Here is a 115,343-nt window from a genome sequence, read left to right on the forward strand (position 1 = left end):
AGGGAAAGGTGAAAAGCACCCCGATTAGGGGAGTGAAACAGTACCTGAAACGGAATACCTACAATCAGTTGGAGCCTCTTTATGGGGTGACAGCGTACCTCTTGTATAATGGGTCTGTGACTTAATGTATCAAGCAAGCTTAAGCCGTTAGGTGTAGGCGCAGCGAAAGCGAGTCTGAATAGGGCGACTGAGTTTGATGCATTAGACCCGAAACCCGGCGATCTAGGCATGACCAGGATGAAGGTGCAGTAACATGCACTGGAGGTCCGAACCGATTAACGTTGAAAAGTTACCGGATGAGTTGTGTTTAGGGGTGAAAGGCCAATCAAGCCGGGAAATAGCTGGTTCTCCGCGAAAACTATTGAGGTAGTGCCTCGGACGAATACCGATGGGGGTAGAGCACTGGATGGGCTAGGGGGACGCGAGTTCTACCAAACCTAACCAAACTCCGAATACCATCGAGTACTATCCGGGAGACAGACTGTGGGTGCTAAGGTCCATAGTCGAGAGGGAAACAGCCCTGACCTACAGCTAAGGTCCCCAAGTGACGTCTAAGTGGGAAAGCATGTGAGATTTCCAAAACAACCAGGAGGTTGGCTTAGAAGCAGCCATCCTTTAAAGAAAGCGTAACAGCTCACTGGTCTAATCAAGAGATCTTGCGGCGAAGATGTAACGGGGCTCAAGACGTCCACCGAAGCTTAGGGTGTGATCTTTGATCACGCGGTAGCGGAGCGTTCCGTAAGCCGTTGAAGCGATCTGGTAATGGGTCGTGGAGGTATCGGAAGTGCGAATGCAGACATGAGTAGCGATAAACAGGGTGAGATGCCCTGTCGCCGAAATCCCAAGGGTTCCTGCGCAAGGCTAATCCGCGCAGGGTGAGTCGGCCCCTAAGACGAGCCCGAAGGGGTAGTCGATGGGAATCTGGTTAATATTCCAGAACCTGGAGGTGTGTGACGGATCACGTGTGTTGTTCACTCTTATCGGATTGAGTGAGCTTCGAAGTGGTTCCAGGAAATAGCCCCTCCATATAGACCGTACCCGAAACCGACACAGGTGGGATGGTAGAGTATACCAAGGCGCTTGAGAGAAGGGTGTTGAAGGAACTCGGCAAATTGCCTCCGTACCTTCGGAAGAAGGAGGCCCCATGTAAGCGCAAGCTCTCATGGGGGCACAGGCCAGGGGGTAGCGACTGTTTAGCAAAAACACAGGGCTCTGCTAAGTCGGCTTCAAGACGACGTATAGGGCCTGACGCCTGCCCGGTGCCTGAAGGTTAAGTGGAGTGGTGCAAGCTGCGAAATGAAGCCCAGGTAAACGGCGGCCGTAACTATAACGGTCCTAAGGTAGCGAAATTCCTTGTCGGGTAAGTTCCGACCTGCACGAATGGCGTAACGACTTCCCCACTGTCTCCAACACCTGCTCAGCGAAATTGAATTGCCCGTGAAGATGCGGGCTACCCGCGGTTAGACGGAAAGACCCCGTGCACCTTTACTGCAGCTTCAGAGTGGCATTAGGAAAGAACTGTGTAGAATAGGTGGGAGGCTTTGAAGCATTGGCGCCAGCCGATGTGGAGCCACAATGTGAAATACCACCCTGTTGTTTTCTGATGTCTAACCACGCACCGTTATCCGGTGCTGGGACCCTCTGTGGCGGGTAGTTTGACTGGGGCGGTCGCCTCCTAAAGAGTAACGGAGGCGCGCGATGGTTGGCTCAGGACGGTTGGAAACCGTCTGTTAGAGTGCAATGGCATAAGCCAGCCTGACTGCGAGACTGACAAGTCGAGCAGAGACGAAAGTCGGTCATAGTGATCCGGTGGTCCCTCGTGGAAGGGCCATCGCTCAACGGATAAAAGGTACGCCGGGGATAACAGGCTGATAACCCCCAAGAGCTCATATCGACGGGGTTGTTTGGCACCTCGATGTCGGCTCATCACATCCTGGGGCTGGAGCAGGTCCCAAGGGTTTGGCTGTTCGCCAATTAAAGTGGTACGTGAGCTGGGTTCAGAACGTCGCGAGACAGTTTGGTCCCTATCTGCCGTGGGCGTCGAAATTTGAGAGGAGTTGACCCTAGTACGAGAGGACCGGGTTGAACATACCTCTGGTGGACCTGTCATCGTGCCAACGGTGCAGCAGGGTAGCTATGTATGGACGGGATAACCGCTGAAAGCATCTAAGCGGGAAGCCTCCCTCGAGATAAGATTTCATCGAGCCGTGGAAGACCACCACGTTGATAGGCCAGATGTGGAAGTGCGGTAACGCATGGAGCTAACTGGTCCTAATTGCTCTTTTCGCGCTTGAGAGTCCCGCCATCAATGACAGCTCTGTTGAGCTCCATTGCGGCATGGATAATCAATCGAAACGCCTATAATTGGTCAAGACTAACATCTTAAATGCACGGCATCGATTTTAAGAACAACACAACACGTATAATGCGCCTGCTTCATAGCTTGGTGGCCATAGCGTTCGTGACCCACCCGATCCCATCTCGAACTCGGCCGTGAAACCGAACAGCGCCGATGGTACTACCGCTCAAGCGTTGGAAGAGTAGGACGTCGCCAGGCTTTGTAGCTGGCGCATCATATGTGCACGTTGTTCAAGAACCCATTCACATGTTATTGCACCATACTTCACGTCGGTTGACGCGGGATGGAGCAGCCCGGTAGCTCGTCAGGCTCATAACCTGAAGGTCGTAGGTTCAAATCCTACTCCCGCAACCAACCAAATTCCCAATATCCAACGCTTACACAGGCTCAGACCAGCAGGTCCGGGCCTTTTTCGAGTTTTCGGGCTGACCTGCTCCCTGTTTTTAGGCCACTGATAAATTAGCTTCGGTTTCCCCATGCCCCTGGCGAGGGCGGTTGGTAAACTCAGCGGGTGCCAACCCGCCAAGGCTGCTGTGCGGACGAACGGTGTTGTAGTCCGTCCGCCATGCCTCGATGATCCGTCTCGCCGCAGCAAGCGATCGGAACAGGTGTTTCGTTCAGGCACTCGTCGCGTAAGCGACCATTGAACGATTCCACAAAGCCATTCTGCTGCGGCTTTCCGGGTGCGATGTAATGCCACTCGACGCCCGTGTCCTGGCACCAGGCCAGAACGGCGTGACTGGTCAGTTCGGTCCCATTGTCGCTGACCACCGTACACGGCAGTCCGCGACGTTCGGCGATCGTTGCCAGCTCACGAACGACCCGCCGACCCGATAACGATGTATCGACGATGCAGGCCAGACATTCCCGGCTATAGCCGTCAATGACGTTTAGCATTCGGAACCGCCGGCCGCAGGCCAATGCATCAATGCATCACTGACAAAGTCGAGGCTCCATCGCTGGTTGGCCTCCTGCGGGATCGCCATCGGTGCCCGCGTGCCAAGCGCTCGCTTTCGCCAGCCACGTTTGCGCACCGTCAGTCGCTCCTCACGGTATAATCGATACACCTTCTTCAGGTTCATCACTTTGCCCTCTCGCTTTAGGAGGATCGCCAGACGGCGATAGCCGAACCGGCGTCGCTCGTTGGCGATTTCGCGCATCCGCAAACGCACAGCGTCGTCCTCCCCGCGTAGCGGCTCATATTGCCATGCCGACCGGTTGACCCCGATCAGCCTGCAGGCGCGACGCTTCCGAGAAGCCGTGATCGGCCATTAGCGTCTCTGTCCCAGCGTAGCGTTCCGCAAACAGGGTCAGTTTTTCCGAGCAGATCCTTCAACGCCGACACGTTCAGCATCGGCTCTCGTCCTCGAGCGCCGGCAACCGCACGGGGTCGGACACCTACAGGCCGCCGTACTTCGACTTCCGGCTGTAAAAGGCCGCATCGCTGATCCCATACTTGCAACAAAGGTCGGCAGCTTTCACGCCAGCTTCATGCTTGCGCAACACCAATGATCTGATTCTCGGTAAATCGACCTCGCCGCATCACTCGTCTCCATTCGACAAGCAAACTTCCCAGTGGCATGAATTATTGGGAGCCGGTCATTATCTTTGGGGGTTAAATCCTGCATCCAGACAGGAGATACTCATGGCCATCAAGGGTCTTCAGGACCGTTACGCCAGCATCCGCGCCGCGATTACGAAATGACCGAGGGCGTAGGCTTCTATCTGCTTGTTTGCTCCAAAGGTTCCAAACTCTGACAATTCAAATACTGTTGGACAGCAAGGGGAGGCTGCTGGCGCTCGTTGGCTATCCTGATCTTGGGCTTGGCGATGCTCCGCGGTTCGGCGTGATAGTCCACAGAGCGATATTGGCTATCGCGGTCCGATGATGGATGAGTCCTTCGGACGGACGCCGCATGACGAGGGCTTTTGCAAGGCGGCGAGCGCCAGATCACGATGCAGACGGTCGCCGGCGGCAACTTTGCGTATCTTGAACTGGGTTAAACCAGAGTTTGCGCAGTGGCGGGAAACCTAGCCGGTTTATCTCTTTTATTCTCAATTGGCCTTGCATTGGGTCGAGATATGACCAGGCCGTTTAAATGTTACCTGCTCACCGTTCCCGCTGAGGACATATCCCTGACCGGCATAGGGCTCGCCGCGCTCGGCAGACGTCATCACGACGGTCTCCGTATTATTATTGGTGGCCAGTTCCGCCAAGATGTCGTCGTCCATAAAGCTCACCTGAACGATCCGTGCGTCCTGGCAAAGGTAACGCCGACTGAATTTGACCAATGGCTCTAAGGAAGAAATTTCCGATGTGACATCTTCGTAATCGGCGCTTCGATTAAAGGACGTGGAAGGGATGCCATCAGACGACTTTCCGCATCCGTTTAGTCCCGTGCCTCCCATGCATAAGACGGATATCGAGATGAGTCTCCATTTTAACATCTCAAAAGCCCTCGGGGGCGAGAACAACGCTCACGGCGCGTCTATTCTGCGCAAAGGATTCGCCATCGGACCCTGTCGCTTCGGGTCTTTCCTTTCCATATGAGATAGTGCGCAGTTTGTCGGGCGAGATACCGAGGCCTGCAACGAAGTTAGCAACTGCGACAGCACGTCGTTCGCCAAGAGCAAGATTATAGTTTCGCGTTCCGCGCTCGTCGCAATGGCCCTCTATCATGAACGAAATGGAGGGGTTTTGCCGCAACCAACCGGCTTGGCGTGTCAGGATTTCTCTTGCTTCATTTGACAGAGCCGAGGAGTCGAGGTCGAACAGAATCCGATCAGCACCTGCAGCGGAAATTAATGCGTTTTGAAGTCGAGCTAGCGCATCGTGTGTGTCGTCTATTGGCGTATTCCCCGCTGGTGCAACAGGGGAGAGCATACCGATTGCCCCTTGCGTGGTTTTTTTTGTGCACCCCGAAATTGCGAGGCTCGCGACGAGAATCGCGACTATGAACTTGCGCGCCATTGACTGCCCCTATTGCTCTTTTGTGAGTCGATAGGACGGCAAATCGGTGGGCGTTATTATAGCTTTTATATGCATGGACCGAGTATAGCGAAGGTTGCAAAAAGGCACCGCTCAGCGAAGCCCGAACGCCTCAAAGCACAATGAGGTCAGTCGCTGGACACATACTGCAGCGGTGGGTTTACTCGCTCCCAGACTGAGTTCACCGCTGCAGACCAGAAAGAGAATTGATGTGAACGGCTCAGTGATCGGTGGTATCAAATCCGAACGAGCTCTTTTTTCCAGGTTTAATCTCCATCTGAGCGTCGGCGAATTTTTGGCTACCCTTCTTATCGTCGGGGTATCATCGGGCGCGGGGATTGCCGCACGGCCAGAGTTGGGCGAAGTCGCGTCTGCCCTGATATTTGTTTTGGGCATCACTTTTGCGGGCGCGCTATGTGGCTTGGCGGCGGCTCTTTTGGCATCGATAGCGGCCTTCCTGCTCTTCAACTTCTATCTTGCCGAGCCGATACTCACCTTCAGACTGGCCAGCGGTAGCGACGTTGCCACGCTACTTGTTTTTAATCTTTGCGCGGTCATTACCGGGGTTCTGGCGGGACGTCTGAACGATCAGGCGCGGGCGGCGCGATTGAGTAACGGCCACCTTGCCGGTTTGCTTGCGACGAGCGAGGCGCTTCAGTCGGCGGTACGTATCGAAGATGTTGCCGCATTTGTAACTTCGACCGCCCCTGTCAAACTGGGGTTAGCCATGGACCTTTTTCAAGCGATCGATGGCGAACTGAGAGCGCTGAGCGAGGTTGAGATAGAGGCTTCGCTGGATATGGCGCGATTTGCGCTGATTCATGGCGAAGTCCATGAAGGTGCAGCCACAGGTCGACGTCTCAACGGCAGCAATGGGCCGCTTGGTGTCATGGTTGTCGCAGGAGTCGATGGGCATGACCCCACGCCAGAGTTTTCTGCGGCGCTGGGCAATGTCATGGCACTCGCTCTTGAGAGAGCGGCGCTGTCACGCGGGTTGGCCGAGCGCCGGGCCGCCGCGCGTACGGAAGAACTCAAGACTGCGCTCCTTTCCTCCGTGAGCCATGATTTCAGGACGCCGCTGACGGCTATCAGTGCCTCTGCCTCCAGCCTGATCGAATTTCGTGATCAACTCGATCCGACGACGAGCGCAAAACTACTTCGCGGGATTGTCGAGGAGTGCGAGCGCCTCAATCGCTTTACTGCAAATTTGCTGGAAATGAGCCGACTGGAAGTGGGACAGGGTCCGACGCATCCCCAGGTTTTGGGCGTTGCGGATATGATTGGCGCTGTTATTTCCCGCGTCAGGATGCGTGCGGGCTCGCGAAAAATCGTCAAGGCGGCGATCGAAGCCAATTTGCTAGTTTTGGCCGACGCCGCGCTTTTCGAGCTGGTCCTTGTCAATGTGATGGAGAATGCAATCTTGTACAGCGACGACGACACACAAATCCTAGTGTCCGCGATCGAGGAAGATAGCACATGTGTGGTGGTCATAGCGGATGAAGGTGAAGGCATCCCAGCGCGGGATCTGGATCGCGTTTTCGAGCGCTTCGTGCGCGTGTCTAGAGCAGAGGCTTCGCCACATGGCAGTGGCCTTGGTCTTGCTATCGCTCGGGGTTTTGTTGAAGCTCTTGGGGGTAAGATATTTGCAGAGATTCCCGGGATCAATGGTCGCGGAACCCGCATTGTTATCCGACTTCCTTTGGCTGAACCTTCAGCATGAGTAACCGGCATATTCTTATAGTCGATGACGAACCGTCTTTGCTTGCGGTGCTTGAACCGGTGTTGTGTGCGGCCGGCTACCGTGTGACGACTGCAATCAACGGCCGCGCAGCTTTGGTTGCCGATGATACCTATGCACCTGATCTGATACTACTCGATCTTGGGTTGCCCGATCTGGACGGAAAGAAAATCATTCAGCGGCTTCGATTACGCCGCGATGTCCCAATTATCGTTATTTCGGCACGCCATCAGGAATCCGAAAAGATCGCCGCCCTTGACGAGGGAGCCGATGATTATGTCGATAAGCCGTTTGAAATCGGCGAACTGATGGCGCGTATCCGTGCTTCGTTTCGGAGGCGCTCGGCCATGAATGCCGAAACCAACAATTATCAGGCGGGCCCATTAGCAATCGACTATGCTTCATCCCTAGTCACGATCGACGGACAAACCGTCAAGCTTTCTCCTAAAGAGCACGATCTGCTCGTTACTTTGGCAAGAAGCGCTGGGCAGGTCGTCACTCACAAACGTCTTCTTGCAGCGGGTTGGCCTGATGGGACAGCTGACACACAGTATTTGCGAGTTTACATCGGATTACTTCGACAAAAGATCGAAGAAGACCCCGGCGACCCTCGCCTCATACTGACCGAACCGGGCGTGGGTTACAGGCTGTTAGGCGGATCGGTACCCGATCGATTGCGTTGTCGTACTGACTGATTGAATCGATGACGAACATGGGGATATCGACACTTGTCGCGGTGGCTCGCATTGTTGCGTAGAATATTCATGCGCTCGCCGACTGCAGGACTCTTCCAAACCGATTGCTGGTTAAGTTAGCTGCCCTTCCCAAAACCCTCTGGATAATAGTCGATGCTGATCGGAGATTACCATTTAAAGTGGGAGAACATCGTTTTCGAGGCAGACATTTTGCGACACCCTAAGCTGTCGTTGACGAAAGCTTGATGGTGCTTCGCCGACGAGTTTTGCAAAGACATGTGCAAACGCGCTGAGCGAGGCATATCCGACATCCGCAGCTACGGCCGTCACCCGGCGACCATCGCTCAGCAGCCCCATTGCCATCATGATGCGCGCCTGACTAAGCCACATCTGCCAGCCCATGCTCGCTTCTTTTGCGAAAGAGCGTCGGAAGGATCGTTCGGACATGCCAGCGGCGGCGATCGCGCCCGATTGAGTCGCGCCAGCGAGATCGGCAACGGCATAGTCCATCGCGCGCAGGATTGCCGGATGATCCGCACTCGGAAGATATAGTGGCAGTTCGGCTTCCAGCCATTCGCCACACAGAAGAGCAAGCGTTTGCAGAAAGCTGGCGGCAAGGGGGTTGGTTTCGCTGGTACCAAGTGGCCAGCGGGTTGCGTGCAGGATCATCTCTCGCATCAGCGGACTCGCGACGAGGATCCGCACGCGTCCGGAATTGTCGGGCACGACGTTGGGCGAAAAATAGAGTGACGCCCCCGTCGCGTCTGAGATGAGCGTCCGATGACGCGCTCCGGCGGGTATCCAGGCAGCCCGGCCAGTTGGTAGCACATGGCGCCCGTGCGCGGTTTCGATTTGAGTGGGGCCGTCCATGGCGAAGATCAGTTGGTGATAGTCGTGCGTGTGCCAATCGTAGAACGTGTTCGACGCGCCATCGATAAATGCAAAACCGATGCCGGTGGGCCGCTGGAGACCATAAGATTCCAAGGCGTCGCGGGTTTCTTCGCTACTGAGAGATCTCATGGCCGATATCCGTTGATGAAAGACCGGTAGTCGTTAGCCGGCCATAGGCAGACCCGCTATCCCTTGCTCGAGCAACAAGGAGAGCGACATGACCATGAGCGAACACAATCAGCGGGTCGTTGACCAATTCACTCGTTGGGCGAAACCCTTTGCGGACCTGCCGATCCATGCCGAGACGTCTGCAATGGCGTTGACGATTGCCGCTTGCGCGCCGACGCCGGACATGAACATCCTCGACGTGGCCTGTGGTCCCGGTATTCTCGCCTGCACGCTGGCGCAGCATGCTTGCCACGTAAGCGGCATCGATATCACGCCGGCGATGATCGCTCAGGCTCAGGCACGAGAGGCGGCCACAAGTCTTAAAAATCTAAAATGGTATGTTGGCGATGCGATGGCACTCCCATTTGAGGATGGTAGCTTCGACTGCGTGACCACGCGTTACAGCTTCCATCACATGCGCAATCCCGCCGCTTCGCTGTTGGAGATGAAACGAGTTTGCCGGGAAGGAGGCCGAATAGTTGTCATTGATGCTACGCCGTCACCCGATACGCAATCGGCTTATGATGAAATGGAACGGCTGCGTGATGCTTCGCATACCAGCGCACTCACGCTCGAACAGTTGCGGCGAATCGGGGCGGATGCCGAGTTGCGCGAGATTCTCGTCGATGGCTATCGGCTTGAGGCTTGCCTCGATACGCTTGCAGACGCCGAAGACATGCCAGCTCTGATCACTATGTTCGATACCGATATTGCTAGTGGCGCAGACCAGATTGGCGTGGACGCCAGGCATGTTGGTGACGGGATCCACTTCCATTTTCCAGTGTCGATTGTGGCCTGGGAGTCGTAGCTGGCTTGGCATGTCCGCTTTCGATGGATTGTTCCTCGGAAGTGGACAGTCCGTTGATCAATACCCGCTGTTTGGATGCGCCGGTTGAGGCCGCGCTAGCGCTCTCCGAACTCGCTGCTCCTCAGGCAGCGAGCGACTGCTTCCGGAAGCGGCTCACGCTGGATTATCCAGGCTGAACAGGTCTGCATTCTCATCATAGGCGAAGACTTCGGCGTAGCGTCCCCATTGAATGACCGAGCGTAGAGTCTGGTCGGCATAATCCTCCGACATGAAATCCTCGAGTTCGTCGCGAAAGCGGCGCGCGGGGGCCTGATGCGTGGCACGGTCGTCGAGAACACGACGAATGTGAGTCACGATCGGCACGTAATTCTGCAACTGCTGTGCAAAAAGATGCTTTCGTTGATCGACCTCGGCACCGGCATAGCGAAAAGCCGGCGGCAAGAGTTTCAGATCGCCGCCTTCCAATTCGGCGAACCGCAGCAATTGCAGCACTTCAGCAATCGGAAACAGCTCATCTGCCTCATACTGCAACTCGCGTGCGAGTTGGGGCAGGTCGGCCTTACCGTTGTGCGGTGCGCCAACCACTGCTTCCATCAGGCCCGCAAGCGTGTTGGTCGAAACGCGGGGCAGGACCATCCCGATACCGGTTCCGGGAAATAGTCCCTCTCGCGGTTCACCGGGAGCTGCGCGTTGCGTCATCCGCACGTAAATGGCCTCTACCAACGCACGGAAGGCAGGTTCCTGCCGGTTGCGCGGCTGCGGCAGATCGACCTTGATCTCAGCAACCACCCGCCCGGGGTTTGATGAAAAGACAAGGATGCGGTCGCACATCAACACAGCTTCTTCGATGTTGTGCGTCACCATGAGGATCGACTTGATGGGCATCCGACCCTCTGACCAAAGATCAAGCAGGTCGGTTCGCAGCGTCTCTGCTGTCAGCACGTCGAGCGCGGAAAAAGGCTCGTCCATCAGCAGGATCGAAGGATCAACGACGAGGGCGCGGGCGAGGCCCACCCGCTGCCTCATGCCGCCCGACAATTCCTTTGGATAAGCGTTTTCAAAGCCATCAAGACCGATCATGTCGATGGCCGCCAGTGCACGTTTGCGACGGGTAGCTGGTGCAACCCGCTTGGCTTCAAGGCCGACTTCGACGTTCTGCTGCACAGTCAGCCACGGAAACAGCGCAAAGCTCTGAAACACCATACTGACCGAACTGTCGGCATGGGGAAACGTAACGCTTCCGCCAGTTGGGGTAATCAGGCCCGCAATGGATCGAAGCAGGGTCGATTTACCTGACCCGGATCGCCCGAGCAGGCCGACAATCTCGTTGTCGAACAACGTCAGGTCGACATCGTCCAGCACCAGGAGGTTATTCTCCCCTGCCTTGCCATAGAAATGCCGTACGTTGCGGACTTCGACGAGTGGATGATCCTGTATTGCGGTCATATCTTTTCTCTCAGTCGAGCCGCAGGCGGCGTTCGGAATAGCGATATAGGGGACGCCAAACGGTTCGGTTCAATACGGTCACGAATACCGACATGACGGCGACACCGAGTGCGACGCTGGCTGTGTCGCCTGCTGCTGTCGCCCGAGCGATGAACGAGCCGAGACCCGTCGCCTCCAGATGCTCGTTTCCCCAACTGACCGCTTCGGCGACGATGCTTGCATTCCATGACCCACCAGAGGCGGTCAGCGCGCCCGTGATATAATATGGAAAGATACCGGGTAGGGCGAGTTGCCGCCACCATTGCCAACCGCGCACATTGAAGATTCGTGCAGCTTCTTTGAGGTCGGTTGATATCGCGCTGGCACCCGCAATTACATTGAACAAAATATACCATTGGGTGCCCAGAATGATCAGTGGCGACAGCCATATGTTCGGGTCGAGGCGGAAGCGAATGATCATCACGACGGCGAACGGAAATAACACGTTCGCCGGAAAAGCGGCTAGGAACTGTGCGATTGGCTGGAGCCGTTCGGCCCATATCGGTCGCAGGCCGATCCATACCCCGATCGGTACCCATATGAGGCTCGCGATGATGATCATCACGACGACCCGCAGCAGCGTTACCAACGCAAATCCGGTGACCGTCCCGACATCGCTCCAGCTAAGCGATTCGCTGACAAACCGACCAAGGATGAAAACTGCCCAGCCAACGGCTGCAGAGATCAGCATGAGCCACAGTCCATCGATGAAACGGTTGGCTTCGCGTCCAAGTCGCAGCACAGGGGGCGCGGAGGTGTCCAATCGATGCGAGCGAGCATTGTAAATGGCCACGCGAGCGACTTGCTGGCTGCGCGCAGCCAGCGCGTCCGCCGAATGAGGTCATAAACCCACGACCGTGGAGCGTCCTGTGACTTGGTTTGTTCGAAACGGAATTTGTCTGCCCATGCGACGATGGGGCGAAACATCAACTGATCGTACAGCAGAATGACGACGGCCATCGCACCGACGCCGATCGCGACGGCCTGCAGATCCTGCCCCGCAATGGCAAGCGCGAGCCAGGACCCAATTCCTGGCAGTGTCACAGTGGTATTGCCGACGGTAATCGCTTCTGAAGCGACGACGAAAAACCACGCGCCCGACATCGACATCATCATGTTCCAGACGAGGCCTGGCGTCGCGAACGGCAGATCAAGCCGCACAAATCTGCGCCACGCTGAAAAGCCGAACTGGCGGCTGACTTCGTCAAGGTCGCCGGGGACCGACCGTAGCGACTGATAGAAACTGAACGCCATGTTCCACGCTTGAGCGGTGAAAACCGCAAAGATGCTGGCCAACTCGACACCAAGCTGGCGACCGGGGAAGAGGTTCATGAAGAACGTGACAGTGAAGGTCAGGAACCCGAGCACCGGCACCGACTGTAGAATGTCGAGCGCAGGCACGATGATCATCTCGGCTTTACGGTTCTTTGCAGCTAACGTTGCAAACACAAACGTAAATACGAGCGATGCGCCAAGCGCGGCAAACATGCGCAGTGTCGTTCGCAGCGCATATTCCGGCAGCCGGCCAACATCGAGTGTGACCGGTGTGGTCTTGAGCGCGGCCAGCGGTTGACCGATTTCGCCAGCTCCGTGAACTATAAGGACGGCAATAGCGGCGAGTAAAAGAAAGGTAACGAGGTCTGCCCAAGAGGGTGCCGACCTGACCCGAAGAAAGCGGGTGATGGGCCACCCACGCGCAACCGTTGCAGGAAAAATCGCCATCTTTCTACCTCTGGTCGGTCGTACGAGCCACCACGATGCCTGATGATCGGGGCCGGGATGGAAGCAGGCGCGAATGCTTGGCTGATTAGGTTGCTGGACGTGGAGAAAGAGGGTTTTACTATCTCCCGCTACGAGGATAGCGTTAAGCGCCGCTGAACTTGATGAGCATGTCTGTCAAGCGTTCGCTGGCTGGGTTGCAGCGATTTTAGCGCTTCTTGCTCTCGGCGTCAGCAACCCTGGGTTAAGGCGCATGATTGGAGGATTGTATCCACAAGGAGACGACGATCGTGCGATCGGTGACGACCCCCTTTCTTTTTGCTGCAACTTTACTCGGCACAGCGATGCCAGTTGCGCCCGCATCGGCTCATCGACCGGCATCGGAGAGCATGGCTTGGTCGAACCGACTGACATGGGGCGTGTCCTCGAACTGGTCTGCAAGTGATGACCATGGGCTTGTGAATCAGCCTAGCGCCAACGACACGCTACCGCCGGCAGCGCTCCAACAAATCGCGCGGATGCGTATATCGAATGAGCCGATGGCGGCGCTGGTAGTTGAAGAGGATGCGCAAAACCGGGCGGCCAATGCCATTGGCGATCCGGATCAAAAAAAGGCGGCAAAGCAGGCATTTCAGCAGTCGATGAATACGCTTGCCAATGAAGCGGCGACTCGGTCGATTTTGCGCGACTTGTATGCGTCCGACCAGCTTCGTGAACAACTCACATGGTTTTGGTTCAATCATTTTAATGTTCAGGCTCAAAAGCGGGATATTCGCGCCATGGTCGGTGACTATGAGGATCAGGCGATTCGTGCCCACGCCCTTGGCAAATTTCGTGATCTTCTGGAGGCAACGCTCCGGCATCCGGCCATGCTGCGCTATCTCGACAATGACCAGAATGCAGCTGGCCATATCAACGAGAATTACGCGCGCGAACTTATGGAACTGCATTCCATGGGCGTGGGGTCCGGCTACAGTCAGAAAGATGTTCAGGAACTTGCACGGATTCTGACCGGAGTAGGAGTCGATCTGAAGCCAGAATCACCTAAACTAAAACCACAATGGCAACCGCTTTTCATCCGCGCTGGCCTATTCGAATTTAATCCGGCACGTCACGATTTCGGCGACAAGCAATTTCTCGGGCATGAAATCAAAGGGTCCGGGTATCGGGAAGTCGAACAGGCGCTCGATCTTATCGCACGATCGCCCGCAACCGCTCACCATGTATCAGAGCAACTGGCGACATATTTCATGGGCGATGCGCCACCTCCAGCAGTGATCGATCGTATGACATCTGCGTGGCGCAGCAGCGATGGGAATATTCCCCAAGTGCTGGGTGTGATGTTTCGGTCGCCGGAGTTCACAGCGTCGCTTGGTCATGTGTTCAAGGACCCGATCCACTACGTCACGTCCGCCGTTCGAATGGCGTATGGAGATCGCGTCATCCTGAATTCGCAGCCGATCATCAATTGGATGCAACGGATGGGCGAAGGACTCTACGCCCACGAAACACCCGACGGATATTCGCTCGCATCCGCAGCCTGGACAGGGCCTGGACAGATGTCTGTCCGCTTTGAGATTGCCCGACAGGTCGGTGCTGGCTCATCGGGGCTGTTCAAGTCATCGGAGCCGGGCGCCGTCGATCAGCCAGCATTTCCGCAGCTTCAGAACGCTCTTTATTATGCCGGTATTGCAGACACTTTGCGACTGCCGACCAAGGCTGTTCTCGCACAATCGACTTCCCCACAGGAATGGAACGCGCTGTTTCTGTCATCCCCTGATTTCATGCGTCGCTGACTTCGGAGATCAATCATGCACATCAGCCGTCGTGACATATTGAAAGCCACCGCCTTAACCGCGCCGCTTATCATTGCCGGACGCGCCTTTGCTGTGCCCGCGGCTAAAAGCCGTTTGCTCGTCGTGTTCCTTCGCGGCGCCTATGATGCGGCCGACATCATCGCTCCGACCGGTAGCGACTTCTACCATGAAGCTCGGCCTACCATTGGGCTTGGGCGGCCTGATGCGGCAGATCCCAATGCACCGCTGCCGCTGGACGCAGACTGGAGTTTGCACCCTGCACTTCGAGAATCGATCTATCCATTATGGGCGAAGCGCCAGATTGCGTTCGTGCCGTTCGCCGGCACTGACGATATGAGCCGTAGCCATTTTGAAACACAGGATACCATCGAACTGGGCCAGCCCATCGGCGGCCACCGCGATTATGGCTCAGGCTTCATGGCCCGTCTTGTCGGGATCCTCGGTCATGGTGCGCCAATATCGTTCACCGATCAGGTGCCACTTTGTTTTCGCGGGGGACCATCCATTCCAAACGTCGCCCTGAACTCTGTCGGGAGCAAGCCTGCGATTGACCAGCGTAACGCCGGCCTGATCCGGTCGATGTATCGTGGCGACCGCATCGGCAAGATCGATCTGGGCAATTCGGTCGATGAAGGGTTTCAGGTTCGTGAGACAGTTTTCAAAACCATCGACGATGAAATGAAAGAAGCCGGGCGTGGCGCAGTCAGCACCAAGGGGTTTGAACTATCGGCGCGTCGGATTGGTCGGCTCATGCGCGACCAGTTTAGCCTTGCGTTCGTTGATGTGGGCGGCTGGGACACCCACGTCAATCAGGGGGAGGGCAGGGCTACCTTGCTAATCGGATCGGCGAACTTGGCCGAGGGTTGGTCGGCTATGCCGACGAGATCGGTCCCGATGCCTGGCAGAATACGACCGTCGTGGTCATCTCCGAATTTGGCCGTACTTTTCACGAGAATGGCGACAAGGGCACGGACCACGGCCACGGAAGTATCTATTGGGTGATGGGCGGCGGTGTGTGCGGCGGCAGGATGGTTGGGCCGCAGATTAAACTATCTCGATCGACGCTCAACCAGGGCCGGGATTTGCCGGTCTTGACCGATTATCGCGCTCTCCTCGGTGGAATAGTCGCGCGTCAATATGGTATCAGTAATGATCGTTTGACGACGGTGTTCCCCAAAGCAGCGCCTGTCGATCTGGGACTGATCTGAGACGCCGTGTTGACGAATTTTACGTTTGATCCTAGCGGATGGCCGGGAGCTGCCAACTAGCTGTGGGCGTTGTTATACAACCGTCACTTTAGTCACCTAACTATCGCGGAAATCGGTTGTCGCAGTTCTCGTTAAAAGTTGCAGATAATGAACTTTCATCGCTTCAGCTGGAAAGTTGCACTGGTGTGCATAGCGTTCAGTCCGTTGACGTTTGCCGATATCGCGCACGCCGACGGTACCCCGACTGCTGATGTCAAAACGGCCGAAGACGGGCCGTTTGCCGTGCATGGACAGGCAACTTTCGTAATTCAGGGGGCACCGGGTTTTCCGTCGCCTTACGAGGGGCCGAACAGCCTGACCCCACATCAGCGTAAGGAAACCATCGACGCAACGTTGTACTTGGGTGCGCGGCTATGGAACGGCGCTGAAATTTGGGCGAACCCGGAGATCGATCAAGGCTTTGGCTTATCCAATACGCTCGGCGCGGCGGGTTTTCCGAGTGCCGAGGCGTATAAAATCGGTAAGAAGGCTCCCTATTTCCGCCTTCAGCGAGCGTTCGTCAGGCAAACAGTCGAGCTTGGCGGTGATCAGGAAAATGTCGAAGGTATCGCCAATCAATTCGGCGGTACCCGTGCATCCAACCATATCGTTTTGACCGTCGGAAAGTTCGCCGTCGGTGACGTGTTCGACACCAATCGTTATGCTCATGATCCGCGCGGCGACTTTCTAAATTGGGCGGTCGTCGATGCCGGGACGTTCGACTATGCTGCCGACGCCTGGGGTTACAGTAGTGGTGTCGCGGCCGAATGGACTCAGAGCGCGTGGACGTTTCGGGTGGGCGTATTCAACTTGTCCAAAGTTCCGAACGGAGAGGCGCTTGAAACCGGATTTAGCCAGCGCCAGATCGATGGCGAGGTCGAACATTGTCACAAGATCGCCGGTCGGGATGGCGCGGTACGCGTTACCGTTTTCCGTAATAGCGGTCGGTTCGGTCGGTTCGATGATGCCTTGACCCTTGCGGCTCAAACCAACTCGATCCCCGATACAGCTTTGGTCAGAAGCCGAAAATCACGCGCCGGCGTTCATCTAAACGTCGAACAGGCGATCAGTGATGATGTCGGCTTGTTCCTGCGTGCTGGCTATGCGGACGGCTCAGTGGAACCATATGATTTCACCGATATCGACCGTACGATCGAAGCGGGTGCGGCAATCACCGGCAAAGGATGGGGTCGCGAAACCGACACAATCGGAATTGCTGCCGTCGTCAATGGCATATCTGACGCGCATAAGCGCTATCTCGCGGCTGGTGGCATTGGCCTGCTCGTCGGCGACGGATTATTGCCCAACCCCGGCACCGAACAGATTGTTGAAATCTATTATCGCTGGAAGCCGGTGAAGCTGGCTGACTTTACTCTCGACTATCAACATATCGCGAATCCCGGTTACAATCGTGATCGTGGCCCAGTCAATATCTTCGCTGTTCGTGTTCATGGCCAGTTCTGAGAGGCCCGCATGACTGAACGTGGCTGGCCTGACGAGATATCCCGTCGACAGGTTTGGACGTCAAAATGTCCTGGGCCTTCGCAAACCCACGCGCACGCGATACGGCACCTGACGGTCTGAGTTTTCCGGGGGGAATGAAATTGCGGCGATATGTACTGGCAGCTTTGGCGTTGCTCGCTTCCGTTCCGGCGCAGGCTGCGGGCGACACCGTTGCGCTCACGTTTGACGATCTTCCGATCATGACTCTGCTTCATGCGCAATCATATGCCGATTACACAAACAAGATTCTGTTGCGTGGACTGCGGCGGCATCATCTTCCAGCGATCGGTTTCGTCAACGAAGGGAAGTTCGATGACCTCGAACGAGCAGCCCAGATCGACATTTTGCGTCAGTGGCTCGATGCCGGGATGAACCTTGGCAATCACACCTTTTCCCATGAATCGCCGAACAAGCTCCTTGCTGACGGCTATATTCGGGATATTGCGCGCGGCGAACAGGTAACGCGACCGATGCTTGCCGCTCGTCATCGCGACTTGCGCTGGTTTCGTCATCCTTATCTAGAAACCGGTATGCCGCTCGCGACCAAGCTGAAGATCAATAATTGGCTGGCTGCACACGGCTATCGGATTGCGCCAGTGACGATGGAGAACTCTGACTGGCTGTTTTCAGAACCCTATGACGATGCCATTGCCCGTCACGACAAAGCACGCATCCGACGCATTAAAGCATCTTATCTGGCCTATACGGCAAAGATTGTCCCCTGGTATCAAAGGGCCGGTCATCAGTTGCTGGGTCGGGATATGTCGTTTGTCATGCTTCTGCACGACACGCGCCTCAATGCCGATTGCATTGATGATCTCGCTGCGCTGTTCAAGAAGAACCGGCTGCGACCCGTCACGCTCGAAAAAGCCATGAGCGACCCCGCTTACAGGATCGTCGATCCGTATGTCGGTGCTGACGGTATCGAGTGGTTGGAGCGGTGGTCGCAGCAATTACACAAAGAACTGCCATGGGACAGCTTCATGGACCCCCCCGCAGAGATCGATGCGGAATATACCCGAATTGACCACGATCGGTGATACAGGCAACCATGAATGGGAGGTCGCTCTTGCTTCGCGACCAGTCCTCGATACCCTTAGTTGAACATCCCTGCGCGAGACAGGCCCGCCGGGCCGCCTGCGCCACACGCCTCAGCTTTCCTGAATTGCGGAAAGTTTCCACACGCCGCTGCCATCGCGGAAGAATGTCCATAACTCGTTCGTCTCGGTTGCCGTGCTGGCCGAACCGGCGACGATCGTTCCTGTAGTGCGGTCGCGCATCAAATCTATGCCTTTGTAGTGAAGGGCGATCGTTGCGTAGTCGCCGCTTGCTTCTTCCCATGCTTCCACGACTTCCGCGTCGAGTAGTCGCGTGCCGCTCACCTCGTTCCGCCTATTCTGGGTCGCGTTTTCGCTCAGTTCCTCGGCGAGATATGACATGATCTCAGGCGTGGTCAGCTCGCGCAAACGACCATAATCCTCACGCCCGAATGCATCCTGCACGTTGATGAGCAACTGTTCGAACATGTTTTGATCGGTCTGGGTCAATGCGATATCGACGCTCTCCTGAACGGGCGGTAGCGATTGGGGTTGTTGCGCGCCTGCCCATGGGCCAGCGTTTGGCGCGGCTTGAAATGCACTCTGTCCTGAATAACCCGGCTCCGATTGCGGGCCAGAGACTGCGCGCCGGCGACGGAAGAAGCCGATCGCCATCCAAACCAGCCATCCAAGGACGGCTATCTGGATCAATGAGATCAGGAATCCTCCACCACTGCCGCCACCCGCACCCCAGCCGCCGCCATTGCCCATGAAATGCCCGATCAGCCCTCCCGCGACCAATCCGCCGATAAGGCCGCCACCGAAGCCGCCAAAACGACTACGTGGCGCAGCGGACGATTGTGCGCCAGCACTGGGATTATAGGCGTTACGGTCGGTGGCTGCAGAGCGCGGCGTCATCGATCGCTGAATGGGCGGGACATAAGCACTCGATCCATTGGTCGGCCGTGGGGCGTCGTAAGTGCGAGATCCCCGGCTGCCAAAGCTTCCGCCGCGACGTGCGTCGGCTGGTGTCGCGGCCAGACTGGCAAGCAGAAGGGGCGCGGTAATCAGGGTAGCAATGCGGACCGAACGTTGTTTCAACGGGTGTCTCCTTGGACCGCTCAGATAGGGATCATGTGAACGCCTGCCAATGCCGTGGCTATTTTACCCGAGACCTCAATTGCTCAAGATCCTGGTGTGTATTGATATTGTAGAAGGCCACCGGAAGATCGACCGCAACGGCGTTCGATGTGATGATCCAGCCCCGCAAGGACCGGTTGTTGTCTGCGGCGAGATGTCGATCCAGATGGCTTGCGAGGGTCGCGGGCCACAACCCCAGTAGATGCTGTCCGTTGACGACCGTTGCTCGCGTATTGCCTTCGGAGGCTGCGGCGAGCCAAGTAACGAGTTGGTCGGGCAGTGGGAGCACGTCGGCGGGGACCGAAAGGACTGCATCGTAACCGTTGAGGTTCGCGTGATGAAGTGCAGTGCAGAGGCCACCCAAAGGGCCGAGGTTGGGGACCGGGCGGTCGTTGAGTGTTTCGAACCCCGGTAACGCGCGGCCGCAGACAACGGTCGCGTCGACCTGGGCGCGGATTCCCTCCGCTACGATATCGATGAGGCGTCGACCGTCATAAACTGCCATGGCCTTGTCACTGCCGAAGCGGCGGGACTGGCCGCCGGCGATGATGGCGCCGAGTATCTTCATGTTGACCATCATGTCCGCCCACGAGATTTTAGCAATGCGGTGAACCGAGTTGGCCCACTAAATTATATGTTGCACTGCACCATATAATATGATGCCATGTATTTTAATCATTGCGTTAAGCTCTCGCTAACCATCGAGGAGCATTCTGCGATGAGAGTTGGTCATGTTTTCAAAGGGGCAGTCTGATGAGTGCACGGGCAAAATATGCGGACGGCGCGTTGACGCTTTCCGAAATTCGCGAGTTTGCAGCTTTTAACAGCGGCACGCAGCGATACATCCGCCGCTCTCTCGATATTGGTCTGGGGCGGGGTGATCCGCTCGGTATGTGGTCGCGCGACGTTGTTGAATCAGCCAGCATCCGGGCGCAGTCGCGGGTTTATTCGCGGCTGGATAATATCCGCGCGGTTGTTCCCGATGATAGTGGCCTCGACCGGATTGAACCGTTCATGGCGCCATTGGTTACGATGACGGCGTTCGATCTGGGACAGGGACGGCTCGACAGTTTTGGAGCCTATCGGTTCCTTTATGAGCGGCTGATCGGGGCGAGCGCGCGTCCATGGTTGCCGGGGGCTTTCTGTGCCGCGGCGTCAATGCCGCACCTTCACCCGGAACTGCGGCGAACGCTGTTGCAGTCGATCAGCGAAGCGGCCGCAACGGCTCCCGGTTGGTCGAACCGTGAACCCGGCTTTTATCCCGAGTGGGTAGATAAGGTCGATGTAACGGCGCTTCCGAACTAACCGCGTATTGCACTTTCCATTGGTTCGGAAGTGACCGGATAGCCCCGATCCTCTGGTATGCAGAGATAGCGCACGCCGTCGCGATCCTCCTCGTGCGGCACGATCAACTCTGGTGGAAACCGGATGGCGTCGGCCTGCGCCTCTACAAAGCCGGCGAACTGCGCCAGTCGCTCAAGATTGCGGCGTGTCGGGAAAATTATCTTTACGCGGCCCGCGTCGGCGTCGTCGATTACGTCCTGGGCAGCGGACCAGAACAGTCGAACATTCTCAGTCTGATCGACTGTCGCCATGACCAGGTCGTCGGGCGCCTCAGCCAGATAAAATCGGGTATCGAAGGTTCGCCGTTCGGGCGCGTGCGGGCACCAGCGAGAAAACGGGACAAGCAATTCGGGCCGGATTTCGAGATGGAGCGCAGCGAGCGCGTCGGCAAATACAATCCCGTCATTTAGATGAACCCGCAATTTTGCCACGGTTGCGGCATCAACTGGTCCGCTCAGTCCGATCGCGGTTCCCGCCTCCTCAACCGTCTCGCGGATCGCAGCGACCCTCGCGGCGGCGTCGTCCGCGTCGAGGTCAGGGAAACGCTGTGCCAGCATCCGGTCGCCGGGATCGACCCGGCCGCCCGGAAAGACAATTGCCCCAGCCGCGAAACTCATGGTTCCAGCCCGTTCGACGAACAACAGTTCGGTGCGCCCCGCGTGACGGCGAAAAACAACGAGCGTTGCGGCAGGAATTTTGAAGGTCATCAGAGGCGGCTTAGGCGACCCGTTTCGAATGCGAAAGGGCGCCGCGGGGACGCTCTCGGGCTTCAGTCAGGCCAGATCGGCAAACAATTCATGCATCGACGTTGCCGCACTGGCAGTAATCCTGACCTGCTGGCACCGCGCATCGCGCGGATGCGCCCGACGTTCGATTAGCCCGTTACGCTGCATCATCCCCAAGTGGCGAAGCGCCGTCGCGTGGGGAACCGCCGCGCCGATACAGGCGCTCGATACGCTGATCGAGCGACCCTCTTCCTCTGCGATAAACAGGTCGAGCAATATGTCCCAGCGCGGCTCGGCGAACAGGCTGTCGTCGAAATGCCGGTTTCGTGCGCGGCGGTTTCGGTACAAGGTGCGCGCTACTTCGATCGGTGCTGCGGGCCATGCGGAGGATGGGTTTTTCTTTACGCTTCGGATCGCCTCAAAAACACCGGTATCAACCAAGTCATTGCCAGATGGCACATTGATGAAGGATTTGTGCCTGTCTTGGCTCACGCCGCTGCCCGGCGCAGGCGGCCGCCATCGAGCGGTCCGGGCACGTCCCACAGTCCTTCTGGCCGGATAAGTTGCAGCGGCGGGTCGCCGATGTGCAATGCCCGGTTGGTGCGCGGGATTTCGCCCGCCATTTCAACATAGGGTACGCCGGAGAATGCGAACGCCGGGCGATCGGCAATCGCCTTGAATCCAAAGCGCTGCCAGAAACTGATGAGATCGGCGCGGGCATGGCCGTAAACCGTGTGAAATCCCTTGCGCCGTGCATATTCGATCGCGGCACGGACAAGGCGGAAGGCCATGCTGGAATTGCGAAATTCGGGACGTACGGCGAGGCGTTCGAACTTCACGAAATCGGCAAAGAACCGGATCCGAATACATCCCGCAGGCTCGCCGTCGATTTCGCCGATGATATGTGCGGCACAAAAGTCGTTGCCGTCGAACTCCTCGTCGTAAGGACAGGATTGTTCGGACATATAAGTGGCGGCGCGGATCGAAAAGACGCGCATTACGTCTTCGATCGTGCGTCCAACTCGGGTTGTGCTGGTCTTTGGTTCAGTCGCGATTATGTCGTCGTCGGACGGGTTCGGCAGCACGACAAGGATGTCGGATGCGATGCGCGGAAAGCTTTCGCTCCCCTTTTTGAAACCGAGCCTGTCGAAGATGCGCGCCGCGTGAGCATTTGCAGCGCTGGCAAACAGCGGCACGCCTTCGGGTGCGATCTCAGAGAAATGAGCGGTCATTGCGCCGATGACTGACACGAAATTACGAGGTGCATGGACGCACCATAGATAGAGCGCGGCAGGACGTTCGCCTGCATAACAAAGATGAGTGAGGTCAGGCGATGCCCGATCTAGGCGACCGTTGGTGAGCGCATCGAGTCCTTTCGCCGTCAGGGGAAGATAAGCGAGCAGATCGGTTGGGTTGGTGCCTTCACCCTCCATGACCCGGATCGTTTCGGGATTATGGCGAAGCACGCGTTCGATTGTCCCACGGTCCGCGGCGAGGCCCATTGCCTGTCCGACAGTGTCGGTCAAATGACAAATCTCGTCCATTGTTACCGGACGCGAAGTTTTTCCTGTACGCCCGTTCTGTTTCTTTACGAGATCTTGAAATTTTTCGCTAAATGCTACAGTTGTATAGCCAGACGCGATGCTGGGAATTTTGGCGGACGCGACCATCGTTTTTTCCTTCATCACCGTTGATGACGGTGTCAGGAGTATTCTGTAATGATCACTCGTCGGACATTAGTGATCCAAAATGGTACACAGGGTGTTCAGGAAGTTGCACCACCCGCACGCCGGGTCGCGAATCTGGATAGGCTGTCATGGGACAACCTTCGGCTGTTCCTGATCGTGGCAGAGGCGGGAAGTTTTCGCGCTGCGGCCAATACGGCGGGCGTTTCACTCAATACGATCCGAACCAAGATCGAGCGGCTGGAGCGGCAAATCGGTGGCCCGCTGTTCAGGCGAAGCGTCGAAGGCGTGATGCCGACGCAGGACGGACATGAGCTGGTTTCGATCGCACGCGAGATGCGCGCCCTGGGTAGAACGACCGAGCGAGTCCAGCGCGGGGCGACGGCCCCCCGGACGTCCCAGGTGCGTATTACGGCTACCGAAGGAGTCGGGACGTTCTGGCTGATTCCCCGGTTGGTGGAGTTTCAGGGCAGTAACCCGGACATTCGCGTCGACCTGAATTGTGAAATGAAGGCACCCGATGTGCTGTTCCGCGATGTCGATATCGCAGTACAACTCGTCCCGCCGACCAGTCCCGACCTAATCGTTCAGCGTGTTGCGACGCTCCATCTGATGCCGTTTGCGTCGGAAAGCTATCTCCGTACGCACGGCACACCGACGAGCATCGCCGATGCGGCAAAGCACAAGCTCGTTTGGCAGGAGGCCGATCAGGTATCGTCCGACCTGCTGTCTGCTTTCGTTGATCCGAAAGTCCGCGATACGATCATTGCGGTAAAGACCAACACGAGTTCGGCGCATTACTGGGCGGTCGCAAAGGGGGCCGGGATCGGGTTCCTGCCGACTTATGCCCGCGCGCTGAGCCGCAGTACGCGGCCGCTGAACATCGGGCTGCACCTGCGCCGCGATGTCTATCTGGTTCACCACCCGGATTCCGTGCGCTTTCCCGAGGTTCGCAAAGCGCTCGACTGGTTGCGTGAGTCTTTCGACAAGACGAAATTTCCCTGGTTTGCCGATGAATTTATTCACCCGGACGAGTTCGAAGCGCGGTTCAGCGACAGCGTCGTCGTAAATCTGTTCGAAGGGTTTATTTCGCCGCATCTCGTTGAAGTTTAAGTCGGAGCCGCCGGAGTGGGTGGTCGAATGACGGAGATCAAAGCGTCATTCGCTCCCGTAACGAACGGGAATACGACTGTCCTCGTGCTCGGCAGCCTGCCAGGTGATCGGTCACTGGCTGAGCAACGTTATTATGCGCATCCTCAAAATCAGTTCTGGACGCTGATGTCCCGGGTGACAGATGTTGATCTTTGCGTGCTGGAATATGAAGCGCGGCTGGCTGCTCTGCTTGTGGCGGGCGTCGGCCTTTGGGACGTGGTCGGGGTCGCGGTACGGACGGGCAGTACCGACGCCGCCATTCGCGATGTCAGCGCCAATGACCTGACCGGCCTGATACAGTCGTTGCCTATGCTGCGCGCAATCGGGTTCAATGGGGGGACTGCGCTGTCCATTGGACGACGACAGTTAGGGGCAGCCGCAAATTCACTGGCGATCGTCGCGCTACCCTCGAGCAGTCCGTTACACACCGTCGGTGCTGCGGCGAAACAACCGGCATGGAACGAACTGCGCAAATATCTGGGCTGACCGCCTGCTCCGGGATTACCAGAAGTTTGCAGGATCGGGTGTAGGCGCTTTGCACGCCGCCTGATGCCCGCGTTTGCAATCGGCGACCTGAATTCGCCACGCATACATGGCATCGGCATAAGCGCGCTGTTGACGATCGTAGATTTGGGCGTCGACGGCAGCCTCATGATGTCGCGCGCGTCGGGCGGCGATATAGGCGGCGCGATCCTCATCGTAACGCGCCTGGTCGGCGGCGTTCATGTTCGATTGATGGATGGCTTGCGCTGCGGCTGCGTTGTTGGCGTTGGCAACTCCGGCCTGCGCGCTTGCTTCGGCAGGCGTCGGGGCGGGCGCGGTCTGGGCGAGTGCCGACGATGCGCCGGTGAGGGCCGCCAGTGCCAGCAAAGTGGAGGAAAACTTCATGATTGGACTCCGTTTCTCGTTATGCAGATCAAACGGTCGCTGGCTCCATGCGTTCCGCATTTTAGCCGAAGTGATTCTGAACCTACCTTGCCACCTGCATGAATATCGTCAGATAACAGGTCAGGGGTATCATCACGGGGCCAGCTTTGAGCATTGCATCGCTTGGTAAAGGGCGAATCGAAGCGTTCAGTGATGGCGTTATTGCGATCATCATCACGATCATGGTGCTCGAACTGAAAGTACCGCACGAAACCCATTTTGCCGATCTGCTGCCGGTATTGCCGGTTTTGTTGAGCTATGTTCTGAGCTTCGTTTACGTCGGTATATACTGGAATAATCACCATCACCTGTTCCACGCGACCAGGGGCGTTAACGGCGCGATCATGTGGGCCAATCTGCATTTGCTGTTCTGGCTGTCCCTGATCCCCTTTGTTACGCACTGGATGGGGGAAAACTTTCGGGCATCGGCACCGGTTGCCAGTTATGGGTTTGTGCTGCTGATGGCGGCAATTGCCTATCAGTTCCTCGCGTCCCTCCTTGCGCGTCACGACGGGACAAATTCGGTGATTGCAAAGGCGCTGGGCAAGGATCGCAAAGGCAATTTGTCGGTGTTGCTTTATTGTGCGGGAATTGCGCTGTCGTTCGTTAACTTCGGCGCCGCGCTTAGCGTCTATGTCGGGGTGGCGGTCCTGTGGTTCATTCCAGATCGGCGGGTTGAGCGTGCACTGGCCGAGGTGCAGGCTGTTCAACCGAACGGAAACGGGCTTTAATCCATTTGTACTTTGAAGGATTTGAATTGATGCGGACCGTAATTCTATCGAGTTTCATGGCGGCGACCCTTGCTGGAAGCGCGCTCGCGGCACCCGCCACACATCCAAAGGCAGAGACGCAGGCGCTGGAACTTGCGAAACAGGCGATAGCGCTCCGATCGGTTCGCGGCCCCGGCAACCAGACTCCGCAAGTGGCGGCGCTGTACAAGGCGGCGCTGGTCGCTGGCGGGTTTGCCGATGCCGATGTGGCGATCACGCCAGTCGATGATACCGTCTATCTGATCGCGCGCTGGCCCGGCAGCGATCCAAAGCTAAAGCCGCTGGTGATTTCGGGCCATATGGACGTCGTAGAGGCAAAGGCGGCGGACTGGAAACGCGATCCATTTACGCCAGTTGTCGAGAATGGTTATCTGTTCGGACGCGGGGCGACCGATATGAAGCTGGACGGTACAATCGCAATTGCTTCGCTGATCGAACTGAAACGGTCGGGCTACAAGCCGCGTCGCGACATTATCATTGAATTTTCGGGTGACGAAGAAACGGTGATGAAGACGAGCAGTCTGATCGCCGAAAAGCTGTCCAATGCCGATATCGTGCTGAACATCGACGGCGGCGGGGGTTCGCTGAACGAAACGACCGGCAAGCCCGAATACTGGACGTGGCAGGGCGCGGAGAAAACATATGCGGACTTCGAACTTACGGTGACCAATCCGGGCGGTCATTCGTCCGCTCCGCGCAAGGACAATGCAATAAACCAGTTGTCCGCAGCGCTCACCCGGATTGGAGCCTATCAGTTCAAGCCCGAGGTAAGCGACCTGACCCGCGCTTATTTCCAGCAGGCGGCGAAATATGAGGATGCGACGACAGGCGCGGCGATGCGGGCGTTTGCGGCCAATCCGGCGGACACGGCGGCGATTGCTACACTGACGGCAAACCCGTCGAAAATCGGCAAGATCGGAACGACCTGCGTCGTGACGATGATTAACGGCGGCCATGCCCTCAATGCATTGCCGCAACGCGCGACCGCCAGCATCAATTGCCGCATCTTCCCAGGACATAAGCCCGCCGACATCATGGCCGAACTTCAGCGGGTTGCCGCCGATCCTGCGGTCAGCTTCAAGGATGTGACCGAAGGGTCAGTGCCCAACGATGCGTCGCCGATGCGGCCCGATTTTGTCGCCGCCGCGACCAAGGCAATGCACGTGATCAACCCAGGGCTGCCGGTATTCCCGAGTCAGTCGTCGGGGGCGAGCGACAGCATGTGGTTCCGTTATCACCACGTCCCAAGCTATGGCGCGAGTCCGGTTTTCATCAAGGATTCCGAAGATTTCAGCCACGGCCTGAATGAACGGACGCCGATCTGGAACATCTCGCCGGCGATCACTTACTATCTGTCGCTGTTTACGGACCTGTCGAAATAACCATCGCGAGGACTTTGAAACCGGGCAATGCCGCGACGGCAATTGCTGCGGGGATTCGCGATCCGCAGTTGATGGAGGCGGCGCTGGCGCTGCACGACAATCGGCTTTCGGATGCCGAGCCGCTGCTGCGCGCGCATCTGAAGGTCGATCCGTTCGATGTCGCGGCTATGCGGATGCTGGCGGAGCTGGCGGGGCGGATCGGTCGGTATAAGGATGCCGAAAATCTGCTCCGTCGCGCGCTCGAACTTGCACCAGAGTTTGGCGCGGCCCGGGCCAATCTGGCGACCTGTCTTTACCGGCAGAACAAGACGGTGGAGGCGATCGGGGAACTCGACCAGTTGCTCGGCGAGGAACCTGAAAATCTCGGCCATGCCAATCTGAAAGCTGCGGCACTCGGGCGGATCGGCGGGTTCGAAGAGGCGATCGGCCTTTATGAAATTATTTTGGCTAAGGTTCCGGACCAGCCGAAACTGTGGATGAGTTACGGCCATATATTGAAGACCGTCGGGCGGCAGGAGGATGGGATCGCAGCCTATCGCCGGGCGCTTGCAATTGCTCCTGCGTTCGGGGAGGTTTGGTGGAGCCTCGCCAATCTGAAGACGGTAAAATTCAGCAAAGACGATGTAGTCGCAATGGAAACGGCATTGGCGTTGCCCGGCCTGAACGATGAGGATCGGTTTCACCTCGACTTCGCGCTGGGTAAGGCGTTCGAAGACGCGAAAAACTATGAAAGCTCGTTCGCGCATTATGATGCGGGCAATGTCCTGCGTCGCCAGACGATCGTTTATGATGCGGACGAAACCCGTAGTTTCGTCGATCGCAGTATCGCTGTTGCTACACCTGCTTTGATTGCGGCGCATAAGGGCGATGGCTGTCCGGCGCGCGATCCGATCTTTATCCTGGGAATGCCGCGCGCGGGGTCGACACTCGTAGAGCAAATCCTGTCGAGCCACAGTCTGGTCGAGGGGACATCGGAGCTTCCCGATATTCCCGCGATGGTTCGCCGCTGGGCCGATTATCCGGAAAAACTGGCGGATATCCAACCTGAAAAGCTGCGTGCGCTCGGAGAGGAGTATCTCACGCGAACACGGATACACCGAAAAACGGATCGACCGTTGTTTATCGACAAGTTGCCGAACAACTGGGCACACGTCCCGTTCATTCATCTGATCCTGCCGAACGCGATAATCATCGACGCGCGGCGGCACCCGTTGGGCTGCTGTTTTTCCAATTTCAAACAGCATTTCGCGCGGGGGCAAGCGTTCAGCTACTCGCTTGATGATATGGGGCGTTACTATGCCGATTACGTTCGACTGATGGGGCATGTCGATGCGGTCCTGCCGGGACGGGTCCATCGGGTGATCTATGAAAACATGGTCGACAATACCGAAGCGGAGGTGCGCGCTTTGCTCGGTGCTTGCGGGCTGGAGTTTGAGGACGATTGCCTGCGTTTTCACGAAAATGCGCGAGCCGTACGAACCGCATCATCGGAGCAAGTCCGTCAACCGATCTTCCGGGACGGAACAGAAGCGTGGCAGGGTTTTGAGCCGTGGCTGGGGTCGCTGAAGGCAGCATTGAATGAAGTGTGGACCACGTATCCCGCCACGAACTGATTGTGTCATTATTGTCACTCAACGGACGCAATTCCGCGGTGCGGCACAAACCAATTGACCATAAGGCCCGCGCGTAAGAGCTTTGTAATAATTACATCGCCGGGGGGTATCACATGAATTCGCGCCATATGCTGGCCACAGCACTTTTAGCCACTACGATTCTTGCCTCCGCTCCGGCGTATGCGCAGGCTGCGGCTTCTACTCCCGAAGTAGATATGGGTAACGATATCATCGTCACCGCCCAAAAACGTGAAGAAAACCTCCAGAGTGTGCCGATCAGCATTCAGGCGCTGAACACGCGCAAACTGGACGAGCTCAATGTCAGCAACTTCAATGCGTTTTCGCAATTGCTGCCGAGCGTGAGTTTTCAGTCGACCCAACCGGGATCGACGGTCGTCTATATGCGCGGCGTCTCGTCGGGCGGCGACGGCAACCATTCGGGGCCGTTGCCAAGCGTCGGCTTTTACCTCGATGAGCAACCCGTCACGACGATTGGCGGTACGATCGACGTTCATATTTACGACATCGCCCGCATTGAATCGCTCGCTGGTCCGCAGGGCACGCTTTATGGCGCGTCGTCCGAAGCGGGAACCGTCCGCATCATCACCAACAAACCATCGACTGCCGGTTGGGAAGGTCGCGTCGATGGCGAGGCCAACACTGTCCGTCACGGCGGTCAGGGTGGCCGGTTAGAGGGCATGATCAACGCGCCGCTCAGTTCGAACGCTGCACTGCGTGTCGTCGGATGGTATCAACACGATGCCGGTTACATCGATAACGTACCGGGCACGCGGACGTTTCTGGGCGCGCCGATCCTCGACGGGGCGGGGCAGCCTACGGGAGCCTATGCTCCCGGCATTACGATCAACAATGCGGCGGTCGTGAAAAAGAACTTTAACACTGTTGATATCGCCGGTGGTCGTGCCGCCCTGAAAATCGACCTCGACGAAAATTGGACTGTTACACCCACGGTCCTTTATCAGGACCAGAAGAACCACGGTAACTTTGCTTATGATCCGAGCGTAGGCGATCTGCAGGTGCAGAAGTTCGCCACCGATTATCGGCATGACCGGTTTGTGCAGGGCGCGCTGACGATCGAGGGCAAGGTCGGCAACTGGGACGTCACCTATGCCGGTGCCTATCTTGATCGTAAGGTGAATGCCGGCAGCGATTACACCGACTATTCCGAAGCCTATGACCATTTCTATTCGTCGGTCGGAGGTTTGGCCAACTACTTCTATTTCAAGAATGCTGCCGGGCAGACGATCAATCCGACGCAATTCATTGTCGCTAGCGATCATTTCAAGAAAATGAGCCAAGAGTTACGCGTTGCCTCGCCACAGAGTGAGCGTTTTCGCGTTGTTGCCGGGCTATTTTTCCAGCGTCAGAGCAATCTAATCCATCAGGACTATCAAGTAGCGGGCCTTGCGCCACTGCTTTCCGTGAACGGTTCGCCGGGCACGCTCTGGCTGACGCAGCAGCATCGTGTCGATAAGGATTATGCCGCGTTCGGAGAGGCCAGCTTCGATATTCTGCCGAACTTGACGGTGACCGCCGGTGGACGCGGATATATTTACGATAACAGTCTGATCGGCTTCTTTGGATTCGGTCGTAATCCTGCCTATGTGCAGGGCGCGGCTGGCAACCCTCCGCCGAATGCTGCTGGCAGTTCGCGGACCGGTGTCGCCGGTTGCCTTACCACCGAGGGGATCACCTTGCGTGATGCTCAATTGCAGGGACGCACGACCACGCTGCTTCCCGCGGCTGTTGAAGGGGGTCCGTGTACGAACCTTGGTACGTTCAATACGATTACCGGCGGCGTCGATCCGAAGGAAACCGAGGGGCAGGGCTTTACGCACAAGCTGAACCTGACGTGGAAAGCGACGCCCGACCTGATGTTTTATGGTACATGGTCGCGCGGTTTTCGGCCAGGTGGAATCAATCGCCGATCGACCGTTGCGCCTTATGCCCCCGATTTCCTGACCAATTACGAGATCGGCATGAAGTCGACATTGTGGGGCGGAAAACTGCGCTTTAACGCGACGATCTACCAGCAGGATTGGAAGAAATTCCAGTTCGCCTTCCTTGGTGCGAATAGCTTCACCGAAATCCACAACGGTCCGAATGCACGGATCAGGGGTATCGAAGCCGACGTCAATTTGCGACCGATCAACGGCCTCACGCTGACGACCGCAGCTGCATATACCGATGCGAAGACGCGCCAAAACCTATGTTTCGTAGACGATCCCACGTATAGTTGCACCGGCGCGGGCAACTTCGTTTCGACGCCCAAGGGAACGCGCCTTCCGATCACGCCGCTCTTTAAGATCAATGGAACGGCGCGTTATGTCGTTCCGGTGAGCGCGACTGCCCGGGTTTATGGTCAAGCTGTTGTCGTGCATCAAAGCTCGGCAGCGTCCGATATTCGTACCGCGATCCCAGAGACATTCACTGGTACCATCGTCAATCCGGCTGAGGAACTGGGCAGGTTGCGAGCCTATACGACCGCTGACTTTGCGCTGGGGGTCGAATTGACCAGCTATACGGCGGAATTGTTCGTCCAGAATGCTTTCGATGAGCGCGCCGACCTGAGCCGTGGGGCTGAATGCTGCCAGTTTCGTCCAACTATCACGACGAACACACCGCGAACGATCGGGCTAAGGCTCGGCGCGAAGTTCTGATCCGGTGGGCGGGCGCGAGATAACTTCTCCCGCCCGCCCGTTCGGCCTGTGGACCGCTACGGCACTTGTCGTCGGCGGGATGATTGGGTCGGGCATTTTCCTGTTGCCAGCGACGCTGGCTCCGTTCGGCTGGATGGGCGTGGCGGCATGGTTCATCGCGGCGGGTGGTGCGCTTATTATCGGTTACGTGCTCGTCGTGCTTTCGCGCGCTTTGCCACAAGCGAGCGGTGGCATCGGCATTACGGGTGAGGTTCTGGGGCCGGTCGTTGGTGTGTTGGTTGGCTGGTCCTATTGGGTGTCGGTCTGGAGCGCCAATGCTGCAATCGCAACGGCAGCGAGCAGCTATCTTTCGATGCTGGTACCGTCGCTCTTATCTACCCCTTTGCGCGGTGCAATTACGGCGTCGTTACTGATCTGGTTGCTGACGGGGCTCAATCTGGCGGGCGCGCGACTTGCCGGGCAGTTTCAGATTTTGACAACGGTGCTGAAGATGGTGCCGCTGGTCACTATCGTAATCATCCTTTTGGTGCTCTTTTTCTCAGGAAGAGGCCATGTTTTGCCGCAACCGAATGCGCCGATTTCCTTTGGTGGTCTCACCGCACCTGTGACGCTGACGTTATTCGCGCTTGTTGGGTTTGAATGTGCCAGCATCGCGGCGGCACGCGTTCACCGGCCCGAAGTCAATGTATTCCGTGCAACGATGTTCGGAACAGCACTGGCTGCGCTGCTTTATATCGTTGTGTGCTCGGGGATCGTCCTGACCCTCCCAACCCATGTCGTCGCGAACTCTCCTGCGCCATTTGCGACCTTTGTAGAAACATTCTGGGGGCATGGCCCGGCCGTCACGATCGCGTTGTTTGCCGCCATTGCCGCTATCGGCGCGTTGAATGGATGGGTGCTCATACAGGGCGAAGTGCCACGTAGTATGTCGGTCGAGGGTCTATTGCCCGCGTGGTTCGGGCGTACCGATCGGCGTGACGTTCCCGTTGGTGTGCTGACCCTGTCCAGTGTGCTTGCCACGGCGCTGGTCATGACCAATGCCAGTAAGTCGTTGTCGGGCATATTCGAATTCGTGGTCTTGTTGACCACGGCGTCCAGCCTTTGGTTCTATGTAGCTGCCTGTGTTGCGGCGATAAAGCTGCGCGTGGCTGTGCCGCTCGCGGTGATCGGACTGTGCTTTGCACTCTGGGCGATGTGGGGTGCGGGCGTCATGGCGAGCAGCCTTAGCCTGTTGCTGATGTTAACAGTGCTGCCGCTTTACTGGATGCGCCCGAAATCAGGCCCGACGAAATAACCGACCAAGGAAGCTTCGATCTCTTAGTATCTCGTGCGCGGCGTTGTGGCCCGGCGCTCCGGTAACGCCTCCGCCGGGATGCGTGCCTGCGCCGCACATATACAGGCCAGCGATCGGCGCGCGATAGTCGCCGTGGCCCAGCGCGGGGCGTGCCGACCAGAGTTGGTCGAGCGACATATGGCCGTGCATGATATCGCCCCCGATCAGCCCGAACTTGCGTTCCAGATCGAGCGGCGAATGGATTTGCCGTGCGATGATTGATGCCTTGAAATTCGGCGCGTTCTTCGTCACGGTTTCGACAATCAGGTCGGCGGCGGCTTCGCGCTCATCGTCCCAGCTTCGACCGTTGGGCAATACCGGCGCGAATTGCTGGCAGAACAGGCTGGCGACGTGCATCCCCGGCGGTGCGAGGCTGTCGTCGATGGTGGTCGGAATCATGATTTCGACAATCGGCGCGTCGGACCAGCCCTTTGCCTTTGCGTCCACGAATGCCTGATCCATATAGTCGAGGGTCGGGGCGATGATGATGCCGGCTGTGTGATGCTCGGCGACTTCCTTGCCCGGCAATACCGTGAAGTCGGGTAATTCGGACAGGGCGACGTTCATACGGAACGTGCCGGAACCCGCCTTGAAATTGTCCATGCGCTTGGCGAATTCGGGGGCCATGTCTGCGCGATCGACAAGCTGACGAAAGAGCAGCGCGGGACCGACATTGGACGCCACGATGTCCGCTGCGATTTCCTCGCCGCTTTCGAGGCGAACGCCCGCGATCTTGCCGCCATCGACCAGCACCTTGGCGACCGGCGCTTCGAGGCTGATTTCGACGCCGAGTTCCTCGCACGCTTCGGCCATATATTGCGTGATTGCGCCCATGCCGCCGACGCTATGACCCCATGTGCCTTTTTTGCCGTTCACTTCACCGAAAACATGGTGGAGCAGAACATAGGCGCTCCCCGGATGGTCGGGGCTGGCGTAGTTGCCGACCACGGCATCGAAGCCGAAAGCGGCCTTCACATATTCATTTTCATACCAGCTATCGAGGAAGCTGCGCGCCGATTTGACGAACAGGTCCATCACGTCGCGCTGAGCCTCTATGTCCATGCCAGCAAGGCGCTTGCCTTGCGCCGCCGCCATCAGCAGCGCGCGGATACCGCCTCCTGCATTGGGCGGCGTCTTCAGCGCCAGATCGCGCAACACCCCTGCGACGCCCTCCAGCGCAGCTTCGTATTTCGGGAGCGTTTCGGCATCCTTCTTGGAAAAGCGCGCAAACTCGGCTTGTGTCCGTTCGGTGCCGCCGCCAAGTTTCAGATAACCGCCCTCATGAGGCAGGAAATTGCTGATCGTACGTTCGATAATGCGCCAGCCGCGTTGATGCAGGCGCATATCGGCAATGACTTCAGGACGCAGGAGGCTGACCGTGTAGCTGGCTGTCGAGTTGCGAAAGCCGGGATGGAATTCTTCGGTAACGGCAGCACCGCCGATAACGTGGCGACGTTCGAGAATGCGGACTTTCAGGCCCGCGCGGGCGAGGTAGAATGCACAGACGAGGCCATTGTGACCGCCGCCAATAATCACTGCGTCATAGCGTTTGGTCATAATTTTCCCCAACCCGGCGCTGGCGCCGAATTCCCGAGCATTTCCGGCACGATCTCTCGCATCCGCTTTGCAAACTGGCGCAGGCAAACCTCGCTTTTGCCGAGCGGTCCCTGCGTAAAGCTTTCCGATTTCATCCCGTCCTGCACGCGCTGGACGAGGGCCGAATCCTCAAGCGAGACTTGTCGATTGATCCGCCAGTTCAGGTAACGCGCCGCCTTCATTTCGCGGCGGTCATCGGGAATGGCATAAGCGATTTCGCGGATCATCGTCTCGGTCGGAGAGATCGGCAGGAATTGCATGAAGTCCATCTGGTCGGGATAGATGTCGAGCGCGGTATTCGGCCACAGCTTGTAATAGAACCAGACGCGCTGACGTTCGGCGGACAGGTGATCGACGTGCGGCAATAGCTGTCGATAAGCACGCTCAGACCGGCTTTCCTGCGCATCCTGGACCATTGGACCACCCAGCCGGTCGACCCATTCACCGGCCTCGACCCCATAGTTGCCGGGACCGAACAGGCGTTTCAGACCGGGGTGCGCAACCGGGATGTGCAGGCCGTCTGAATAATTGTCCGAGATATTCTTCCAGTTGGCGGGACGGGGACGAGTGGTGACGCGACCGATCGCGCGCATATCCTCCAGTCGGTAGGGCGCAATCTCCTCTTCGTGCGGGGCCATCATTCCGGCCACGCTGACGGGAGGCGTTTCGATCGCCGCAAAGACGAAGCCGCGCCACACTTCGATCGGATATTCGACCAGGCTGTGTTCGCGCGGGTCGAACGCGGGATAATCGGCGCGCATCGGCACACCGGACACGCGCCCGTCGAGTTCGTAAACCCACGCGTGATAGGGGCAGACAAGTTTGCGGACGCAGCCTTGATGTCCGTCGAGGATACGCGCGCCACGATGGCGACACACGTTGGCAAAGGCGCGGACGTTACCGTCCGCGCCGCGCACTGCAACAATCGATTCACCGAGGATCAGCAGGGACTGCCAGTCGCCCGCTTTCGGAATGTCGCTGAGGTGGCAAACAAGCTGCCACGATTTGCGGAAGATACGGCGACGTTCGGCCTCGAGCGTGTCGACGTCGTGATAGGCCCACCCTGGCAGACCGAAATCGGACTGATCGGACGCGGCGACCGGTGCCACTAATCTTGCATTGAACGCCATCGCTTCGCTCCGCTGTTCGTCCTACGAGGATGTGACCAAAGTGACGGCGGGACAACCCCGGTGTTTTGGCCCGGTGTTTTGGCCCGGTGTTTTGGCCCGGCGTTTTGTTCCGACGTGCGTTTTCGTTGCGCTGAAGTTAGTGCGCGATGATGGGCCAGACAGAGATAGAGTTTATTCGGATCGGCGCGAACGGCGATCATCGCCCTGTTACGCGCGCGGTCGCGGTCGAGATGCCGATTGCCATAGAGGTCAACGGCATCGGTTATGCCGTGATGATGGCGACCCCGGCCGATCTGACCGATTTTGCCTATGGATTCGTGTGGAGCGAACGGCTGGTCGATGCACGGGCAGAAATTCTGTCGGTCGATCATATACAAACGGAGTTCGGAAACCGGCTGCGGATACAGTTGGCCGCCGAGCGTACCGAGCGGTTGCTCGAACGGTTCCGGCACCGGGTTTCGGATTCATCATGTGGGATGTGCGGGATAGAAAGTCTCGAACAGGCGATGCGTCCGCTGCCTGTCGTTAACCGCACCTACGAAATTGCCGATACTGCGATCTTTCGTGCTTTGGCCGAACTGAGAAAATGGCAGCCGTTAAACGAGAAGACTGGGGCGGTTCATGCCGCCGCGCGCTGTGCCTCCGATGGGCGCATATTGGACGCGCGCGAGGATGTCGGTCGGCATAATGCGTTCGACAAGCTGGTCGGTGCGATGTTGCAGGCGGGCGCGGCGTGGGATGACGGCTTTGCATTGCTGTCGTCGCGATGTTCGTACGAACTCGTGGAGAAAGCGGCTTTGTCCGATTGCCCGACGCTCGTGACGATCTCGGCACCCACCAGCCTTGCGGTCGAGCGGGCCAAGGCTGCCGGTATCAGGCTGATCGTACTCGCGCGCACCGATGCTGTGCTGGCGCTAGACCCGGATGCGGACGGGGACTGATTTTGCCGCTGGAACGTGGCTTTCCTCGGCGAAGTGTTCGACCGACATAAGGACGTTGCACTCAGGATAATAGGCTCCCAGGCACCCCTCCGGGATGCTGTAGGGCATGACGATCAGCCCTTCTCGAACGCGGGTTATCCCGTCTCCGACGTCGCTTTCCAGCGCAACGATCTGACCTTCGTGCAGTCCGTCGCGTGCAATGTCGGCGCTGTTCATGAATAACACATCGCGCGTTCCCTTCACGCCACGAAAGCGGTCGTGATAGCCATAGATGGTCGTGTTGAACTGATCGTTCGATCGCAGTGTCATCAGACGATAGCGCCCATCCGCATCGTCGAAGCCTGTCGCGGAAAGGCCGGTCGGTGTCAGGAACTCCGCCTTGCCGCTCTTGGTAAGCCAGATGCGTTCTGACGCCTTATTGCCTTTCCAGAAACCGCCCGGCTGGAACATCCGCTTGTTGAAATCGGGAAATACTGCGGGATAGGTTTCCTCGATTGCATCCCGGATCGTCGAATAATCGGCCACCCAGCGATCCCAGTCGACCTTTGGATTATGCGGCAGGGTTTGCTTGGCGATCCCGGCGATGATGGCGGGTTCGGACAGAAGGTGCGTACTTGCCGGCCGCGCTTTGCCTTTCGAGCCGTGGATACAACTGGTCGAATCCTCGACCGAGATCGCCTGTGCTCCCGATGCCTGTATGTCGCTCTCTATGCGGCCAAGACAGGGCAGAAGGTAGGTCACTGCACCGGGGAATAGGTGATTGCGATTGAGCTTTGTCGCGATCTGCACCGATACGCGCAGATTGAACCAGGCGGCCTCCATCGCTTCGGTTTCGGGGACAGCTCGCAGGAAGTTGCCGCCCAGCGCGATGAATGCCTTCACCGATCCGTCGATCACGCCGCGACAGCTTTCCACGGTGTCGAGGCCTTTTTCGCGGGGCGGTGAAAATCCATATTGCTCGGCCAGTTTGTCGACCGGAACGAGTTCGGTCTTTTCCGTGATGCCGACGGTGCGCTGACCCTGAACGTTCGAATGGCCGCGTACCGGCGTCGGCCCAGCGCCGGGTTTTCCGATGTTACCGCGCATGAGCAGCAGATTGACGACCATGCGCACATTTTCGACGCCCTTTACGTGTTGCGTCAGGCCCATGCCATAGATGATCATGACTGCCTTGGACTTGGCATAGATACGCGCGGATACTTCCAGTTCGGCTTTTGAAAGGCCGGACTCTTGCACGATCGCGTCCCAATCTGCGGCGCGAACGAAGGTGATGAAGTCGTCGAATCCGCTGGTGTGTTGTTCGATGAAGGCGTGGTCCAGCACCAGATCTTTGCCCTGAGTCTTTGCCTCGTCGTCCCATTCCACAAGGAACTTTGCGATTGCCATCATCGCCGCGATATCACCACCCGCGCGAACCTGATGATATTGGGTCGAAATGTTGGTTTCGCGCAGCGTTGCCATTTCAAATGGATTTTGCGGATCGGTAAACCGTTCCAGCCCACGTTCGCGCAATGGATTGAAGGTGACGATCTCGATCCCACGTTTGCGTGCCGAACGCAGGTCGTGGAGCATCCGGGGCGCATTGGAGCCGACGTTCTGGCCGAAGAAGAAAATCGCGTCGCACAACTCGAAATCCTTGAGCTGCGTCGTGCCCACGGGAACGCCGATGGCCGCTTTCAGACCGACCGACGTGGATTCGTGGCACATGTTCGAGCTGTCGGGCAGATTCTGATTGCCGAACATCCGCGCCATCAGGCCGTACATATATGACGCCTCCAGGCTGGCCCGGCCCGATGAGTAAAACACCACCGACGGCGGTGCGATCTGCTTGAGCTCGGCTCCGATTTCGCGGAAAGCCTCGTCCCAGTCGACGACGACATATTTGTCGGTAGCTGCATCGTAACGTAGCGGGTGGGTCAACCGGCCATGTTGTTCAAGGTCGTAATCGCGCCACGTCCGCAGTTCCGTCAGCGTGTGTTTTTCGAAAAACTCAGGCTTCGTGCGCAGCGTGGTCAGTTCCCAGGCGGTCGCCTTTGCCCCCTCTTCGCAGAACTCGACGGGATGATTGTGCGCAGGTTTGGGCCAGGCGCAACTGACGCATTGAAAGCCGTCGGGCTTGTTCTGACGGACAAGCTCGCGAAGGGCCTCGGGCGGAATGCGCTCTCGCGGTAATATTTCAGCGAGCGAACGGACAGAACCCCAGCCGCCTGCCGGCCCCCCGAATGGCGTCAGGTCGGGTTCGTCGCTTTTTTGCTTCGTCATCGGTTAGCCCTGAAACGCGCCTTGCTGTCATTGAACTTACGCATGGGTTCGCTGTTCCTCAAGCATGATCCGTTTGTAACATTGTGGACAAGGGCAGCCATCGATAGGAACCTGTGCAATTGGATTCATGCAGGAGATAAACATGGCCGACCTGAACACGATACCGCTGACGACGATCAAGGGTGAGCCGACCAGCCTCGGTGACTATGCGGGCAAGGTTCTGCTGGTCGTGAACGTGGCGTCGAAATGCGGTTTGACCCCGCAATATGACGCGCTGGAAAAGCTCCATGAACGTTATAGCGCGCAGGGTTTTTCGGTGCTCGGTTTCCCCGCCAACGACTTCGGCGCGCAGGAACCGGGGACGGAAGAGGAGATCGAGTCGTTTTGCTCCACCAGTTACGGCGTCACCTTTCCAATGTTCTCGAAAATCGAGGTGACCGGCTCAAACCGCCACCCGCTTTATGACGAACTGATCGCCCAGCAGCCCGAAGCAATCGTGCCAGAGGGCAGCGGGTTCAAGGAAAGGCTGGCGGGCTATGGCATCAAGCCAGCTTCCGACAGCGACGTATTCTGGAACTTCGAGAAGTTTCTGGTCAATCGCGATGGTGCCGTGGTCGGTCGTTTCGCCCCGGATACTGCGCCCGATGACAAACTGATCGTTGCGGCAATCGAAGCCGAGATCTGAGCGGGAAGGTCGCCAGAATTTCTCGACCTTGAGCTTGTAACATCCCGGGCGCATAATCGTTCGTGTCAGGGACATATTGGTCCAAGCAAGCAAATCAGGCAGATTTTATGGCGACCGCGCGCGCTCACGATTCTTTGCAACAACCAAGTTCGCATGACAAAAAACTGATCGACACGATCGCAAAGACGCTGGTTGCGGGTGCGTTGCCCGGTGAAACCAACGGGTTCGAAAAGGTCGATCGTGTCGCTGCTGCAACGCTGGTGCTGGTGGCGCTTGGCAAGCGCGCGCGGGGCAAAGTGTCTATGGCGGCGGAGACCGGCAACGACGCGAGCGGTCGACGGCTCATGCGGCTTGCCATCGTTAATGACGACATGCCGTTTCTAGTGGATTCGATCGCAGCCACCGTGGCGGCGCACGATCTGGATATCTATCGAGTCCTGCACCCACTGATCGCAGTGAAACGCGATGGTGCTGGGTTCAGCGGTTTTGGCGGGGATGCCCGTGAGTCGCTCGTTTACATGGATGTCGAGCGTGCCGACGCGCGGGGACGGCGTGAACTGCTGTCCTCCATCGAAACTAACCTCGGCCATGTCCGCGCGGCGGTGCGCGACTGGTCGGCGATGAAGGACGCGCTGGCTCGCGATGTTGCCTTAGTAAACGCCGACGGGGGCAGTCAGGAAGGCGCAGCACTGCTCGCGTGGATGCTCGACCGCAATTTGACGCTGGTGGGTCACGCCCACTTTGCAGCCAATGGCACCATTTCTGATGGGCTCGGGCTGGCTCCATTGATCGGAGATGCAGCGCTCGCGCCCGAATCGCGTCAGCTTGCGATCGAATGGCTGAAAACTCACGAGGCGCCCCTGGTTGTAAAATCCAACTTCATTTCGACCGTCCATCGCCGCGCGCCGCTCGACCTGATCATCCTACCTGTAAAGGATGCGAACGGGGACGATGGTCTGTCGATCCATATGGGATTGTGGACAAGCTCGGCACTGACCGCCGCGCCACAGGACATTCCGGTGCTGCGTCAACGACTGGCCGCGCTCGAAACGAAATACGGTTTCGATCCTGCGGGCCATGCTGGAAAGGCGCTGACTCATGCCCTGACGGCGCTCCCGCATGACCTGCTCATCGGCATCGGTGCCGAAGCGCTTGAGGACGTTGCACTGACGGCGATGTCGCTTGCCGATCGGCCACGTACCCGTCTGCTGCTGGCCCGCGATGCGCTCGATCGGCATATGTTCGCTTTCGCGTGGTTGCCGCGCGACGAACTGTCGACCGCGCGCCGCGTCGCCATCGGCGAAATGCTCGCCGAGGCGTCCGGGGGCACTATGCTCAACTGGTCCATCGACCTTGGTGACAGTGGCGTGGCGTTGATCCGGTACACGTTCGATCGGCGCGGATCGCAGCGTCGTGCCGATGGCGACGCGCTTGACCGCCAACTCGAGAAAATGGTGCGCGGATGGCAGCCTTCGGTGGAGGCCAGCCTTGGCGAGCGGGGCGACGCGGGGCGCGCAGCGCGGCTTGCCATCCGGTATTCGGGCGCGTTTCCCATCCCCTATCGACTGGGGGCCGGGCCTGAAGAAGCCGCACTCGACATCGAACGACTGTACGGGTTGGCCGATCCGGCTCAGCGCGGTGTGCGGATTTACCGCAATGCCGACGACGCGGCGGATCGTCTGCGTTTGAAACTCTATAGCCTAACGCCGGTCATGCTGTCCGATGCCGTTCCTGCGCTCGAGAATTTCGGGTTCCGCGTGGTCGAGGAAGTGTCGACCGAACTGACCGAACAACTCGGCCATATGCACCGCTTCGTTCTTGATCTGGCGAAGGACAATGCCGCCGATGTGCTGAAGCGTGCCGACGTGGTCGAGGCGGCAATTGCATCGGTTCTGGAGGGCTCGGCGGAAGACGACCGCTTTAACGAACTGCTGATTGCCGTTGCGCTTTCGCCGAAGTCGGCCGTGCTGTTCCGGGCGTTGTTCCGGTATCTGCGCCAGACCGGGCTGACGTACGGCCTGTCCACTGTTGCCGATGCGCTGCTGCACGAACCCGAAATCGCGCGCGCAATCGTGGCGCTGTTCTTTGCGCGGCACGATCCGGCTGGCAGGAAGAAGGCCAAAACTGCGGCAGAGGCTGCCGATCTGGCGATCGAAAGCGGTCTGGTTCAGGTCGCGGCGATCGACGAAGATCGGATATTGCGGCTGTTTCGTTCGGTCGTCATGGCGACGCTCCGAACCAATTTCTTTGCGCCCGCCGCTGCTGAGGCGATCGCGTTCAAATTCGACAGCGCAGAAGTGCCGGGCCTTCCTGCGCCAGTGCCGTGGCGTGAAATTTTCGTCTATTCGCCGCGGGTCGAGGGTATTCACCTGCGCGCCGGACCGGTTGCGCGAGGTGGCCTGCGCTGGTCCGATCGCCGCGACGATTTCCGCACCGAAATCCTCGGGTTGATGAAGGCGCAACGCGTCAAGAATGCCGTCATCGTGCCGACGGGTGCAAAGGGCGGCTTCTTTCCGAAAGCGTTGCCCGACGCCGCGACCAATCGCGACGCATGGCTGGCGGAAGGGACCGAAACCTATCGTATCTTCATCCGCACATTGCTTTCGATCACCGACAATATCATCGACAACAAGATCGTTCACCCCGACTCCGTAGTGATCCTCGACGGCGACGACCCCTATTTCGTCGTTGCCGCGGATAAGGGAACGGCGAGCTTTTCTGACGTTGCCAATGCCATCGCGCTCGAGCGCAATTTCTGGCTGGGCGATGCGTTCGCCTCGGGTGGCTCGGTCGGTTACGATCACAAGGCGATGGCGATCACAGCAAGAGGCGCTTGGATTTCGGTGCAGCGTCACTTCGCTGAACTGGGCGTCGATGTGCAAACCCAGCCTGTACGGGTCGTTGGCTGCGGTGATATGTCGGGCGACGTTTTTGGCAACGGAATGCTGTTGTCCAAATCGTTGAAGATCGTCGCGGCATTCGATCACCGCCACATCTTCCTCGACCCGGACCCCGATCCTGCGGTCAGTTGGGAAGAGCGCGCGAGAATGTTTGCGCTGCCGCGATCTTCATGGGCGGATTATAACCCGAAACTGATCTCCAACGGTGGCGGCGTGTTTTCGCGGTCGCTCAAATCGATCAAAATCGGTCCCCAGATGCAGGAGGTTCTGGGCATAACCAGTGCTTCTCTGGACCCGTCTGCACTGATCGTTGCCATCCTGAAAAGCCCAGCCGATCTTATCTGGTTCGGGGGCATCGGCACTTATCTGAAGGCGGCCAGCGAGCCGAACAATACCGTCGGCGATCCTGCAAATGATGCTAATCGCATAAACGCCGAAGATGTCCGCGCGCGTGTTGTTGGGGAGGGCGCAAATCTGGGTGTGACTCAGGCGGCGCGCATTGTGTTTTCGCTGAAAGGTGGTCGGATCAACACCGACTTTATCGACAATTCGGCTGGCGTCGATTGTTCGGATCATGAGGTCAACATCAAGATCGCGCTGAACGCAGAAGTCGCCGGTGGCGTTCTGACCATGCCCAAACGCAACGCCCTGTTGGTCAAAATGACCGATCAGGTTGCCGAACTGGTACTTGAAGATAACCGGCTGCAAACGCTGGCGCTTTCGATCGCCGAACGCGGAGGTGCGCCCGCAATTCCGTCGCTCGTTCGCCTGATAGAGACCTTCGAATCCTCGGGTCGCCTTGACCGTGCGGTCGAGGGACTGCCGGTGAACGAGATACTCAATCGCCGCGCACAGGAGGGTGCCGGGTTTACCCGACCGGAACTCGCCGTGCTGTTGGCAACCGCCAAACTCGCTTTGCAAGATGCGATCGAGAACAGCGAAGTTGCTCTGGACCCGGCAATGGCTCCCGAACTGCTCACGGCGTTCCCCGTCCAGATGCGGAAAAATGCCCATGCCGATGCGATCGCGCATCATCGGCTTCGTGGAGAGATCGTAGCGACCAAGATCGCCAACCGGCTTATCAACCGTCTTGGCCTGACTCACCCGTTCGAACTGGCGGAAGAGGAAGGCGCGGCGCTTGGCGATATTGCCGCTGCATTCGTGGTCGTCGAACAGCTTTATAACCTCGGTGACTTGTGGGCCTCGATCGATGCGGCTGACACCAGCGAGAGCGCGCGGCTGATGCTGTTCGAACAAGTTGCGGTAGAGGTTCGGGCGCAGATGGCCGACCTGTTACGCAATGCCATCTCGGGGCGTTCGGTCGGTGAGGCCGTAAAGGCTCTGGCACCAAGCATCGCTCTACTCGACCAGGGCACGGGCGACCTGATCCGCGATGAGCTGCGCACACAGTCGCGTGATTTTGAACGGCGATTGACCGAGGCTGGCGCTCCGAAAAAGCTGGTCGATCGAGTCGTGCATTTGGCCGAACTGGACGGTGCGATCGGCCTTGCGTCTCTGGCGGGCAGGGCTGGCGTAGAGACGGTCGCATTGACGCAGGCGTTCACGCAATTGGGGGCGGCGCTCGGTCTCGACTGGGCGCAGGGAACTGCGATGCGGCTACAGCCGATCGACCCGTGGGAACGGCTGCTGATCGCCAGCCTTGCACGCGATTTCCAGCAGATGCGGCTTGAATTCCTCGCGCGCGAAGCCGGCAGCCCGGAAAAGCATGTCACCGACTGGCTGACAACACACGCCAATCGTGTGGCGCAATTCCGTCATTTGATCGACCGTGCCCGCATTGTCGCTTTACCATCGGCAGCGATGCTGGCGCAGATTGCCGGGCAGGCGCGGGTGCTGCTCGGGCGTTAGGAGAAAGCCTGAATTCCGGTGATGGCGCGGCCAAGGATCAGCGCATGGATGTCGTGCGTGCCTTCATAGGTGTTCACAGTTTCCAGATTGATCATATGCCGAATGACGTGGAATTCGTCCGCGATGCCGTTGCCGCCGTGCATATCGCGGGCGACGCGGGCGATTGCGAGGGCTTTGCCGCAATTGTTGCGTTTGATCAGGCTGACCTGTTCGGGTGCCCATGTGTCGGCGTCGATATTGCGACCGACGACGAGCGCTGCCTGTAGTCCAAGCGCAATCTCTGTCTCCATGTCCGCCAGTTTGAGCTGGACGATCTGGTTGGCGGCGAGGGGGCGGCCGAACTGATGACGGTCGAGCGTATATTGGCGAGCGCGGGCGAAACAATCCTCTGCCGCGCCCATCGAACCCCATGCGATGCCGTAACGGGCTTTGTTCAAACAACCGAAGGGGCCGGCCAGCCCGCGTACGTTCGGTAAGATGTTGGCTTCGGGGATGAACACGTCTTCGAGCACGATTTCGCCGGTTATCGACGCGCGGAGGCTAAGCTTGCCCTCGATCTTTGGTGTCGAAAACCCTTCCATACCGCGCTCGACGATGAAGCCGCGGATTACGCCGTCCAACTTGCCCCATACGATCGCGAGATCGGAGATTGGCGAGTTCGTAATCCACATCTTCGCGCCGGAAAGCCGGTATCCGCCCTCGACAACGACCGCACGCGTTTTCATGCCTGCGGGGTCGGACCCGGCGTCCGGTTCGGTCAGGCCGAAACATCCGATCAGATCGCCTTTGGCCAATCCGGGCAGCAACCGCTCGCGCTGCTCCTCCGAACCATAGGCGTGGATGGGGTGCATCACGAGGCTCGATTGAACGCTCATCGCCGACCGATAGCCGGAATCGACGCGTTCGACGGCGCGGGCAATCAGGCCATAGGCAACGTGACTGACGCCAGCGCAGCCATAACCGTCAATGGTCGCACCGAGGAAACCGAGTTCGCCCAGTTCGCGCATGATTTCACGGTCGAACCGTTCTTCGCGATTGGCCGTCAGGATGCGCGTTTGCAGTTTTGCCTGTGCATATTGTTCCGCCGTGTCGCGGATCATGCGCTCGTCGTCGGTAAGTTGTGCGTCGAGAAGGAACGGGTCGTCCCAGCGATAAGGTGTGAACTTTGCCATTTCAGTTGTTTAGCAATGTCCGCAGCCGGGCGCTACATCGAGGCGAGCAACCCCTTTATAGGTACGAAAGCGAACGCGACCGACGAATCCGCTACGCCATATGGCATAAACAAGTCCGCTCCGGCCCGGATCGCGCCGCAGGTGTAAACGACGTTCGGGACATAACCTTCCCGATCCTCGTCATTGGCTGACAGAACTGGCTGGACTGTGCGACCCAGAACCTTCGACGGATCATCCTTGTCGAGCAGGACCGCGCCGATCGAATATTTGCGCATGGCTCCGACGCCGTGGGTGAGCAGCAGCCAGCCCTCGTCAATTTCGATCGGAGGACCACAATTGCCAATCTGTACCAGTTCCCACGGATAGCGTGGCTGAAGCAGCATTTCGCCATCGTCCCAATGGTTGAGCGAGTCTGATTTCAGCAAGAACAGGTTTTGCCCGTCCTGACGACCGATCATCATATACTGGCCGTCCACTTTACGTGGAAAGAGCGCCATGCCCTTGTTCCGGGCGGCAGAGCCTTCGATGGGGACGAGATCGAAATGATGAAAGTCTTTCGTCCGCATCATTTCAGACTGGATCTGCGTGCCGGAGTAGGCCGTGTAAGTGCCGATCCACTCTGTGGTGCCGTCGTCGTGCGAAAAATGTGTGATGCGGAGGTCTTCGAGACCGTTGCGTTGTGCAGCGGTGATCGGAAAAAGCACGGTTCCCGAAAGCGAGCTGTCGGGATGGCGATGAATAGTCACGGAGCCATTTTCACGATCTGCCCCGACCTGAACGGAGTTCGCGGCGGTTGCGAACGGAGGCTCGGGCATCAGCATGATTTCACGGCCGGCGATAATCCCCTCGCGAAAGGCGATCGACGAGATATGACCTTCGCCGACAGCACGCAGCGACATCAGGATGCGAACCGATCCCGCGGCCAGTCCAGACTGATCGGGGTGGCGCGTCACGCTGGGGTTCATCAGCGCGGCGGCGGCATAGCTATATTCGTGACAAAAATATGCGCCGATGAGAATCTTCTTCTCTTCGCGAATACGCCGACCGTCGAGGCCGAGCTGAGCCTCGACCTCGTCATAGCGCTGAAGGAACACTTTACGTGTCTGCCAGTGCCGTGCTTCGAAATCGCGGAAAACCAGGGCCAGCTCCGTCCGAGCGGTGCGCATGTCCATCGCCTTGACCTCATCGACAAGGCGCTGTGCGCGGCTAGACGGCTCTTGGCTGCTCCAGGCGAGGTGGAATGGGCGGACCACGACGCGCGATGGGTCGGCGTGGAGTTTGAGCGGAGATTGGTGGAGCGATAACATCAAGCGTCTGATGCCTCATAAAGGAGAACTCGCCTAGAGTTCGTGTCTCGCTTTCGAAACTTTCTGCGAGCAATTGATTGATCGCATAAGTCGCTATGTGAAACGACAGAACCGACTCCGCCCCCTGATTGCGGTTGATACCCGTTGGCATAAGCCCATCGCAGCACTCACCTGTCACCGCGTCGGCGATAGCGAGGCCGAGATCGTTTTCCCCAAGGAACCAGCGATATGCTTTCGTCGCGATGGTCTTCCAATGGTCGTCATGCGTCGCCGCGAACGCAGCCTCGCAGGCATCGACCATCGCCCATGCTTCGAGAGGTTGCTGATCATAGCGTAAAGGTGGTGCGAAGGGGCGGCCAAAACTATCCGAACCAACGGCGCGAAAGTGTCCCTCGGTTGCCGACTGCCGGTCGGAAATCCACGTCAGTGTCTCCAGTCCCCGGACCACGAAATCGTTGCGGTCGAGCGCCAGTCCCGCGCGCAACAGCGCTTCGGGGAGGCGGGCATTGTCATAGGCAAGCACGGTTTCGAACCAGCACCAATCCTCGCGCCGCGATCCTTCGAGCTGCGAGATCAGATCATCGCCGAATTCGGTCAGTAGTCTCGTCAGCTTTTGGTCACCCGACCGAATCGTAAGCATGGCCGATGCTGCCAGCATCATGAAAGCGCGGGTGCGAAGCGAAGTCTGTTCGGCTGTTGCAGCTAACGTAGTGTCGAATAGCGTACGCGCCCACTGGCGAATGGCAGGATCAGAAGCCTCTGTCGCTGCGATCGCCAGTGACCAAACCGTGCGGGCGCGGCTGTCGCATGATCCGGTATCCTCCAGCCAAGTGCGGTTGAAGCCCATGAAGTTGCGAAACGCCTGCGTGTCGGGATTCCATGCGTGCTGGACAAACGCCGCGTAAATCTGAGTCCATTTGGCGCGATCTGCCGATGGAAAACCCTTGTTCCGGCACATAAGGATCAGGGCGCGGGCGTTGTCATCGACGCAATAGCCATGCGCGCGGTCAGGAATTGAAAAGACGCTGTGTTGCAACATGCCAGTCGAATCGCTGAGTCGTTCGATTGCAGTCATCGGCAGGCGGGCCGGAATGGGGCGAGACTTGGCCCCTTGCGGGCGGAGAGCCTGAACCACAGGAGCCTTGTTGAATTCTGCCAGCGCGGCCTCGGCAAAGCGCGGCCAGATCATCGTGCGACCGAGCAAATAGGTGCGTTCACGCAAGGATTCGAGGGCGTCGCGATCGGACAACAGTCCGATGATGGCGTCGGCAAATCCGGCACTGTCCCCAAAGCCGACGATACGACCATGATCGTTCGCCAGCAGTTCGCGTGCATGAACATAAGGAGTCGAAACGACCGGCTTTCCGAGACCAACCGCATAGGCAAGCGTCCCCGAAGTGATCTGCGCAGGGTTCAGATAAGGCGTCGCATAAATGTCGGCAGCCTCGAGATAGTCGAGCACCTCGCTCGTTTCGACGAACGAATCGACCCAGCGAATATTCTCGCCCACGCCCAGAGCGTCGGCTTGAGCCTTCAACTGATCGCGATAGCTTTCGCCCTCATGCGCAACGGTGTGCGGATGAGTCGCGCCCAAAACTACGTACAGTGTCTTTGGAAAGCGGGTGACGATGGCGGGCATGGCCTCGATCATCGTTTCGATGCCCTTGCCTTTCGACAAGAGACCAAAGGTCAGGATCACTTCGTAACCCGTGAGGCCAAGGCGCTCCTTCATAGGTTCGGTAGGACCAAACGGACGATCGGGGATACCGTGCGGGATGACCGATACCGTCTCAGGATCGGCACCATAAGTGTCAATCAGGATACGACGGCCTTCTTCGGCCATCACGATCAGGGATTGGCAACGTTCAATCAGCGCATCCATCACGCGGCGCTGATCGACGTCGGGTTCGCTCAATATCGTGTGAAGTGTTGCCGCAACCGGGCACGTCATCCGTTCCAGCAGCGGCAAAAGATAATCTCCCGCCGATCCGCCGAATATCCCGAACTCGTGCTGTATCCACAATAGATCCGGGGCGCTCGCTTCAATCTCTCGTGCCGCGGCGCGATAGGATTCAGGATCATCTGCGTCGATCGAACCGACCACCGCATCCGGATAATCGTAACGATTGGTGCCGTCGTTCATTGCCCAGACGTCGACTGCCATGTCGGGAAACCGTGATTCAAGAGCGCGATAAATGTCGGTCGTGAACGTCGCTATACCGCATCTGCGCGGCAAGAAGTTTCCCAACAGCGCAATTCGTTTGACCGCCGTTGGGGCAGCGTCAGATAGCGCTACGAACTTGTCTGAAAGAGACATATCACTCTGCCCCTGAAACGAAAAATCCATCTAAGCGATCCTTGCCGGTGTCCTGCCCGAACGCGTGATTTCAATAAAAGTTCATGCGGCGTCGCAATAGGTTGCTGCGTTGCACAATAGAGATGGGACGCGTCGTGCAAAGAGTCAAATGATCGACTCGTGCGTTGAGACGGACGATTGCTTTCGAACGACGCGTTGAAATAATATAACAAAGAATAAAGTGCCGGTCCGGCGCGATTCGAATGAGGAATGCCTGAAAATGACCAGCGAAGTGGACAGCGAATCGGGGCGCCGTAATCTGCCGCCGCTATCGCTGCACATCCCCGAGCCACACTATCGGCCGGGCGACGTTGCCGACTTTTCGAATATCGCCATTCCGGCGGCCGGCGTAACGCCACGCCCCGACAGCGCCGCCGCTGCGGCCACGATGCGCGACATGGTTTATGGATTGGTCCGCGTCCTCGATGACGACGGCAAAGCGGTGGAGCCGTGGGACCCGCGCCTGACGCCCGAACGGCTGCGTGCAATGTTGCGCGCGATGGCGCTGACCCGCGCGTTCGATGAGCGGATGTTCCGTGCCCAGCGTCAGGGCAAGACCAGCTTTTACATGAAATCGACAGGTGAGGAGGCGGTTGCGGTCGCGGCGACTTTTGCGCTCGACCGGGAGGACATGTGTTTCCCGTCGTACCGGCAGCAGGGCATATTGATCGCCCGAGACTGGTCGCTGGTCGACATGATGAACCAGATTTATTCGAATAAGGCCGATCGGTTGAAGGGTCGCCAACTGCCCATCATGTATTCGACACGGGAGGGCGCGTTTTTCTCGATTTCGGGTAACCTGGCGACGCAATATCCGCAGGCAGTCGGCTGGGCGATGGCAAGTGCGGCCAAGGGCGACACAAAGATCGCCGCGACATGGTGCGGTGAGGGATCGACGGCAGAGGGCGATTTCCATTCGGCGTGTATGTTCGCGACTGTCTATCGCGCGCCGGTCATCCTGAACGTCGTCAACAACCAGTGGGCGATATCTTCGTTCGCGGGTTTTGCGGGTGGCGATGAAACGACCTTTGCGGCGCGTGCGGTCGGTTACGGCATGGCCGGGCTGCGGGTGGACGGTAACGACCCGCTGGCGGTCTATGCCGCGACGGCATGGGCGGCCGAACGGGCGCGAACGAATCATGGACCGACGCTGATCGAACATTTCACCTATCGCGCCGAAGGGCATTCGACTTCGGATGACCCATCGCAATATCGGTCCGCGGACGAAGGCGCGCACTGGCCGCTTGGCGATCCGATCGCACGGCTGAAAACGCATCTGATCGGCCTGGGTGAATGGAGCGACGATCGTCATGCCACGCAGGATCTGGAACTGGCCGAACTGGTGAAGGCGTCGGCCAAGGAAGCCGAAAAGAACGGCATATTGGGACACGGGATGCATCAGCCGTTCGAAACAATGTTCGAGGATGTGTTCGAGGAAATGCCGTGGCATCTGAAAGAACAGTCCGCGCAGATGGCGGCCGAACGAACGCGCAAATGGCCCGATAAAAAATCTGGAGACCCCGTCTGATGGCGCGCATGAATATGATCGAAGCCATTAATTCTGCGATGGACGTTGCCTTGGCACGTGACTCCAATGTCACGATTCTGGGCGAAGATGTCGGCTTTTTCGGCGGCGTGTTTCGCGCGACTGCCGGGCTTCAGGCCAAGCACGGCAAGACGCGGGTGTTCGATACGCCGATTACTGAATGCGGGATCATCGGTGTGGCGGTCGGCATGGCGGCTTATGGCTTGCGTCCGGTCCCCGAAATCCAGTTTGCTGACTATATCTATCCTGCCCTCGATCAGTTGGTGAGCGAGGCGGCGCGACTGCGGTATCGATCGGCGGGGGAGTTTCCCATGCCGATCACGGTACGGTCCCCGTTCGGCGGCGGCATTTTCGGGGGGCAGACGCATAGCCAGTCGCCTGAAGGTATCTTCACCCACGTATCGGGACTAAAAACTGTAGTGCCGTCGAATCCCTATGATGCCAAAGGCCTGTTGCTGGCGAGCATCGAGGACAATGATCCGACGATCTTCTTCGAACCGAAGCGCATTTATAACGGCCCTTTTGATGGCCATTACGACCGCCCGGTATCGCCATGGGCCAAGCACGAAGGCTCGGAGGTTCCCGAAGGCTATTACACCGTTCCGCTGGGTAAGGCGGCGATCGTGAGGGCAGGGGCGGATGTTACGATCCTTACCTATGGCACGATGGTCCACGTCGCGCGGGCGGCGGTCGAAGAACTTGGCGTCGATGCCGAGGTTATCGATTTGCGCACGCTGGTCCCGCTCGACATTGAGACGATCGAGGCCAGTGTGAAAAAGACCGGACGTTGCTTGATCGTGCACGAAGCGACGCGAACATCTGGTTTCGGGGCCGAACTGGCCGCGATGGTGCAGGAACGGTGCTTTTATCACCTCGAAGCACCGGTCGAAAGAGTGACCGGTTTCGACACGCCCTATCCGCACAGTCTTGAATGGGCATATTTCCCGGGACCGATCCGTATCGGAATGGCGCTCGAAAAAGTGATGAAGGACTAGATATGGCGCGTTTTACATTCCGTTTGCCCGATATTGGCGAAGGCATAGCCGAGGCAGAGATCGTTGCATGGCACGTGAAGGTCGGCGACCGCGTCGAGGAAGATGCCGGGCTTGCCGATATGATGACGGACAAGGCGACGGTCGAGATGGAGTCACCGGTTTCGGGTGTGGTCGTCGAGGTTGCGGGCGAAGTGGGCGACCTGATCCCGATCGGCTCGGCACTGGTGGTGATCGAGGTCGATGATGATGGCAGCGAGGCGCCGGTTGAAGATCCGGTCAATGCCGAGACCTCGCAACCGGTCGCTGTCGTTGAGGTGCCAAAAGCCGAAGCCGTAGTCCAACCCGCAGCCGTTGCCGTCGCAACGGAGGCGGCCCCCATCGAGGTTCCGGTTGCTCCCCGTGCCACCGAACATGATGCGGTGCTGGCCTCGCCTGCCGTTCGCGCGCGGGCAAAAGACCTTGGCGTCGATCTGGCTCAGGTAAAGGCTCGTGAAGGCGGTCGGATCAGGCACAGCGATCTCGACGCTTATCTGAGTTATACTCAGGGCTATCGCGCCGGTAACGCCGCGCCACGTGCCGATCAGCCGATCAAGATCATCGGTATGCGCCGCCGCATTGCGGAGAACATGGCTGCGTCAAAACGCCATATCCCTCACTTCACCTATGTCGACGAATTCGATGTGACCGCACTGGAAGCAATGCGCGGTGATCTGAATGCCAATCGCGGGAACCGGCCAAAATTGACGATGCTGCCCCTGCTGATCGTTGCGATCTGCAAGGCGATCCCCGAATTTCCGATGATCAACGCACGTTATGATGACGAGGCGGGTGTCGTGACGCGCTACGGCGCTGTCCATCTCGGCATGGCGACGCAGACCGATGCGGGACTAATGGTTCCGGTTATCCGAAATGCAGAGAGCATGAACGTCTGGCAACTGGCAGCAGAGATTGTTCGGCTGGCCGAAGCCGCGCGTTTGGGCAAGGCAAAGTCGGAGGAACTTTCCGGCTCGACGCTGACCGTGACTTCGCTCGGCCCACTTGGCGGCATCGTAACCACTCCGGTCATCAATCGACCCGAAGTCGCTATCGTGGGGCCAAACAAGATCGTGGAGCGCCCGGTGATACGCGACGGTGAAATCGCCATTGCCAAGCTGATGAACCTTTCGATCAGTTGCGACCACCGTGTCGTCGATGGCTGGGATGCAGCCAGCTTTGTGCAGGCGGTCAGGAAGTTTGTCGAAACACCGGTGCTCTTGTTTGCGGACTAGAGTTATTGCGCGTCGCAGCATAAGGCGCGGCATGGCTTCACCGACGACCGCGCCCGGACGCACCGAATTTATCGTAATTGTCGCAGGCATAATGATGACGGTCGCGTTTGCGATCGATTCGATGCTGCCTGCACTCCCTGCGATTGCCCACTCGCTCGGTGTAACCATTCCTAATCACCAGCAGTTCGTGATTACCGCGTTCATGATCGGCTTCGGCGTTTCTCAGTTTTTCGTAGGAACGCTGTCGGATCGTTATGGCCGGCGCGGACTGATGCTGGGTTCGCTGATTGCCTACACGCTGTTCAGTATCGCGGCGGCCATTGCGCCGACTTTCGAACTGCTGCTGCTTGCTCGATTTGCGCAGGGCGCGGGTGCCGCCGGAGCGCGTGTTCTGGTCGTCTCTATTGTTCGCGACAAGTTCGAAGGCCGCGCAATGGCACAGGTCATGAGCCTTGCCCAAGTCGTATTCATGGCCGCGCCCATTCTGGCACCAACGATGGGAACGCTAATCATCGCGATTGCCCCCTGGCGCTGGATATTCATCGTTCTGGCGGTGGTGGGAGCGCTGCTTTGGGCCTGGGTATTCTTGCGCCTGCCCGAAACGCAACACCCCGAGGATCGCGTTCCCATTACCCGGGCGCAGATTATCGAAAGCTTCGGGATCGTGCTGTCCGATCGGCAATCGGTCGGATACACGATTGCCCTGACGTTCATGACTTGCTCGATCTTTGGATTTCTGACCTCGGTACAACAGATTTTTGACCAGATATTCCATCGTCCGGCGTTCCTGGCGGTCGGTTTTGCGATTATGGCGAGCACGATGGCGATTGCTTCGCTCGTCAACGCGCGGATCGTCATGCGCTGGGGAATGCGCAGGATCGGACATTGTGCGTTGTTGGCGTTTACGACTTTTGCGACGCTGCACGTTCTCGTGGCGGTATCGGGTTATGAAACGCTGACCAGCTTTATCGTCATGCAGGCTTTGATGATGGGCTGCTTTTCGCTGGCAGTCGGCAACTTCGGTGCGCTGGCGATGGAAGAAGTCGGGCATGTCGCCGGAACCGCAAGCTCGCTACAGGGATCGTTTTCGACAATTGCGGGAGCGTTGGGGGGCAGTATCGTGGGGCAGATGTTCAACGGAAGCACCACACCGCTTTATGCCGGAATCACCATTTTCGGCCTCGGTGCTCTCATTGCTGTGTTCGTGGCTGAGCGTGGTAAAATGTTCGCATCTCATGTCGCTCAGAAATAAGGACAAGTAATGGCATATTGGCTGATTAAGTCCGAACCGCATAAATATTCATGGGCTGATCTACAGCGCGATGGACGGACGATCTGGGACGGGGTTCGCAATCACACCGCCGCCATCAATCTTCGCGCGATGAAAGTCGGTGACCGCGCCCTGTTCTATCACAGCAACGAGGGCAAGGAAGCCGTCGGCATCGTCGAGATCGTGCGTGAGCATTATCTTGACCCCAGCGATGAGGCAAAACGCTTTCCCGCCGTCGATGTCGCACCGGTTCAAACATTGCCGGCTCCGGTCACCCTCGCCGCGATCAAGGCGGACAGTTTCTTCGCAGACTTCGATCTTGTGCGTCAGTCGCGTTTATCGGTCGCGTCTGTCGGCAAGGCACATTGGGACAGGATCATGGAACTTGCGGGCGCGAGCGATCTGTGACTTGTATTAGGCATAGTGTTACAATTTCGTGTCATTAAGCTAAGAGACAGGAATTGAGCTCTAGCATCGTAACTGGAGCGGCACGTAAACCTGCTACCGGCGAGGATTCGTTTTTGGCTCCGTATCGATCCCCATATTTGACCGAACCCGCGACTCTTTCGATTGCTACGCCGCTACGGCCTATATCGGATTCGATTGCTAATTTCGACGATATCGAAGTGCCGATCCCGCTCGGCTGGATGATGGCGGGTCTGGTGCTGAGTTTTATCGGCGTCACGCTGTTGATGTGGCATGCCCATCTTACGCTCGATCCCAACACTCCGGCTAATGGGGCGTTGCTGTTTGTAATGGCTCTGGCAGGCTTGATCCGATACACATACCGCGCTCCGAAATCGCGCACGCAAAGAATTTCCCGCGATGCCGCCGAGTATCTTGGCATGTTTATCGTGGTCGTCGTTCTCGGCGCGTTGGCAAGCTATCCAGTGGCAGTCGGAACAACCGGCTATGTCGATATGACGCTTGAACAGATCGACCAGTTTTTCCGGTTCAACTGGGTTGGCTGGTACGATTTCACCGTCGCGCACAAATCTCTGCAGCTATTGGGGAGCCTGGTGTACGCGAGCATTTACCTGACACCCGTAATCCTGCTCAGTTATTTCGCGCAGGCGGATCGCAAGGCCGAAGCGCGCGTGTTCATTGCCAGTTTCTGGGCTGCAGCCATTTTTACGTTGATGCTGTTTGTGGCATTCCCCGCCCAGGGGCCGCTGGCTTTTCTGGTCCATGGGCCGATTTCGTACATGCCGACCAGCGCGCTTTATCAGTCCGAGCTTATTCCTGTCCTTCGCGACGGGACATTTCATCAAGTCAGCCTGGGAGCGTTGCGGGGTCTTGTCTGCGCACCCAGTTTTCACACCACGAGTGCTGTTCTGTATATGCTAGCCGCCTGGCCGATCAGGTCGTTGCGCTGGCCTTTGATAGCGTTGAACTGTGCAATGCTGCTCTCCGTTCCGGTTGAGGGTACGCATTATCTTGCCGATATGATCGGCGGTGCACTTGTCGCGCTCGTTGCTTATGCTGTTTTTAAATTTCTAGCTAAACGCCTTTTATTGCGAAAGACTCTCGATAGCGCTTGACGCTGCGAACGACTCTCAATAGCGAGCCCCCATTAGCTTTGGGGGCATCATGAACGATCAGAATACAAACCGGACGACCTTCCGGTCGGTTCCAACCTTCCTTGCGTTGGGCTGCATAGGGTTGCTGGCGACAGCACCGGCTTACGCTGAGGCTGCCGATGCGGATCCCGCCGATCAGATCATTGTCAGCGGGCAACAGGAAAAGATCGAGATTCCAAAATCGGTCGCGCCGCTGATCAACACGCCGCGATCGGTCGTTGTGATCGATGCGCAGGTTATCAAGGAAACCGGGTCGGCGACCTTGGTCGATGCGCTCCGGACGGTTCCGGGTATTACTTTTGGCGCGGCAGAGGGCGGCAATCCGATCGGGGATCGTCCTTTCATTCGCGGTTTCGACAGCCAGGGATCGACCTATCTCGACGGCGTCCGCGATCTGGGCGCGCAGACGCGAGAAATTTTCGCTGTCGATGCGATACAGGTTGTTCGTGGTTCGGATTCGACGCTCGGTGGACGGGGTTCCGCAGGTGGTACGCTTAATATCATCTCGAAGCTTCCAAAGGCCCGCGACTTCGCAACGCTTGATGTCAGCGCAGGAACGGCCAATTATAAGCGCGTTGTCGGTGACGTTAATTACCAGCTTTCCGATACCGTAGCAGTTCGATTGGCCGCGATGTGGCATGATCAGAACGTCGCAGGGCGTGATGCGCTGTGGCAGAAGCGCTGGGGCGTCGCGCCGTCGCTCACTGTTGGCCTTGGTACGCCGACCCGCCTGACGGTTGGTTATTATCACCTCACAAGCCACGAGTTGCCTGATAGCGGCCTTCCCTATCTGTACACGGTTGGTAATACTCCCGATCTCGGCACCAGCTACTCTGAACCTGCTATCGGTCGGATTACGACCGCTGGCGGTCAAACCGGTACCGTCGACCGCTCAACTTTTTACGGTCTGAAAGATCGGGATTTCCGCGATGCCAGAACCGATCAGGCAACACTCCGGGTGGAACATGATTTCGGGAGCGTCACACTCCGCAACACCTCGCGCTTCAGTCACAATACTCAGGCATATATCTATACCCAGCCTGACGATTCGGCCGGCAACGTGTTCGGTACGACGACAACGAATGCGACGACACCGGCAAACGGGACGATCCAGACCAACGGCGGCTATGTCTGGCGGCGGGCGAACTCGCGTTATGGTTATAACAATGGCCTCACGAATCAGACCGACCTTTTCGGTAAGTTCAAAACTGGCAGCATCGAACACAGCTTTTCTGCGGGAACTGAATTTTCCTGGGAAAAGGCGCGTCGCGGCGCTTTCGTAACGCGCGGTTATCTGAACCCTACATCCGGCGTCGAAATCTTGTCGAACGGTTCGCAAATCAATCCGCGTTGCAACAGCAACACGATTGCGCGCTATTATTGCACCAGCCTGTTTAACCCGAACCCAAATGACCCGTGGGTGAATTACGCCAGCGACACCTCGAAGGTTCAGTCGCCAATCGTGAAGATGCTGCCGATCGAAGAAACTCAGTATGATGCGAATACGCAGAGCGCCTACGCTTTCGATTCGATCACGCTGACCCCTTCGCTGATTCTGAACCTCGGCGCGCGCATAGATCGCTTTGGATCGACCGTGACGCCCGGCCTCGCTGCAAACGCCACGCAGACGATCAAACTCAGCCGGACCGACACGATTTTCAATTATCAGCTGGGACTGGTGTTCAAACCGACTGCCAACACCAGCATCTATGGATCGATGGCGACCTCAGCGATGCCTCCTAACAGTCTGCTCGGCGAAGGGTCGGAAGGTAACGCTCTCGGGACGACAACGACTGCGGCCGCGCTGGCTCTTCTGAATGCGTTGAAGGTTGAGAAAACGAAGTCCTATGAGATCGGCGGCAAGGCCGATTTGTTCGATGCCCATCTTTCGCTCACCGCGGCGATTTTCCAGACCGATACGAAAAACGCGCGTGTCACAAATGATCTTGGCAATGTTTCCTTCATTGGGTCGCGTCGCATCCGTGGTGTTGAACTGGGTTTCAATGGAAACATCACGCCCGAATGGAATGTTTTCGGCGGTTACACTTATCTCGATGCCAAGATAGTAGACGGAGGGTTCACTGCATTTACCGTCCCGGCTGTTGTCGTGGGGGGCGTTACCACCGTTCCGGCGCGGACCATAACTCAGCCATCGGTTAACACCGGTCGTCAGTTCCCCCAAACCGCAAAGCATAGCTTCACCCTGTGGTCGAATTACAAGGTCATGCCAGCCTTCACGATCGGCGGCGGCGCATTCTACACAAGTCGCGTGTTCGGTGGTTACGCGGATAACCGGGCTGTGACCGGCACCGGCGTTGCCGCAGTGGTCAACCCGGCGACCAAGATTATCGAACGCAGCGTGCCTGCATACTGGCGCTTCGATGCCCGCGTTTCATATGAATTCAACCGCAATGTCGAACTCGCGGTTAATGTTCAGAACCTGACCGACAAGGTCTATTTCAACCAGGCCTATGTGAGCCATTATGCATCCATCGCTCCTGGACGCAGTGCCTTTGCGACGCTCAGTGTAAAATATTGAAGACAATGCCAATGATGCGGCAATGATCGGACTCGACCATCGCCGCCTTGGCATCTGCTATTTGACCCAACTTCAGGAATAACCGCACACATGTCGCTTCCGCGCTTCAATCAATCGGGTCTGTTTTTCGTCCCGCGCACATGGCAACGCGCCGCGGTCGTCCGCTGGTTGAAGCGTATTCATGCATGGACTGGATTCTGGGGCGCATTGCTGTTCCTGCTGATGGGCACAAGTGGTTTCTTGCTCAATCACAGGGGCACTCTGAAGATTGAGACCGGCGAACCGTTCGAGGTCAGTTCGATGGACATTGCGGTCCGGGCCAACCAGTTTGCCGATGCCGACGCGATGGGAAAATGGGCGAAGACCGAGCTGGGGATGATGTCCGAGGCGCGACCACCGCGACAGGAAGGGCCGCCCATAAAAGGCAAGCGCGAGTTTATGGGTAAGCCCCATGTCGAGGCCGAAAAATGGACGCGCGCATTTACTTTGCCGAATGGCAGAGTCACCGTGGATTATGTTCCGGGGTCGACCAGCGTATCGGTAAAGCGAGAGGGGGAGGGCATTTTGTCCACGATCAAGAACCTTCACAAAGGCGTCGGGTTGAGCATGTTCTGGGTGCTCTTCCTCGACACGATCGCTGGCGCACTGGTGGCGATGAGCCTGACGGGTTTTCTGCTGTGGACCAGATTGCATGGCAGCCGAATACTGGCTGGCGTTATCGTTGGGGCCAGTCTTGCCCTGGCGCTTGGGGCAATCGTTCCGGCGTTTTGACCCTCGGCGCTGTCAGAACTTCTTGCGAAAGTTCAATTGCACCGTGCGGCCGCGAGCGTCGATGAGACCCGGCTGATAGCTGAGTGGCACAATACCGTTTGAATCGCGCACGTCGCGAATAGCATTCGTAAGATTATCGACGCTGAGGCGCAGGCGGCTTCCCGTAAGGAAAGGCATTGCGCTTACCAGTTTTTTGCGGCTGTCGAAGTTCAGGAACGCCTGAGCATCGAGCGTCAGCAAACTGGCGAAGAACAGGTCGGGCGCGGTCGAACCGGTGCCGGTCATCCCGCCTAACACGGTGCTGCTCGTCAGGTATTTGCCCTTTAATCGAAGCCCCAACCCCTTGTTGAAATAACCCGCGTCCAGATCGAACGTATGGCGCGACGATCCGCCACTACCGACCGCGCCGCCGTTCAGCAGGTCTAGTACTGGCAAGTCGGGGCGTATGACGATCTGATCGAGGAAACGGATGCTGTCATAGACCGAGACCTGCCAGCGACCGCCCTGATCGTTGCCTCGTCCAAAGCCACCGCCGCCGCCACCGCCGCCTCCGCGAGAGCCGCCGCCGCCACGGGGGCCACCGTCACCACCACCACCGCCACCGCGCGGTCCGCCGCCAATGCCTCGTTCGCCGTTCGCCGTTTTTCCAAAACTGTGGCTGAAATTAAAACCGACGCGAAGGACATTGCTGCGCGATGCGGCATAGTTGACCGAGCGTGTGTCGATCGAAATGAGCCGGCCGCTGGCATCGCGGGTAACGCGGTCCGGGAAAGCGCGCTCGATTAGCGGAGTGAGCGTCGGAAAGTCCGAAACCGGATTAGTGCTGCGATTGCGGAAGAAGTTTGCGCTTAGCTGCAGATCGGTGAATTTCGGTGGCTTGTAGGTGAGGCCCAGCTTAAAATCGCGACGCTTCTCCGTCACAAGCGCGGTGTTCCCACCACTTATCTGGGTGACCAGCACCGATTCACCACGCGTATAATCATAAGTGACGACATTGGGTGTCTGAATCGTCGGGTTTCCCAGTTGCTGGATAGAGGGTTCAGCCTCGTCATCAATGGCGGTACCAAGGATCGTCAGCCCCTTGATTGGTGACCAGTTGAGGCCGTAACCGAAGCTGACGAGGGAGCCGAAATCGGACAGGTGGCGATACGCCAGATTGCCATTTAGGGTCAGGTTGCCGATCGCAGCGCCAAAGTCGCGATCGCGGCTGGTTAGAGGAATATCGACGTTGATCCGGCCATTGCCCTCGTCCCGAGCTAGATCGGCTTGTGATGTCAGCCCGGCGCGTTCCGCGTTGCTGCTCAGCCGCTGGGTTGCGAACCCTGCGCGTATGGTGGCACGGATCGCGCCTGCGGGCAGGTCTGCGACCGGACCCGATATCGTATAGATACCGTTTGTCGCGTCTGATTGCGAACGCGCCGTGTCACGGGGGCCATTCCCAGCCGAAAAGGAAGACGCGAACGGATTTGTTGCGAGGGCAGGGTCGGTGATCCCCACGCGCGCCTGCAACGCGGCCACATCGACACCGTTGTCGGTCCCTGTGCTGCTGATGATCCGGTCGTAATTACCAGTCAGCGTCCATTGCCATTTGGAGATGCTGCCGTTCACTGTCAGGCCGCCGTGGAAGGTATCGGATTGGGTGTCGCGAGCCAGCGCGGAGCCGTAATTCCGCACCAGCGTCACCGGTTGAGAAAAGGGCGAATAGGGCTGCCCGACCGGAATCGTGACTGCCGCTGAGGACAAGCCAAAAAACGACCGCCCTTTTGCCAGTTCATAGCTGCCGTTCAGCGACAGCGAAATCTTGTCGGTTAGCGGGCGTGCGATAACGGCATTGATCTTTATGTCGTCGGTTGCAGGCAATAAAGTGCGATAATCGCCCTGATCCGTAGTGCCAGGCTGGTTTGCCGTCGCCGCAAAATCGGCGAGTGCAGGAGTTCGGTTTCCAAGCGATCCCGGCACCGCTGCGGATGTCACAGGCACGCCTGCAATCACGCTGAGGACTGGGTCCACCTGTCCGCCAAATGTCGTTCCATAGACATTTCCAGCAAGCGATGCTGATTGGCCCGTTGCTCGCTGGATGATGTCACGCTGACTTTCGAACACCGAATCCGCGTGGTTATAATCGACCGTAAGTGATGTGCGTGCGCCCTTGTTGATCCGGACGCCAGTGGTATCGAATTCGGACTGTCCGCCGCCCCCATTGGTGGACTGGCTGTATTTGCCCTCGGCCGTGACTGATTTGAAATCCGATTTCAGAATGAAGTTCACCACCCGTTGATCGGCAGCGTATCCGAATTTCAGAGCAACTTCCTCTGGAAGAATCTGGACACGCAGGATGGCTTCGGGGGGAAGGTCGCGGATTTCCGAAAAACTGGAGATGCGCTGGCCGTTCAGCAGTATCACAGGACCGGCGCTATCACGTCCTCTTCCCGAGGTTGTTTGCGGCGACAGGGCATCGAGAAGTTCGGCGATCGAGGATGCGCCATAGCTTTCGACTGCGGCTTCATCGAGTTCCAGTTCAGGGGGAATGTCGCTGACCACCGCACCTTGAATCTGCGGCGCTGTAACGATGATTTCGGGTGTGGATGATGCTTTGTCAGGATCTGACTTGTGGGCAGACGGCTGGACCGGTGCGTTCTGGGCCTGTGCCGTGTGCGACAGGGCCATGCCCGTCGTCAGCGCAAGAGCAGTCGCCTGCATCAAACGCGCAGAGTATTTTCGAGCGATCATGTCGTTTAGTGTTTCCGGTTGGAATGTGCAGCCCGGCGTGTGCCCATCTGCTGGGCTGGTGTTTTGGGAAGGTCGGCAAGGGTCAGATAGCCCTTGTCAGTGTTCGGAGCGGCGCTTTCCAGCATGTGAAAGTGGCGCTCGGCCGCTGCGCGAAATTCGGCGAGCGTGATGATCCGGTTCATGTCGGTATCGGCCGATGTGACGGGTTCATGCTGGGCAAGGAGGCTGTAGCGCGCCGCGCCGCCCATGCCTTCGGTCGCTTGCGGGCGTGAGGTGCTGGAACTTGCATCTTCGTCAGAATCGGCACCACCCGTGCGACCTCCGCCACCCATGCCGCCGCCACCGGCACCAGATCCGCCGCCACGGCCCATGCCGCCCCCATGATGACCACCACCATGTCCGTGGCCGCTGGCGCTGCCCTGTGCGCTACCAGGCGCGCCACCAAAGCTTTCGCCAGACTGGATTTCCGGTACGATCTGCGTTTCGTAACGGGTGACCTCATCGGGGTCGATTTCGCCGTCGTGATCCACATCGAGCGTTGCAAAGAATCGCGCCGCGTCGTTGCGCATCTCGTCGATCGTCAGGTGCCCGTCATGATTGGTATCGGCCTGCGCAAACCAAGCCGCTACCGGATATGGGTCGCCTGGTGCCGCTCGAAATGGTTCGCCCGCGGGTGAAATGAACAAAACGCTGCGTCGGGGACCATCAGGGCCGTGTTGCGGACCAGGTCCCGAACCCGGCAGGCCCTGTTGAGGTGCGGGAATGCTGTTGGGGTGGCAGCGTCCTGACTGGGGCTGGCCAAAGCATTATTTGCGGTGAGAAGGGCGACGAGCGACAATGCAATGCAGCGCATACGCTTTCCTTTTTTCAACGCACCGCGATGGTACGGCGCGTTGCCCTTGCCGCGCTATAGATTTCCACCGGATGAATGCCGAGCCATTCTGCGGTGCCGGATGAAAATAAATCCTGCAATTCCGCAGACCACCAGGACGGCTGCGGCGATTGTCCAAGGGTCCGAAGCGATACGTGCGACCAGTAGTTCGAACGCGTTACCGAAGCGAAAGCCGATATAGGTGAAAACCGCCGCCCAAACCGCCGCCGACATTGCGTTGAGGATAATGAACCGGCGGGCCGGTACCTTGGAGACGCCAATCGCGATCGGGCCGGCGATCCGCATTCCGTAAATAAAGCGAAATACGGTGCAGAACATCACCGGTCGACGTTCGATGAACCCGATGGCGCGGGCAAAGGCCGGGCGCTGGCGGACGCGTTCGATATATTTGTTTTCACGGTGGTAGCGGGCGACGAAGAACACCAACTGGTCCGCGGCAAATGACCCCCCGAAAGCGGCAGCGGCGGCCACATAGGGATCGACGAGATTGCGATGCGCGAGGAAGCCGCCGGTCGTAACCGCCGCCTCTCCCTCAAGCGCGGCACCTAGGAAAATGGCGACCGCACCATAAACCCGGATAAGGTGTTCGAAATTGGCGAACATGAAGAGCTCCGGATGGGGTTGTCGCGCGTTTTAATGCGGTTAAGTCGATTTGACGTATGAACAGGACCAATAAATGAGCGTAGCGTTCCGTCGAGAGAGCGATGAGGAACACCTTGAGCCTAAGTTCGAGGTGCCGATACCTCCTGGCCCAAATCTGGTTACTGTCAACGGTCGTGCGCTGATTGCAGCACAGGTCGAAGCATTCGAACGCGCGGTTGCCGAGGCTGGCCCGGTTATCGAAAAAACCGACGAGGCAGAGGCTTTGATGCGGGTGAAGCGCGATCTCCGTTATTGGCGGGCGCGGCTGGCAACTGCTCAGCTTTCGCCTCCGCCGCCTGAAGGGAATGTCGGTTTTGGATCACGTGTGCGATTGCGCCTGAATGGAGCCGAGCGCACGATTGATATCGTGGGCGGTGATGAGGCCGATCCGGCGAACGGCCGACTGGCGTTCACAGCGCCGTTGGCGCGCGCGCTAATGGGACTTGGCGAGGGGGACTTTGCCGATTTTGCCGGTAAGGTTGATGCGATCGAAGTGCTGGCGGTTCACTTCCCGTGATGCGACCTCTGTGACTGCGCGCATTCCCGCCTGGCTCATTGCCAAACCTAGCTCATTGCAAGCACCAGATTGCGGATTTGCGGATAAACCTGATTTTCCCATTTCCGTCCGGCGAACAAACCATAATGGCCGACGCCGGGCTGGAGATGGTGACGCTTCAGGTGCGGGCGTAGTCCCGAACACAGGTCATGGGCGGCTGCGGTCTGACCGACCGAACAGATATCATCGCGCTCTCCTTCGACCGTCAACAGAGCCGTGCGTCTGATCTGACCCGGATCGACCAGCTTGCCGCGATGTTCGAACAGCCCGCGTGCGAGCAGGGTTTCCTGAAATACCTGCTCGATCGTTTCCAGATAGAAATCGGCATCCATGTCGAGGACCGCAAAATATTCTTCGTAAAAGTTCTGGATAGCGGCGGCTTCGTCGGTGTTCCCCTCGGCGAGCAAATCGTAAAGTTTGAGGTGTTGATCGACATGGCGCTGCTTGTTCATTGCCATGAACGCGGTGAGTTGGAGGAAGCCGGGGTAAACCCTGCGCCCGGCACCAGCATAACGGGCCGGGACGGCAGAAATAAGCTTGTCGCGGAACCATTCGATGGGGTTGGCATTGGCCAGATCATTGACGACAGTCGGCGAAATTCGCGTATCCACGGGGCCGCCCATCAGCGTCATCGTGGCGGGCTGGGCAGGGTTCTTGTCTGCGGCCATGATCGCCACGGCGGCCAATGTGGGTACGCAGGGCTGACAAACGGCGAGGACGTGCTGGCGCGGGCCGATCTCTTCCAGAAAGCGGATCGTGTAATCGATATAATCGTCCAGGCCGAACCTCCCTGCGCTGACGGGAACGTCGCGCGCATTGGCCCAGTCGGTAATATACACATCGTGATCGCGTAGCAGGACTTGCACCGTGTCCCGTAACAGTGTGGCGAAATGACCGGAGAGCGGTGCGACCACGAGCATCTTTGGCTGTGGCGTGTCCACATCGTCCTTTGCAAAATGAAGGAGATTACCGAACGGCAGAGCGAGCGTGACTTCCTCGCGCACAGAGACGGTGCGGTTGCCGACCTCTACCTTGTCGATCGCAAACGGGGGACGGATATGCGTGGCCTGAGCATTGCCGGCAACGTCGAGCATCGCGAAGTAATTGCGAACGACGGGCATTTTGCCGAACATGCCCATCGACTCTTGAAGTTTGACCATCGAATGTGCGGCGCTGCGGAACGGCGTCATCACATCGGTCCAAGCCTGAAAAACGTCATATAGCGACACTGTACGTTGCCCTTGCTCATGAAAGTCGCCGGTCGACGCTTCCCCTTGGAACGATTTAGTGCATTAATTGCTGCGTCGCGTCATGGATTAAATTTGTGATGGCAACCGGAGACTGTTTGGGAGACCCAGAATGGCACGTGCGTTGTTGACGATGTCGAGCAAGACCTATTCGTCCTGGTCATTGCGCGGGTGGCTGCTGTGTCGGCTGGCCAAACTGGATATCGAGGAGAAGTCGGTGTCGATCGACGATCCTCAGAACCGCGCCGAACTGTTGCTGCTGTCACCCTCGGTACTGGTGCCCCGCCTGACCCACGACGGTGTCAGCGTGTGGGATACGCTGGCCATCGCGGAGTATCTGAACGAAGTGAAACCCGATGCAGGGCTGTATCCCGCAGATGCGATCGCGAGGGCGCACTGTCGTTCGGTTTCGGGTGAAGTGCATTCCGGTTTTGCCAATTTGCGCTCTGCACTGCCGATGAACCTGAAAGCTCACCACACCAATTTTCGCATTTTTGCAGGCGCGAAGCCGGACATCGAACGGATCGAGACGATCTGGGCGGAATGCCTCGGTAAATACGGGGGCCATATCTGTTCGGCAAAGCGCCCACGGTGGCCGATGCGATGTTCGCTCCGGTTACGCGGCGTTTCCTGACTTATGGCGTGAAGATGACGGCAGAGAACGCCGGCTATTGCGCAACGATCAGTGCGTGGCCGCCGATGGCCGAATGGACCGCCGCTGCTGCTGCTGAGCCTGAAGAGATGGAGGAACTCGACGTCGAGTTCTGACCACCCTAGGACGCTTCGGATATCATCATCCAAGGGTCCAATATGTCGTTATCAATGTATCAGGCATCTGCTCCGATCTTTCTGCGTCAGTTTGCGGCGTTGACGGCTATTATCGACACTGCGCAGGCTTTTGCCAAAGCGGGCGGACTGGATGAGGCTGAGTTCATCGATGCGCGCCTGGCTCCCGATATGCTGAACTTCGCCAAGCAGGTACAGATTGCAACCGATGGCGCGAAAGCCGGCATTGGTCGTCTTGCCGGAATCGAAATTCCCGCTTTTGCAGATACCGAAACGACATTCGACGAGCTGAAAGAACGTATCGCCAGGACCGTTGCGTTCATTCAAAGCGTCCCGGCGGCCAGCGTCGATGGAAGCGAAGACAAGGCGATCGTCTTTAAGATCCGCGACAATGAGCTGAATTTCGTGGGGCAGCCTTTTCTGCTGCACTTCGTCCTGCCGAACTTCTTTTTTCATGTAACGACCGCTTATGCCATACTGCGTCACAAGGGCGTTCAGATCGGCAAGCGTGATTTCCTAGGCGGCATCTGATCGCTGCAATGACCCGTCTGCGACGCTCAATTCTTTAAGGGAACAGGCGGGTCAGTTCAAAGAAGATCGCGCCAATCGCTGCTGAGGCGGGGATCGTTACGACCCATGCGATGACAATCCGGCTGGCGATATTCCAGCGTACGGCCGACGCGCGGCGGGCCGCTCCGACGCCAACGATCGCGCCGGTTATGGTGTGCGTGGTCGATACCGGAATACCAAGGAACGACGCGGCGAAAATGACACTCGCGCCACCCGCTTCGGCGCAGAAACCCTGATGTGGGGTCAAGCGGGTGATCTTCGAACCCATCGTTTCGATGATGCGCCAGCCGCCGGTGAGCGTGCCGAGCGCGATGGCCAGATAGCAGCTTATCATCACCCAGATTGGAACATGGAAGACCGGGCCGAGCATTCCCTGTGAGAACAACAGGACCGTGATGATACCCATTGTTTTCTGCGCGTCATTGCCGCCGTGGCTGAGCGAAAATAGCGCCGAGGATATGAGCTGGAGGCGACGAAAACTTTTGTCGGCACCCGCCGGACTGGCGCGAAGAAAAGCCCATGATGTCAGCAAGACGAGCAGCAGCGCCATAATCATGCCGAGCGTTGGCGACAGCACGATGGCGATTGCGGTTTTGGATACGCCTGACCAGACGATTGCGCCGAAGCCTGCCTTTGCCGTGCCTGCGCCCAGCAACCCGCCGACGAGCGCGTGGCTGGACGAGGAGGGGATGCCGAACCACCAGGTTATCATATTCCAGCAAATTGCGCCGATTAACGCACCGAACACGACAGCGGGAGTGACGATGCTGGCATCAACGATCCCCTTGCCGACGGTTTCGGCGACATGAAGGCCGAACACAAAGATTGCGGCGAAGTTGAAGAAAGCGGCGAAGGCGACCGCGCGACCGGGTGACAGCACGCGTGTTGCGACGACCGTAGCTATGGCGTTTCCCGCATCGTTGCGACCGTTGAGAAAATCGAACCCGAGCGCGATGGCGATCAGCGCGACGAGCAGCGGAAAGGCGAGAGTGGCTTCGTGCACGAAATTAAGCGTGATCGATCACGAGACCCTGGATCTCGTTTGCGACATCCTCGAATCGGTCGATCGTGCGTTCCAGATGCTGGTAGATTTCGCGGCCGACGATGAACTGCATCGGTGATTCTGCATTGGCCTTGAACAATGCCTTCAACCCGCGATCGTGAATTTCATCGGCGTGGCCTTCCATCGTAACGAGGCGTTCGGTCAAATCATGCAGCCGACCGGCATTGTTGGCGACATTGCGAAGCAGGGGATCGCTTCGGCTGTAACGCGGGCAGCATCGACGATGATGCCTGCCATGTCGCGCATCTGCGGTTCGAAGGTCTTTACCTCGTATAATGCGATGGCTTTGGCGGTGCCGTTCATCTGGTCGATGGCGTCGTCCATGACCCCGATCAGGCTGGTAATCGCGCTGCGGTCGAACGGCGTGATGAAGGTGCGGCGGACGCTTTGCAGCACTTCGCGCGTGATATCGTCGGCCTCATGCTCGCGCTCGAAGATTTCCTTGATGTGATCGTTCATGCCGGGGCCGCCCTGAAGCAGCCGGGCAAGCGCGTCCGCGCCGCCGATCAGCGTGACCGTATGTGCTTCGAACAGTTCGAAAAAATTGCCCTGTTTGGGCATCATCGACTGAAACCACCGTAGCATCGAATTTCCCCCGAGGCGCGTTGCGCCGAATGTTTTGTTCGCCTGTGCCGTCAACGCCGCAACGTCGCTGGCACGAAAATTACGGATGAGTGCGGCAAGGTCCGGCTCATTTACCGCCGCTGCCGCTTCCTCAAGCGGGAACCAGCGCCGTTCGCGTTCGCCAGACTCAAGCCAGTCATCCAGTTCCTCTGTCACCGCGAACGGAAACAGCGAGACATCGGCCATCAACGACGCGCCATTGTTGCGGGTCTTGCGATAGCGAAACTTGCCGAGCGGCGTTGGGCAGACCGCGCCAAGAACACCCGCTTCCTCCTCAGCTTCATGCGCGGCCGCCGCGTGCGGGCTAAGGCCGGTGATCCGATTGCCTTTTGGCACGACCCATCGCCCGGTGCCGCGCGACGTCACCAGCAGAATGCTGACGCGCGAAGCATCGTCGGTGCGATAGGGTAGGACGGCGATCTGGCGAATGGCTGGTTTTCCGAATGAATTAGTGGGCCTTTGCCCGACTAATCCGTCCGTCGCAAATCTGTAATCACGCCAGTCCTAAACCGCACTTATTCCATTTCAAGAATGACGGCATCCACAGCAAGGCTATCACCCGCCGCAGCGCTCAGGCTTTTGACGGTGCCCGACTTCTCTGCACGGAGGATGTTCTCCATTTTCATGGCTTCCACGACTGCCAGCGGTTGCCCAGCCTCGACCTTTTCACCGGCCTCAACATGGAGCGCGACAAGCAGGCCCGGCATAGGGGCGAGCAGGAAGCGCGACATGTCGGGTGGGATTTTTTCGATCATGTGCCGTGCCAGCGGCGCAACGTGCGCGGGCAGGACGCGGACGGCATGGCTGGCCCCGCGCGTGGTCAGTTTGAACCCGGCGCGTGTGCGGACGATTTTCACGGCCAGCGGTTCGTCACCGATTTCGGCTTCGATGATACGGTCGCCGGGAGTGTATTCCATTTCGAGGTCGAGCGGCACGCCGTCCACGGTGATTTCGTCACCGGCGAGCAGGACGTCGTGCGCGGTGCCGTCGATCAGGACTTGCCACGAGGATGGTGGCGACAGGCGCTTGCCGAGTTGGCCATCCACGCGGCGAGCGCGGTCGGCTTCTGCCGTGGCAGCAAAGGCGGCGATGGCGGCGAGCGAGCGGAGCAGGTCCGCGCTGGCAGGCGCGCCATGGAAGCCGTCGGGATATTCCTCTGCAATGAAGCCCGTCGTCAGGTTCCCGGCACGGAAGCGTGGATGCTGCATGATGGCCGACAGGAAATCGAGATTGTGGCCGACGCCTTCCAACTCGAACTGGTCGAGCGCGAGAATCTGCTTGTCGATCGCCTCTTCGCGGGTTTCGCCATAGGTGATGAGTTTGGCGATCATCGGATCGTAGAAGATCGAGACTTCGCCGCCTTCCTTCACGCCATCGTCCACGCGGACGCCGTTGATTTCTTCGGGTGGCTGATAGCGCACGAGACGCCCGGTCGATGGCAGGAAGCCGCGATAAGGGTCTTCGGCATAAACGCGGTTTTCGATGGCCCAGCCGGTGAGTTTGACCTCATCCTGCGTCATCGGGAGCTTTTCACCATAAGCGACGCGGATCATCTGTTCGACCAGATCGACGCCGGTGATGTACTCGGTGACGGGATGTTCGACCTGAAGCCGGGTGTTCATTTCAAGGAAGTAGAAGCTCTTGTCCGCGCCGACGATCAGTTCGACCGTTCCTGCGGAATAATAGCCCACCGCGCGGGCGAGGGCGACGGCCTGTTCGCCCATTTCCTTACGCATTTCGGGCGTGACGAAGGGCGATGGAGCCTCCTCGACAACCTTCTGGTGGCGGCGCTGGATCGAGCATTCGCGTTCGCCGAGATACAGGATCGTGCCGTGCTGATCGCCCAAAATCTGGATTTCGATGTGGTGCGGGCTGACGATGAACTTTTCGATGAAGACGCGATCGTCGCCGAAACTGGCAAGCCCTTCGCGCTTGGTTGCTTCGAAGCCTTCGCGGACATCCTGTTCCGACCAGGCGAGGCGCATACCCTTGCCGCCGCCGCCTGCGGAGGCCTTCATCATTACCGGATAGCCGATGCCGCCCGCGATTTCGACCGCGTGTTCGGTGCTGTCGATTTCACCGACGAAGCCGGGAACGACCGAAACGCCAGCGGCCTTTGCCAGCTTTTTGGATTCGATCTTGTCGCCCATTGCGGCGATCGCGCCGATAGGGGGGCCGATGAAAGCAATGCCATTGTCGGCAAGCGCCTGCGCGAATGACGTGCGTTCAGACAGGAAGCCGTAGCCGGGGTGAACGGCTTCAGCGCCGGTCGCCTTGCAGGCTTCGATGATCTTGTCGGCCAGCAGATACGACTGCGCGGCGGGCGAAGGACCGATGTGGACGGCTTCGTCGGCCATCAACACGAACGGGCTGCGCGCGTCGGCGTCCGAGTAAACGGCGACGGTGGCGATGCCCATTTTTTTGGCCGTGCGAATGACCCGGCAAGCGATTTCGCCACGGTTGGCGATCAGGATTTTTTTGAACACGTTGGCGGTTTCCCGTTTATTTGAAGCGGTAAAGGAAGGTGGCTGCGGGGCGCTATTCGGCGGGGACTCGCATCGGTTCGACACCTTCCATCGGTTTTAGCCCGAGCTTTGCAAACAGGGCGTTATCCGCGCCGCCGCCTGCGTTGCCAGTCGTGAGCAGTTTGTCGCCGGTGAAGATGCTGTTCGCGCCTGCCATGAAGGCGAGTGCCTGTGTCGCATCGCTCATGCTTTCGCGGCCTGCGGACAGGCGGACCATGCTGAGTGGCATTGTGATGCGGGCGACCGCGATGGTGCGGACGAATTCGATGTCGTCCAGTTTTGCCATCGGCGTATCGGCAAGCATATCGCCCAGCACCGTGCCGCGCACCGGCACTAGCGCGTTTACGGGCACGCTTTCGGGATGTTTCGGCAGGGTGGCGAGGGCGTGGACGAAGCCGACACGATCGGCGCGGGTTTCGCCCATGCCGACAATGCCGCCGCAGCAGACAGAGATGCCAGCGTCACGCACTTCGGAAAGCGTGTCGAGTCGATCCTGAAACGTGCGCGTCGTGATGACGTTGCCGTAATTCTCGGGCGACGTGTCGATGTTGTGGTTATAGTAATCGAGGCCCGCATCGCCCAGGCGCCGCGCCTGGTCGCCGGTCAACATGCCGAGTGTCATACAGGTTTCGAGGCCCATTGCGCGGACGCCTTCGACCATCTCAACGATGGCATCCATGTCACGATCCTTGGGGTTGCGCCATGCGGCACCCATGCAGAAACGTTGCGATCCGGCTTCCTTGGCTTCGCGAGCGGAGGCGAGGACGGCACCGACGTCCATCAGCTTTTCGGCTTTCAGACCGGAGTCGGACGATGACGATTGCGAGCAGTAACCGCAGTCTTCCGGACAGCCGCCAGTCTTGATTGACAGCAGGGTGCAAAGCTGGACTTCGCTGGCCGTGTGGTTGGTGCGGTGGACGGTCTGCGCGCGGAAGACGAGTTCGTCGAAGGGCAGGTCGAACAGGGCGGCGATTTCAGGGCGCGTCCAGTCGGTTCTGACTCCGCTCGACACCAGCGGAATTTTTACTGCAATGTTCATTTGGATTCCACCAGTTTGGCTAATTGTTTCGTCCGCATGTCGGTCATGCGCGCCCGGCAACTGGCAATGATCATCGGTTGCATTGACCCGCCGGAGTATTCCAGCCCTTCGACCACGCATTGTTTGTCGCGGAATTGCAGCCATGCGCGCTGAGCTGCGAGCAGGGTAGGCGCGTAACCGGGGCCACCGCCGCGCGTTTTGTCGGACCCATCGCGCTTTTTCATAACGCCGTACGTCACTGACCACTGACGGTTGATATTCACATCGGCGCGGGCCGCGTCGTTGCCCGCGCACATGGTCATCTCAAGCTGTGTTGTCGCATCGGCGCAAGTTGCTGCGGCGGCCATGATGAGAAGCGCAATCATTCTGCGGCGATGCTTTCTTCTTGTGGTGGCATATTGTGGCCGAGCAGGCGCAGCACATCGGCTGCTGCTTCGACTACGTTGGTTCCAGGACCGTATATCCCCGCAACACCTGCATTGCGGAGGAAATCATAATCCTGTGGGGGGATGACGCCGCCGGCGATAACCTTGATATCGTTGCGGCCGTGTTCGCGAAGCTGGCGGATCAGTTCGGGAATCAGCGATTTGTGCCCTGCGGCAAGGCTCGACGCGCCGACGATGTCCACGCCGTTTTCGATCGCGACGACCACGGTTTCTTCAGGGGTCTGGAACAGCGGACCGGAGACGATTTCGAATCCCATGTCGCCGAACGCAGAAGCGATGATGTTGGCACCGCGATCATGGCCGTCCTGACCCATTTTGGCGATCATGATCTTTGGCTTGCGGCCCATGCGGCGTTCGACGGCCAACACGCCACTTAGTACCTGATTCCAGCGCGGATCGCCTTCATAGGGCGCGCCATAGACGCCTTTTACAGGCGTTGGTGTCGTGCCGTAGCGGCCGAAGCTCTCCTCCATCGCCGCCGATATTTCGCCGAGGGTGGCGCGGGCACGGGCAGCTTTTACGGCCAGGCCGAGCAGGTTGTTTTCGATGCTGGACGGCTGGGCTGCACCTTCACGCAAGGCGGTCAGTGCAGCTTCGCAGGCGGCGGCATCGCGACCGGCCTTCACGCGCTTGATCCGGGCGATCTGGCCTTCGCGGACCATGTCGTTGTCGATGTCGAGCGTGTCGAGATGGTCTTCGGTTTCGAGCCGGTATTTGTTGACGCCGACGATGACGTCCTCGGCGCGATCGACGCGGGCCTGACGTGCGGCGGCGGCTTCCTCGATCATGGATTTGGGCCAACCGGCAGCTACGGCCTTTGCCATGCCGCCGTCAGCTTCGACCTTTTCGATGATCGCCCATGCCTTGTCGACCAGTTCGGCGGTTAGGGCTTCGACGTAGTAAGAGCCGCCGAGGGGATCGACGACTTTGGTCATCCCCGTTTCTTCCTGAATCACGATCTGCGTGTTGCGCGCAATACGGGCGGAGAAATCGGTGGGCAGCGCGATGGCTTCGTCGAGCGCGTTGGTGTGCAGCGACTGGGTGCCGCCCAGCATCGCGGCCATCGCCTCGATCGTGGTGCGCATGACGTTGTTATATGGATCTTGCTCGGTCAGCGAGACGCCGCTGGTCTGGCAATGCGTCCGCAGCATTTTCGAGCGTTCGTCCTTTGCGCCCATGTTCGTCATCACGCGATGCCACAACACGCGGGCGGCGCGCAGCTTGGCGATCTCCATGAAGAAGTTCATGCCGATGGCGAAAAAGAAGCTGAGGCGACCGGCGAACTTGTCGATGTCGAGGCCGGATGCGACGCCGTAGCGGACGTATTCGGCACCGTCGGCGATGGTGAAGGCGAGCTCCTGAACCTGCGTCGCGCCGGCTTCCTGCATGTGATAGCCGGAAATCGAGATGCTGTTGAACTTTGGCATATGGCGCGAGGTGTAGCCGAAGATGTCGGAGATGATCCGCATCGACGGTTCGGGTGGGTAGATATAGGTGTTGCGGACCATGAACTCCTTCAGAATGTCGTTCTGAATGGTGCCGTCGAGCAATTCCTGGGGGACGCCCTGTTCTTCGCCCGCGACGATGAAAAAGGCGAGGATCGGAATGACCGCGCCGTTCATCGTCATGCTGACTGACATCTTGTCGAGTGGGATACCGTCGAACAGAATTTTCATGTCGTCGATGGTGTCGATGGCGACGCCCGCTTTGCCGACATCGCCGGTGACGCGCGGATGGTCGCTGTCGTAACCGCGATGGGTGGCGAGATCGAAGGCGACCGAGAGGCCCTTCTGGCCCGCTTTCAAATTGCGGTGATAAAATGCGTTTGAGGCTTCGGCGGTCGAGAAGCCTGCGTACTGGCGGATCGTCCACGGGCGACCGGCGTACATCGACGCACGAACGCCGCGCGTGAACGGTGCGAAGCCGGGGAGGCCGGGATCGATGCCGGCCACGTCGTCCGCTGTGTAGAGCGGTTTGACGTCGATACCTTCAGCGGTGTGCCAAGTGAGGTCTTTGCCCTTAACCTCTTTGGCAGCGGCGGCGGCCCACTCGTCAGTGGTTGCCATTTGGAGTCTCCATGATTTCGGTCAGCATCCCGCCCATGTCTTTTGGGTGGACGAAGAAGATGAGGGTGCCGTGCGCGCCGATGCGGGGTTCGCCGAGGACGCGTTTGCCGAGTGCGATGAACTCATCGCGGGCGGCGTGGATGTCGGGCACTTCGAAGCAGATGTGATGCTGTCCGCCGAGTGGGTTTTTCGCGAGGAAACCGTGGATCGGCGAATCTGCACCCAGTGGTTCGATCAATTCGATCTGCGCGTTGGGGGTATCAACGAAGCAGACCTTCACGCCCTGCGCGGGCAGGTCGAAAGGTTCATGGATCTTGGTCGCACCCATCACGTCGCGCCAATGGGCGACGCTGGCTTCGATGGAGGGCGTTGCGACGCCGACGTGGTTGAGGCGGCCTAGTTTCATGTTCGAGCCTTAAAGCGGGATGTTGTCATGCTTTTTCCACGGATTTTCCAGAACCTTGTTCCGGAGCTTCCGTAGTCCCGTCGCGATGCGCTTGCGGGTGGCGTGGGGCATGATGACCTCGTCGATGAAACCCTTGCTTGCGGCGACGAAGGGGTTGGCGAAGCGGGCTTCGTATTCCTTGGTGCGTTCGGCAATTTCTTCTGCGGTCTTGCCACGGAAGATGATTTCTACGGCACCCTTTGCACCCATCACTGCGATTTCGGCTGTCGGCCATGCGTAGTTGAGGTCACCGCGCAGATGCTTGGAGGCCATCACGTCATACGCGCCGCCATAGGCTTTGCGCGTGATGACCGTGATTTTTGGTACGGTCGCTTCGGCATAGGCGAACAACAGTTTCGCGCCGTGTTTGATGATGCCGCTGTGTTCCTGTCCGACGCCGGGCAAGAAGCCGGGGACATCGACGAAGGTGATGATCGGAATGTCGAACGCATCGCAGAAACGCACGAAACGCGCGGCTTTCTTTGACGAATTGATGTCGAGGCAACCGGCAAGGACCATCGGCTGATTGGCGACCACGCCGACCGTGCGGCCCTCTATCCGACCGAAACCGATCAGGATGTTGCCTGCGTGTGCTGGCTGGATTTCAAAGAAATCGCCCTCATCCAGCGTCTTCCGAATGATCTCGTGCATATCATAGGGCTGGTTGGCGTTGGCGGGGATCAGCGTGTCGAGGCTATCTTCGATACGGTCCCATTCGTCCGCCGTGGGGCGCTCTGGGACAGGCGAACGGTTCGATTCGGGCAGGAAGTCGATCAGGTCGCGCGCGGCCAACAACGTCTCGATGTCGTTTTCGAATGCATTGTCCGCGACGCCCGATTTGGTCGTGTGCGTGAGCGCGCCACCGAGCGCTTCCTGCGTTACGATTTCGTTGGTTACGGTCTTTACGACTTCCGGCCCGGTCACAAACATATAGCTCGTATCCTTCACCATGAAGATGAAGTCGGTCATGGCGGGCGAGTAAACCGCGCCACCTGCGCATGGACCCATGATGAGGCTGAGCTGTGGGATGACGCCCGATGCCAGCACGTTGCGCTGGAACACTTCGGCATATCCGCCGAGCGATGCTACGCCCTCTTGAATACGCGCGCCGCCGCTGTCGTTGATGCCGATGACAGGCGCGCCGACCTTCATCGCAGAGTCCATCACCTTGCAGATTTTCTGCGCGTGACGTTCGGACAGCGACCCGCCGAAGACGGTGAAATCCTGGCTGAATACAAATACGAGGCGGCCGTTGATCGTGCCGGAGCCCGTGACGACGCCATCGCCAGGGATGATCGTTTCGTGCATTCCGAAGTCGACGCAATTGTGCTCGACATACATATCGAGCTCTTCAAATGAGCCTTCGTCGAGCAGCACGTCGAGGCGTTCACGCGCGGTTAGGCGTCCCTTGGAATGCTGCGCGTCGATGCGCTTTTGACCGCCGCCCAAGCGCGCAACCGCGCGACGTTGTTCCAGATCTTCGATGATCGACTGCATGGATGCCCTTCACGGAAAAATACGGACTCACCATTCCGCAAATCCTCGGCCTGCACAAATGTGAATTTGCAAATTCAATAGAACAGCCAATTCGGACAGAAACGTTTTTTCGATTCTAGCCTATATTTTAGAGGGGTTTGGGAGCGAGATGGGATGGGTGAGCGATGATGCTTCCACATCAGTAATTTGGAATTTTAGGGAGGTTGTGGCGCACATCCCGTTTCTGTCGCCATTATTAACGCCTCATTCGCTCCCGGTTCAGCGTGGGTCGCCCATTATGAAACCAGTCGGCATGGTGAGTCGTTTATCATGATGCTGCGTGTTCCTCTCGGGGTCGACGCATTAGGAGATATGAAATGGGAATGTTGAACAAAGTCGTGCTTGGCCTGGCGTTGGGTGCCAGTGCTTTAGGCACCGCCGCTCCAGCCGAAGCACAGCGTTACGGTGGTGGTTATCGTGGCGGATATCATGGAGGCTATCACGGGTACCGCGGCAATGGCGCGGGGCTCGCGGTTGGTGCCGGGATATTGGGTCTTGCCGTTGGTGCGGCGATCGCATCGGACAATCGCGGCCGCTATTATGATCGCGGCTATTATCCGGGCGGTTATTATGAAGGCCCGGTTTATCGCGACAGCTATTATTACGACGGCCCGCGTTATCGCAACTATCGTAACTGCTGGAGCGAGCGGGTCTGGGACGGCTATCGTGGCGGTTGGGCCCGCGTTCAGCGCTGTCGCTAAAGTTCGTCTCACGTAACTAACGAACGATAAGAAATTTGAGGTCAGCCCGAACGATTGGACTGGCCTCTTCTTCTTGCCAGCCCCACGCTTCGACCACGGCAAGTCGGCGACCGAGCCTGATGATCTTTGCGGCCGCATAGGTTTCGATGGTCTTGCCGCCGCGCAGGAAGTCGACCGTGATCGTGATCGGTTTGAATATGGGGGAGCCTCGAGTCCCAGCGCATCGCGGAGCATGAACCAGGCCGCGTTTTCAACCAGTCCGCTAATCGCACCGCCATGCAGGAAACCGGGCCTGCCGATCAGGTGATCGCCGAACGGCATTGCAAGAATCTCGCGATCGCTTTCGCGAACTCGCCGGATGCCCAGAGCATCGGCATAGGGCGATCCGGTGCTGGCGGGATTGAGGTTATTCGACATCGGTAAACATGAATGTGCCAGCGACATGGGCGAGTGGGTCGGAGGGATCTCCATCATGCGCTTCGCCGCGGGCAAACCCGATACTTTTGGTCAGCCGATAGCATTGGCCGCGCCCGACCACGGTTTTTCCAGGTGTTGCAGGCCGCAGATAATCGACACGCATATCGAGCGTCGCTTGCGGACGAAATCGTCCTGATTTCAACCAGATCGCCATACTTGTCGCCATGTCCATCAGGGTGAAAATCGGCCCGGATGCGAGTATTCCAGTGAGTGGGTCGCTGACGAGATCTTCGCGATATGGAAGCAAAAGTTCGACCCAATCATCGCCATGCGCATGATATTGCGTGCCGATCAGCGCGTTGTGGCCGTGGTTGATCAATATCGACGCGAATTGAACGGGATCGAACTTATCTGTCATCGATAATATGTTACCTCTAAGTTGACGTTCGCGTAAACCCCACGGTCGGGCGTGAACGAGTATTAAGGGAGCGCTCTGGCGACAAACCCGTTGATTACTCCGACCCTGAACCCCGCTGACGCGATCACGAACACTTACCGATGCGTTCGGCTTTGTGTGAGGCAGTGAAGGTCGCGCGATGCGTTTCGCCCTGTTTGGTTTTCATGGTGATGACGAAATCGGCGGTGACATCGATCGATCTTTGTCCATAAGTCCCGTCGAGCTTTACCCAAGCGTCTTTCTGTTCCGGGCCGCCCATCATCTGCGCGACGCCCGAGCAATTGCCTTCTCCATGAATGACGCCGTTTTCACTTGATGCGCCTGTCATTTCGCATTTGTTCTGGCGAAGGTTGAAATATCTCATCACCTCAGCGCCTGTGCGAATGTAAGGCGTGGTGCATTCGCTCGAGCTTTTGTCGGCCGGCAGGCTTTTGCGCAGTTCGTCTATCGATGCACCATCAACCTTTGGCGTGCCGAAGGTGGTTGAAATCTGCCATTGTCCCCGCTCGAGCGGAACGCCGGTAGGGCCGCAGCCGGCAAGAACGAGTGCTGCTCCGGTAACTACCAACCCACAAAACCTCACCCGATTTCCCCCGTTAGCCAAGCCGAAGTTCAGCTCATTCGGGCGTTAATCGCCGTAAAAGGTAAAATTCCGGCAAAGTCTGTGAACGGCAACGGCTCAAGCCTTGCAAACCCCAGTCCGCGCGCCCTTTGTGTGTGCCTTCATCGACATGCCGCCGCCGGGCATTTGTGGGTTCGAAGTGACCATGTTCATCGTCATGTCATAGGCGGTCGAGGAATAGGTGCCGTTCATCGTCATCTTCATGGTGCCACCCTGTGGCGTGCAGGTCATCGTGGCGTCGATGCGGCCATTTCCCATCTGGAAATTGTCGTATTTGCATTGACCATTCGCCTTGCCCGCGAACATTTCGGACGATGGTTTTTCGGCTTCGGCGGGGGTCACGCAATGAGTGAAATCGGTGGCCTTATTGGTTTTCATCGAATTCGTGATCTGTTCGGCCATCCGCTTGTCCTTGAGGCCGGGCATTTCGACCGCAAGGATCTGGGTATTGGAGGTCCACAGGCCGGGTTCGATTTTCAGCGCGGTCTTTGCCTTGGCGGCGACTTCTTCGACCGAGGCATTCTTGGCGCTGACCTCTGGACCTTTGTTACAGGCGAGCAAAAGCAGCGGTGTCAGGACGATGAGGTATTTCATGGCAATATTCTCCCAATATCTGTGACGTTGCGCCCGTCTTTGCGAGGCACCATATCCAGAACTTATGGCAATTCAAATCCGCACCTCGCTCGCTGAGCCTGAAACCAACGAGAGCTTTGTCCCGCATCGCCCGACGCGACCGGAGAAGACCGAGGGGAGCAAGCCGTTCAAGGTCGTTTCCGATTATGAAGCGGCGGGAGATCAGCCGACGGCGATCAAGGAGCTTGTAGCGACGGCGCTGGACGGCGAGCGTAATCAGGTTCTGCTGGGCGTGACGGGGTCGGGCAAGACCTTCACAATGGCGCGGGTGATCGAGGAGTTGCAGCGGCCTGCGCTGATCCTTGCGCCGAACAAGATATTGGCGGCGCAGTTGTACGGGGAAATGAAGAGCTTTTTCCCCGATAATGCGGTCGAATATTTCGTCAGTTACTATGATTATTACCAGCCCGAAGCCTATGTCGCGCGGTCGGATACCTACATCGAGAAGGAAAGTTCGACCAACGAGTCGATCGATCGGATGCGCCATTCGGCGACGCGTTCGCTGCTGGAACGCGACGATGTGATTATCGTGGCTTCGGTGTCGTGCCTTTACGGTATCGGGTCGGTCGAGACTTATTCGGCGATGATCTTCGATCTGAAAAAAGGTGCGGGTGCCGATTTGTCGGAGATCGTGCGCAAGCTCGTCGCGCTTCAGTATAAACGCAACGATGCGGCGTTTCAGCGCGGAAATTTCCGGGTGCGGGGCGACAATCTGGAGATTTTCCCGTCGCATTATGAAGACAGCGCGTGGCGGATCAGTTTCTTCGGTGACGAGATCGAGGGGATTGTCGAGTTCGATCCGCTGACGGGGAAGAAATCGGCGACGCTGGATTCGGTGCGGATTTACGCGAACAGCCACTACGTCACGCCCGGCCCGACGATGAAACAGGCGATGGACGCGATCAAGCATGAACTGAGCGAGCGGTTGAAAGAGTTGGTGCTGGAGGGCAAGTTGCTGGAGGCGCAGCGTCTGGAGCAACGGACGAATTTCGATCTGGAGATGATTGGGGCGACGGGCAGTTGTGCGGGCATCGAGAATTATTCGCGGTTCCTGACCGGACGCTTGCCGGGTGAACCGCCACCGACCCTGTTCGAATATCTGCCCGAAAATGCGCTGCTGTTCGTGGATGAGAGTCATGTCACCATCGGGCAGGTCAACGGTATGTCACGGGGCGATCACCGGCGGAAACTGACGCTGGCGGAATATGGGTTTCGCCTGCCGTCGGCCATCGACAACCGACCGCTGCGTTTCAACGAATGGGATGCGATGCGCCCGCAGACGGTGTGCGTTTCGGCGACGCCGGGGCCGTGGGAGATGGAGCAGACCGGCGGCGTTTTTGCCGAACAGGTCATTCGTCCGACTGGGTTGATCGACCCGCCGGTGGAGATCAAGCCCGTCGAGGATCAGGTCGACGACGTGATCAACGAAATCCGCAAGGTAACAGCGCAGGGGTATCGAACTTTGGTCACGACGCTGACCAAGCGGATGGCCGAGGATTTGACCGAGTATCTGCACGAGGCGGGAATCAAGGTCCGTTATATGCATAGCGATGTCGAGACGCTGGAACGTATCGAGTTGATCCGCGATCTGCGGCTGGGTGTTTATGACGTGCTGATCGGGATCAACCTGTTGCGCGAGGGACTGGATATTCCCGAATGCGGGCTAGTGGCGATATTGGACGCCGACAAGGAAGGGTTTTTGCGGTCGGAAACCTCGCTGATCCAGACCATCGGGCGCGCGGCGCGTAACGTCGACGGGCGGGTGATCCTCTATGCCGACCGGATTACCGGCAGCATGGAACGGGCGATGCGCGAGACGGATCGGCGGCGTGAGAAGCAGATGGAATATAACGCGCTGCACGGCATCACGCCGATGACGATCAAGCGCAATATTTCGGACGTGATCGGGCATTTGTCCTCGCGCGATCAGGTGACGATCCCGATTGATGACGACCGTCCGCACATGGTTGGGCACAATTTGCGCGGCTATATCGAGGAACTTGAGGTCAAGATGCGCAAGGCCGCTGGTGATCTCGAGTTCGAGACTGCCGGGCGGATTCGCGATGAGATTCGTTCGCTGGAGGCCGAGGAGCTTGGCCTGCCCGCGCATGAACAGTCGAAAGCGCCGATCATGGGACGGAGCAACGAGGGCAAGCCCGGCACGCGCAAGACCCGCTATGGGGCGAGCCAGAAGTTTAAGAGCGGGCGAGTGGCAAAGTAGTCGTACTTGGAAGTGGCCATATTCAAAGGTAGCCATTCTCTAAAGTAGCCAGCCCCCCTCCGCTTCCCTGAGCCTGTCGAAGGGGGTGTCCTGCTTCAACCTTTAGAAGGGCAGCCCTTCGACAGGTTCAGGGAAACGGGGTTTTAGGTTAATCTCCGAAGTTTTAGGTTAATCTCGGAAAACGACGGTCTTGTTGCCATTGAGCAGCGCGCGACCGTCGAGGTGGAAACGGACCGCGCGAGCGAGTACGCGGCGTTCGATATCGCGGCCCTTTCGAACGAGATCTTCGGGGCTGTCGCTATGGCTGATCCGTTCGACATCCTGTTCGATGATCGGACCTTCGTCGAGGTCGGCGGTGACGTAATGGGCGGTCGCTCCGATCACTTTGACGCCGCGGGCATGAGCCTGATGATAGGGTTTCGCGCCCTTGAAGCCGGGCAGGAAGCTATGGTGGATATTGATGCAGCGGCCCGACAGGAAGGTCGCTAGGTCGTCCGATAATATCTGCATATAGCGTGCAAGGACGATCAGGTCGGCGGCGCTATCGGTGACGATTGCTTTGATCTGCGCCTCTTGCCCGGCTTTGGTTTCAGGCGTGACGGGTAGATAATGGAAGGGGGCATCACCGAAATCGGTGGCGGCATAAGTTTCACGTGGGTGGTTGGAGATAATGCCGACGACATCCATCTGGAGTTCACCGATCCGCCAGCGATAAAGCAGGTCAGAGAGGCAGTGGTCGAATTTCGATGCCAGCAACACGACTTTGCGCCGCTCGTCGCGCGGGCGGATGGTCCATTCCATGCCGAAATGCGCCGCAATCGGGCGGAAGTTTTCGACCAGTGTGGCAAAGCGGTTATCGTCGGCCAGGGTGAAGACGATGCGTGTGAAGAACCGCCCGGTTTCCACATCGTCGAACTGGTTCGCCTCAAGGATGTTGCCGCCTTCTGCCGCCAGCAATGCGCTGACCCGCGCGACGATGCCGGCCTGATCGGGACAGGCCAGATTGATGAGATAGGCAGTGCTGGACATGGGTGGACTATGGCTCCTCGGTCGATCCGGCGATCGCCACCGCCCGGTATTCCATGGCCTGCCAGATAACCAGCGCGGGCACCCCGATCAGCAGGTCGCGGGCGCGTTTGAGGAGTGAAACTGCGAGGGCCGTCGTTGGCGGGACACCGAATATGGGGCCGATCAGCGCATAGGTTGCTTCCTGAACGCCGACTGCTCCGGGGATGAAGAAGGCGACGCTGCGCAGGGTGAAGATGAGGGCTTCGAGGGTGATGACTGCCCAAAGCGGGGTCGTCAGCCCCATGAAGCGGAGCGCGATCCACGCGCCCGCGGCGCTGGCGATCCAGGCGAGCAGGTTAAGCACGAACGCGGTGATGACGCGGCGCGGCTGGCGATAGATGGCGTCGAGTTGCGTGCGGACGGCGGCCATCGCGGCGATCGATCCGGGAAGCAGATGCGCGCCGAGATTGCCCGCGATCCGCAGCATGGGGCGCTGGGCAAAGGCGAGGACGGCGATGATCGCAGCCATTCCGGCGACGCCACCGATGGCGAGGGGCATGATGCTGGACCGGATGGGCAGGTCGGACAGGACGAACAGCAGCACGGCGACACCCGCCAGCGTGAACAGCAATTGCGCCGCCAGTTCGGTCGTCATGTCGGCAATCATCGAGGCATAGACGACGGGGGTGGAAACGCCCTTTGCCGTGAGCGTCCGCGCGCCGACGACCAGGCCGCCGATTTGGGAGAATGGCAGGACGTCGGTTGCGGCTTCGCGGGTGGTGCGTGCCCAGATAAACAAGGGGAACCGGGCGGGAGCTTCACCGGGTGCGACCGCGAACCATGCCGCGCCGAGCAGGGCCAGTACCGCGATCGACCAAAGAGTCAGGGCCAGCATCCCGGTCCAGCCGATCGTCGCCATTGCGTCGAACACCTGAAGCGCGCCGACCGCGCCGATGGTCCAGCCGGCGATTGCCAGTCCGATGATTGTCGCGAGCAGGAGTCCGATCCGTGCATAGCCCTTCATGCGGGGAGATCGGCGAAGCGTGCGAGGGTGATTTGGGGGGCGTGGGTTTCGAGCAGGGCTTCAAATTCCTGGGTGTAGCGATAGCCGGGGTTGTGGCCGGACCAGTCGTCGGTCACGGCGGGGTGAGTGTAGATTTCGGTGACGCCATCGGGCAGCCGGTCGATCAGTCCGGCCATGCGCGCCGGGTTCATGGCGCCACTCCATGCGAGGCCGAAAACCTGGTCGGGTGTGGCGATTCCTGCTGCGCGCAGGCGGTGGCGGACGAGTTTTGCCCAGAGGATCGCAGGGTCGCGGCGGATTGGCGCGTCAGGCTCGATCGTTGCGAGAATGTGGCGCGGTTCGACGGGCGCGCGGGCGGATTTCAGGCCGTATCGCTTGCCGATTTTTACCATCAGTGCGGCGATTACCGGATGCAGGTGGAAATGTTTGTGTGCGTTGACGTGATCGAGGGGGAGGCCGGTCGCTGCGAAAGCTGCAAACTGGGCTTCGATTTCGGCGGCAAGCTGGCGGCGGGCAACCGGGTCGAACGTCATCGCGATCGCGGAACGGACCATATCGGCGCGGAAGCCGCCGGTCGCGTCGATCAGGCGGGATACTTGTTCAGGGGGCAGCGTCGGACGCCCCTCGACTAACACGAGATGCAGGCCCACCCCGAGCGATGGCATAGTGCGCGCGCGATTTACGGCGTCATCCGCAGCCTTGCCGCCAACCATCAGGCTGGCAGCGGTCAGGATACCTTCACGATGCCCTCGTTCGACCGCTTCGTTGACCGCCACGTCCACGCCGAAATCGTCGGCGGTGACGATCAGTGTTTTCACCCCGATGATTCCACAGTCTTTCTACGTCGCAGAAAGTCGAAAAACTCGACGCCTTCGCGCAGGCGGCGTTTCATCATGTCCCAGTCACGAAGCATCTCAGACACGATTTCCCAGATTTTCGACGGGCGGAAATAGAAGCGTTTGTAGAATTCCTCGACCTTGTCGAAAATCACGCTGGCCGGAAGGTGCGGGTAACTCAGCTGAGCGATCTGGTTGCCGCCGTCGGTCAACAGGTGATCGGTGCCGTCGAACCAGCCATTTTCGGTCGCCTGTTTGTACAGGAACGTGCCCGGGTACGGCGCGGCGAGCGATACCTGAATGGTGTGCGGGTTTATATCTTTGGCGTACTGGATCGTCTCTTCGATCGTCTCGGTCGTCTCACCGGGAAGGCCGAGGATGAAAGTGCCGTGGATAACGATACCGAGTGCGTGGCAATCCTTGGTGAATTGCCGCGCAACGTCGGTGCGCAGCCCCTTTTTGATGTTGTGCAGGATCTGCTGATTGCCGCTTTCATAGCCGACGAGGAGCAGGCGCAGACCGTTTTCCTTCATGATCTTTAGCGTTTTATAAGGGACGTTGGCCTTTGCATTGCACGACCATGTGACGCCGAGCTTGCCGAGTTCGATCGCCAGCGCCTCTACGCGCGGAGCGTTGTCGGTCAGCGTGTCGTCGTCGAAGAAGATTTCCTTGGTCTGCGGGATCTCGCGCTGGACGTACTTCACTTCCTCGATGACGTGCGGGATCGATCGGGTGCGGTAGTTGTGGCCGCCGACGGTCTGCGGCCAGAGGCAGAATGTGCAGCGGCTCTTGCACCCGCGCCCTGTGTAGAAACTGACATAGGGGTGGAGCAGATAACCGCCGAAATATTTTTCGATCTGCAAATCGCGTTTGTAGATCGGGCTGACGAACGGCAGCGAGTCCATGTTTTCAAGGACGGCGCGATCCTTGTTATGGATGATTTCGCCGGCAGGGGTGCGCCACGAAATGCCGTCGACATCGGCCAGAGCCATGCCGTTTGCGATGTCGAGGATGGTGAAGTCGAATTCGTTGCGCGCGACGAAATCGATAGCGGGCGATGCCTCCATCGACTTTTGCGTTTCGACCGCGACCTTTGCACCGATCAGTCCGATGATGATTTTCGGATTGCGCGCCTTGATCAGTTCGGCGGTGTGGACGTCCTGCCGGAACGAAGGCGTGGATGTGTGGAGGATGACGAGGTCGCGTTCGTCGACTTCATGCTTGATGTCGTCCCAGCTCTGATCGTGGGCGGGCGCGTCGATCAGCTTTGAACCCTCGACCAAAGCTGCGGGTTGAGCGAGCCAGGTCGGATACCAGAACGACTTTACTTCACGTTTCATCTGGTAGCGCGCACCCGCGCCGCCATCATAACCATCGAACGAGGGCGCTTGTAGAAAGAGCGTGCGCAATGTCATCGAGTTTTGTCCTGGTGGGTCGAAAGCCGGCCTGTCGGATCGACTGTAAATGCTGTGCCGCGCCAATCAACCGCTCGCCCGAAAAATGTCCAGATGAACAGGGCGAATGATAGAAAGTCGCGTGCGGGAATCCATAGCAGTGGTGCAGGGCGGTTGCCAGCGCCGCAATCGACGAGCAACGCAATCTTGATGCGGGCAATCAAAGCGACGCCGACGATCATGAGGGGAATCGGCGAAAAGCCACAGATTGCCGCCCCGACCAGGCCGATAGGCAGCGGGTGGAGGACGAGGCTCCCGGCGAAACCCGCCTTGTCGAGCTGGGCAATCGTTCGATTCCAGCGCAATTCCTGCTGAATAAGGGCTTTCAGGCTGGTTTCGGTGCAGGCGTGAGTCAGGAGCATGTCGGGGAGGGCCACGCTTTTGCCCGACGCGCGAATCGCTTGTCCGATCGCATAGTCGTCGGCCAGCAGATCTGCGAACCTGCCAAGCCCGCCGATCGAATCGAGCGTCGCGCGACGGAGTGCGATGGTCGAACCCATGCACGGTGTGGCGAGGCCGAGCGCGGTTCCGAGCAGGACGCTGGGCAGGAAGTGCTGGCTGATCCCCATCGCGGCAAGCCGGGACCATCCACCCGCATCGCCGCGTCCGCGATACAGGCATGTAACCGCGCCAACGTCAGTTGCGGCGAGCGCGCCGGTGATACGGACCAGATAGTCAGAGGCGACCGCCATGTCGCTGTCGCTGAGAATCAGGATGGGATGGCGAGCTTCGGTGAGCATATTGATGAGGTTGGAGATTTTGGCATTCGTGCCGTGCGAGGCGGCGCTGACGACCAGCACGATGTCGGCATTTGGGTGAGCGGTGCGCAACGTCTCGATAATGGGAATGGCGGTGTCGGCGGCGCTTTGGACGCCGCAGATTAGCTGGACGTTCCCCGGATAGTCTTGCCGGAGAAAGGTCGAAAGATTGGCGAACAATTGAGGTTCGGTACCGTGAAGGGGTTTCAGGATCGTCACAGCCTCGCACTGCTGATCGAGAGCCGCACGAAAGGGCTTGAACCGGTACAACCGTATTGCCGCGATCATCAGGCACGCGGTCCCGATCGCGGACATGAGAAGCAAGGCGGAACCGAAAATCACCACGCTCTCCCCATGCCCGAACGCGTTACAAAGGTCGATGACGGCTTGCCCGATCGCGGCTAGGGACGGGGGATAATCGTGGAGGAAGTGCTGACCCAATCGTCCGATCTTGTCTTGTTGACCGGGGCTTCGGGATTTGTCGGAGCCGCCGTGGGGCGCGCTTTGGTCCGTCACGGATATCGGGTGCGGGCGATGGTGCGGGAAAACAGCCCCCGAACCAATCTGGCGGGGCTGGATGCCGAGATCGTTATTGGCGATTTGCTGGATCGTGAATCGCTCGATCGGGCGATGTCTGCAAATGGAGTGAGGGTAAAGTCCGTTTGTCACGTCGCGGCGGATTACCGGATCTGGGCATCCGACCCGGAGGAGATCGTCCGCAATAATCTGGCCGGAACGCGGAACGTGATGGAGGCGGCGCTGGCGGCTTCGGTCGAGCGTCTGGTTTACACCAGTAGCGTCGCGACGCTGAGGCCCGATCCAACTGCACCGGCAGATGAGACGCGCGGAGCAACGCCCGAACAGGCGGTCGGCGCGTACAAGCGGAGCAAGGTCATTGCCGAGAGGCTGGTTGAAAATATGATCGCGGACAAAGGGTTATCGGCAACCATCGTGATGCCGTCGACCCCGATCGGCCCGCGCGATGTTCGCCCGACGCCGACGGGGCGGATTGTGGTAGAGGCTGCTTCGGGGCGGATGCCCGCGTTTGTCGAAAGCGGGCTGAACCTCGTCCATGTGGATGATGTGGCGGAGGGGCATGTTCTGGCGTTGAAAAAAGGGCGTATCGGCGAGAAATATATCCTTGGTGGTCAGGATGTTAGCCTTGCTCAGATGCTGGCTACGGTCGCACGTCTGGTCGGTCGGCGCGCGCCGACCATAAGCATCCCGCGTGGTCCATTATTCCCGCTGGCGTGGGCGAATGAACAGATTGCGCGCGTGACGGGGCGTGAACCTTTCCTGACGCTCGATGCGCTGCGCATGGCCGCCTATAATATGTATTTCACCAGTGCCAAGGCGGAGGCTGAGCTTGGATATCGTGCGCGGCCTTATGACGAGGCGCTGGTCGATGCGATTGCGTGGTTCAAACAGGCCGGGATGATCGCGTGATCTGGGTCGGGGTGGCGGTTCTGGTGATCTGGATCGGTATGATCGTGGCGCGCGGCGGGTTCTGGCTGGTGCGGGAGCGTGACGGGTTGGGCGATCTGCCTGCGCTGGAGAATTGGCCCGCAGTCACCGCCGTCGTGCCTGCGCGCGATGAAGCCGATGTGATCGAGCGCAGTATCGCCAGCCTGATCGCTCAGGATTATCCGGGCGAGTTCAATATCATGCTGGTCGATGACGGAAGCAGCGACGGAACCGCTGCCTTGGCGCGCAACGCTGCTGTCGGGTCGGATCGGCTGACGGTCCTGAACGGCGCGCGATTGGCGGCGGGCTGGACCGGCAAGCTGTGGGCGGTTTCTCAGGGGATTGCGGCGGCGGGGACGGGGGGCGATTATTTGTTTCTGACCGACGCCGACATCGAACATGCGCCGGACACGCTGCGCAGTCTCGTTACGCGGGCTGTGACCGATGACCGTGTGCTGGTGTCGCTGATGGCGCGATTACGGTGCGAAAGTCTGGCCGAACGGGCGCTTATCCCGGCTTTTGTGTTCTTTTTTCAGCTACTTTACCCATTTTCTGAGGTAAATCGGCGTACTTCGGGCCGTGGGGGTGCCGCTGGTGGCGTCATGCTGGTCGAACGGCGCGCACTGGAACGGGCGGGGGGTATCGGGGCCGTTCGGGGTGCCTTGATCGACGATTGCGCGTTCGGGGCGCTGTTGAAGCGTCAGGGGGCGATCTGGCTGGGACTGACCGATCGCGCCTTCAGTATCCGGCGTTACGATACGATTGCCTCGGTCGCGGCGATGATTTCGCGGTCGGCTTATGCGCAACTCGGCTATTCGCCGCTGCTGTTGATGGGCACCATATTGGGGCTTTGTCTCACTTACCTCGCGCCGCCCTTGCTGGCTGTGTTCGGACATGGTTATGCGCGCTGGATGGGTTTGGTCGGCTGGATATTGATGGCAATCGCGTTTCAGCCGATGTTGCGTTTCTATCGCCGGTCGCCGTTGTGGGGTGTGACTTTGCCATTGATCGCCAGCTTTTACGCCGGGTGCACCCTGTTATCGGCGTGGCAGCACGGTCGCGGTCGCGGGGGCATGTGGAAGGGGCGCGCTCAGGCGGCGGCAAATCTGTGACGGCGGACGCAGCGACATCGGCATCCGGTAAGGGACACAAGGACGAAAACTTTCCCGTCGCTTCGGTGCTGTTGAAGGCCGAGCATCGCGCACCGGTCATGGCGTTTTATCGCTTTGCGCGGGCGGCCGACGATGTTGCCGATAATGCGACGGTCGATGCGGGCGAGCGGCTGGCTGTATTGACGGAGATGCGCGCGACTTTGGCTGGGACCAGCGATGTCAGTTCCGAAGCGCGTGCCTTGCGTGAGACGTTGAGCGAGCGGGGTTTGTCGCCAAGGCACGGCCTGGATCTGCTGACCGCGTTCGAGCGCGATTGCCGGGTCAATCGTTGCCGGGACTGGGACGATCTGATCGATTATTGCCGGTATTCGGCGATGCCGGTCGGACGCTATGTGCTCGACGTTCATGGGGAGTCGCGGGATTGCTGGCCAGCTTCGGACAGTCTGTGTGCGGCGCTTCAGGTTATCAATCACTTGCAGGATTGCGGCAAGGATTACCGGGCGATCGACCGGGTTTATGTGCCGTTGGATACGTTGGCCAAACATGGCGCGGTGGTCCGTGACCTTGGCGCGTCGGTCGCCACGCCGCAATTGCGTAGCGTCATCGTGGCGCTTGCCGAACGAACCGATGATCTGCTGGCCCGGTCGGCGGGGTTCGCATCGCAGATTAAGGATCGGCGGCTTGCGGTCGAGGTGGCGATCATCCACCGGCTTGCGGTCAGTCTGAACAATCGCCTGAAAACGCGGGATCCATTGTCGGAGCGGGTTCACCATTCGAAGCCAGAGGCTTTGGGGCTGGCGGTGATGGCTGCGCTGTCGCAAATGGTCGGCCGATGAACGATATGACCGCAACCCCTTCGCTGCAGGCGCAAGTCTCCGGCAGTTCGTTTTATGCCGGAATGCGCGTGCTGCCAAAGGCGGAGCGCGAGGCGATGTACGCGATTTATGCGTTCTGCCGCGCGGTCGATGACATTGCCGATGATGAGCAGGGTAGCCGGGCAGAACGCGCGGTCGCACTCGAAGCATGGCGGACGGATATCGAGGCGCTGTACGCTGGCGGAGCACCGGGACGCGCTGCGCTGGTTACCGATGCGGTGGCGCGATTCGGGCTGAAAAAGGCGGATTTCCTGGCCGTGATCGATGGCATGGCGATGGATGTTGCGGGCGATATTCGCTGGCCTTCGCTCGAAATTCTTGATCTCTATTGCGACCGGGTGGCGTCCGCAGTCGGGCGATTGTCGGTGCGGATTTTCGGGATGGACGAAGCGCCCGGCATCGAACTGGCCTTTCACCTTGGCCGTGCGCTGCAACTGACGAACATATTGCGCGACATTGATGAGGATGCAGCGATCGGGCGGGTCTATCTGCCGGCCGAGCCATTGCTGGCGGCACGGATCGTCTTCACGACGCCGATTGAGGTGGTGAACGATCCCCGGATAGAGGGTGCGTGCCGCGAACTCGCAAAGCTGGCGCATCGGCATTATGAGGCCGCGAACGCCATATTGGCACGGCGGCCATCGGGGCATTTGATCGCGCCACGGTTGATGGCTGCCGTTTATGCGAAGATCTTGCGCCAGATGGAGGCGGCGAGCTGGGCCGCGCCGCGCGAACGCATCCGGGTGAATAAGGCGATGCTGTTGCTGACGGTGTTGCGCCTGAGCCTGCTTCGGTGAGCAGACGCGCATGGGTAGTCGGTGCGGGGCTGGCGGGATTGTCCGCTGCGGTCGAACTGACGCGCGCCGGGTTTGCCGTGGATGTAGCCGATAGCGCGGCGCAGGCGGGCGGGCGGTGCCGGAGTTATCATGATCCGCAGCTTGGACGGGTGATCGACAACGGCAATCATCTGGTGCTGTCGGGGAATGAGGCGGTTGTCGGGTATTTGCAGAGCATCGGTGCAGAGGGCGCGCTGAGTGGGCCTGATGATGCCGAGTTTGATTTCGTGGACCGGGCGAGTGGCGAGCGCTGGTCTTTCCGACCGAATGCAGGACGCGTGCCGTGGTGGGTTTTTGCCAAATCCAGGCGCGTGCCGGGGACGAGTGCTGCGGATTATCTGCGGCTCGGGGCATTAATGTCTGGCGGGCGGGGGAAACCGTGGCCGATCGCGTGGCGACTACGGGGCGAGTTTGGGATCGGCTGATGGAGCCCGTTTTGCTGGCGGCATTGAACACCGCGCCCGCTGAAGGATCGGCGAAACTGACCGCGAATCTGTTGCGGCAATCGATGGCGCGTGGTGGCCGGGCGATGCGACCGCGTGTTGCCGAGCCGACTTTGGCGGCGGCGTTCGTCGATCCTGCTCTGGCGTGGCTGGGCGCGCACGGAGCCAGTGTTGCGCTGGGAAGGCGGTTGCGGTCGGTGCGGTTCGAGGGCGATGCTTTGGTGGCCCTTGATTTTGGTGAGGGCGGGATTGCGGTTACAGCGGATCAGCCGGTGGTGCTGTCCGTGCCGCCGTGGGTTGCGGCCAGCCTTGTGCCTGAACTGACGGTACCCGACGATTTCCGCGCGATCGTGAACGCGCATTTTGCTTTTGTGCCGCCGCCGGGGACGCCTGCGATGATCGGGGTTATCGGCGGGCTGGCAGAATGGATATTTGCTTTTCCCGGCCGGATTTCGGTGACGGTCAGCGCGGCGGATCATCTGGTCGACCGTGATCGGGCGGCACTGGCGGCGGAGTTCTGGGCGGATATTGCGGCGGTTCACGGACTGCCGACCGATTTGCCGCGGTGGCAAATCGTGAAGGAAAAGCGCGCGACTTTTGTCGCGACGCCCGAGCAGGATGCCAAGCGTCCGGGCGCTAAAACGCGGTGGCGGAACCTGTTTCTGGCGGGCGACTGGACACAGACCGGGCTGCCAGCAACGATCGAGGGAGCTTTGCGCTCTGGTGTAACCGCGGCAGGCTTGGCGGGTTCGCTACGAGTAGGTTAGGGGCTAGCGATGGCGACCCTGATTGAACCAACCGATATCCTCGGCGCGGCCGATGCCTGTGCAAAGCGCGCCGCCGATGCGCTGGCCGCGTTGCAGCGGGACGACGGGCACTGGGTGTTCGAACTGGAAGCCGATGCGACCATCCCGGCTGAATATGTCCTGCTGAAACATTATCTGGGTGAGCCACGCGATGCTGTGCTTGAGGGCAAGATCGCGCGCTATCTTCGGCGGATACAGGCCGATCATGGCGGCTGGCCGTTGTTTGCCGGTGGCGCGTTCGACATCAGCGCGACGGTAAAAGCCTATTATGCGCTGAAGATGATCGGCGACGATGTGGATGCAGCGCACATGACGCGCGCGCGGACGGCGATCCGTGCGGCGGGTGGTGCGGAAGCGGTCAATGTGTTCACGCGCATTCAGTTGGCGCTGTTCGGAGCAGGGCCGTGGCGGGCCGTGCCGACACTGCCTGTCGAGTTGATCCTGTTGCCGCGCTGGTTCCCGATCCATTTGTCGAAGATGTCCTATTGGGCGCGGACAGTGATTGTGCCGCTGCTGGTGCTGGCAGCCAAAAAGCCCGTCGCACGCAACGTGACTGGCGTGTTGGTCGATGAGCTTTATGTCGGCAGGCGGGTCCGGCCAGAGAGCAAAGCCCAGGGCACGAAACGCGGTTGGACGTTGTTTTTCGACGGGCTGGATGTGGTTCTGAAGGGGGTCGAGCCGCTCTGGCCGAAACGCCTTCGCGCACGTGCCGTGGCGGCTTGCGTGACGTTCGTGACCGAGCGGTTGAACGGCGAGGATGGGCTGGGCGCGATCTATCCGGCCATGGCGAACAGCGTGATGATGTTCGATTGCCTTGGGCTCGCGGAGAACCATCCGGACCGGGCAATCGCGCGGGCGTCGCTCGACAAGTTGCTCGTTGTCGGAGAGGATGAGGCCTATTGTCAGCCGTGCGTATCGCCGGTGTGGGACACCGCACTGGCCGCTCATGCGATGATGGAGGCGGGGGGCGATGATGCCGAGGCGCGCGCGGATGCCGCGCTGGCGTGGCTGAAACCGTTGCAGGTGCTGGATGTGAAGGGCGACTGGGCGGACGAGCGCCCGGATGTGCGACCGGGTGGTTGGGCGTTCCAGTATAACAACGCGCATTATCCCGATCTGGACGATACCGCCGTTGTGGTGATGGCAATGGACCGGGCCAAGGGCCGGACGGGGCCGGTTTATGATGAGGCTGTTGCGCGCGGGGTCGAATGGACTGTCGGCCTGCAAAGTCGTGATGGCGGCTGGGGCGCGTTCGATGCCGACAACAGCTATCATTATCTGAACAATATCCCGTTTGCCGATCACGGGGCGCTGCTCGATCCGCCGACGAGCGATGTGAGCGCGCGATGTGTTTCGATGCTGGCCCAATTGGGAGAGCGCGATACGCCCCGGATGAAGGCGGCGCTGGAGTTTCTGGAGAAAGAACAGGCGAACGACGGCAGTTGGTTCGGGCGCTGGGGTGTCAATTATATCTATGGCACATGGTCGGCGCTGTGCGCGCTGAACGCGGCGGGGATCGATCATCAGTCGCCGATGATGCGGGGCGGGGTCGATTGGCTGATGCGCACCCAGAACGCGGATGGCGGCTGGGGTGAAGACTGCGACAGCTATGATTTGGCCTATAAGGGGTACACGCCCGCGCCTTCGACGGCGTCGCAAACGGGCTGGGCTTTGCTTGGGCTGATGGCGGCGGGCGAAGTCGACAATCCGGCGGTCGAGCGGGGTGTGCGCTATCTGATGGCGACGCAGGACGACGCCGGGCTGTGGTCGCAGGAGGCCTATACCGGCGGCGGATTTCCGCGCGTGTTTTACCTGCGTTATCATGGTTATCCAGCGTATTTTCCGCTGTGGGCGGTGGCGCGGTATCGCAATCTGAAACGGTCGAATTCGGCGCAAGTGGCGGTGGGCATGTGATCCTGATCGCGTGCGGATTGCAACGAGAGGCGCGGGTCATGGCGCGCAACGGGACCGTTGTTATTGGCGGCGGAGATGCGGCGCGGTTGGAGGCAGAGCTTGAGGCCTTGATAGCTTCGGGTAAAGAACTTCGTTTCCCGCCCTTTGGGCAGAGGAGCGAGCAGAGCAGCCCTTCGACAAGCTCAGGGAAGCGGGTTCATATGCAGGCCATGGGAATCCACGGTGTGCAGGCAATCCTGTCGAGCGGAATTGCAGGAGCGGTCGATCACACGCTGAAGGCGGGCGACGTGGTGATCGACGGTGATCTCGTCGAAGTTCTGCGGAAAATATTGCCGGGTGCGCGGGTCGGCAGGGTGATCGGCAGCGATGCGATTGTGGCGACAGTTGCGGCGAAGCAGGCGCTTTTTCAGAAAACCGGTGCGCTGGCGGTGGATATGGAATCGCATATTGCCGCGCGCGTGGCTGCGCGTCACGGCCTGCCTTTTGCGGCGTTACGGGTGATTTCGGATACTGCGACTGAGGCGTTGCCTCCCGCCGCGCTGATCGGGATGCAGCCCGATGGCGAAATGGCGCTGGGGGCGGTGCTGGCCTCGCTCGTGCGCAATCCCGCCCAGCTTCCCGCGCTCATCCGAACCGGAGTGAGCGCGGGGCGGGCGTTTCGGAGTTTAGAGCGCTGCCACGACGTGCTTGGACGCGGTGGGATTGGCGAGCTTGATTTTGGCGAGTTCGCGCTCGACGTGTGAGGAATGCACGTCCTCGGTCGGGCGCTGGTGACTCAGGTCGATATCGGGTGCCATCGGGCCATCGGTGCGAATACCCTTGCGACCGACGCTCAGGATTTTCAGCGGGTGGCGCAGAGCATCGGTGGCGGCGGTCCCTTCGAACCCGCAATGGACCATGCAGTCGGCGCATTTTTCATATTTGCCGACACCATATTTGTCCCACTCGGTGCCTTCCATCAGCTCCTTGAAAGACGAAACATAGCCTTCGCCGATCAGGTAGCACGGCTTTTGCCAGCCAAAAACGGTGCGCAGCGGCATCGACCAGGGCGTGCATTCATAGGTCTGGTTGCCTGCGAGGAAATCGAGGAACAATGGCGAGTTGGTGAACGTCCACGCCTTGCCACCATCGCCGCGCTTGAACACGTCGCGAAAGAACTGGCGAGTTTTCTGGCGGTTCAGGAAATGGTCCTGATCGGCGGCGCGCTCATAGGCGTAACCCGGCGAAATCGTGATCTCGACGCCCATTTCCTGCATCGTGTCGAAGAACCCGGCGAGCCGTTCGGACGAGGCACCTTCGAACACCGTGCAATTGACCTGAACGCGAAAGCCCTTGGCCTTGGCAAGTTCGATCGCTTCATAGGCGACGTCGTAAACGCCGTCCTGACAAACGGCATGGTCGTGCATCCCCTTGTCGCCATCGAGGTGGATCGACCATGTAAAACCCGGATCCGGCTTATAGTCGTCGATCTTTTTCTTCATCAGCAGCGCGTTGGTGCACAGGATGACGAACTTCTTTTTCTTCAGGAAACCTTCGACGATGCGCGGCATATCCTTGTGCAGCAGCGGTTCGCCGCCCGCGATCGAGACGGCGGGCGCGCCACATTCGTCAATCGCTTCCATGCACTGATCATAGCTCAGGCGCTGATTCAGGATCGGATCGGGATAGTCGATCTTGCCACAACCCGCGCAGGCGAGATTGCAGCGGAACAGCGGCTCCAGCATCAGGACAAGCGGGTATTTGCCGCCCTTGAAGTGCTGTTTAACTGCGTAACTGCCCAGCCGAAAAAGCTGCGAAAGGGGAAGGCTCATCGATGAAGTCCTATTCTGCGATTTCTTGCACGGGCACCGGGCTTGGCGTCGACCGCATTGAAACGTCCCTTAGCTCACGTGGGAGACCGAATTCCAGATTTTCCTCAACCCCGTCGAGTTGCGAGACCGTTACCGGGCCCATCCGGCGCAATGCCGCGATCACGCTTTCGACCAGTTCGTCGGGTGCCGACGCTCCAGCCGTCAGGCCGATCGCTTCGATACCGTCGAACCATGCGGGGTCCAGCGCGTCACCATCCGCAACGAGATAGCTCGGAAGTCCTTCGGCGACACCAATCTCTCTCAACCGGCTGGAATTGGAGCTGTTTGGCGATCCGACCACCAGCAGCACCTGAGCAACCCGGCACAGATCGCGCACGGCGGTCTGACGGTTTTGTGTGGCGTAGCAAATTTCAGAGATGTTCGGTCCCAGCACATCGTCGAAACGCGTGTTCAGAGCGGTGATAACGTCCCGCGTGTCATCCACGCTGAGCGTCGTCTGGGTGATATAGGCGATCGGCGAATCGGTAGGGATAGCGAGGGCCGCAACATCCTCCACCGATTCTACCAGGTGAACGGGAACGCCGACCTGACCGACGGTTCCTTCGACCTCTGCATGACCATGATGCCCGATCATCACGAGCGTGCGACCGGTGTTACCGTATCGACGACCCTGCAAATGCACCTTTGTCACGAGTGGGCAGGTGGCATCGAGGACGGGGAGGCCGCGCGCTTTTGCTTCCTCTTCCACGCTCCGGGGAACGCCATGCGCGCTGAACACCGTCATCGTGCCGGGGGGACTTCGGAAAGATGATCGACAAACACCGCGCCCTTGCGACGGAGCGTGTTTACGACGTGTTGATTATGCACGATTTCGTGACGGACATAGACGGGCGCGCCATATTTTTCGATCGCGCGTTCGACGATTTCGATCGCGCGGACAACGCCGGCACAAAAGCCGCGGGGCTTGGCGAGGATGACTTGCAAATACTGTCCTTTCATCCCCGTGGCCGGAAAGATGGAAACCCGATATATGGCCCCAGATAAGACGTTCAACCTCTATTAGCCGCACTGCACCATAAGAAAAAGCGGCAAATAGGCCGGGTTGCGCGTTGTGATGGTGTTTTCTGATGTGTGTAGCGGGCTGGAACGAAACGCTGGTGCCCGATATACGCCAAACCCCTGCAATTCGGAGCTGATCGATGTCTGTTTCCTTTCGAGCCGTTGGCTTGGTTCTCACCCTGCCTATCCTGACGCTGGCGATTTCACCTGCTGTGACGCACGCAGTTCTGCCGGTCAGCGAAGATCCCGCCAGTGCGTCGATCCGGTCGCTCGATAACGGGCTGACCGCGATTATGAAGGGCGGCAAGGCAATGGGCTTTGCCGGTCGCGCCGCGCAGATCGGGCCGGTTGTTGATCAGGTGTTTGATATTCCAGCGATGACGCGGCTGTCGGTCGGCCCGGCCTGGACGAGCATGACCGAAGGCGACAAGACCGCGCTGATCATGGCGTTTCGCCGATCGACGATCGCGCAATATGCCGGTAATTTCGATGGCTGGTCGGGCGAAGTTTTCACCATCGATCCAAAGGTTGAAACGCGGGGCAGCGACCGGTTGGTCAAGACAGTGCTAAAAGCGCCGAAGGGCAATCCGACCCAACTCGCCTATCGGTTGCGGCAGAGCGGTGGAAGCTGGCGCGTCATCGATATCTTTTACCAGAACTCGATCAGCCAGTTGGCGACACGGCGTTCGGATTTTGCACGGATCGTATCGATCGGGGGTGCAAAGGCGTTGATCGCGCACCTCGACCAGCTATCGGCAAAGGCAGCGCGCTGATTTATCCCGAAGTGAAGCGCGGCCTGATCGCCGCAGTCTTGCTGGCGACCCCGGCGGGCGTGGGCGCGCAGGTGCTTGCGCGCGCTCCATCGGTTCAAACCCCTCCACTAGCTCAAACATCGCCAGCGGCTATCGCTTCCGATCCTGTAAAAGCGCGTCCCCGTCACAACCATACGCCGGGTGACCCGATCGAGGGCGTTAATCGCGGGTTGTTTTCCGTCCATCAATTTCTCGACCGGATATTCTTTCGGCCGGTCGCGATGGCGTACAAGGCGGTCGTGCCAAAGGTCGTTCGGACCGGGGTCAGGCATGTGATTTCGAACCTGACCGAACCGGTCGTGTTCCTGAACGATGTTCTGCAACTGAAACCGAAGCGCGCGGTGCGGACGTTCGGACGGTTCACGATCAATACAGTGCTGGGTGTGGGCGGTGTTATCGATGTCGCGAAGGGTGAGAAACTGCCGCACCGCGACAATGGCTTTGGCAATACGCTGGGCCGCTATGGGGTCGGGCCGGGACCGTATTTGTTTATCCCACTGATCGGGCCGACCGATTTTCGCGATCTGATCGGGGGACAGGCCGATGGCGGTATTCTGCCCCTTGCGGTCGGCGATCCGTTCAACAGGACCGCGTTCGTGCTGCCCTATATCGCGCTGGACGGACTGGATCAGCGCGTCGAATCCGACGGCGATTTGAAGGCTCTGCTGAGCGGGGCGGCGGACCCCTATGCGACATTGCGGTCGGTATATCTGCAAAGCCGCGCCGCCGAAGTGGCGGAGGTTCGTCATGGCAAAACCGGTGGAGCGCTGGACGATCCGCTGGTCGATCCGGAAGCACCGACCGATGAGGCGGTGTCGTCCGCACAGCCTGATGTTTTCGACACAACCCCGACTGACCCGGAGCCCAATCCTAAGCCTTGACGGGTTCGGACTTTCCGCGCGGCGGGCCGAGCAGGGCGGGTTCGAAGATCAATGCGCAGACGAGTGTCCACGCGAGCGAGATCATCAGGATTTTGCCCATGCTGGCGGTGCCGGGATGATGCGATAGCCACAGGCTGCCGAAGGCGCTGCCCGTGGCTATCGCGCTGAACAGGACGGCGCGGGCAAGGCTCGATTGCAGGAGGTCGGTCGCCCCCCCCGCCATGCCATCACGAAATAGATATGGAACGCCACCCCGACGCCGAACAACAACGGGAAGGCGATGATGTTGGCGAAGTTGATGGGCTGTCCGATCAACACGCAGGTGCCGAGCGTGAGGAAGCCCGACAAGACCACTGGCGCGAGCGTAAAGGCGACCTCGCGGACGTTGCGCAGCACGACGAACAGTAACAAGCTGACGAGGAGCAGGGCGATTATGCCTGCTTGAATGAAGGCAAAGGCGACAGTTTTCGCTGCCTCCTGCGTGGCAACGGGCAACCCGGTTGCGTTGGGCGCGATGGCGCGGACGCTTTGAGTGAAGCGGGCGAGGACGCGGTTGTCGTTGCTGTCGCCCCGCGGGAACACCTGGATGAGCGCGCGGCCATCCTTTGCCTCCCAGTCTCCGGCGATTTCGGGCGGGAGAGAGGCACGCGTGACAGGTTCGGCGGTCAGCGAGGCGCGAACCTGATCGAGCATGGTTGTCAGCGGCGCGACGAGGAGATTGCTGGCCCGGCTGCGAGCTGCGGGGGAGGATTTGGCGAGGCGGTCGAAAGTTTGAGCCAAAGCCCGCGCGTCGTTGGCTGGCTGCCCGGTTTGCGTTGCGGCCACGCGATGAAGCTGAATTGCAGCGGAAGCGAGGGCGGCGGCGCTTTCGGTGTCGGTCGGGGGCGGGGTCAGATCGAATGGGTTGATCGTCGCATCCAGTAACAGCGACGCGTCCTCGATTAGCGCAAGCTTTGCGGGCTGATCGGTCGGAACGAAGCTGTCCACGGTGATGGCCTCCGCAACCTCCGGTAGCGCAGACAGACGTTTGACAAGCGCCGCTGCCTGTTCGGGACTGGCGGCGAGTATGTTGACCGTGTTCGGTGTGCGCAGCGGATCGCGCATCAGGTCGGCGAGCGCGCGCATTGCGGGGCCATCGGGATTGCGCAGATGCAGCGGATTGAAGTCGAAACGTACGAACGGCAGCGCGGCGATGCTCGCCAGCATCGACAGCGCGAACGCCCAAAGGACGGCGCGACGATGTCTGACGAGCCAGCGATCGACGGGGGCCGCCGCGCTGAAGCCGACTTCGCGTGTCGGTGCGCCGGGTTTGAACAATACCAGCAATGCCGGGAGCATGGTGAGGCTGAGGATCAGCGCAATTACCATGCCCAGCCCCGCGATAATCCCCAATTCCGAAATGCCGATATAATCGGTCGGCAGGAACGCGCCGAAGCCGAGGAACACCGCACCCGCCGCAAGTGTCAACGGTGCGGCCAGCGCGACGGTGGCGCGTTTCAGGGCCTCGTCGCCCGTTGCGCCATCCAGCCGTTCGGCGTTGAAACGCACGCTGATCTGGATGCCGAAATCGACACCGAGGCCAACGAACAGGGGGATGAACGCGACCGAGATGAGGTTGAGCGTGCCGACGGCGAGCAACCCGACGGCAGTCGTCACGATCAGTCCGGCAACAATGGTCACGACGATCGCGGCGACAATTTTCAGTGACCGCGTTGCCAGCCAGAGCGTGACCAGCATTGCTGCGGCCATGATGAAACCGACGAAGCCGATATTCTCCTCAAGGCTGGCGAACTCTTCGTCGGCGAGCGGGACTTCGCCCGTCGCGCGTACCGACACGCCATGTGCCGGATCGAGACCGAGTGCGGCGGCATGGGCAGCGATTGCGGCGACCGCGACATTGCCGGGTTCAAGCGAGCCATAGTCGAGTTTGGGCTGGACAAGGATCAGTCGACGAAGCGGGGCAGCGGGGGAGCCGCCCTTCGCAAACAACTGCTGCCACGAAAACGTCGCGGGTTTACCCTGCATCGACTGGTCGAGACTGACCTGCATCGCACGCACCGGCTCTGCGATCTGGCTGAGCGAGGCCGAGCCGTTCTCAACCCCTGTCAGCATCGTGGATACCGCGTTCGCCACACCCCGCAACGACGGGTCGCCCGCCAGCGGTCCGAGCAGCGGTTGTGCCTCGATCAGCGACGCGGTGGCGGCTTTTACCTCTGCGGTCGATCCGTACAATAAGCCTTCGCGATCGAAGAACATGCCGCCGTCGGGCCTGCGCACCAGCCGGAAATGCGCGGTGTCGGTGGTCAGCCGATCGGTAAGCTTGATCGTGGCGGCTTCGGCCAGTTCGGGTGTCTTGCCATCCACGATCACCAGCATCGCATCGGTCAGGTGCGGGAACGCCGTTTCCACCGCTTTCTCGTTTTTGCGCCAGTCGACGTTGGGCGAAATCAGCGCGCCGGTATCGGTCGTCATCGCAAAGCCGCCGATGGCATAGGTCAGCCCGCCCGCAACGAACGCGAGGCAGAGCAGCAATACGACGAATGGACGCCGCACGCTGATCCCGACCAGTCTTAGAATCTGAACCGAAATCATTTGGCTGGATTTGGTCCGTCGGGACCGCTGAAATAACGCAGCTTCAGCCGGATCGTGCGTGAATGCCCGTCATAGTCGAACGCCGCCTCTTCCCATTTTGGCGGCGCAAAGCGGATCTTGGCATCGTTCGAGAAACCGACGCCTTCTTTCGGTACGCCGAACAGCGCGCGATCGACCTTATGATTGCCGTTCTGGTCGTAATAAACTTGAACGGCATAGCGGCCGGGTCGCAGGCCGGTCAGAGTCAGCGTGGTTGTGCCATATTTTGCTGGCGCATCGGCCGATCGCGAGCAATCTTTCAGAAACTGCGCTTCGGTGCAGATGTCGGCATGAACGGAGCCGGTCTGTGCACGCACATTGCCGACCTCTATCTGCAATACTCCCGGCGCGGGCGCAGCGCCGATGGTCGCTGTGGCCGCGAACGCGAGCAAAATTCCAGTGTAGATTTTCAGGTTCATTTCAGCAATTTCCCTTAACGACTGGTCGCCCGCACGTCATCCGACGACCAGCCGCCGCCGAATGCCTGATATAAAGTTACATAGGCATTCAGCCGGTCGGCTCGTGCCTGTACAAGTGCAAGTTCGGCGGTCAGCAAGCCGCGCTGCGTATCCAATTGATCGAGGTAGGACGAATATCCGGCACGATAACGGTTCGACGCATTACGCAGCGCCGCCGCGAGCGCATCGCGTTGCCCGGCCAGTGCTACCGCCTGCTGACCCGAACGAAGTACGCCCGTCAGGCTGTCATCGACTTCACGAAACGCGTTGAGTGCAGCGCGGCGATAGGCGAACGCCGCCTGATCGCGCCGCGAGGCGGCAATGCCTTGTTGCGCGCGCAGGCGTCCGCCGTCGAAGATTGGTTGCAGGATGCTGCCCCCGATAGAGAACACCCCGACCGAATCTGAACCCGGCAACAGGGTGGAAATTACAAGGCCGACCGATCCGGTGAGGCTGATGTTCGGCAGGAAAGCGCGCCGTGCACTATCCAGAGATCGGTCAGCCGCTACCAAATTTTGTTCCGCCTGATACAGGTCGGGGCGGCGACGTAACAGGTCGGCAGGCAAGCCATCGGGAATAGCGGGCGTCGCGAAGTTTTCGAGCGCAACGCCGCGCATCACTGTCGCCGGAACGTCGCCCAGCAAGACCCGCAGCGCATTTTCCTGCCGCTCGATGCTCAGCTCTGCTTGCGGAATCAATTGCTCGGTCGCGTGATATTCGCCCTCGGCCTGATGCAGTTCGAGCCGCGAGGTGTAGCCGGTCTCTGCCCGTCGCCGCGCAATGCGGAGTGCTTCGCCCCGTGCCGCCAATGTGTCGCGTGCGACGAGCAGCCGTGAATCGAGCGCGCGCAGCGTTATATATCCCGTGGCGACGCTGCTTACGATTCCCAGCCGCACCGTATCGCGCGCGCCCTCGCTCGCCAGCAACTGCGCGCGGGTCGCGGCGTTGGCAGCGCGTAAACGTCCGAACAGGTCGATGTCATAGCTTGCCTCAATCGTCGGCTGTGCGCCCGGACTGGTTTCCGCATTGCCGAATGGGTCCAGCGCACGCGCCTCCGATGCTCCGGCACCGGCGCTGATATTGGGCAGCAATTGAGCGCGCGACAGGCGTTCTTGTGCGCGCGCCTCCTCGACCCGAGCGGCGGCGGCGCTCAGGTCGGGATTATTTGTCAGCGCGCGTTCTACAAGTTCCGTCAGAACGGGATCGCCGAACGCCACCCACCAGTCTGCGCGTATTGGTTGCCCGTTTCCAAGAGCCGTTCGCCATGCCGGAGGTGGCGCAACGGCTGCGGCGACCGGAGTCTGCGAGCGCGGTCCCGCGCAGCCGGCAATCGCCAGCCCCACGATCAGCGTTCCCGCCAGTGCCTTCATCTGATGCGCGGTCCACCGGCAGTATCGACGCGCGCCTGTACCGACATGCCGGGACGCAGGCGCTGATACAGCGACTGATCGGGGTCCACCCGGATGCGGACGGCGATGCGCTGCGGCACCTTGGTAAAATTGCCGGTCGCATTGTCTGATTTCAATACGGAGAATTCAGAACCGGCGGCCGGTGAAATCTTTTCGACCTTGCCGGTCAGCCGTGCATTGCCAAGCCCATCGACGGTAAAGCTGGCGGGCTGACCGACAACGATGCGCGCAGTCTGCGATTCCTTGAAATTCGCGATCACCCAGGTCTCGGGTGGCACCAGAAACATCAGTTGCGACCCGGCGGTGACATATTGACCGAGCCGCACCCCGACCTCGCTCAGCCGCCCGCTCTCGGGTGCGCGAATGACGGTGTTTTCCAGATCGATCTGGGTAAGCCGCTGCGCTGCCTGAGCGCCCGTGACGCCAGCCTGCTGACCACCACGTCCGACTTTTACCGTGCGGATATCCTGAGTGGCGATGTCGCGCGCCGCCTTTGCCTGAAGCACGCCTGCCTGTGCCTGACGGAGTGCGGCGAGCGTCTGGTCGCGTTCACGCAGGCTGACCGAACCGTCGGTCACAAGGTCGTTGACGCGGTTCATATCGGCCTGCGCACGCTGCAATTGTGCATTGGCGTTGGCAACCGAAGCCTCTTGTGCCTCAAGACTGGCGGCCCTCGACCGGGCGGCTTGATCGGCATTGGCCAGCGTGGCTTCCTGATTGGCGACCTGCGCGCCTGCTTGTTCGAAACGCTGGCGATAGATGCGGTCGTCGATTTGTACGAGCGGCTGGCCCGCTTTTACATCATCGAAATCGCGGACGAGGACTGCGGTGACATAACCGCTGACCTGTGGGCTGATTACGGTCGTTCTGCCCCGGACATAGGCATTGTCCGTGGACTGGATGTCATTGGCAAACGGCGGCAGGCGCCAAGCTGCAAGCACCACCGCCATGCCCGCGATTGCGAAGAAGACGGTGACAATAATGGTGTTCCGCGATGCGCGCGGCGGTCGCCATCCCGATCCCACCGGCGCGTTCGCATCGGCGAGGCGCTCTTCAGTCGCCGGTGTTGGCGAGACTGGAACGACGACAGGCGCGGCTGGCGGCGCGCCTGTCGCCGGGGTGGACGAATCGTTCATCTAACTGTCTCTAGCCTCGCCGCGCGCCGTTCGCGATAGCTTCGGCGCATCAGCAACAGTGCAAGGTAAACGGTGGTCAGCGCGGCGAGCACCGCAACGAGCCTGAACGTGTCGTTGTACGCCAGCACATTGGCCTCACGCGTGGCAGTCTGAGATAGTAATGCCGCCCCCTGTGCGTTGCGAAGCGCGCTGTCACCCAAGACACGCCCGACAGCAGAGCCGCCTGCCGTGATGCGCGCCATGACCATTGGGTCGGTTGGGCTGATCGACTGCACGATGGCGGCACTGTGCGCTTTTTCGGCAATTGTTTGATAAGTGCCGAGCAGTGCCGAGCCACCCAGCCCGCCGATCGAATTGACGATACCGAACAGTGCGATGAAACTGATGACGTGGCCCGCGCCCTGTTGCAATGCGCGGCTCATGCCGAACAACAGCGCTGGCCCGAGGAAGAAGGTCGCCGAAAATGCGATCACGGCTTGCGTCAGATAAAGTTCGGGCGCGCGCGTCAGATTGGTCGAATAGGAATCGGCATAAGCGGCGATGGCAACCAGCCCGATCGAAAGCATGATCGGATGCGTCAGTTTTTCGACGTTCAGCGTGATGGCACTCGCCGCGACCCCGGCCACCGACGCGATCAGGATAATCGCGAATAAGGTCTGCATCTGGTCGTTGTTCTGACCCAGCACCGTCAACAACCCAACTGCGCCATAGGTTTGTTCGGACAGCACGATCCGCGCCATGATCGTGACGATGGCAAAGCGCACGATGTCGGCGCTTCCCAGCCAGCGTGTATTGAGCAGCGGATTGGCGCGATTATGCTCGATTGCGAGGGCTGCGGCGAACATCGGGATTGCCGCGACTAGCGCCCAGCCGATCCACGGGGTCGATGTCCACCACACAATGCGCCCCTCTCCCAGCACGGCCGCAAACAGTGCGACGCTGCCCCCCCACAGGGCGAACGTCACGAAATCCATCGGCTCGAAGGCGGGCTTACGTTCGGTGGGGGGCAGCCGCAGCAGGCTCACTGCGGCAAGTGACAGCATCGCCAGCCCCAGTTCGAATAGATAGAGCGCCCGCCATTGCGACATGGCCAGCAGGTCGGGTGAAAACAGGCGTGCCAGCGGGATTGCGCATTGCGGAATGCCGATGCCGAGGACCAGCCCCTTTAGCCGCCATTTCGCGGGAAGCGCCTGCATCATGTAATAGAGACATAGCGAAGAGAGCGCTGCTCCCGCCATGCCCGAAGCCGCGCGAACCGCGATCGCAGAGGCAAAGTCGCGGACGAATAGATGAGCGAAGGTCAGCAGCGCATAAAGCGTCAGGAATATGATCGTAAACGGGCGCAACCCATATTGCTGACGAAATTTTATCATCAGCAGGTTGATCGACACGTTCGTCATCACATAGGCGGTCGGTAACCAGGCAATTTCGCCAGGGTCCAGCCCAAGCGATCCCTGAAGCGTCGTCAGGTTGACGGAGATCAGCGCATTGCCGAGACCACCGGTGATGCCGACCAGAACGCCAATCCCGGCATAGGCAAGCTGTCGCCCCAGTGGGTGCGACGGCGACGCGGGTGAACCCGGCATGGCCGCCCGCTCATGCGGCGCGAACGTCCATTCCTCTTCGGCCAGATAGTTTCGGACACGGGCAAAAAGCATCGGGAAGATATACGCACGGCAAAGGTGAAAGGTCACGGCCATTGAACCAGACCAGCGGCTTGGCAGAATAGCTTGCCAGCCGCGTATATTGCAGATAGCCACCGTCGGACAAAAAAAGGGCCGCCCGAGGGCGACCCATAAAAGTTTTAGGAGAGGATGCCTGAAAGGCTCCATCGTTGTGCACTGCAGCATAGTTATGCGCAAGCACTAAATTAAATTATTTTTAATTTTCTGTAGCCGCCGATGGCGGTGCGCCGTCGTGCGACCGCAGTCGTCATGGCAATTACGCGGAAAAACCGACATTCGCACACGCATTGAAAAATGGTGCCCGGGGACGGGGTCGAACCGCCGACACTGCGATTTTCAGTCGCATGCTCTACCAACTGAGCTACCCGGGCACTCGCGATGCAACGCGAAGGCGGGCCTATAGAGGGGACCTGCCGTCGGTGTCTAGCCCATCTTCGGGGTCTTCGATCGGAGCGGGGATTCTATAGCCTTCGCCGAGCCATTGCAGCAGGTCGCGATCACGGCATCCCTGACTGCAAAAGGGGTGTGGACAGGACTGATCGGCTTACCACAAACAGCGCAGGTGGATTTAATTGGCTTTGGTTGCATAGCCTGCGGACATGGCGAGCGCCGCGTCGCCGCGCAAGGTGACGCTGCCACCTATGTGAGCGGACAGGGCGACGATCCAGTCCGGCTGTGCCTCCAGAACGGCAATGATTCTGAAGTGCGCGACGATAGCTGCCGCGCCGATGATCCCCGATCTCTGGGCACGCCGCAGAAGCGCGCGTGCGTGGCTTTCGATGGCATCATATTGGAATTGTTCGCATAACGAAGCGCGAAGACGAGGCCGGATGATTTGCAGAAACCCGAACCCGTTGACGGCAGTGCGTTCGAATGACTGTGGGATATGGCTGTCGATTGCTTCGGCGATGGCAAGGCGTTCGGCCTTTCCGGCGACTGTGGGGAAGTCGATGCCGATGGAGCCCGCGATGCCCAACCTGCGAATCGCGGCTCCGGCGGCATCGGCCCCCGCCAATGCCAGCGCATTAGGGGCCAGTTCTCCGTCTATGTCGATGAGCGTCATGGCAGGTGTCAGGCTGATACGCAGCGCGCCACCGGGAAACCGTATCTCGCCGCGTGCCGCTTCCTCGAGTGTTTCGGTCCATCCTGCTGATTCGAGGAGGTCAGGACCGTGTGGGGCCAGCGTCCGCACCGTGATGCCGGTTGCCTTGATTCGGTCGTAAAGAGTGGGACCGGGTGTTTCCCCGGTGTCGGGTGCGGTGTCGGGCGTTTTGTCAGACGCGAGGCGAACCTTCGCGCGCTTGATTGCACCGGGTTCGGGGATTGCCTCTCGAACGACGGTCACATTGAAGGCGCGACCCATATCGACGGCGGGCAGGCGATCGATCAGGGCCTCGTGACTGCCGATGATCGAGCGGACGATGCCGCGCGTGCCGCCTGCCTGTTTTTCGACAAGGCGCACGTCAATTGTCCGACCGACCCGGAGCGTATCACCGTTGGCTTCGATATGAGCTTCGATAATTACGTCGTCGTCATCGACCAGCGCAGCCCGCGCCTCTCCGATGCCAGCTTCGTAAAGCCACTCAGCCAAGCGGGATGCCTGCGGTCAGGAGCAAGGCACGGGTTTCGAACAGGGGAAGGCCGATGACGCCGGAATGGCTGCCCGACAGGAAACGGACGAATGCTTCAGCGCGGCCTTGTATGGCATAGCCGCCCGCCTTGCCCTGCCATTCGTTGGTGCGGAGATAGGCAGCGATTTCTGCGGCGGTCAGCGGTTTAAAGGCGACTATAGTGTCCGACAGCCGGTGCCGCGCGGTTCCGGCGGCGTCGATGACCGTAACGGCGGTCAGGACGCGGTGACGGCGCCCGGAGAGCAAAGTAAGGCACTTGTGTGCGGTGCCCTCGTCATCTGCCTTGGGCAGGATGCGACGACCAGCTGCAACAACAGTGTCGGCGGCGAGAATTATTTCCCCCGGATGGCGCGCGGCAACTGCGGCTGCCTTCGCAGCGGCAAGGCGCTGAACGTGAAGGCGCGGAATTTCGGCGGCAAGCGGCGATTCGTTGATGTCAGCCGGGTCGACCGCGTCCGGAACCACGCCAATCCGCGCGAGCAGATCCAGACGGCGCGGCGAAGCGGAAGCGAGAATCAAACGTGATACAGCATCGGGCACTATTTGAAGCTGCCCAGCACTATTTGAACCGATACGTTATCCGGCCCTTGGTCAGGTCGTATGGTGTCATTTCGACGAGCACTTCGTCGCCCACGAGTACGCGGATGCGGTTCTTGCGCATCTTGCCAGCCGTGTGACCGAGCACTTCGTGGTTGTTTTCGAGTTTCACGCGAAACATCGCGTTGGGCAGCAGTTCGACAACGCTGCCGCGCATTTCGAGGAGTTCTTCCTTGGCCATCAAATCTCTTGGTTGGAATGCAGAATCGCCGTCCCCTTAGCTGTACAGGGCGCGAAAGGAAAGGCGGCGAAGATCAATGCACTGATGTAGCTTGCGCAACAAAGCTGCGATCCGCTGGTTGTGACGCGGAAGAACAGGGAAGCCGTGCGATGATGACTAACGAAACGGGCACGGCAGAACGGTCGTCGCGATGGCCCCGCGCACATCGCGTTGGATTGTGGGCTGGCGGTAGCGTTGGAGCAGTTGCTGTCGTTGCTGTTGTTGGGATCGGCGCTTTTCCGGTCGATAGCGCACGCAGCTTTATCGAGGGGCGATTGTCCTCCGCCGTCCACGCACCCGTCCATATCGGATCAATCACCCGTGATAGCTGGTTTTCCTTCACGCCAACGATCGCGTTACGCGACGTTCGGATCGCGCAGCCGGATTGGGTGGGGCCGGGTGACTTTGTCCGCTTGAGCTCGGCGGAGGTGCGCGTGCCGGTCTTTGCCTTGTTGACCGGTGGCTTTCGACCCGAGCGGGTCCACATCGACGGACTGAAGGTGGCGCTCATGCGCAATGCGGTCGGACGCGCCAACTGGGAGCCGGATAAAAAACGCGCACCCGATGCCAGCCGTTCGCAGCCGAAACTATCGGACCTGATTATCACGAACGCAAAATTTTCTTTCCGGGACGACAAGCGCGGACTGACGATAGCAGGACCGTTGCAGGGTGATGCGCGATCGGGCTTGCGGATTTCAGGGGATGGCAGCTTCCTTGGGAAACCCGCGCATTTTGAGGCGCGGGGCGGGGCGATCGCGGACATCGACCCAAAGGCTCCTTATCCATTCGATCTGACGCTGACGTCGCCCGCGCTTCATCTGGCAGCCAAGGGTGCGATGGAGGGCGTGCTCAACACACGGCTGTTCAAGGCTATTATCAACGCTCAGGCGCCAACGCTGAAAAACCTCGACCGGGTGATAGAGGCCGGGCTGTTCGGCAGTCAGCCTATCGACCTGAATGCCACGGTTCGGCACGATGGGCGTGACTGGTATATCGACAGTATTGCCGGATCGATGGGCCGCTCACGTTTCGCTGGACGCGCAACGGTATTGAAACGCGACGGGCGGACGAAAATCGACGCCACGATCCGCGCCAGCCAGTTCGATTTCGACGATCTTGCCGATGCAGAGGGTCTGGGCGATGCTGCTGCACTGAAGGCCCGGCTGGGACCACGGATCGTGCCGACGACGCGGATTAACCTTTCGAAGATTGGCAAGACTGATGGTGTCGTGCGTTTCTCGGCCGACCGGCTGCTGTTCAAGACTCCTTCGGTTTTTCGCTCGCTGTCGGGTGTCTTAACGCTCGATAATCGCCGCGTGACGATCACCGACGTTACAGCGCGACTGCTACAGGGCGCGCTGACCGGAGACGCCCAGATCGACCATCGCAGCGGCGCGCCGAAACTGTCGCTGAACCTGCGCTTTTCGGGAGCAACACTCGAAACAACTGTTGGCAAGCCGAACGATGTTAGCGGATCGGTGCGTGGACGAATCATCGTGTCCGGGTCGGGCGATACAGTGCGTGAGGCGATGAGCCATGCGACTGGCCGGGTCGCAATGGTGGCAACGGCGGGCGCGGTAAAGGCGACGGTTGCGGATGTGCTGGGCCAGGATTTGGGGCGAGCGATCGAACATCAACTGCGTGACAAACAGGCGAAGGTGCCGCTGCGCTGCCTTGTGGCGAACTTTCGGGCAAGCAACGGTATCCTGACGCCGAACCCGCTCGCGATCGATACCGGTGCGTCGGTGGGGCACGGAGGCGGTCAGATTGTGATGAACGGAGAAACGATTGCACTGACCCTGCGCGGGAGTTCGAAGAATCCGAGCGCGTTGAAGATCGTCGAGCCTATTCGCATTGGCGGTACGCTGAGTTCGCCGTCGATCACGGTGGCAGGGATCGGCAATGCCGGAGAATCAAAGGCCAAGGGCGCGTTGCGCGTTCTCGGGCGGTCGCTTAAGTCGGCGCTGGGAATTGGGCCTAGAGAGGCTCCGACCGCGGCTCCCGCAGCGCTGAATTGTGCGGGGTTGGTGGAGGCGGCATTAAAGTAAAAAGCCCTCTCTCACGAAGGAGAGAGGGCTCAGGTTCGTGAGTGTCAGACCCCGGCGTGGGCGGCCAGAGCAGCGAGCAACAACAATGCGACGATGTTCGTGATCTTGATCATCGGGTTCACCGCTGGCCCGGCTGTGTCCTTGTAAGGATCGCCGACGGTATCGCCGGTGACGGCTGCCTTGTGAGCCTCCGACCCTTTGCCGCCGTGGTTGCCGTCCTCGATGAACTTCTTGGCGTTATCCCACGCACCGCCGCCGCTGGTCATCGATATAGCGACGAACAGGCCTGAGACGATTACGCCGAGCAAGAGCGCGCCAAGGGCAGCAAACCCTTCGGCCTGTCCAGCGACTGCGGTGATGACGAAATACACCACGATTGGGGTCAAGACCGGCAGCAGCGACGGAATGATCATTTCCTTGATCGCCGCCTTTGTCACCAGATCGACGGTGCGAGCATAGTCCGGCTTCGACGTGCCATCCATGATTCCCTTGTTCTCGGCAAACTGCGCGCGAACGTCTTTCACGACGTCGCCGGCAGCACGACCGACAGCGGTCATGCCCATCGCTCCGAACAGATACGGCAGCAATGCGCCGAGCAGCAACCCGACGATGACATAAGGGTTTTTCAGGCTGAAATCGACGATGAGGTTCGGAAAGAACTCCGCCAGATCGGTTGTGTACGCCGCAAACAGCACCAGCGCCGCCAAGCCAGCCGAACCGATGGCATAACCCTTGGTAACGGCTTTGGTGGTGTTGCCGACCGCATCGAGTGCGTCGGTGCGATGGCGGACTTCATCCTCCATGCCCGCCATTTCAGCGATGCCGCCTGCGTTGTCGGTGACGGGACCATAAGCGTCGAGCGCGACAACCATTCCGGCGAGTGCCAGCATGGCGGTTGCGGCGAATGCGATGCCGATCAGTCCCGCCAGTTTGAATGCGACGATGATGCCGATAACGATCACCAGTGTCGGCATGGCCGTCGATTCGAGGCTGATCGCCAGCCCCTGAATGACGTTCGTGCCGTGGCCGGTTTCGGATGCCTTGGCGATGCTGCGAACCGGACGATAGTTGGTGCCGGTGTAATATTCGGTGATCCACACCAACGCGCCAGTGACGGCGAGACCGACCATCATCGACCAGAACAATGCCATTCCGGTAAAGGTTGCGCTTTCGCCGCTGGGTGTCGAGCCGATGACTGCGTTCATGTCTTTCAGGACATAGTGCGTGGCGAAATAGATAGCGGGAACCGACAGGATCGCGGTCGTCCAGAAGCCCTTGTACAGCGCGCCCATGATCGACTGGCCCTTGCCGAGGCGGACCATGTAGGTACCGATGATAGAGGTAAAGATGCAGACGCCGCCGATAACGAGCGGCAGGCTCATCAGCGTATAAAGCTGATCGCTGGCGACGTGGACAAGCAGGCTGAGCAACACCATGGTCGCGCCGACGGTGACAACATAGGTTTCAAACAAATCGGCCGCCATACCGGCGCAATCACCAACATTGTCGCCGACGTTATCCGCGATAACGGCCGGGTTGCGTGGGTCGTCCTCCGGGATTCCGGCTTCGACCTTGCCGACCAGATCGGCTCCGACATCGGCTGCCTTGGTAAAGATACCGCCGCCGAGACGCGCGAAGATCGAGATCAGCGATGCGCCGAATGCGAGAGCGACGAGGCCGTTGACGACGGTGCGGTCATCAGGGTTGCCGACAGAGTGACCGGCGACCTGTGTCAGATAATAAAAGAAACATGCGATCGCCAACAGCGCGAGGCCCGCCACCAGCATCCCGGTAATCGCACCTGCGCGGAATGCGACGGTCAGGCCGTTCTGCAATCCGGTGCGGGCAGCTTCGGCGGTGCGGACGTTCGCGCGCACAGAGATGTTCATGCCGATGAACCCGGCCGCGCCAGAAAGCAGCGATCCGATCAGGAAACCGACCGCTGAGATCGTACCGAGAAACGCAAAGACGATGATCGCAACAACGATGCCGACAAAGGCGATGGTGCGATACTGCCGGCCGAGATAGGCACGCGCGCCCTCTTGAATGGCGGCGGCGATTTCCTGCATTTTGGCATTGCCCGCAGGGGCGGCCAAAACCTGGCGGCTGGTAATGAAACCATAGAGTACGGCAACGATGCCGCACACGATGGCGAACAGTACAAGGTTCATAATTTGGGCATCCTCTTCCCTGTTTTACCTCCGCCGATTTTGTTCGACATCAGGTATTTAGGAGAGGGTATAAGCAAGGTGTTGCAAGCGATGCAACTTTATTGGGCGGCGGCCTGATGCAGCCAGCCGAGGGGGTTCGGAAGCGGGACCGGGCCGCTCGCATCGCAGAGGGTCAGGCCAGTGCCCCATGCAAATGTTCCAATCCGGCTGGCGTTAACCGGCAGAGCCGCGTCCGGGGCGGCGGCGAACAACAATTCGTAATCGTCACCTGCGGTCAGGGCCGCCATCCATTCGCCGACGATGGGAACCGCGTCGATGTCGATTTCGAGCGCCAGATTACTGGCCGCGGCCATGCGCTGCGCATCGATCAGCAGCCCGTCCGAAACGTCCATCATCGCATGGACGATGGGACCGAGAGCCCGACCCTCGGAAAGTCGCGGGGTGGGGCGGCGGTATCGCTCGACATTCTCGCCCGTGGCCGCGCTGGATTCACGGAGTTCGGCAAGCCCCAGACCCGCCATGCCGATGGTCCCCGTGACATAAAGCGCGTCGCCAGCCTGTGCGCCGGATCGCGATGGCGCAATGGAACTGCGGCCGATGGCGGTCAGCGACAGGACGCGCGGGGCCGCCGGGTTCGAAACCGTGTCACCACCGAGCAGCGCCGTTTCGAAATGTTCGAGAGCGCAGGAGAGTCCTGTAACGAATGCCTTATCCCAAGCCGTATCGACACCGAGCGTATAGCCCATCAGGACGCCGACCGGGGTTGCTCCCTTGGCGGCGAGATCGGACAGATTCACCGCGAGCAGCTTCCACGCGACCTCTCCGGGTGGATCGTCGGAGAGGTAATGGACGCCCTCGACCAGCATGTCGTGGGTAAACACCAGATCACCGAGGACCGCCGCATCATCGGCAAACCCCCGCGCGGCGGGGTGGGTGGCGAGCGGGCGGAGCAGGGCGAGGAAATCGGCTTCGTTCATTTCAGCCTTTTTTAACGCGAAACCTTCCGCCTCCCTGAGCCTGTCGAAGGGAGGCGGTAATCTCAAGATTTAACCCTTACCCGTCGCTATCCCGCTCGATATCCGCCCCGATGCCCTGCAATTTCTCTTCCAGCCGCTCATACCCGCGATCGAGGTGATACACCCGCTGAACATGCGTCTCCCCCTGCGCCGCGAGGCCAGCAATAATCAGGCTCATCGAGGCTCGCAGATCGGTCGCCATGACCGGCGCACCGTTCAGTACTGGAACCCCTCGAACGACCGCCGAACGGCCGGTAACCTGAATGTCGGCCCCCATGCGCGCCAGTTCGGGGACGTGCATATATCGGTTTTCAAAGATGGTTTCGGTCAACACACTGGCACCATTCGCCATGCACAGCATCGCCATGAACTGCGCCTGCATATCGGTCGCGAAACCGGGGTAGGGAGCGGTGGACAGGGTGAGCGGCCCCAGCTTGCCATCGGCGGATACCCTGATCGCATCTTTCAATGCTTCGATCTTCACGCCCGCTTCGGCAAGCGCGTCGAATGTCGCCGCCATTTCGTGCAGGTCTGCTCCGACCAGATCGACGCTGCCGCCGGTAATTGCGGCGGCGCAGGCATAGCTGCCCGCTTCGATACGGTCGGGCATCACGGCATAGGTCGCGCCGTGAAGACGGTCCTTGCCTTCGATCGTCAGGGTTTCGGTGCCGATGCCATCAATGACTGCGCCCATTGCGACGAGGCAATTACACAGATCAACGATCTCTGGCTCGCGTGCCGCGTTCTCGATGACCGAGGTGCCCCGGCATAATGTCGCGGCCATCAACGCGTTCTCGGTCGCGCCGACCGATACGACGGGAAACCGGACCGTGCCGCCCGACAGCCTGCCTCCGGGAGCAATGGCTTTTACATAGCCCGATGTGATTTCGATTTCCGCACCGAATGCTTCGAGGGCCTTCAGGTGAAGGTCGATCGGGCGGTTGCCGATCGCGCATCCGCCGGGCAGCGAAACCGTCGCTTCACCCATGCGTGCAACCAATGGGCCGAGCACAAGGATCGACGCGCGCATCTTGCGCACGATGTCATATGGCGCGGTGGTTGATGTGACGCGGTTCGCACGCAGCGTCATCACGCGGCCGAATTCGTTGGGGTTCGCGCCCTCGACCATCGTCGAAACGCCAAGCTGATTGAGCAAGTGGCCAAAGCCATCGACATCGGCGAGGCGCGGCAGATTGCGCAGCGTCAGCGGCTCGTCGGTCAGCAACGCACACGGCATCAGCGTGAGCGCGGCATTCTTTGCCCCGGAAATGTGAATGCGCCCCGACAGCCTGTTGCCGCCACGAATGATAATACGGTCCATATCGCGGTGTTTAGCGGCGGAGGACGGAGGCGCAAGCCGCCTCCCTATTATGCAACTTAATGGTTGCGAATCGCTTTCGATTATGGAATGAATATGCAATCAGGAGGTTGCATATGACAGACCGAATTGAAAAGACGATTGAACTAAAAGCGCCGATCGAGCGCGTGTGGCGTGCGTTGAGCGATTATCGCGAATTTGGAACGTGGTTTCGGGTCGAAATCGAAGCACCATTCGAGGCTGGAAAGGCTGCGCGCGGAAAGATGAATTTTTCTGGCAGGGAGTTCATCTGGAATGCCGTGATCAAGCGCATGGAC

At 59.1% G+C, this 115,343-nt stretch carries 87 protein-coding genes, 2 tRNA genes, 2 rRNA genes and 8 pseudogenes (2 of these 99 cut by a window edge); 45 read left to right on the forward strand and 54 right to left on the reverse strand.

The annotated features are described in order from the left end of the window. From D3Y57_RS13505 to D3Y57_RS13515, 3 genes are all read left to right on the forward strand, one after another. Positions 1-2,295: ribosomal RNA gene (locus D3Y57_RS13505) — 23S ribosomal RNA — on the forward strand; it begins 497 nt to the left of the window's first position. 147 nt (positions 2,296-2,442) lie between these two features. Next, a 5S ribosomal RNA gene (gene rrf, locus D3Y57_RS13510) occupies positions 2,443-2,557 on the forward strand. Between the two features lie 79 nt (positions 2,558-2,636). Then, positions 2,637-2,713, forward strand: a tRNA-Met gene (locus D3Y57_RS13515). An 89-nt stretch (positions 2,714-2,802) separates the two neighbouring features. On the opposite strand, the pseudogene D3Y57_RS21625 reads toward D3Y57_RS13515, so the two are convergent. The 3 genes and pseudogenes from D3Y57_RS21625 to pal all read right to left on the reverse strand — a co-directional run bounded on the left by D3Y57_RS21625 (position 2,803) and on the right by pal (position 5,330). Continuing rightward, positions 2,803-3,902: pseudogene (locus D3Y57_RS21625) on the reverse strand (IS3 family transposase). 512 nt (positions 3,903-4,414) lie between these two features. Next, complete coding sequence (locus tag D3Y57_RS13525) at positions 4,415-4,591, reverse strand: hypothetical protein (RefSeq protein WP_162987116.1); 177 nt, start codon at positions 4,589-4,591, stop codon at positions 4,415-4,417. 217 nt (positions 4,592-4,808) lie between these two features. After that, the gene (gene pal, locus D3Y57_RS13530) at positions 4,809-5,330 is read right to left on the reverse strand and encodes a peptidoglycan-associated lipoprotein Pal (protein ID WP_121153423.1); all 522 of its coding nucleotides are present in this window, start codon (positions 5,328-5,330) and stop codon (positions 4,809-4,811) included. Positions 5,331-5,643: 313 nt separating this feature from the next. Here pal and D3Y57_RS13535 point away from each other — a divergent pair, with 313 nt between their 5' ends. Beyond that, the gene (locus D3Y57_RS13535) at positions 5,644-7,068 is read left to right on the forward strand and encodes a sensor histidine kinase (protein WP_162987117.1); all 1,425 of its coding nucleotides are present in this window, start codon (positions 5,644-5,646) and stop codon (positions 7,066-7,068) included. Further along, a complete protein-coding gene (locus D3Y57_RS13540; RefSeq protein ID WP_121153427.1) occupies positions 7,065-7,781 on the forward strand; it encodes a response regulator in 717 nt (238 codons plus the stop codon). The genes D3Y57_RS13535 and D3Y57_RS13540 overlap by 4 nt, the downstream gene beginning before the upstream one ends. Before the next feature lie 174 nt (positions 7,782-7,955). Here the strand turns inward: D3Y57_RS13540 and D3Y57_RS13545 are convergent, their stop codons facing one another. Continuing rightward, complete coding sequence (locus D3Y57_RS13545; RefSeq protein ID WP_121153429.1) at positions 7,956-8,801, reverse strand: AraC family transcriptional regulator; 846 nt, start codon at positions 8,799-8,801, stop codon at positions 7,956-7,958. Positions 8,802-8,889: 88 nt separating this feature from the next. Here D3Y57_RS13545 and D3Y57_RS13550 point away from each other — a divergent pair, with 88 nt between their 5' ends. Continuing rightward, complete coding sequence (locus D3Y57_RS13550) at positions 8,890-9,648, forward strand: class I SAM-dependent methyltransferase (RefSeq protein ID WP_239025835.1); 759 nt, start codon at positions 8,890-8,892, stop codon at positions 9,646-9,648. A 153-nt stretch (positions 9,649-9,801) separates the two neighbouring features. Here the strand turns inward: D3Y57_RS13550 and D3Y57_RS13555 are convergent, their stop codons facing one another. Genes D3Y57_RS13555 through D3Y57_RS21635 form a run of 3 tightly spaced genes read right to left on the reverse strand, consistent with a single transcriptional unit; the run spans position 9,802 to position 12,855 of the window. Further along, positions 9,802-11,094: an ABC transporter ATP-binding protein gene (locus tag D3Y57_RS13555; RefSeq protein ID WP_121153431.1), complete on the reverse strand. Its 1,293-nt coding sequence runs from the start codon at positions 11,092-11,094 to the stop codon at positions 9,802-9,804. Positions 11,095-11,104: 10 nt separating this feature from the next. Then, complete coding sequence (locus D3Y57_RS21630; RefSeq protein WP_162987118.1) at positions 11,105-11,824, reverse strand: ABC transporter permease subunit; 720 nt, start codon at positions 11,822-11,824, stop codon at positions 11,105-11,107. Further along, complete coding sequence (locus D3Y57_RS21635) at positions 11,818-12,855, reverse strand: ABC transporter permease subunit (protein WP_162987119.1); 1,038 nt, start codon at positions 12,853-12,855, stop codon at positions 11,818-11,820. Before D3Y57_RS21635 ends, D3Y57_RS21630 begins: the two co-directional genes overlap by 7 nt. Positions 12,856-13,142: 287 nt before the next feature. Between D3Y57_RS21635 and D3Y57_RS13565 the strand changes: the two genes are divergently transcribed. The 4 genes and pseudogenes from D3Y57_RS13565 to D3Y57_RS13580 all read left to right on the forward strand — a co-directional run bounded on the left by D3Y57_RS13565 (position 13,143) and on the right by D3Y57_RS13580 (position 18,459). Next, positions 13,143-14,648 (forward strand): DUF1800 domain-containing protein, encoded by a 1,506-nt coding sequence (locus D3Y57_RS13565; protein WP_239025836.1) that lies wholly within the window; start codon positions 13,143-13,145, stop codon positions 14,646-14,648. Between the two features lie 15 nt (positions 14,649-14,663). Next, positions 14,664-15,877 (forward strand): annotated as a pseudogene (locus tag D3Y57_RS13570) (DUF1501 domain-containing protein). Positions 15,878-16,024: 147 nt separating this feature from the next. Further along, positions 16,025-17,380: a carbohydrate porin gene (locus tag D3Y57_RS13575; RefSeq protein WP_121153433.1), complete on the forward strand. Its 1,356-nt coding sequence runs from the start codon at positions 16,025-16,027 to the stop codon at positions 17,378-17,380. A 65-nt stretch (positions 17,381-17,445) separates the two neighbouring features. Beyond that, a complete protein-coding gene (locus tag D3Y57_RS13580) occupies positions 17,446-18,459 on the forward strand; it encodes a polysaccharide deacetylase family protein (protein ID WP_239025837.1) in 1,014 nt (337 codons plus the stop codon). Between the two features lie 111 nt (positions 18,460-18,570). Here the strand turns inward: D3Y57_RS13580 and D3Y57_RS13585 are convergent, their stop codons facing one another. Then, the gene (locus D3Y57_RS13585; RefSeq protein ID WP_121153437.1) at positions 18,571-19,557 is read right to left on the reverse strand and encodes a Tim44 domain-containing protein; all 987 of its coding nucleotides are present in this window, start codon (positions 19,555-19,557) and stop codon (positions 18,571-18,573) included. Between the two features lie 58 nt (positions 19,558-19,615). Then, entirely contained in the window at positions 19,616-20,164 is a 549-nt protein-coding gene (gene mobA, locus D3Y57_RS13590; protein WP_121155924.1) for a molybdenum cofactor guanylyltransferase, read from the reverse strand. Positions 20,165-20,349: 185 nt separating this feature from the next. Here mobA and D3Y57_RS13595 point away from each other — a divergent pair, with 185 nt between their 5' ends. Then, the gene (locus D3Y57_RS13595; RefSeq protein WP_121153439.1) at positions 20,350-20,901 is read left to right on the forward strand and encodes a hypothetical protein; all 552 of its coding nucleotides are present in this window, start codon (positions 20,350-20,352) and stop codon (positions 20,899-20,901) included. Here the strand turns inward: D3Y57_RS13595 and D3Y57_RS13600 are convergent. The 3 genes from D3Y57_RS13600 to D3Y57_RS20440 all read right to left on the reverse strand — a co-directional run bounded on the left by D3Y57_RS13600 (position 20,898) and on the right by D3Y57_RS20440 (position 23,191). Further along, positions 20,898-21,647: an NUDIX hydrolase gene (locus D3Y57_RS13600; protein ID WP_121153441.1), complete on the reverse strand. Its 750-nt coding sequence runs from the start codon at positions 21,645-21,647 to the stop codon at positions 20,898-20,900. The two genes, D3Y57_RS13595 and D3Y57_RS13600, sit on opposite strands and share 4 nt — an antisense overlap. Before the next feature lie 66 nt (positions 21,648-21,713). Beyond that, on the reverse strand, positions 21,714-22,157 hold the full coding sequence (locus D3Y57_RS13605) for a MarR family winged helix-turn-helix transcriptional regulator (protein ID WP_162987120.1): 444 nt from the start codon (positions 22,155-22,157) through the stop codon (positions 21,714-21,716). Next, positions 22,154-23,191, reverse strand: coding sequence for a GNAT family N-acetyltransferase (locus D3Y57_RS20440; RefSeq protein ID WP_205590058.1), 1,038 nt, complete (start codon positions 23,189-23,191; stop codon positions 22,154-22,156). Before D3Y57_RS20440 ends, D3Y57_RS13605 begins: the two co-directional genes overlap by 4 nt. 192 nt (positions 23,192-23,383) lie before the next feature. On the opposite strand from D3Y57_RS20440, the gene D3Y57_RS13615 reads away from it, so the two are divergent. Both D3Y57_RS13615 and D3Y57_RS13620 read left to right on the forward strand, forming a co-directional pair. Further along, positions 23,384-24,463, forward strand: a complete 1,080-nt coding sequence (locus D3Y57_RS13615) for a LysR family transcriptional regulator (RefSeq protein WP_121153445.1) — start codon at positions 23,384-23,386, stop codon at positions 24,461-24,463. A gap of 27 nt (positions 24,464-24,490) precedes the next feature. Continuing rightward, a complete protein-coding gene (locus D3Y57_RS13620) occupies positions 24,491-24,988 on the forward strand; it encodes a DNA-deoxyinosine glycosylase (RefSeq protein ID WP_121153447.1) in 498 nt (165 codons plus the stop codon). A 15-nt stretch (positions 24,989-25,003) separates the two neighbouring features. Here the strand turns inward: D3Y57_RS13620 and D3Y57_RS13625 are convergent, their stop codons facing one another. Beyond that, positions 25,004-25,390: a hypothetical protein gene (locus D3Y57_RS13625; RefSeq protein WP_121153450.1), complete on the reverse strand. Its 387-nt coding sequence runs from the start codon at positions 25,388-25,390 to the stop codon at positions 25,004-25,006. A gap of 146 nt (positions 25,391-25,536) precedes the next feature. On the opposite strand from D3Y57_RS13625, the gene D3Y57_RS13630 reads away from it, so the two are divergent. The 5 genes from D3Y57_RS13630 (at position 25,537) to D3Y57_RS13650 (ending at position 33,169) form a co-directional block, all read left to right on the forward strand. Continuing rightward, on the forward strand, positions 25,537-26,160 hold the full coding sequence (locus D3Y57_RS13630; RefSeq protein ID WP_239025838.1) for a TMEM175 family protein: 624 nt from the start codon (positions 25,537-25,539) through the stop codon (positions 26,158-26,160). 29 nt (positions 26,161-26,189) lie between these two features. Continuing rightward, positions 26,190-27,581, forward strand: coding sequence for a M20/M25/M40 family metallo-hydrolase (locus tag D3Y57_RS13635; RefSeq protein WP_121153452.1), 1,392 nt, complete (start codon positions 26,190-26,192; stop codon positions 27,579-27,581). A gap of 71 nt (positions 27,582-27,652) precedes the next feature. Next, positions 27,653-29,194, forward strand: a complete 1,542-nt coding sequence (locus D3Y57_RS13640; protein ID WP_121155930.1) for a tetratricopeptide repeat-containing sulfotransferase family protein — start codon at positions 27,653-27,655, stop codon at positions 29,192-29,194. A 113-nt stretch (positions 29,195-29,307) separates the two neighbouring features. Further along, on the forward strand, positions 29,308-31,875 hold the full coding sequence (locus tag D3Y57_RS13645; RefSeq protein ID WP_121153454.1) for a TonB-dependent receptor: 2,568 nt from the start codon (positions 29,308-29,310) through the stop codon (positions 31,873-31,875). 4 nt (positions 31,876-31,879) lie between these two features. After that, positions 31,880-33,169 carry an amino acid permease gene (locus tag D3Y57_RS13650; RefSeq protein WP_239025839.1) on the forward strand — a complete coding sequence of 430 codons (1,290 nt, stop codon included), beginning with the start codon at positions 31,880-31,882 and terminating at the stop codon, positions 33,167-33,169. On the opposite strand, the gene D3Y57_RS13655 is transcribed toward D3Y57_RS13650, so the two are convergent. Further along, the gene (locus tag D3Y57_RS13655) at positions 33,152-34,765 is read right to left on the reverse strand and encodes a phytoene desaturase family protein (protein WP_121153456.1); all 1,614 of its coding nucleotides are present in this window, start codon (positions 34,763-34,765) and stop codon (positions 33,152-33,154) included. The two genes, D3Y57_RS13650 and D3Y57_RS13655, sit on opposite strands and share 18 nt — an antisense overlap. Beyond that, positions 34,762-35,934, reverse strand: a complete 1,173-nt coding sequence (locus D3Y57_RS13660) for an aromatic ring-hydroxylating oxygenase subunit alpha (protein ID WP_121153458.1) — start codon at positions 35,932-35,934, stop codon at positions 34,762-34,764. The genes D3Y57_RS13655 and D3Y57_RS13660 overlap by 4 nt, the downstream gene beginning before the upstream one ends. Positions 35,935-36,080: 146 nt before the next feature. Between D3Y57_RS13660 and fdhD the strand changes: the two genes are divergently transcribed. Then, positions 36,081-36,875 (forward strand): formate dehydrogenase accessory sulfurtransferase FdhD, encoded by a 795-nt coding sequence (fdhD, locus tag D3Y57_RS13665; protein ID WP_121153460.1) that lies wholly within the window; start codon positions 36,081-36,083, stop codon positions 36,873-36,875. Here the strand turns inward: fdhD and D3Y57_RS13670 are convergent. Next, the gene (locus D3Y57_RS13670; RefSeq protein ID WP_121153462.1) at positions 36,849-39,137 is read right to left on the reverse strand and encodes an FdhF/YdeP family oxidoreductase; all 2,289 of its coding nucleotides are present in this window, start codon (positions 39,135-39,137) and stop codon (positions 36,849-36,851) included. The genes fdhD and D3Y57_RS13670 overlap by 27 nt on opposite strands. Positions 39,138-39,279: 142 nt before the next feature. On the opposite strand from D3Y57_RS13670, the gene D3Y57_RS13675 reads away from it, so the two are divergent. Together D3Y57_RS13675 and D3Y57_RS13680 are read left to right on the forward strand one after the other, a co-directional pair. Continuing rightward, a complete protein-coding gene (locus D3Y57_RS13675) occupies positions 39,280-39,822 on the forward strand; it encodes a glutathione peroxidase (RefSeq protein WP_121155934.1) in 543 nt (180 codons plus the stop codon). 107 nt (positions 39,823-39,929) lie between these two features. Beyond that, entirely contained in the window at positions 39,930-44,591 is a 4,662-nt protein-coding gene (locus D3Y57_RS13680) for an NAD-glutamate dehydrogenase (RefSeq protein ID WP_121153464.1), read from the forward strand. Here D3Y57_RS13680 and D3Y57_RS13685 read toward each other — a convergent pair. From D3Y57_RS13685 to D3Y57_RS13695, 3 genes are read right to left on the reverse strand one after another with little or no spacing between them, the layout of a single operon-like run. After that, positions 44,588-45,763 carry an acyl-CoA dehydrogenase gene (locus D3Y57_RS13685; protein WP_121153466.1) on the reverse strand — a complete coding sequence of 392 codons (1,176 nt, stop codon included), beginning with the start codon at positions 45,761-45,763 and terminating at the stop codon, positions 44,588-44,590. The two genes, D3Y57_RS13680 and D3Y57_RS13685, sit on opposite strands and share 4 nt — an antisense overlap. 32 nt (positions 45,764-45,795) lie before the next feature. Continuing rightward, positions 45,796-47,070 carry a glycoside hydrolase family 130 protein gene (locus D3Y57_RS13690; protein WP_121153468.1) on the reverse strand — a complete coding sequence of 425 codons (1,275 nt, stop codon included), beginning with the start codon at positions 47,068-47,070 and terminating at the stop codon, positions 45,796-45,798. Beyond that, positions 46,970-49,417, reverse strand: a complete 2,448-nt coding sequence (locus tag D3Y57_RS13695) for a glycosyltransferase family 4 protein (RefSeq protein ID WP_347400387.1) — start codon at positions 49,415-49,417, stop codon at positions 46,970-46,972. Before D3Y57_RS13695 ends, D3Y57_RS13690 begins: the two co-directional genes overlap by 101 nt. A 229-nt stretch (positions 49,418-49,646) precedes the next feature. Between D3Y57_RS13695 and D3Y57_RS13700 the strand changes: the two genes are divergently transcribed. From D3Y57_RS13700 to D3Y57_RS13735, 8 genes are all read left to right on the forward strand, one after another. Further along, positions 49,647-50,954 carry a 3-methyl-2-oxobutanoate dehydrogenase (2-methylpropanoyl-transferring) subunit alpha gene (locus D3Y57_RS13700; protein ID WP_121155938.1) on the forward strand — a complete coding sequence of 436 codons (1,308 nt, stop codon included), beginning with the start codon at positions 49,647-49,649 and terminating at the stop codon, positions 50,952-50,954. An 8-nt stretch (positions 50,955-50,962) separates the two neighbouring features. Then, positions 50,963-51,967, forward strand: coding sequence for an alpha-ketoacid dehydrogenase subunit beta (locus D3Y57_RS13705; RefSeq protein ID WP_121155940.1), 1,005 nt, complete (start codon positions 50,963-50,965; stop codon positions 51,965-51,967). Between the two features lie 2 nt (positions 51,968-51,969). Then, positions 51,970-53,235 (forward strand): dihydrolipoamide acetyltransferase family protein, encoded by a 1,266-nt coding sequence (locus D3Y57_RS13710; RefSeq protein WP_121153470.1) that lies wholly within the window; start codon positions 51,970-51,972, stop codon positions 53,233-53,235. A 31-nt stretch (positions 53,236-53,266) separates the two neighbouring features. Continuing rightward, entirely contained in the window at positions 53,267-54,487 is a 1,221-nt protein-coding gene (locus D3Y57_RS13715) for a multidrug effflux MFS transporter (protein WP_121153472.1), read from the forward strand. A 9-nt stretch (positions 54,488-54,496) separates the two neighbouring features. Further along, a complete protein-coding gene (locus D3Y57_RS13720) occupies positions 54,497-54,913 on the forward strand; it encodes an EVE domain-containing protein (protein ID WP_121153474.1) in 417 nt (138 codons plus the stop codon). Positions 54,914-55,050: 137 nt separating this feature from the next. After that, positions 55,051-56,046 (forward strand): phosphatase PAP2 family protein, encoded by a 996-nt coding sequence (locus D3Y57_RS13725; protein ID WP_239025840.1) that lies wholly within the window; start codon positions 55,051-55,053, stop codon positions 56,044-56,046. A 49-nt stretch (positions 56,047-56,095) separates the two neighbouring features. Continuing rightward, positions 56,096-58,624, forward strand: a complete 2,529-nt coding sequence (locus D3Y57_RS13730) for a TonB-dependent receptor (RefSeq protein ID WP_121153476.1) — start codon at positions 56,096-56,098, stop codon at positions 58,622-58,624. A 90-nt stretch (positions 58,625-58,714) separates the two neighbouring features. Then, on the forward strand, positions 58,715-59,395 hold the full coding sequence (locus tag D3Y57_RS13735) for a PepSY-associated TM helix domain-containing protein (RefSeq protein WP_121153478.1): 681 nt from the start codon (positions 58,715-58,717) through the stop codon (positions 59,393-59,395). Positions 59,396-59,407: 12 nt separating this feature from the next. Here the strand turns inward: D3Y57_RS13735 and D3Y57_RS20230 are convergent, their stop codons facing one another. The 3 genes from D3Y57_RS20230 to D3Y57_RS13750 form a co-directional block, all read right to left on the reverse strand. Next, a complete protein-coding gene (locus D3Y57_RS20230) occupies positions 59,408-62,125 on the reverse strand; it encodes a TonB-dependent receptor (RefSeq protein WP_162987121.1) in 2,718 nt (905 codons plus the stop codon). A 5-nt stretch (positions 62,126-62,130) separates the two neighbouring features. Then, on the reverse strand, positions 62,131-62,811 hold the full coding sequence (locus D3Y57_RS13745) for an EF-hand domain-containing protein (protein ID WP_239025841.1): 681 nt from the start codon (positions 62,809-62,811) through the stop codon (positions 62,131-62,133). A 221-nt stretch (positions 62,812-63,032) separates the two neighbouring features. After that, positions 63,033-63,620 carry a DedA family protein gene (locus D3Y57_RS13750; protein WP_121153482.1) on the reverse strand — a complete coding sequence of 196 codons (588 nt, stop codon included), beginning with the start codon at positions 63,618-63,620 and terminating at the stop codon, positions 63,033-63,035. Between the two features lie 73 nt (positions 63,621-63,693). Here D3Y57_RS13750 and D3Y57_RS13755 point away from each other — a divergent pair, with 73 nt between their 5' ends. Continuing rightward, the gene (locus D3Y57_RS13755; protein WP_121153484.1) at positions 63,694-64,176 is read left to right on the forward strand and encodes a GreA/GreB family elongation factor; all 483 of its coding nucleotides are present in this window, start codon (positions 63,694-63,696) and stop codon (positions 64,174-64,176) included. A gap of 47 nt (positions 64,177-64,223) precedes the next feature. Here the strand turns inward: D3Y57_RS13755 and D3Y57_RS13760 are convergent, their stop codons facing one another. After that, positions 64,224-65,444, reverse strand: coding sequence for a polyhydroxyalkanoate depolymerase (locus D3Y57_RS13760; protein ID WP_277873310.1), 1,221 nt, complete (start codon positions 65,442-65,444; stop codon positions 64,224-64,226). Between the two features lie 130 nt (positions 65,445-65,574). On the opposite strand from D3Y57_RS13760, the pseudogene D3Y57_RS13765 reads away from it, so the two are divergent. Continuing rightward, a pseudogene (locus D3Y57_RS13765) lies at positions 65,575-66,230 on the forward strand (glutathione S-transferase). A 42-nt stretch (positions 66,231-66,272) separates the two neighbouring features. Further along, positions 66,273-66,779 (forward strand): DUF1993 domain-containing protein, encoded by a 507-nt coding sequence (locus tag D3Y57_RS13770; RefSeq protein WP_121153486.1) that lies wholly within the window; start codon positions 66,273-66,275, stop codon positions 66,777-66,779. Positions 66,780-66,813: 34 nt separating this feature from the next. Here the strand turns inward: D3Y57_RS13770 and D3Y57_RS13775 are convergent, their stop codons facing one another. The 8 genes and pseudogenes from D3Y57_RS13775 to D3Y57_RS13810 form a co-directional block, all read right to left on the reverse strand. Beyond that, entirely contained in the window at positions 66,814-67,821 is a 1,008-nt protein-coding gene (locus D3Y57_RS13775) for an inorganic phosphate transporter (RefSeq protein ID WP_121153488.1), read from the reverse strand. A gap of 4 nt (positions 67,822-67,825) precedes the next feature. Beyond that, a pseudogene (locus D3Y57_RS13780) lies at positions 67,826-68,934 on the reverse strand (DUF47 family protein). 86 nt (positions 68,935-69,020) lie between these two features. Next, a complete protein-coding gene (locus tag D3Y57_RS13785; RefSeq protein WP_121153490.1) occupies positions 69,021-70,991 on the reverse strand; it encodes an acetyl-CoA carboxylase biotin carboxylase subunit in 1,971 nt (656 codons plus the stop codon). A 52-nt stretch (positions 70,992-71,043) separates the two neighbouring features. Beyond that, a complete protein-coding gene (gene bioB, locus D3Y57_RS13790) occupies positions 71,044-72,069 on the reverse strand; it encodes a biotin synthase BioB (RefSeq protein ID WP_121153492.1) in 1,026 nt (341 codons plus the stop codon). Further along, positions 72,066-72,416, reverse strand: coding sequence for a lysozyme inhibitor LprI family protein (locus D3Y57_RS13795; protein WP_162987122.1), 351 nt, complete (start codon positions 72,414-72,416; stop codon positions 72,066-72,068). Before D3Y57_RS13795 ends, bioB begins: the two co-directional genes overlap by 4 nt. A gap of 14 nt (positions 72,417-72,430) precedes the next feature. Next, positions 72,431-74,581: a methylmalonyl-CoA mutase gene (scpA, locus tag D3Y57_RS13800; protein ID WP_121153496.1), complete on the reverse strand. Its 2,151-nt coding sequence runs from the start codon at positions 74,579-74,581 to the stop codon at positions 72,431-72,433. Further along, positions 74,568-74,987: a methylmalonyl-CoA epimerase gene (mce, locus tag D3Y57_RS13805; RefSeq protein WP_121153498.1), complete on the reverse strand. Its 420-nt coding sequence runs from the start codon at positions 74,985-74,987 to the stop codon at positions 74,568-74,570. The genes scpA and mce overlap by 14 nt, the downstream gene beginning before the upstream one ends. A 9-nt stretch (positions 74,988-74,996) precedes the next feature. Continuing rightward, a complete protein-coding gene (locus D3Y57_RS13810) occupies positions 74,997-76,523 on the reverse strand; it encodes an acyl-CoA carboxylase subunit beta (protein WP_121153500.1) in 1,527 nt (508 codons plus the stop codon). Positions 76,524-76,879: 356 nt separating this feature from the next. Here D3Y57_RS13810 and D3Y57_RS13815 point away from each other — a divergent pair, with 356 nt between their 5' ends. Further along, on the forward strand, positions 76,880-77,263 hold the full coding sequence (locus D3Y57_RS13815) for a hypothetical protein (RefSeq protein ID WP_121153502.1): 384 nt from the start codon (positions 76,880-76,882) through the stop codon (positions 77,261-77,263). A 406-nt stretch (positions 77,264-77,669) separates the two neighbouring features. On the opposite strand, the gene D3Y57_RS13825 is transcribed toward D3Y57_RS13815, so the two are convergent. The 3 genes from D3Y57_RS13825 to D3Y57_RS13835 all read right to left on the reverse strand — a co-directional run bounded on the left by D3Y57_RS13825 (position 77,670) and on the right by D3Y57_RS13835 (position 79,353). Next, the gene (locus D3Y57_RS13825; RefSeq protein ID WP_121153504.1) at positions 77,670-78,098 is read right to left on the reverse strand and encodes a PaaI family thioesterase; all 429 of its coding nucleotides are present in this window, start codon (positions 78,096-78,098) and stop codon (positions 77,670-77,672) included. 124 nt (positions 78,099-78,222) lie between these two features. Beyond that, positions 78,223-78,705, reverse strand: coding sequence for a DUF3617 domain-containing protein (locus tag D3Y57_RS13830; RefSeq protein ID WP_162987123.1), 483 nt, complete (start codon positions 78,703-78,705; stop codon positions 78,223-78,225). A 111-nt stretch (positions 78,706-78,816) separates the two neighbouring features. Then, the gene (locus tag D3Y57_RS13835) at positions 78,817-79,353 is read right to left on the reverse strand and encodes a DUF3617 domain-containing protein (protein ID WP_121153508.1); all 537 of its coding nucleotides are present in this window, start codon (positions 79,351-79,353) and stop codon (positions 78,817-78,819) included. Between the two features lie 64 nt (positions 79,354-79,417). Between D3Y57_RS13835 and uvrB the strand changes: the two genes are divergently transcribed. After that, positions 79,418-81,613: an excinuclease ABC subunit UvrB gene (gene uvrB, locus D3Y57_RS13840; RefSeq protein WP_121153510.1), complete on the forward strand. Its 2,196-nt coding sequence runs from the start codon at positions 79,418-79,420 to the stop codon at positions 81,611-81,613. 168 nt (positions 81,614-81,781) lie between these two features. On the opposite strand, the gene purU is transcribed toward uvrB, so the two are convergent. From purU to hpnI, 5 genes are read right to left on the reverse strand one after another with little or no spacing between them, the layout of a single operon-like run. Then, positions 81,782-82,642: a formyltetrahydrofolate deformylase gene (gene purU, locus D3Y57_RS13845; protein ID WP_121153512.1), complete on the reverse strand. Its 861-nt coding sequence runs from the start codon at positions 82,640-82,642 to the stop codon at positions 81,782-81,784. 7 nt (positions 82,643-82,649) lie between these two features. Next, complete coding sequence (locus D3Y57_RS13850; protein WP_121153514.1) at positions 82,650-83,645, reverse strand: lysylphosphatidylglycerol synthase domain-containing protein; 996 nt, start codon at positions 83,643-83,645, stop codon at positions 82,650-82,652. Beyond that, positions 83,642-84,463: a hopanoid biosynthesis-associated protein HpnK gene (gene hpnK / locus D3Y57_RS13855; protein ID WP_121153516.1), complete on the reverse strand. Its 822-nt coding sequence runs from the start codon at positions 84,461-84,463 to the stop codon at positions 83,642-83,644. The genes D3Y57_RS13850 and hpnK overlap by 4 nt, the downstream gene beginning before the upstream one ends. Beyond that, complete coding sequence (hpnJ, locus tag D3Y57_RS13860; protein WP_121153518.1) at positions 84,460-85,896, reverse strand: hopanoid biosynthesis associated radical SAM protein HpnJ; 1,437 nt, start codon at positions 85,894-85,896, stop codon at positions 84,460-84,462. Before hpnJ ends, hpnK begins: the two co-directional genes overlap by 4 nt. Beyond that, positions 85,893-87,035 (reverse strand): bacteriohopanetetrol glucosamine biosynthesis glycosyltransferase HpnI, encoded by a 1,143-nt coding sequence (gene hpnI, locus D3Y57_RS13865; protein WP_162987124.1) that lies wholly within the window; start codon positions 87,033-87,035, stop codon positions 85,893-85,895. The genes hpnJ and hpnI overlap by 4 nt, the downstream gene beginning before the upstream one ends. Positions 87,036-87,122: 87 nt before the next feature. Here hpnI and hpnA point away from each other — a divergent pair, with 87 nt between their 5' ends. The 7 genes and pseudogenes from hpnA to D3Y57_RS13900 all read left to right on the forward strand — a co-directional run bounded on the left by hpnA (position 87,123) and on the right by D3Y57_RS13900 (position 94,886). Further along, positions 87,123-88,139 (forward strand): hopanoid-associated sugar epimerase, encoded by a 1,017-nt coding sequence (hpnA, locus tag D3Y57_RS13870; protein WP_430739046.1) that lies wholly within the window; start codon positions 87,123-87,125, stop codon positions 88,137-88,139. Beyond that, positions 88,136-89,269 carry a glycosyltransferase gene (locus D3Y57_RS13875; RefSeq protein ID WP_121153523.1) on the forward strand — a complete coding sequence of 378 codons (1,134 nt, stop codon included), beginning with the start codon at positions 88,136-88,138 and terminating at the stop codon, positions 89,267-89,269. The genes hpnA and D3Y57_RS13875 overlap by 4 nt, the downstream gene beginning before the upstream one ends. Next, the gene (gene hpnC / locus D3Y57_RS13880) at positions 89,266-90,105 is read left to right on the forward strand and encodes a squalene synthase HpnC (RefSeq protein ID WP_121155948.1); all 840 of its coding nucleotides are present in this window, start codon (positions 89,266-89,268) and stop codon (positions 90,103-90,105) included. Before D3Y57_RS13875 ends, hpnC begins: the two co-directional genes overlap by 4 nt. A gap of 5 nt (positions 90,106-90,110) precedes the next feature. Next, positions 90,111-90,941 carry a presqualene diphosphate synthase HpnD gene (gene hpnD, locus D3Y57_RS13885; RefSeq protein WP_121155950.1) on the forward strand — a complete coding sequence of 277 codons (831 nt, stop codon included), beginning with the start codon at positions 90,111-90,113 and terminating at the stop codon, positions 90,939-90,941. Positions 90,942-90,970: 29 nt separating this feature from the next. Next, positions 90,971-92,190: pseudogene (gene hpnE, locus D3Y57_RS21640) on the forward strand (hydroxysqualene dehydroxylase HpnE). Positions 92,191-92,199: 9 nt separating this feature from the next. Continuing rightward, positions 92,200-94,143 carry a squalene--hopene cyclase gene (shc, locus tag D3Y57_RS13895; protein WP_121153525.1) on the forward strand — a complete coding sequence of 648 codons (1,944 nt, stop codon included), beginning with the start codon at positions 92,200-92,202 and terminating at the stop codon, positions 94,141-94,143. Positions 94,144-94,181: 38 nt separating this feature from the next. Then, positions 94,182-94,886 carry a phosphorylase family protein gene (locus D3Y57_RS13900; RefSeq protein ID WP_121155952.1) on the forward strand — a complete coding sequence of 235 codons (705 nt, stop codon included), beginning with the start codon at positions 94,182-94,184 and terminating at the stop codon, positions 94,884-94,886. Here D3Y57_RS13900 and hpnH read toward each other — a convergent pair. Beyond that, positions 94,809-95,954: an adenosyl-hopene transferase HpnH gene (gene hpnH / locus D3Y57_RS13905; protein ID WP_121153527.1), complete on the reverse strand. Its 1,146-nt coding sequence runs from the start codon at positions 95,952-95,954 to the stop codon at positions 94,809-94,811. The genes D3Y57_RS13900 and hpnH overlap by 78 nt on opposite strands. A 10-nt stretch (positions 95,955-95,964) precedes the next feature. Then, positions 95,965-96,953 (reverse strand): annotated as a pseudogene (ispH, locus tag D3Y57_RS13910) (4-hydroxy-3-methylbut-2-enyl diphosphate reductase). A gap of 200 nt (positions 96,954-97,153) precedes the next feature. On the opposite strand from ispH, the gene D3Y57_RS13915 reads away from it, so the two are divergent. Together D3Y57_RS13915 and D3Y57_RS13920 are read left to right on the forward strand one after the other, a co-directional pair. After that, the gene (locus D3Y57_RS13915) at positions 97,154-97,786 is read left to right on the forward strand and encodes an ABC transporter substrate-binding protein (RefSeq protein ID WP_121153529.1); all 633 of its coding nucleotides are present in this window, start codon (positions 97,154-97,156) and stop codon (positions 97,784-97,786) included. A gap of 11 nt (positions 97,787-97,797) precedes the next feature. Then, positions 97,798-98,706, forward strand: a complete 909-nt coding sequence (locus D3Y57_RS13920; protein ID WP_239025843.1) for an MlaA family lipoprotein — start codon at positions 97,798-97,800, stop codon at positions 98,704-98,706. On the opposite strand, the pseudogene hpnN reads toward D3Y57_RS13920, so the two are convergent. The 10 genes and pseudogenes from hpnN to infA form a co-directional block, all read right to left on the reverse strand. Then, a pseudogene (hpnN, locus tag D3Y57_RS13925) lies at positions 98,696-101,298 on the reverse strand (hopanoid transporter HpnN). The gene D3Y57_RS13920 and the pseudogene hpnN overlap by 11 nt on opposite strands. Beyond that, a complete protein-coding gene (locus D3Y57_RS13930) occupies positions 101,295-101,756 on the reverse strand; it encodes a DUF2141 domain-containing protein (RefSeq protein WP_121153533.1) in 462 nt (153 codons plus the stop codon). Before D3Y57_RS13930 ends, hpnN begins: the two are co-directional and overlap by 4 nt. Positions 101,757-101,770: 14 nt before the next feature. After that, the gene (locus D3Y57_RS13935) at positions 101,771-103,165 is read right to left on the reverse strand and encodes an efflux transporter outer membrane subunit (protein WP_121153535.1); all 1,395 of its coding nucleotides are present in this window, start codon (positions 103,163-103,165) and stop codon (positions 101,771-101,773) included. Further along, positions 103,162-104,340 (reverse strand): HlyD family secretion protein, encoded by a 1,179-nt coding sequence (locus D3Y57_RS13940; protein ID WP_121153537.1) that lies wholly within the window; start codon positions 104,338-104,340, stop codon positions 103,162-103,164. The genes D3Y57_RS13935 and D3Y57_RS13940 overlap by 4 nt, the downstream gene beginning before the upstream one ends. After that, positions 104,337-106,040 (reverse strand): MFS transporter, encoded by a 1,704-nt coding sequence (locus D3Y57_RS13945; protein WP_239025844.1) that lies wholly within the window; start codon positions 106,038-106,040, stop codon positions 104,337-104,339. The genes D3Y57_RS13940 and D3Y57_RS13945 overlap by 4 nt, the downstream gene beginning before the upstream one ends. 280 nt (positions 106,041-106,320) lie before the next feature. After that, positions 106,321-106,396, reverse strand: a tRNA-Phe gene (locus tag D3Y57_RS13950). Between the two features lie 26 nt (positions 106,397-106,422). After that, positions 106,423-106,613, reverse strand: a pseudogene (locus D3Y57_RS13955) (DNA gyrase inhibitor YacG). Continuing rightward, on the reverse strand, positions 106,594-107,616 hold the full coding sequence (locus tag D3Y57_RS13960) for a ribonuclease (protein ID WP_121153542.1): 1,023 nt from the start codon (positions 107,614-107,616) through the stop codon (positions 106,594-106,596). The pseudogene D3Y57_RS13955 and the gene D3Y57_RS13960 overlap by 20 nt, the downstream one beginning before the upstream one ends. After that, entirely contained in the window at positions 107,609-108,196 is a 588-nt protein-coding gene (locus tag D3Y57_RS13965) for a Maf family protein (protein WP_121153544.1), read from the reverse strand. Before D3Y57_RS13965 ends, D3Y57_RS13960 begins: the two co-directional genes overlap by 8 nt. A 19-nt stretch (positions 108,197-108,215) precedes the next feature. Then, positions 108,216-108,434: a translation initiation factor IF-1 gene (infA, locus tag D3Y57_RS13970; protein WP_121153546.1), complete on the reverse strand. Its 219-nt coding sequence runs from the start codon at positions 108,432-108,434 to the stop codon at positions 108,216-108,218. A 149-nt stretch (positions 108,435-108,583) separates the two neighbouring features. Between infA and D3Y57_RS13975 the strand changes: the two genes are divergently transcribed. Further along, positions 108,584-110,521, forward strand: coding sequence for an AsmA family protein (locus D3Y57_RS13975; protein ID WP_239025845.1), 1,938 nt, complete (start codon positions 108,584-108,586; stop codon positions 110,519-110,521). Positions 110,522-110,565: 44 nt separating this feature from the next. Here D3Y57_RS13975 and D3Y57_RS13980 read toward each other — a convergent pair whose 3' ends face one another. The 3 genes from D3Y57_RS13980 to murA all read right to left on the reverse strand — a co-directional run bounded on the left by D3Y57_RS13980 (position 110,566) and on the right by murA (position 115,029). Next, positions 110,566-112,692, reverse strand: coding sequence for a sodium-translocating pyrophosphatase (locus D3Y57_RS13980; RefSeq protein WP_121153548.1), 2,127 nt, complete (start codon positions 112,690-112,692; stop codon positions 110,566-110,568). A 98-nt stretch (positions 112,693-112,790) separates the two neighbouring features. Next, complete coding sequence (thiL, locus tag D3Y57_RS13985) at positions 112,791-113,669, reverse strand: thiamine-phosphate kinase (RefSeq protein ID WP_121153550.1); 879 nt, start codon at positions 113,667-113,669, stop codon at positions 112,791-112,793. 76 nt (positions 113,670-113,745) lie between these two features. Then, positions 113,746-115,029, reverse strand: coding sequence for a UDP-N-acetylglucosamine 1-carboxyvinyltransferase (gene murA / locus D3Y57_RS13990; RefSeq protein WP_121153552.1), 1,284 nt, complete (start codon positions 115,027-115,029; stop codon positions 113,746-113,748). Between the two features lie 113 nt (positions 115,030-115,142). On the opposite strand from murA, the gene D3Y57_RS13995 reads away from it, so the two are divergent. After that, positions 115,143-115,343: the beginning of an SRPBCC family protein gene (locus D3Y57_RS13995; RefSeq protein ID WP_121153554.1), read on the forward strand. 243 nt of this gene lie beyond the right edge of the window; the window shows 201 of its 444 coding nt (coding positions 1-201); its start codon is at positions 115,143-115,145; its stop codon lies off the right edge, out of view.

The organism is Sphingomonas paeninsulae (assembly GCF_003660165.1).
Classification (GTDB): domain Bacteria; phylum Pseudomonadota; class Alphaproteobacteria; order Sphingomonadales; family Sphingomonadaceae; genus Sphingomonas_O; species Sphingomonas_O paeninsulae.

Bases quoted from the DNA above. Each gene is read 5' to 3' on its own strand.
- D3Y57_RS13525 (WP_162987116.1), bottom strand. From the start codon at position 4,591: ATGGACGACGACATCTTGGCGGAACTGGCCACCAATAATAATACGGAG.
- pal (WP_121153423.1), bottom strand. From the start codon at position 5,330: ATGGCGCGCAAGTTCATAGTCGCGATTCTCGTCGCGAGCCTCGCAATT.
- D3Y57_RS13540 (WP_121153427.1), top strand. From the start codon at position 7,065: ATGAGTAACCGGCATATTCTTATAGTCGATGACGAACCGTCTTTGCTT.
- D3Y57_RS13545 (WP_121153429.1), bottom strand. From the start codon at position 8,801: ATGAGATCTCTCAGTAGCGAAGAAACCCGCGACGCCTTGGAATCTTAT.
- D3Y57_RS13550 (WP_239025835.1), top strand. From the start codon at position 8,890: ATGACCATGAGCGAACACAATCAGCGGGTCGTTGACCAATTCACTCGT.
- D3Y57_RS13555 (WP_121153431.1), bottom strand. From the start codon at position 11,094: ATGACCGCAATACAGGATCATCCACTCGTCGAAGTCCGCAACGTACGG.
- D3Y57_RS21630 (WP_162987118.1), bottom strand. From the start codon at position 11,824: ATGCTGATCTCTGCAGCCGTTGGCTGGGCAGTTTTCATCCTTGGTCGG.
- D3Y57_RS21635 (WP_162987119.1), bottom strand. From the start codon at position 12,855: ATGGCGATTTTTCCTGCAACGGTTGCGCGTGGGTGGCCCATCACCCGC.
- D3Y57_RS13575 (WP_121153433.1), top strand. From the start codon at position 16,025: ATGAACTTTCATCGCTTCAGCTGGAAAGTTGCACTGGTGTGCATAGCG.
- D3Y57_RS13580 (WP_239025837.1), top strand. From the start codon at position 17,446: ATGTCCTGGGCCTTCGCAAACCCACGCGCACGCGATACGGCACCTGAC.
- mobA (WP_121155924.1), bottom strand. From the start codon at position 20,164: ATGAAGATACTCGGCGCCATCATCGCCGGCGGCCAGTCCCGCCGCTTC.
- D3Y57_RS13595 (WP_121153439.1), top strand. From the start codon at position 20,350: ATGAGTGCACGGGCAAAATATGCGGACGGCGCGTTGACGCTTTCCGAA.
- D3Y57_RS13600 (WP_121153441.1), bottom strand. From the start codon at position 21,647: ATGACCTTCAAAATTCCTGCCGCAACGCTCGTTGTTTTTCGCCGTCAC.
- D3Y57_RS13615 (WP_121153445.1), top strand. From the start codon at position 23,384: ATGATCACTCGTCGGACATTAGTGATCCAAAATGGTACACAGGGTGTT.
- D3Y57_RS13620 (WP_121153447.1), top strand. From the start codon at position 24,491: ATGACGGAGATCAAAGCGTCATTCGCTCCCGTAACGAACGGGAATACG.
- D3Y57_RS13625 (WP_121153450.1), bottom strand. From the start codon at position 25,390: ATGAAGTTTTCCTCCACTTTGCTGGCACTGGCGGCCCTCACCGGCGCA.
- D3Y57_RS13635 (WP_121153452.1), top strand. From the start codon at position 26,190: ATGCGGACCGTAATTCTATCGAGTTTCATGGCGGCGACCCTTGCTGGA.
- D3Y57_RS13640 (WP_121155930.1), top strand. From the start codon at position 27,653: ATGGAGGCGGCGCTGGCGCTGCACGACAATCGGCTTTCGGATGCCGAG.
- D3Y57_RS13645 (WP_121153454.1), top strand. From the start codon at position 29,308: ATGAATTCGCGCCATATGCTGGCCACAGCACTTTTAGCCACTACGATT.
- D3Y57_RS13655 (WP_121153456.1), bottom strand. From the start codon at position 34,765: ATGACCAAACGCTATGACGCAGTGATTATTGGCGGCGGTCACAATGGC.
- D3Y57_RS13660 (WP_121153458.1), bottom strand. From the start codon at position 35,934: ATGGCGTTCAATGCAAGATTAGTGGCACCGGTCGCCGCGTCCGATCAG.
- fdhD (WP_121153460.1), top strand. From the start codon at position 36,081: ATGATGGGCCAGACAGAGATAGAGTTTATTCGGATCGGCGCGAACGGC.
- D3Y57_RS13670 (WP_121153462.1), bottom strand. From the start codon at position 39,137: ATGACGAAGCAAAAAAGCGACGAACCCGACCTGACGCCATTCGGGGGG.
- D3Y57_RS13675 (WP_121155934.1), top strand. From the start codon at position 39,280: ATGGCCGACCTGAACACGATACCGCTGACGACGATCAAGGGTGAGCCG.
- D3Y57_RS13680 (WP_121153464.1), top strand. From the start codon at position 39,930: ATGGCGACCGCGCGCGCTCACGATTCTTTGCAACAACCAAGTTCGCAT.
- D3Y57_RS13685 (WP_121153466.1), bottom strand. From the start codon at position 45,763: ATGGCAAAGTTCACACCTTATCGCTGGGACGACCCGTTCCTTCTCGAC.
- D3Y57_RS13690 (WP_121153468.1), bottom strand. From the start codon at position 47,070: ATGTTATCGCTCCACCAATCTCCGCTCAAACTCCACGCCGACCCATCG.
- D3Y57_RS13695 (WP_347400387.1), bottom strand. From the start codon at position 49,417: ATGGATTTTTCGTTTCAGGGGCAGAGTGATATGTCTCTTTCAGACAAG.
- D3Y57_RS13700 (WP_121155938.1), top strand. From the start codon at position 49,647: ATGACCAGCGAAGTGGACAGCGAATCGGGGCGCCGTAATCTGCCGCCG.
- D3Y57_RS13705 (WP_121155940.1), top strand. From the start codon at position 50,963: ATGAATATGATCGAAGCCATTAATTCTGCGATGGACGTTGCCTTGGCA.
- D3Y57_RS13710 (WP_121153470.1), top strand. From the start codon at position 51,970: ATGGCGCGTTTTACATTCCGTTTGCCCGATATTGGCGAAGGCATAGCC.
- D3Y57_RS13715 (WP_121153472.1), top strand. From the start codon at position 53,267: ATGGCTTCACCGACGACCGCGCCCGGACGCACCGAATTTATCGTAATT.
- D3Y57_RS13720 (WP_121153474.1), top strand. From the start codon at position 54,497: ATGGCATATTGGCTGATTAAGTCCGAACCGCATAAATATTCATGGGCT.
- D3Y57_RS13730 (WP_121153476.1), top strand. From the start codon at position 56,096: ATGAACGATCAGAATACAAACCGGACGACCTTCCGGTCGGTTCCAACC.
- D3Y57_RS13735 (WP_121153478.1), top strand. From the start codon at position 58,715: ATGTCGCTTCCGCGCTTCAATCAATCGGGTCTGTTTTTCGTCCCGCGC.
- D3Y57_RS20230 (WP_162987121.1), bottom strand. From the start codon at position 62,125: ATGATCGCTCGAAAATACTCTGCGCGTTTGATGCAGGCGACTGCTCTT.
- D3Y57_RS13750 (WP_121153482.1), bottom strand. From the start codon at position 63,620: ATGTTCGCCAATTTCGAACACCTTATCCGGGTTTATGGTGCGGTCGCC.
- D3Y57_RS13755 (WP_121153484.1), top strand. From the start codon at position 63,694: ATGAGCGTAGCGTTCCGTCGAGAGAGCGATGAGGAACACCTTGAGCCT.
- D3Y57_RS13770 (WP_121153486.1), top strand. From the start codon at position 66,273: ATGTCGTTATCAATGTATCAGGCATCTGCTCCGATCTTTCTGCGTCAG.
- bioB (WP_121153492.1), bottom strand. From the start codon at position 72,069: ATGAACATTGCAGTAAAAATTCCGCTGGTGTCGAGCGGAGTCAGAACC.
- D3Y57_RS13795 (WP_162987122.1), bottom strand. From the start codon at position 72,416: ATGGCCGCCGCAGCAACTTGCGCCGATGCGACAACACAGCTTGAGATG.
- scpA (WP_121153496.1), bottom strand. From the start codon at position 74,581: ATGGCAACCACTGACGAGTGGGCCGCCGCCGCTGCCAAAGAGGTTAAG.
- mce (WP_121153498.1), bottom strand. From the start codon at position 74,987: ATGAAACTAGGCCGCCTCAACCACGTCGGCGTCGCAACGCCCTCCATC.
- D3Y57_RS13810 (WP_121153500.1), bottom strand. From the start codon at position 76,523: ATGCAGTCGATCATCGAAGATCTGGAACAACGTCGCGCGGTTGCGCGC.
- D3Y57_RS13815 (WP_121153502.1), top strand. From the start codon at position 76,880: ATGGGAATGTTGAACAAAGTCGTGCTTGGCCTGGCGTTGGGTGCCAGT.
- D3Y57_RS13825 (WP_121153504.1), bottom strand. From the start codon at position 78,098: ATGACAGATAAGTTCGATCCCGTTCAATTCGCGTCGATATTGATCAAC.
- D3Y57_RS13835 (WP_121153508.1), bottom strand. From the start codon at position 79,353: ATGAAATACCTCATCGTCCTGACACCGCTGCTTTTGCTCGCCTGTAAC.
- uvrB (WP_121153510.1), top strand. From the start codon at position 79,418: ATGGCAATTCAAATCCGCACCTCGCTCGCTGAGCCTGAAACCAACGAG.
- purU (WP_121153512.1), bottom strand. From the start codon at position 82,642: ATGTCCAGCACTGCCTATCTCATCAATCTGGCCTGTCCCGATCAGGCC.
- D3Y57_RS13850 (WP_121153514.1), bottom strand. From the start codon at position 83,645: ATGAAGGGCTATGCACGGATCGGACTCCTGCTCGCGACAATCATCGGA.
- hpnJ (WP_121153518.1), bottom strand. From the start codon at position 85,896: ATGACATTGCGCACGCTCTTTCTACAAGCGCCCTCGTTCGATGGTTAT.
- hpnD (WP_121155950.1), top strand. From the start codon at position 90,111: ATGACCGCAACCCCTTCGCTGCAGGCGCAAGTCTCCGGCAGTTCGTTT.
- shc (WP_121153525.1), top strand. From the start codon at position 92,200: ATGGCGACCCTGATTGAACCAACCGATATCCTCGGCGCGGCCGATGCC.
- D3Y57_RS13900 (WP_121155952.1), top strand. From the start codon at position 94,182: ATGGCGCGCAACGGGACCGTTGTTATTGGCGGCGGAGATGCGGCGCGG.
- hpnH (WP_121153527.1), bottom strand. From the start codon at position 95,954: ATGAGCCTTCCCCTTTCGCAGCTTTTTCGGCTGGGCAGTTACGCAGTT.
- D3Y57_RS13915 (WP_121153529.1), top strand. From the start codon at position 97,154: ATGTCTGTTTCCTTTCGAGCCGTTGGCTTGGTTCTCACCCTGCCTATC.
- D3Y57_RS13930 (WP_121153533.1), bottom strand. From the start codon at position 101,756: ATGAACCTGAAAATCTACACTGGAATTTTGCTCGCGTTCGCGGCCACA.
- D3Y57_RS13935 (WP_121153535.1), bottom strand. From the start codon at position 103,165: ATGAAGGCACTGGCGGGAACGCTGATCGTGGGGCTGGCGATTGCCGGC.
- D3Y57_RS13940 (WP_121153537.1), bottom strand. From the start codon at position 104,340: ATGAACGATTCGTCCACCCCGGCGACAGGCGCGCCGCCAGCCGCGCCT.
- D3Y57_RS13945 (WP_239025844.1), bottom strand. From the start codon at position 106,040: ATGGCCGTGACCTTTCACCTTTGCCGTGCGTATATCTTCCCGATGCTT.
- infA (WP_121153546.1), bottom strand. From the start codon at position 108,434: ATGGCCAAGGAAGAACTCCTCGAAATGCGCGGCAGCGTTGTCGAACTG.
- D3Y57_RS13975 (WP_239025845.1), top strand. From the start codon at position 108,584: ATGATGACTAACGAAACGGGCACGGCAGAACGGTCGTCGCGATGGCCC.
- D3Y57_RS13980 (WP_121153548.1), bottom strand. From the start codon at position 112,692: ATGAACCTTGTACTGTTCGCCATCGTGTGCGGCATCGTTGCCGTACTC.
- thiL (WP_121153550.1), bottom strand. From the start codon at position 113,669: ATGAACGAAGCCGATTTCCTCGCCCTGCTCCGCCCGCTCGCCACCCAC.
- murA (WP_121153552.1), bottom strand. From the start codon at position 115,029: ATGGACCGTATTATCATTCGTGGCGGCAACAGGCTGTCGGGGCGCATT.